We start from the raw sequence: 115,343 nt of genomic DNA, 5'->3' as shown, positions 1-115,343 counted from the left end.
CGCCATCCTTTAATGACCGGGTAAAGAAGTCGTTGAAGTGAATGTACTCTTCAGCGTCTTCTCGTTTCGCTTCACTCATATTGACGTGGTAATGATCAATAGCCCAGCGAATCAGGCCATTTTTGAACCATGGAATCTGACATTCCACAAAATAGTATACAGCTCTGGAGATCAGGTGATGGGGCAGTACATACTGAACAGCTGCAAACAGTTTCTCTTTCACGGTGATGGAATATCCTGTAGTTAAAATACGTACCTGGTAAGAGCCTGCTGTCTATTTGAGAGGGAGCATGACAGGCTCTTAAAGTTCTTTAAATACCGCTCTAAGGCTTGCTCGCCAATGACTGAGACAGCTTCATCTGGAATATTGCCTGATCAAAACTGAGGCAATGATTCTCGGAAAACAGGAAAGTGTCAGCCATTGTAATTCATGGCATGACTGCCTGCACCTATGATGATGGTTATGTTTGCTCATTGAGCAACCGGTGTGTGAGGCAGGTTCCCCCATTCAGACCATGATCCGTCGTATGCTCTGACCGATTTAAAACCAAGGGCTTTGGCAACAAGATAAGTAAACCCTGAACGGTGGTGAGCCTGACAGTGGGTGATGATTTGCTGATCTCTCTTAATTCCAAGCGCATCAAGCTCTTCAACCAGCCCTTCTTTAATTCTGTAGTTCTGTTCCGGATCCATGGCTCGGGTCCACTCAAAATTAATAGCCCCGGGGATATGACCGGCTTTCTGTGCCATGACCTTTTCTCCGGAGTACTCTGCTGGGGAACGTGCATCCCAGATCGTAAACTCCGGACTTTCTAATGTCTCAAGAATGAAGTCGCAGCTGGCAATAACACTGTCATGAATGGTCAGAGAAACGTTCGTGGAAGTTCTCTCGTTTGGCCTGGACTCTCTTGAATGCCCTTCTTTCAGCCAGGCATGAATACCACCATTCAGGTAAGAGTATTTCCGGTGACCAATAACATCGAGCGTCCAGATGAATCGACCAGCCCAACCACCGCCTTCATCGTCGTAAACAATAAAGTGCTCTTCGCCAGTAAAGCCAAGCTCACTGAACAATGATTCCAGCTGGCTGAGCGCCGGAAGTTTGCCGCGGGCAGGCTGTGTGCCTGCAATCAGTAGATGAGGTTGTACGTTAATGGCTCCGGGAACATGAGCCTGCCGATACAACTGGGGATTGCAAAGATCAATAATAATCAGGCGTTCTTTTACTGGCGAATTGTCTTCAGCAGTCAGTATCGATTCCAGATCTTCTGGTTCCAGAATAAGTGGCAGCTTGTTATTGTCAGTCATATTACGTCCAGCTTCTATTTTGAACGCATTGTAATGGCAATTGCTGCTTTGATCACCCCGATTAGCTGTGTCTTAGAGTGGTTTCTTCCCGGGCTACGACACCTAACCGAAGGCCAACTCGTTGATTATTCATTGAGTCGTAGGGTTGTCCACGGTGCATGACTTGAGAGTTATCCCAGAAGACAATATCACCTTCCTGCCATTGGTGAGAGTAGATGGCGCACTTGCCGAGGATTTCATCTAAGAGTGCATCCCAGAATGCCCTGGCAGCTTTCGGGTCATTTTCGAGCCCAACCGGTATTGCCGTATCCGATCCCATGTAGAGACCCTCTCTGGCAATCAGTTCATGCTCAGAAACCAGGGGATGGGTTTTTAATGGTGTTTCCGCTGTCCATGCATCAGGCGTTAGAAACGGTGGCGAGTGGATAAGTTTTACTTTTCTTAGCTCTGCCTGCCGCTCAGGACTGAGAGAACGCCAGGCTTCAAGCTGGTCGAGGAAGTGTGTTGTATGAGGCTGCCCATCACAACCGGTCTCTGGAGTCTTGTGCATATGAAGCATCACAATATAGAGCGCATTCATCGCCAGCCCTTCCAGACGGGGAAGGGCATCCTTGTCGTGATGCCATTGCCAGGCAACGGCCTCCAGTGGTTGGTCAACAGGCCCCAGGGGGTTTCCAAGTACGGCAACATGATTACTGACCAGGTCAGGAGGTAACGGTGGGCGGTCCTTACGTTTGCGATTATCCCCTATCATCATGGGGCCAAAAGTATCCAGCGTAAACTGTTCCATCTCACTGGCGTTCATGTGCTGATTTCTGGCGAAGACCACCCCGTGCTGCCAAAGAGCATGCTTTAGCCCGAGCCTCTGGCTGCTGGTTAACTCTTTCAGGTTGATACCCTGACATACTTCAAAGCCAAGCCTTGGGTGCTGGCTGGTGGTCTGGTAGTTGATCATCGTCGGCAGGCAGTGTTATCTGATACTGCTGAGCAGTATAGGTAATCTGTGAGCCACGTAATGAAAACTCATCGAAAAGGGTTATCCAGCCAGGGAAACTTGTGAAGATCAGCCTGTTTATAGGGTACTTTGGTGAAATCCGGGTTCAGCGGTCCGGGAGCACCCATAAGCAACACTTCTTCAGCAATTGGAGCAAAGCCCGCATAAAAGTGGAAGATGGATTTGACCACCAGGGCTTTTATGCAGCTCAAGTCGATACCAAAGGCAGTAAAGACGGCAGGATGGAATACTTGAGTCCGTGTACTGTTAACAATAATGGATACTCCATTGCATTCCAGACAGACGGTATCACCACAAGGAACCGGAAGGTCATTTCCACAGTCCTGTGGAAACGGTTGGATAAGATCATTGATGATACCGGTTACTTTCACGTTGAGATCAAGTGGCTGGCCGGAATCAACGGAGGTTTTTCCTCCCAGCCGAACGGTCAGTTTTGCTCCTGTGCCTGCTTTTCGGGCGATATTTACGACCTGAGGGTCCCAGATCATGCCAATTGCACAGTCTGTGACGCCATTTGACAACATGGCTTCAAGAAAAGAGGTTGAATCACTGGCTGCCCCTCCGCCAGCATTATCGGCAATATCAGCAATCACGATGGGGTTGCCGGTATGTTCTTTTTGTAGAATGATCTGGATCGCTTTATTCAGGCTGATCGGGTTAAAGAGCAGCTCATGTCGATGTTCGAAAACAACGTTTCCGATTTCGTCTGCTGTTTGTTGAGCGAGTTCTGGGTCATTATCGCTGATCACCAGGGTTCGGGTGCCGCAGTCAGCAACATCTCCCCAGGGAAAACCATGACCAATATCTACTGAGATGATATTTTCCCTCTGTTCAACCTCAGGAAGCCTGTTAACGATACTGCGCATTGGCTCAAGAGCGGTTGGGTAGAGGTTGATCATACGACAGTCATGCATCGCCATGACGGGTCGGGTTTTTCCCAGAGTCATATCCACTGTCATGTTCAGAAGTGCTTCCGCCCTCTGAAGAATATCGGTGTGCGGATACTCCCGGTATATGGTAATCAGGTCAGACTGCTCCACCATGGTTTGAGTCAGATGACAATGGAGGTCAAGTTCAACTCCAATGGGGATTTCAGGCCCGACAATACTCCGAACTCTGGATATCAAATCTCCTTCGCAGTCATCATAACCGTCGGCCACCATGGCTCCATGGAGTGGCAGAATAATCAGATCCACGGGCAGAAACTGTTTCAACTCTTCCAGAAGCATTTCGCGTAGCTGCTCGTAAGCACTTCTGGTTGTTATGCCACCGGGTTCGGCTATCGCAATAAAGGATGGGCAGAAAGTCAGTCCTTTCTGCTGAATAAGATGTTGCAGATGGGTGAGAATCTTGCTTTCCAGCGCAGAGTCTGAGGCATCTGGCCGCGCAATGACATAGTCATCAAAACCGGTAGGGACGGGGGAAAATGTATTGGTTTCGGTGATGATCCCGCCAACGAAGACTTTCATGGCAACTCTGAATATTCATTGAAGTACCTCTAAGGTAGATCAATTTTTCTGGTTGCCATGATGAGGACTGAGATTCAGGCTTTTTCCAGCGAGTTCAGGATATTCTGATAACTGTTCATTCTTTCTTGAAGAATATCACCATTAAGCAGAGCTTTGCGAATGGCACAGCCTGGTTCCTGTTCATGACTGCAGTCCCGGAATTTACAGTGGCCAATGAATGGGCGAAACTCTTTAAAACCGTAAAGTACATCCTCTGGTTCCATATGCCAGAGTCCGAATTCCCGAATCCCCGGAGAATCAATCAATGTACCGCCTGCTGGAAAGTGGAATAATCTGGCAGCCGTCGTGGTATGGGTGCCTTTGCCAGTGCTTTCAGATAATGGACCAACTTTAGTATCCACACCAGGCAGAAGCGTATTGGCCAGGGATGACTTACCGACACCACTCTGGCCTACGAAAACACTGGTATGTTCATTAAGAAGACTCTTAAGTTCATTAAGCCCGTCTTCCGTCCGGGTGGATGCTTTAAGTACCCGGTAACCAATACGTTCATAGTTCATCAGCATGTCGTCAAGAACCTGACGGCTTGCTTCATCTTCCAGCAAATCGGTTTTATTTAGCAGGATTACTGGCTCAATACCCACGGTTTCCGCAGCAACCAGATAACGGTCTATCAGGTTCGGGTGAGGAATTGGAACTGGAGCGATGACCAGGACAATGTAATCAATATTGGCAGCGACAGGCTTTAACTGACCTCGCATATCCGGTCTTGATAACAGGCTGTCGCGGTCTTCCAGAGCCACTACAACTCCCATATCGCCTTTATTTGAGGCTTTCCAGACAATACGGTCCCCAGTCACCAGCGGTGGTAGATTGGCCCTCAGGTGGCAACGATAAGTTTCACCAGGTTTGCCTATTGGCTCAATATCCAGCTGAGCGCCATAGTGGGCGATAATCAGCCCGGGCTGCTCTGGCCCCAGTGAATCATCCTGAAGCTCCTGGGCAATCTTGTCCTCACGCTTCTGGGCGCGGGCTTTACGTTCTTCCTGAATTTTCTCTATGCGCCAACTTTGTCTGCGCGTTAGTTTGCGCTTACTCATGATGTGCGGCAGGAAGTCTGAGTTGTAAAAAAGTGAAGTATCATAAATTTGTGCTGAGCTGATTTCGCTGCAATTATGAATGAAGTAGACTTATTATGTCAGCTCATTCGTTATCTGCCCTCAAATAGAGTACCTTTTGTCAGAAAAAGGGTGGGGTATATACAGCTGTCTATAATATATTGAATAAGCAGGTTTTTCCCTAACCGGCTGATTATTAAAGAACAGTCCATATTTTCTAAACAGTGACTACTGGGTGTTGGATGGCTAAATCGGATAATCTCATATGGATCGACCTGGAAATGACGGGTCTGGATCCAGTAAATGACCGGATTCTTGAGATCGCGACAATTGTTACCGATGGCCAGTTAAACATTCTGGAGGAAGGACCGGTTATAGCTGTTCATCAGGGCGATGAAGTTCTGGATGCGATGAATGAATGGTGTGTGAATACACATGGTGCTACAGGCCTGACTGACCGGGTAAGAGCCAGTACCATCAGTGAGCAGCAGGCTGAGCAAATTACCCTGGATTTTCTCCGTAAGCACGTTGATCAGGGCATTTCCCCAATGTGTGGTAATTCCATAGGACAGGATCGCCGGTTTCTCTGGCGCTATATGCCCGAACTTAACGATTACTTCCATTACCGGAATATTGATGTCAGCACCTTGAAAGAGCTGGCTCGTCGATGGAAGCCTGAGCTACTGACCCAGTTTTCCAAAAAAGGTACTCACCTTGCGCTGGAAGATATCCGTGAGTCTATTGATGAGCTTCGGTTTTATCGTCAGCACTTTATTAAATAATGCTATTGCTTAATTGATTACCAGAACCTCTATCCTTAGTAGGGGTTCTATCTGTATGAGAAAGAATTGTGTAGCCTTTATCCCCTTTTTCAGCCTTGATACCAGCGTAAACTCGTTTGTCGAGAAGCTTCACTGGATTCTGCGTAATAGATCTCACGCGAGCAGTGAGGTAACACCTCTCCCTGCGCTGCTCTGACTGAGCGGTTGGAACAACTTTTTGTGATAGGGTCTCGATCGTGAGCATCATTTAAGGCTTTTAGTCCATCATTTTGAATCGGACGGCCATGACCACAAGGAAAGCACTTGACCCAATCGGAAGCATTCTTCCCTTGAGGATGAAGGCCTCCATCATAATACCACCCTGATGCTGCATAGGCTTTAGAGTGTTCTGCAGACCAAAGATCGGGTATATTTTTCTCCCCTTTTTGATACGCTACTTTCAAACCATTATATGATTTTTCTCTTTGATCAATATTAGACATTCTCTGGTCAGCTTGAGAGCTATTATGTTGTGCTAACTTTGCATTTGCTGCATCTAAGCGTGCAAACATAGTGATAAACCTCAAAACTGTTTTTTAGTAACTAAATTAATTGTGGCAACCGAAGCCTCTTCGACAGTCGAAGTATTGATGAGTTCATTTATTTATTTTTAGGTATTAATTCTCTATAGAAAAAAGCCTCTCAAAGAGAGGCTTTAATATCATGAACCATTCGATCCATCCGCTTTTATTTGTTGATACCACTGCCCAAGCAAACTGCGTTCTTCGTCGGTCATCCCCGTGCGATTTGCCAATGGCATAATCTGTGTCTGTACTGTCTGGCTATAAATCTTATCGGCCTTGTTGGCGATGGAGTCATAGTCGTGGAAAACCAGACCGCCAGGAGGTGACTGAAAGAGAGGGTCCGTTGGTGTTGCTGAATGACAGGTGCTGCAGCGGGCAGTAACAATCTCAACAATTTCACTCTGCTCAAAAGCGGGCTGTTCGGCCACTGGTGTCTGTTGAACCGCCATTTGTGGACGGATAATAAAGGCCAGAGTCAGCATTAATACAGCAGCAGCAGGCCATAGCCAGGTTAATATGGCTCCCTGGTTTCGTCGGTTAAAGAAATGACGAACCAGAACGGACGCCGCTGCCAGAACAGCAAGAATGGCCCAGTTCCATTGACTGCCAAACGTCATGGCGTAGTGGCCACTGATCATGATAAACAACAGTGGAAGTGTGAAGTAGTTATTGTGGCGGGAGCGCAGCAGGGCATGCTGAGCAATGTTTGGGTCGAAGCTGGAGTCACCATTTTCAGCGGCGGCAACCAGCTTTCGCTGTGAAGGGATAATAACCCTGAAAACATTACCCACCATCAGGGTGCCAATCAGTGCACCGACGTGAATGTAAGCTGCACGGCCACTGAACAGTTGTGCATAGCCCCAGGCGGCAAAGACAATCAGCGAAAACAGAACCAGACTGAACAGTGTTTCCTGTTTGAACAGTGGTGATTTGCACAAGAGGTCATAGACCAGCCAGGCGGTTAACAGACTGAAGATACTGATGACAATGGCCTGGATGGGCGTCAGCGCAGATTGCGGCGCCAGTAGATAACTCTCGGCTCCCCAGTAATAAATAATGGCCAGTAATCCCATGCCGCTAAGCCAGGTGACATAGGCTTCCCACTTAAACCAGTGCAGTGTTGTTGGCAGTTTCTCAGGGGCAAGATGGTATTTATTCACTTCATAGATACCACCACCGTGAAGTGCCCACAGCTCACCTTTGATGCCTTTTTTCTGCTTGTCTGCTGGAGCAGACTCCAGTCGCCCTTCCAGCCAGTTGAAGTAAAAGGATGCGCCAATCCAGGCAACACCGGCCGTTACATGCAGCCAGCGGAACAGCAGGTTTAACCACTCTTGTAGATAGGATTCCATGGTTCAATACTCTTTTTATTATTGAAAATGCTGAGCGACGGTTGTTATCACAATAATGTCGTCAGCACTTTCGACTTTCAGGCTTCCTGACCCATGATGATGGTTTTTTCGATGACCCGGTCATCACCCATCACCATCAACACGCCAAGCAACTCTTCCAATGTTTTTGTTTTTTTCGTTCTGAATTGAAGCATTGGGGTAGCCGCAGGATTCAGCACCAGAAAATCCGCTTCATTGCCTGCACGGAAGCTACCAATCTTGTCTTCAAGATGAAGTGCTCTTGCACCTCCCAATGTGGCCAGGTAAAAAGCTTGAAGCGGCGAGATGGTTTCCTCCCGCAACTGAGATACCTGATAGGCGTCTTTCATGGTATTGAGCAGGCAGAGACTGGTTCCACCGCCAACATCGGTTCCAAGACCTGTGGGGATATCATGGGCTTTTGCCCGGTTCAGATTAAACAGCCCGCTACCGAGAAACAGGTTGGAACCAGGGCAAAAGGCAATGGATGAGCCTGAGCTGCCCATTCGCTGCCAACTGTGATCACACAGGTGGACTGAGTGGGCAAACACTGACCGAGGACCCAGCAAACCATGCTGATCGTAAACATCCACATAATGTTTACTGTCTGGGAAAAGTTCCTGCACCCAGTCAATCTCTTTCAGGTTTTCCGAGAGGTGGGTGTGAAGGTAAAGACCATCATGCTCCCGCAGCAACTGGCCAGCCATATGCAGCTGTTCCGATGATGAGGTAGGAGCAAAGCGCGGGGTCACCGCATAAGACAGCCGCCCTTTATTATGCCACCTGTTAATAAGTGCTTTACTGTCTTCATAGCTACTTTCAGGGGTATCAAGCAGGTAGTCAGGAGCATTACGATCCATCATCACTTTGCCTGCGATCATGCGCAGGTTCCGTTGATGGGCTTCCTCAAAAAAGGCATCGACGGACTGAGGTGCCACGGTACCAAACACCAATGCTGTCGTCGTTCCATGGCTGAGACACTGATCCAGAAAGAACTGAGCGACCTCGCTGGCGTACTGCTCATCAGAAAACTTCTGTTCTGCCGGAAACGTGTACTGGTTAAGCCAGTCCAGCAGTTGAACTCCACAGCCTGCCAGTACTTCAAGCTGTGGATAATGTACGTGGGTGTCGATAAAGCCGGGGACCAGAAGCCGACCGGGCAGGTCGTTTATTTCTGTTCCAGAGGGTAGATTCTTCAACACCTGATCGGACGGCCCGCATCTGGTTATCAGACCATCTTCCACCAGAAGAGCGCCATCTTCAAAAAACTCCCAGGAACTGTCATCCCCTGAGTTCTGTTCTTTTGATGGATCATCCAGAAAGTGGAGGACAGAGGCTCGCCATACAACCGATTGACTCATCGTGGCACCTCCACAATATACTGTTGTGCCGCAGACATCAGGACTTCATCACAGTTATCCCCAGGTCCTTTTCGATCAATGACCAGATATTCTTCTCCGTCATCAACAGACAGTAAAGGGTGATGCCAGACACCGGGGTGGTAGGTGATTCCCTGCTTACCGTTGGTCAGGAAGCAGCGAATGGATGACAGGTCTGGTGTTGTGCTGTCACTGGAGCCAGATGCTACGACGATCAGAAAACGCTGGCCTGCCAGGGGCATGAATGTCTGGCTACCCAATGGATGTCGCTCAAGCAGATCCAGCTGATAGGAAGACCCAATCGGTGCCGTCTTGTAGATATGCATTGTCGTGTAGCCATGGTCATCAGTGTTGACTGATGTCAGGTCGCTGTATTTCTGACAGCGACCTTGATTAATCACGACAGGTGTATTCCGGGTTTCGAGTACATCGCCGAAAGGTTCAAAGGCTTCACGGGTCAGTACTTCCACCTTCAGCGTTTGGGCTGGTATTTCTTTATCCATGTGCCTTCTTCTCTTTCTTATAACATGGAGCCAATCAGTTGCTCGTGATGGCTGGTGTTAACTTCCCCGGTAGGTAGAGTAGCCATAGGGTGATAATAGCAGTGGAACATGATGATGACGGTCATCACTGACTTCAAACGTCACCACAACTTCCGGATAAAAGCACTGGACTTCCTGCTTCAGGAAATAATCCTTAATGGCAAAGTGCAGCTGATAGACCCCTTTGGGAAGGTTCAGGTCATCAGCCGCAAGGTTCTGAATACGGCCATCATTATTGGTGACACCGTTGCCAACAGACAGCCAGCGATCACCTTCCTGTCGGGATAACGCTACAGGAACCCCTTCAGCGGGCAGCCCGCTACCGGTATCCAGAATATGGGTGCTGATGCCGGTCATGCTATTTGCCTCCATTCAATCAACTTGTTCAGACGCAGCCGGGTTATCTTATGCTGCTCGGCGGCGGCAATCTTCAGCTCATTTTCCGGTTGATTATCCAGCCGGTCATTCAGCAGTGATAGCATCTCATCGGCTGACTTCCCGGTCGCACAGACAATGAATATATAGCCAAAGCGGGTTTCGTAAGCGGTGTTACCGTCAGCCAGTGCCTTGAGTGTTTCGTCACTGGCAGTCGATGCACCGGACTGCTCATGACCCGCCATATCACGGGTATTGGCATATTTTGCTTTCAGGCTATTAACATCGCCAATTTTCGGGTGGCCTTCAAAAGCCTGCAGAAAGTCTTTTTCTCCACAGGCCAACCAGCACTTGTCCGCTGTGGATAACAGCTCATCCTGGCTGGAATAGGGGCGATTATTCACCATCGATTCCAGCCAGTGATTACTGGTACAGCATTGGCGGAAAAAATCTCTGGCACAGTCAATATCAAGGCTGTTCAGCTCATCAAGTGTCATGAATCATGCCTCCTTCAAGTCACTCTCGTAACCGCTTTCGTAGCCAAGAACACGAAGCCTTGATACACCTCCATCAGGGAAGATATTCAGGCGTACATGGGTATATTGCTGTTCAGTATCCTGCAGCTCATTCAAGAAAAAATGGTTGCGATGAGCATGCAGTTTTTGTTCAGGAAGAATGGTGTGCCATTGAACTTCAGCAACTTCTTCAGGGTTATCCCCAGTAAAGGTGCATGCCTCCAGGCTGCAGCGATCAGGATAGTTACCCTTAAAATGTAAGGTATCTACCTCTACTCGATGAATGGTGCCGGGCAGGGCCAGTTTAACAATCATCCAGTCATTCCCACCCTGGCGTCGACGTTTGGTTTCCCAGCCATTGTGCATATCGGCGCCGCGTCCGGGCAGTAACAGGTTTTGCATGGGACTGAAGAATGAGTCGCTGCAGGCTACGGAACGGCCACCGTTCATAAGTGCGGCCAGATCAAGGGGTTCACCAGGCAAACGGTAGCGCTGATCAAGGTGAATCTTGCCGTAGACCCGGAGACGGGCGACACCTCCATCAGGGTAGATTCTCAGACGAATGTGACTGGCTATTACCGGCTGATCCAGGGTAATCAGGTTTCTGAAATCAGGCTTTACGTCTACCCGATCCGTCAGAGGCAGCCAGTTACTTTGTTCGTTAGGATCGGCGTCATCAAGCAGGTAGTCCAGCTGCACAGCACCAGGGGCATTACCTTTGAAGTGACGTGTATCAATATCCAGCGCTTCAATTTCGCCTACAGAAGCCAGACGTACCGTGACCCAGTCGCAGCCTTCATAACCTGGTGCGTCACGACGCCGACGTGACTCCCAGCCGTCCATCCATTTGCCGTAGACCGTATATTTTTCTGGCAGGAATACAGGGTCTTCGGCCAGTAGCAGGTTATCTTTTTCGGCAAAGAAGTCATCGCTGCAGTCGAGGACATCACCACCCAGTGCACGGGCTGCCAGATCAATTCGTGTTTGCTGCCACTGTGCTGCGAGATCATCAGAAGTGTTATTCATAAATGTGTTGAACCTGCTGTTATTATTTTTACTGTATATGGATAGCGGCAAACTTGTATGAGCCTTGTACCACTTTATCCTGATAGAATATGTTTTATTATTTGACTATTTGGTCAATTTTTTGAGCATTTATGCCATAGAACCCATCAGGCAGGCAATAAAAAAATGGAGAGCCCAATGAAGTTCGACCCTCTTTCAACGATGGATGACTACCCAAGAGATCTGGTTGGCTATGGCGAAACACCTCCTGATCCGAAGTGGCCGGGTAATAGCAGAATTGCCGTGCAGTTCGTTATTAACTATGAGGAAGGCGGAGAGAACTGTGTGCTTCATGGTGATGAAGCATCGGAGGCATTCCTCTCGGAAATTATAGGTGCCCCAGCTCATAAGGGCATGCGTCATATCAGTATGGAGTCCATCTATGAGTACGGCTCAAGGGCTGGTTTCTGGCGACTGCACCGGCTGTTCACACAAAGGAAGATACCCGTCACAGTGTATGGTGTGGCCATGGCCATGGCTCGCAACCCTGATGCCGTAAAAGCCATGCTGGATGCTGACTGGGAGATCGCCAGTCATGGTTACCGCTGGATTGACTATCAGTTTATGGACGTTGATGAAGAGCGTCGCCATATGCAGGAAGCGATTCGTCTTCATACCGAAGTGACAGGTCAGCGTCCAACAGGCTGGTACACCGGACGTTGTAGCCCAAATACCGAACAGCTTGTGGTGGAAGAGGGTGGATTCTTATATCACGCCGACAGCTATGCCGATGACCTTCCCTACTGGGATAGCCGGTTTGGTAAACCCCAGCTGGTGGTTCCCTATACGCTGGACTGTAACGATATGCGCTTTGCTACAGCCCAGGGTTTTAACAGCGGTGATCATTTCTTCAGTTATCTGAAAGACGCTTTTGATGTGCTTTATGAGGAAGGTGACACATCGCCCAGAATGATGTCGGTAGGACTTCATTGTCGTCTGGTAGGAAGACCCGGAAGAGCTGCGGCTCTGGCTCGTTTTCTGGATTATGTGCAATCCAAAGAGCGGGTATGGCTATGTACACGGGAACAAATTGCACAACACTGGCATACTAACCACCCTTATAATCGATAAAACTGGTTTGGCATTTTCAGGGGAAGAGGTGTATGAGCAGTCTGATTGACATTCAGGCCGGAAAGCATGCATTAGACTATATTCGCGCCAATGGCCTGCCTCAGGAGAGTATCAAAGTCATGGTAGGTGCTTCCGGAGGCCCAAAGTGGTTTGTGCTCAGTGGTCTGGATAAAGCCTTGCTGGGCGAATATTTCCGCCATAGAACGTCACCTCTTGATCTTATTGGAACCTCCGCAGGCAGCTGGCGCTTCAGCTGTTATGGTCAGGACGATCCCCTCGCGGCTCATGAACGCTTTGAACAGGGCTATCTTCATACACATTACTCCGAGAAGCCTGATCCTGCTGAAATAAGTCATAAAGCCCGAGAGTTGGTAGAAAACATCGTTTCGCCTGAAAGTGTAGGGCAGATTCTTAATAATCCTGTTTTTCGCTTCAATCTGATTACTGTAAGAAGTCATGGACTGGCTGCTTCTGAGCGAAAACTATTACAAATGGCGGGCCTGGGGCTTGCTGCTACCGGTAACTTGATTAATCGAAAGCATTTGTCATCATTCTTTACCCGTACTCTTTTTTATCATCCGACATATGAAACTTCAGAGAAACCGGCGTTTTATCACGCCAGTGATCTTCCAACGGAGCGTGTAAGACTGACTGAAGCCAATCTGGTGGATGCCATCATGGCCTCTGGTTCCATTCCTGCCGTGATGCAGGGTGTGAAGAATATCTCTGGAGCGCCTGCAGGCTGCTATCGGGATGGCGGTATTACCGATTACCACTTCGATATGCGTTTTCATCAGGGCGATGGTCTGGTGCTTTATCCACACTTTTACTCAAGAATGATTCCCGGCTGGTTTGATAAGGCATTAACGCATCGAAGACCATCCCCCCGGAATATCGACAATGTGGTGCTGCTTTCTCCCTCTCAGGAGTTTGTTGATCGGCTTCCCTATCAAAAAATACCGGATCGCAATGACTTTGCCCGGCTGACCTACGATGAACGGGTTCGTTACTGGAAACGGGTTGTGGATGAGAGCAAGCGGCTGGGTGATGAGTTCCTGGAACTGGTCTCGAGCAATAAAGTACGACAGGTGGTTAAGCCATTGGTTTAACCACCTGAAGCATTCACTACTTCAATAAAGGTTTCAGCCCAGGCCATACGTTCTTTAACAGGATTGGCTGGGCTGCTTCTGTGGGGTGAATCCCGTCAGGTTGATTGAGTGAATCGTTACCAGCAACGCCATCCAGGAAGAAGGGAATTACAGGTATATCCCACTTCCTGCCCAGTTCATGAAAAGTTTCTGTAAAACGCTTGGTATAGACCGGTCCATAGTTGGGCGGTATCTTCATTTCGAAGAGAATAATGTCAGAATTGTGTTCTCGGGTCAGTGCAATCATCTGATCAAGGTTGGATTTTATGGTTTTCAGAGGCTTTCCCTGAAGACCATCGTTGGCACCCAGCTCCAGTAAGACCAGATCTGGATTGATCTGTTCCAGCGTTTTACGGAATCGGCTCAGGCCTCCGGCGGTGGTTTCACCACTGATGCTGACATTGGTGATCTTCCAGGGATACTGGTGACTGTCGATTTTTTCCTGGAGTAATTGCACCCAACCCCGATTGATATCCGTAAGACCATAGGCAGCACTCAGGCTGTCGCCGTACATCAGCAGTGTTTTTTGTGAAGCTGCAAGGCTGATAACCGGAAAAGTCATTAAAGCAACCGCAAGCAGCCTTGAGCTCATAGCAAGCCTAGAGCTGGTAAAAAGACGACGAAATAAGGATTTTCTCATGAATGACGCGCTCTCCAGTTCTCCCAACGCTCTCACGCCTGAGGCTGCTGCTGAAAAAACTGCATCAATAGAATCCACTTCACTGGCAGTGACTGCCTCTGGTCTTGAAAAGACTGTTGTTGCCCGTGATAACCCGCTCACCATCTTGTCCGGACTTGACCTTCAGATCAAGTCTGGTGAGTCTGTTGCGATTGTAGGGACTTCCGGTTCTGGCAAGTCAACATTGCTGGGTATTCTGGCGGGACTGGATTTGCCGACGGCTGGCAGTGTCAGTCTTGCTGGAAAGCGCATTGATCATCTGGATGAAGACGAACGGGCAAAAGTGCGTGGGGAGCATACCGGGTTTGTATTTCAGTCCTTTCAGTTACTTTCCAACTTAACCGCTCTCGAAAATGTCATGCTGCCCCTTGAACTGTCGGGTGTGGATAACCCGGGTGAGCGGGCAACGAACCTATTAATCCGTGTTGGTCTGGAGCACCGGCTGGAGCACTACCCAAAACAACTTTCCGGCGGTGAGCAGCAACGCGTGGCTATCGCCAGGGCATTTGCCGGCGAGCCGGATATTCTTTTTGCCGATGAGCCAACCGGTAACCTGGATGAGAAAACGGGAGAAAGCATTATCGAACTCCTGTTTGAAGTGAACCAGGGAAGCGGTACCACTATTGTGCTGGTCACTCATGATATGGATCTTGCCAGACGTTGTCAGCGGATACTGAAGCTGCATGGTGGTCGTCTGGAGGAGCTTTCATGACTGTGAATAATCACTCCACAAAACTTCAGAGCAAAGCATTTATCCACAAGCCAAAAAGTACATTCGGCCTCTCCTGGCGTTTTCTGATCAGGGACTGGCGCTCTGGTGAACTCTGGCTGCTGGTGGCGGCACTGTTGATGGCGGTTGCTGTCAGTACCGCCATTGCCCTGTTCAGTGAACGGCTACAGCTGGCACTTGGACGACAGGTGGCAGAAGTTCTCGGTGCTGATATGTTGATTCGCAGCCCAAGACCCGTGCAGCCAGTCATTCTGGAAGAGGCAAAACAGCAGGGTTTACAGTTATCCACAGTCCTTGAATTTCCATCGGTGGTAATGGCTGGGGATGAGATGCAGATGGTCTCGGCCAAGGCTGTGGAAAACAATTATCCACTGCGTGGGCATATTCGAACTGCAAACCAGCCTTTCGCTCAAGATCAGGTGGTCAGTGATACCCCAAGGCCTGGAGAGGCGTGGCTTGAGCCCAGGCTGTTTCCTTTACTGGGTGTGGATATCGGTGATCAGGTGATGTTGGGTAACACCTGGCTGACCATTACCCGGGCGATCACGCTGGAAACCGATCGTGGAGGCGATTTTTACAGTTTTTCTCCAAGGCTGATGTTCAATATGGCGGACCTGGAAAGCACCGGTATTATCCAGCCGGGCAGCAGGGTCAGCTGGAAAACGTTGATGGCAGGAGAGCTTTCATCACTGGAGCAATTCAAAGAATGGTCCAAAGATCGTCTGGATACCAGTGAACGGCTGATGATGGCCGACGACAGTCGACGTGACCTGCGAAACTCGGTGGTGCGGCTTAAGCAGTTCCTTGGGCTGGCCAGTATGGCGGCGATGCTTCTGGCTGGTGTCGCGGTGGCCATGGCCAGCCAGCGTTTTGCGGAGCGACGGTTTGATAGCTGTGCGGTAATGCGCTGCTTGGGTGCCAGTCGGCAGCAGGTGTTGAGACTGTTGCTTGGGGAGCTGGCTTTTGTGGCAGTGCTGGTGGCGCTTCCCGGTGTGTTGCTGGGGTGGCTGCTTCAGGAAAGTATTGTTCAACTGCTTAAAGGTGTACTGCCTGCCTGGCTGCCCGCAGCAGGTATGATGCCCATGGTGGTCGGTGGGGCAACAGGGATTATTACTCTGGCTGGGTTTGGTCTCGCCCCGCTGTTACGGCTGCAGGATGTTTCACCACTGAGAGTCTTAAGACGTGACCTGTCGCCTGCGCCTGCGGCTTCCTGGCTTGTGTACAGTTTCTCTTTAATTGCTGTTTTTCTGCTGCTCTGGTATCACACCGGTGAGGTGGTTATGGCCCTAATTCTTGCTCTGGCTTCCGGGGCTATCCTGTTGGTGATCTCCCTGGGCGTTCAATTGCTGCTTGCTCAGCTGGGTAACCGTCAGAGGCTTTCCACCCTACCTGTGTTCTGGCGTCCCGGGGTCAGCAGGATTATTCAAGGTAAAGGAAAAACATCGGCCCAGCTGCTAGCATTTACCCTGACCTTTATGGCCATGTCGGTGGTGCTGCTACTCCGTACGGATCTGCTCGACCGTTGGCAGAATGAGTTGCCAGAAGAGACGCCGAACTACTTTGCCATGAACATCCAGCCAGCAGAGGTTAAAGCATATTCCGAGTTTCTGACCAGTAATGATGTGGATACCAGTCAACTCTATCCGATCATTCGTGGCCGTCTGGTTCGTATTAATGACGTTCCGGTCAGGGAAGCCGTGTCCAAGGAGCAGAAGAACCACAACGCTCTGAACCGTGAACTGAACATGACCTGGTCAGACACATTGCCGGAAAAAAACCGTATTGAAGAGGGCGACTGGTGGGAACCGGGCAGTGACGATGGTCTTTCCATTGAAACAGAAATAGCTGAAAAGCTTGGCATTGACCTCGGTGATCGACTGACGTTTATTGTGTCAGGAAATGAGTTTACCGAAACCGTCAGCAGTATCCGCACAGTTCAGTGGGAGTCTTTCCGGCCAAACTTCTACATGATTTTTCCAGAGGAAGTTCTACGGGATATGCCTGCTACCTGGCTGAACAGCTTCTATCTGGACACTGAGGATAAGTTGTTACTCAATGGTTTAATCACCGAGTTTCCCACCATGACGTTACTGGATCTGGATGCGGTTATTAACCAGGTTCAGAAGATGTTGGCGCAATCGACGATTGCTGTAGAAGCGATGCTGGCTGCACTGCTGCTGGCTGGGTTGCTGGTGATGATGTCAGTGATTGAATCCAGTATTGATGAACGTCTGCGGGAGGGGGCTCTCATTCGCTCACTTGGAGGGACTCGCCGGCAGCTCCTGATCATGCAGATTGGGGAGTTTGTACTCTTTGGTGTTCTTGCCGGTCTATTGGCGGCCGGTGGAACCGAGCTTACCAGTTATTTGCTCAACACCCGGGTTTTCGAGTTGAGCTGGGAGCCTGCCTGGTTTATCTGGTGTGCATTACCTCTGTTTGGAGCCTCTGTTCTGGGTATTTCCGGATGGTTGGGGATTCGCCGTGTCATCAGTCAATCTCCTGCAAATATTTTGAAAGAAGTGTGAATGAAAATGCAGCTGTTTAAAAAATAAACAGTTGTTGTTTTGCTTAGTAACAGTAAGGGGTAAGAGCAGTTATCCACAGTTCATTCAGGGAGTTGATCAGGGAAACTGTGGAAATCTGTTAACGACTTGGATTAACCTGAAGAAAACACGACCTCAGGGAAGGAGGTGATTATGGCGTGGGTTAGTGATGCCGATGTCAAAGGACTCAGTGCAAATGAGCAAATTGTTCATGACGACAGTGTTAACGAGTCCGTTTCTTCAGGCTCTGCAATTCTCCCCATTGAAGAGGAATCTTACCTCTGTCTGCTATGCCTGCGGGACAGCACAGAGCGGATCGTCATGCTCTACTTTAATTACATCAAGCTACGTCAGGAAATATCGAGGGATACGCCAGCGGTACTGATTGGCATGCTGATGGTGCTGCAGGAAAAACACAATGGCCTTCAGGAAAAGCTGCTGCAGTATTACCCGGATAACATGGCCACTGGAAAATGGCATGATCGTGATGAACAGAACGAATTCCTGGGGTATCTCAGTGAAGACAGCCGGGAATCCCTTCAGCAAATCTGTCTGACGGAAATGAAAATGATCATGCTGATATCGCAAATGATGGAACAATAAACAGGCATTGACAGGTTGTGTACAGGTTTATGTGGATAACCTGTGTGCGACCTGTATAACTCCTGTTCTCAGTTCTGAATAAATTAGTTATGCATAACTGGGTGTGGAAAAGTAGCTTGAGAAACTGAAAGGCAACCCAAGCCCTTGAAAAAGGGCCTGATAGAATCATCAGGTTTATCAGGCATTGAAATTGAGGGATCAGGCGTCAGATTTTTCAGATGATTTATCACCATCCGATTTAGGGCGCAGGAGTTTTTTAAACTGCTCTGCAAGATCGGCCTGCTCTTTGACATGGCTTCTATCAACCACCGGGGCATCAAAGTCTTTAAGCAGAGTAATCTGGCTTGGGGTGATGCCTATGAGAATGTCTTTACCGCTAACCCGAACCAGTGTCAGGCGGGACTGATTCGATACTGGAGCACTGGATAACAGTTCAATATCTTTTCCCATGGCAGGCAGTTTCGGGTTAAATCGCTTGACCAGCCAGGCTAATACAAAAATCAGGCTGACCACCATCAGCATGGGCATTACAACCTGAAACAGATCCAGCTCATTGATTGGGTTGGCAGGCTCTGCTGGCTCCGCCATCAAGCTGGTGGGCAGGAATAACAGGAAAGCATGATATTTTAATAATTGTTTCATCTTATGACTATAAAGGCCTGACAGTCCCAAGGGCAAGTACCTTCACAAGGTAAATATATTCTATTCTCCAGATTATTTTATATTTTGGTTGTAACTATTCAGCACCCTTCATATAAATCTGGAATTTTCTGATTTTTCGACCATCATCTTATACTCAATTTTTCTAACAAATCTCCAGTATGGAACCAGACTTCCCAGCTACTCCGTTTACCGAAGCTCTCCTTAAAGAGAATGAAGAGCTTCGGACCGAGAATGCGCTTTTACGGGAACGTTGCAGCGAACTGGAAGAAAGGGTTAATAAAAACAGTCAAAACAGTAGTAAGCCACCATCGTCAGATGGTTATCAAAAGCCCAGTAAAAAAGGGAGTGATAAAGGTGATACATCTTCCAAAGAAGCCCCCTGCTCCTCACAGGAAACACCGAACCCCAAAAGCCTTAGACCATCTTCAGGCAATAAACCAGGTGGCCAGAAAGGTCATCAAGGCTCTTGTTTGAGACGTGTCGCCTTACCCGATTATGTCAGGCATCTGAAGGTTGAAAAATGTTGCTGTTGCCAGTCTTCGCTTATCGATATTAAACCCACCAAATACATTGAGCGACAGGTTTTTGATCCAGGTAGACCCGGAGAATTTGAAGTTACCGCGTACTGGGCAGACGTTAAAGTATGTCCTTGTGGTAAACGGAACACCGCTGAGTTTCCCCAAGGAGTGAAAGCCGCTGCTCAATACGGAGAAGTGACTCAGGCAATGGCTGTTCATTTAAACCAGTATCACTTCATCCCATATCACCGGGTGTCTGAGTATTTCAATACTATTTATTGCATGAGTGTCAGCGCAGGCTCTGTTGCCAATTTTGTTGCCTATACCCATGAGAACCTGGCCTCTACTGAGCAGAGTATCCGCGATGCTTTACAAGAAAGTCCGGTTGCAGGAGCGGATGAAACTGGCATGCGGGTTGACGGTTCACTGTGGTGGTTACACATTATGCGAGATGACCAATGGACGCTTTACTACCTCTCAGAAAGGCGAGGTTGTGAAGCAATGGATGCAATGGGCATCCTGCTGACTTTTGCAGGCATTCTGGTTCACGATCATTGGAAGTCCTACTTTGCCTATGCGGCAGTGCATGTGCTTTGTAATGCCCATCATCTGAGAGAGCTTCAGGGAGTTGTCGATAGGGATGCGAATAAGCTGGCTCTGCGGCTGATGAAATTGCTTACGCTCTCCTGGCACTTCTGCAAGAAATACAAAGCAGCCGGTCTGACTCAAATGCCTGGTGCAATACAGCTTCGCATTGAGACGATATACGACCAAATCCTTCAAAGGGCTCTCACGAAGGAAACCGCTTATATGGAAAAACAACGACAGGTGCTTGGACGTAAGAAGGTCAGGAATACCAAGGCCTACAACCTGTTCAAAAGGCTTATTGAGTTTAAGGTTGAAACGTTGCGCTTCATGTCGGACTTTTCAATTCCCTTCGATAACAATGGCAGTGAACGTGATGCCAGGATGGCCAAACTTAAGCAGAAGATCTCAGGCTGCTTCAGAAGCGAAGACGGAGGTACCATGTTTACCCGAATCCGAAGCTATTTATCATCTGCTAAAAAGCAGGGGTTGAACATATTTCAGGCGCTTCTTAAAGCGGTTCGAAATTACAACAATACGCCTTTGCTGGGTGCTGAATAGTTACTTTTGGTTTTAATTTATTTAAATCAATACGTTACATTTTTTGGTGTTCGAATAGGTGCTTGTTGTGGCTATCAATTTTTGAACCATGGTTTTCAAAAGCTGTCTTAATTAGTTAATGAACAGTATTCAATGACTATTGAAATAAAAAAATGAATTTTGAACGCAAGATTGTTGGCTTTAATGTGTTTTCTATCAAAATTTATAATTATTTTCAGTGTCTTAAGATAAAAACTAATTCAAATATATAGAAGATTTACCGTTAAAGCTGGCCTGATAATTTAAGGAGTATTTTAAATGGATCCCATGCATCGAGAATTTTATGTTTTTGATCCTGAGCAATTTAAACACTGGTGTGATAGTCAAAAAGATCTGAATAAGCAGGATTATCCCGCAGCCAAAAATGGTGATCTCAAAGCAGAGGCACCACTAACGGGGTTTTGGCAGGCTGCTAGCTGGGTGACAGGCTATTCCAATGAATCGATGAAGGTTTCTCGAAGTGTGGCCGTCTATGTAAGTCGTGAAATAGCTGTTCTGAATGGCATGCTGCAAGATCGTAATGTCCAGGATACATTAAGAGAGTTGAGTGAATTTAAAATAAAGCTAAATGATGGAGCAGAGCTGCTTACGCTAGGAGAGTGTCGTGAACTCTCGGATATTCTAATTAAGTCCGCTGGTCGAGATTTACAGGAAACAAGAAAACAGCTTGTGTATAAAATTCTTGATAATAAAGGGCCGGCAGAAATAAAAACGATAGCTGAAGGTCTGTGTGAATCTCTGCGTAATAAATATCTTAATGGAAATATTGATTTAGACAATTATCATCGACTTGTGTTGGAGGAAATGGCTGCGTTAAAAGAGCTTTTAAACAGTCTTTTGCCAGAAAGTAGTTTGAGATCTGGTACTGCCTATAGCAGAGGTCTTGAGGTGGTTGTAGATGTTTTAAAAAATACTGACTGTATTTTAATGGCCTATCGTAAGGTTAGGGGTGAAGGCTTTTTTGAGGATCAAATAATAAGAGAGGCGGTCAGGTGTAAAATTATAAGCCTTGAGGTGGCTAAAAAAATAAATCAAGGAAAGGAATCAGCTTTAAGGGAAGCTAATTCAAACATTTTCGAATTGTTTGCTCCCAAGGTTAAACCACCAGCATCAGCTTATTCATGCTTATTACCAGAAGCTCACCACCTGCCAGACGTAGCTGAAGAGCAAGTTGATCATTCGGATGCCCCAACAGTACCTATAGGTGTTTCAGGAGAGGCGCAGACCTTTTCTGAAGAGCGTACATATAAGATTCACTACCCACCAGTTTCCTCTGGGCCAGAACTGGGTGTGTCGAAAGGTCAACACTTTCAGTATGACAATGATCAACCATCTGCTGCTAAAGCGATGGTCGAAGGAAATCCTGAGTCACAATCAAGGCAGTGGCATGAAATGGAGAATCTGGTACAGCCTGAAAGGGAGTTGCATGGGGCTGCTCGTGATTTTCAAACTAATGACCCACTCATTCATGCTCAGCCATCATTGGAAGGTGCTTCTGATTCATCTGGCCACTCTTTTCCTGAATCTGGTGCATTGGCAGCAGTAGTAACCAATAGTCAGCAGAGAGAGTTGTTTGTTTCTGATGAAGAAAAGCGCATAGCTTTTGAAAATTTTAAAAAAGATTCACTTGCTAAAAAATACAGTTTTGACGATATGATGCGGGCTATTGAGTTATTAGGGCCTGACTATTTAATAAGAGCCAGAGACAATGATACGTTAGCCATATTGGAGATAGCATTTAAATGCATGGATCAACCTAGTTCTCGGGTTAATTCACAGGGAGGTTGCCGATGGACTTCGGGTGATTCACCCGAGGTGGAAACAACACCGTCTACGAATCCAAGTGTTCCAGCTCTCACTGATGATCATCACTTAGCTACTCAACAATCTTCAAATCAATTACCCGATCTTTGCTCGGAAATTGAAACAAAAAGTACTCAGGCAGCTGCTGGTAACAATGATTTGTTACAAGTTTATCCCCAGAGTACTCCAGAAACTGATGAGCATGTTGCACAACCATTGCTTGAGCCTTCAATGGAGGCAGGCTATAGGGAATTGTCTCAAGATACAAACATGCCTGAAGAGTTGATGGATCTGATAACCACTAATCGCGATTTAAAAGAACTTAGTCGAGAAGGCATACAGCGTGCGTGGGATGAGAAGATGATTGATGAGCAGACCATTCGCCTATTATCGAATAAGTCCAACTGTGCACAAGCTGTTCTTATGCTTAGAGCAAATATTACTCATTGCATTGAAAAGAGTAAGAAAGCTGAACCCTTGGCAGGTGTGAGCCATAGGCCAGGCACATTTGAAATACCTCCTAAAATTGCAGCGCGTGGTAGGGAGTTAGGTGTCGAACGAGCGGACATGACATACTCGTTCATGGAAGGGATACAGAAGGATTTAGAGGAAGGAAATAACGCTTCAGGTGGAGCAGTTCTGGGAATGCAGGATGGTTTACACAGTAGCCATGAAAATATTCAGCTACCAGAACTTCAACAAACAGAAGAATGCTTACAACAAATATGGAAACACTTTAATAAAAAATACCCAGAATATTCGTTCGAACATGTGAAAGAGGCACTACAAATATCTCCGCTTTCACATAACGATTATCATGCCGCCAGGGTGGGGCTGGATAATGGTTTAGAGGAGGTTGCTTTAGCGTGTGTCTTACTTAATACATCAGGGCAGTTGAAGTCCTCAGGTCTAATAGCTGAGCCACAAGCTGTAGAACTTCAACAGACAGAAGAACATTTACAACAAATATGGGAACATTTTAATAAAAAATACCAACAATATTCGTTCGACAATATGAAAGAAGCGCTTCAAACATATCCTCTTTCAGATAACGATTATCATGCTGCAAGGGTGGGGCTGGATAATGGTTTAGAAGAGGTTGCTTTAGCGTGCGTCATGGTCAATACATCAGGACAGCCGAAGGATTCAGGTGTAATGGCAGAGCCACAAGATTTAGAAGTTCAGCAGGAAGAACATTTCAAACAAATGTGGGAACACCTGAATAAAAAATACCCACAATATTCATTCGAACATATGAAAGAAGCGCTGCAAATGGTTCCTCTTGATAATAATGATTATCATGCCGCAAGGGTGGGGCTGGATAGTGGTTTGGAAGAAGTGGCTTTAGCGTGTCAAATGTTAAGGACGGATAAGCAAGATCAAGCAGGAGCTAGAGTTGTTGATGATAATGATGAGGCTTGTGGAATTAAACAGAGAGCAAGTGCTTTAGATCAATTGGAAGAAAGAGTATTTCATCACTCTGGAGTAACTGTCAGACAAGCATCAGGAATACAGTCATCCAAAAATAATTGCTGTTTTGCTGCAATGTTTATGTCACTTGCTAACTGTAAATTACTCGAGCAACTTCAGAATGAAGCTAGAAAGCGTGTTTATGATTTGCAGGCTGACGCAGCAAGGGATGTTAAAAACAAAGAAGACCGTGAATTAATCATTTTACGACTAAGGAAGTTTGTAGAGGTTTGTGAGTTTTTTGGTGCCGGTAATGATATTGCAAGACCAGTGGTTAAAAACTCGTTATTTAATGAACTTAGAGATCTGTATCATATACGTGAAGGAGTTCTTGGTCAGGTAACTGAAATGCCAGAAATCATTAAGCCTATATTAAATGATATCTATGGGAACCTGGCAGGAAAAAAATTAGGTGAGCTAGAGTTTACAGTTAATAACTTTAAACGAAGGGTTGCTTACTTTGAAATGGGGAAGAATGATATAGTTCTAAGTGAACGGTCTCAATGTGTCCAAGTTGCCGATATTCGTGGTGTTATAGAGGATGGTGAGATTGGCTTAGATTGGTGGTCTACTCCTGTTGAAGAGATTCCATTTGCAGGTAATAAGAGTGTTATACAATACAAAGTACAGAATTATTATAGTGGGGAAGGTGATAGTCGTCGTTTAAGATTAAAACTTACCGAGTGTTATGAATTTAAAAAGAATGAAATGACTAATGCTCAAAATTTACAGTGTAAGGTTTATGAATACTATGGTGAGCAACCAGATAAACCGATCAGAACAGAGCAGATAAATGTTGAAAACCCGTATGATAACAGTACACCATTCAACCGCGTGAAAGAAGTTACTTACGAAAATGAAAATGGTGAAGACATTAAATGTGAAATGAAATTACATTTCCAGCAAGAAAAATACATCAATGACAAAGGTAACGAAGATGTTAGGCCAATCTATGATCAGTTAGCTGAGCTTACGACCGTTATCAGGAAAAATACTGATAACCTTTGCGAGTTAGTGGGCAGTTATATTGACACGGCACTGGTGGAAATTGGAACTGAAGAGCTATCCAGCATCAAAGCTATTAAGAGTGACGTTGAGCGAGAGCGACAACTCCTGAATTATCGTCGCCAGCTTGACCAAATGCTTCTCCCTGATACTGACCAGCATCCACAATTAATTCTTGTGAGCTTGCCAGCTTATGGCATAGGTAATAGGGTTAGTGTCAATTTATCTTCTGCATTATCTGAGGGTGTTACTCTTCCCAATGCTAATGGATTGCCTATTGGCTATGAAGTTGCTTCAGTGATGAGCATCCAAGCTTCGCATTATTTCGCATGTCTTTTTAGTGGATCTGAAGCTCACTTCGCTGACTCTCAAGGGAAAAGTGAAGAGGTTGATATTGATGGAATTACTAAAGAAATAGTAGTTCCAAATATTGTGTCTATGCCGGTTGAAAATACACAGCAAGCTTTAGAGGAAGCTTTAGCTGCAGCTAAAATCCATGAAGAAAGAAAAGGAAATATTGGGAATTTACATTCACATACAATTGAAAAGGCGAAGATGCAATATAAAGACTTATCTAGCCAGGCTGCATTTCTTGTTTTGAGAAAGAAGGAGCAGTTATAAGTTTAACTTTGGGGTAAAACTATACGCCTGAAGTCATAGGCTTATAGTTTTACCCATCAATTTATTTCTTATTTTCGGTATTTTGTACTGAGATATTTAGCCTTTCTCCAAATCAGCCCAGCTTTCAATCTCAGGCTCAACATAGGCATGCTCCAGTGCTTCAATAGCCCAGTCCTGTTTTTCCGATAATTTCCTCAACTGTCTCAGCGATACTACCTGAACCGCCGGTATCTGGCTCCAGATACTTTTGGTCAGGCAGCGCCAGTGGTTGGGCTCCAAGCGCTTTGGGCTCTCCAGTTGTGTTTTGCAGGTTTCGCAAAGCATCAGACAGTGGTCGTAATCTGGTTCACTGGGAACAGGCTCAACTTCATAAATAGACAGTGGAACCCCTGAAGCTTCACAGATTTCACACTTTGATTTTGCCCGGCGTGCCAGGTCTTTCCCCAGGAGGCTCAAGGCACTCTGTCGCTCCTGATGTTTTAACAGCCCCTTGGCCATTGTGTCTCCTCCAATGATGTCTATTCACCTTGTTAACAGCATCTGCTCATTGCGCAGTGATTGATCGAATCTGGTGTTGAGCCTGAACTCTTGCAGTCTAAAGAGAATCAGACAATGATAAGTTGATTGAAACCAATCTGGTTGCGTGCTTATGACTCTGAATGTGAACAGGGTAAAAACTGCTAACTGGGATGACTGGATAATTCCTGTGGATTATCTGGTAATCCATTATACCGCGGTAGATCTGAAAGACACTCTGGATATTTTTATGAATCCGGAGTCCTGTGTGTCGTCACATCTGGTTATTGATACAGATGGTGAGATTTATGAGCTGGTTGACTGTTTGAATGGACAAGCATACAGGGGCTGGCATGCGGGGGTTAGTGAATGGAATGGTGCTCAAGGGCTGAATGATTGCTCTATTGGCATTGAACTGGTGAATTATAACGGTAATGTTTTCCCGTTTACTGAGGAGCAGTATCAGTCGCTGAATAACGTTGTCACCAGATTTAAAGAGCACTACCCAAGTTTGCGGGATCCACAGCGGGTGATTGGCCATGAACATATTTCTGGTTTTCGTGGCAAGGCTGACCCCGGAGTCCTTTTTGACTGGTCACGCTTTTACCTGGAAAACTATCCAGAATTAACAGCCCCCATGCGTCAGGCGATTTGTCCTCAAGCCCTTCAAGAGAGTTTAATGCTGCTTAAAGAGAGTGAACCGCAGTCGCTGGAAGCAAAAAGCCAGTTCTGGCGCTCAGTGAGTTTGCTGACAGAAACAACGGTTCGGCTTATACATGAGGCATCAAAGTCCAAGTAATTGTTTCCCCAGCTTAGTCAGTTGAGCAGGTTCTCCTGGTTCGGGATCCTGTTGATAAGGGAAGCTTCGCCAGCGCTCAGGCGCTCTTTTCTCACGCCATAACTGAATACGCTCTGCCCGATTGTCTTCGGTACCGGCCGGGAACATGGAGATATATTGAGTGAGGCGTGGCTTGGTGTGATGGTTCAGACTACTGGCATGAGGTAGACGTGAGTCCCAGAGAATGAAGGTCCCCGCTTTTCCAGGCAGATGGACAATATCATGACCTTCCAGGTCTTCATCCGTAAAGAGCAGGGATTTTCGGTTAAGTGTTGTTTGCTTACCAGTAAAAAGGCTGGGGACACAGCAGAAGGCTCCCTGATTTTCCTCAGTGTCCGTCAGGTAGAGAATGCCCTGGTACCTCGGTAGGAATACTTTTTCCGGATGGCTGTCCAGATGGATCTGGCTGTCGTCTTTTTCATCGGGATGCTCTGGGCGCCAGGGTGGCTTGAAAGAGGCTCGATCCAATCTTACCCAGAGATCTTCCGTTTTAAAAAGACCTGCATACAATCGGTAAACCGGCTCAGACTGGCGAATATCCCAGAATGCCTGGTGATGATGAATGGGGACAATGCCATTACTGCCCAGATTTTTCTGATACCAGGTTGTGGGATCATCCAGATTAACATCCAGAAAATTGGTAATGGCTTTGATCGCGGGCTGGAGTAACTGTTCAGGTACCAGGTCAGGAACGATGATATAACCTTTTTCCTGCAGCTCACTCTGGTCGATCATTACTCAGGTACCCCATTCAGTGATTTTTGGTGGAACGTTGTCAGTGAAGCGTTGTCTCCAGCGTCTGAACGTCATAAGACTCTGGGAGTACATTGTCTTCAAGGCTATCCAGTAAGGCCAGTACGGTTTTGCGAACAATATCAGTGTTCTTGTTCAGCTCTTGGTATTTGACAATGCTGATCAGAATTTGTGCCAGAGGATAAGTCCGCAGATTGTTTTTAATATCGGCTGGCGATAGATTTCCTGTTGCATGTTCAACAAAGTCATTAGCTCCCTGGGTAAAGCCTTTATGGGCTGACTCCAGAAGATCCATCATTGAACGATCACTGGTGCTATCCATCAATGATTGGAGCAGGGTGTTCAACTGTTCTTCATTGTTATGAGACATCTCTACAGCTCCTCAGTGGGTACTTTAATCATAAGTTTTAAAGAGACTAAAGTTCCATCGGGTGTGAGAGTATTCGTATATGCACTAAAGTCATATTGAACAGTCACTAGCCAGTGTTCGTGATCCTGATAAATAAATGACGAAGATAATGAGATTCTGCATGGAAGTAGCTGCTTTCTTTGAATAGACTGCATGTGCCGATTGTTTAGTTGGCAGCAATAGAACAATAAATTTCGTTTCAAGAAGTAATACCAACAGGGTATTGCGAGCTCAAGGTATTGAGGCAGTCATCATGATTGAAGCCCGCACTAAAGGTTTCTGGCGTGCAACGCTTGCACTCTCTCTTGGCTCTTTTATGGTGTTCGCCAATCTTTATATCAGCCAGCCGCTGCTGCCCATGCTGGCTGAAAGCTTTAGTCTGACGGCACTGGAAGCCAGCTTCAGCTTTACCATCACAACGTTCATGCTGGGCCTTTCATTGTTGTTCTACGGGCCTCTGTCGGATGCTATTGGACGGAAATGGTTGATGCTGGGGAGTATGGCAGGAGCGGTTCTCTGTACCCTTTTGATTTCTCAGGTCAGCAGCTATCAGCACATGGTTATCCTGAGAGCAATCCAGGGATTTTGCCTTGGTGGCCTACCCGCTATTGCTATTGCCTATATGGGAGATGAGTTCGCCCGGCCCGCACTGACACTGGCGGTTGGCTTTTATATCAGTGGCAATTCCCTGGGAGGGATTGGTGGTCGGTTACTGGGTGGGTTCATGGGAGACTGGTTCGGTTGGTCGAATGCGTTTCTGTACATGGCCTTACTGAGCTTTTTCTTGCTGGTTATTTTTATCTATCTGCTGCCAGATTCGAAACAATTCCAACCGAGCCGACCTCAACTAAAAAAAGTGGCTCAAGACCTCTACGATCACTTAAAGAATCCATTACTGTTAACAGCTTTTCTGATCAGCGGGTTTAACTTCTTCGTTTTCGTCAACCAGTACACCTATGCAACCTTTCTGTTATCTCAGGAACCCTATAATCTGTCAGCCAGCTGGCTGGGAATGTTATTTCTCACCTATCTCAGTGGCACCATGGGCGCCGCGTTCTCAGGGCGACTATCAGGCTGGCTGTCACAACCTGCTATTATGGCTCTTGGCGTCTGTCTGCTGATTATTGGCTCTGGCCTGATGTTGACGTCATCCATTGGCTGGATCATTACCGGTTTTCTGGTGAACGCCTTTGGCTTTTTCGTTGCTCACTCCAATGCCAGCAGCTGGGTAAGTCATAATGCGAAAAAGGCGAAAGCCAGCGCGTCTTCCCTTTACCTGGTTTTTTATTACCTGGGAGCCAGTTCTGGTGGTTTTTATCTGGATATTTTCTGGCGCTGGATGGGCTGGCAGGGTGTGATTTTCGGTTCCTGGCTTATTCTGGTTCTAACACTTGGGTTATCTCTCAGGCTTTACTGGTATTCCGGTCGGTCTGTCTGACTGGATCTGCTGGATTGAAAAGGGTTGTCTCATGATATTAAAAAGATTACGCCTGAAGAATAAGGCTGACCGTCGCCTGAAGCTTGGGCACCTCTGGATATACAGTAATGAAATAGATACACAGACCTCGCCATTGAAGAACTATGAAGTGGGTGAGTGTGTGCTGGTCGAAAATTCGTTTGGCAAGACATTGGGTACAGCGTATGTGAATCCCAATAGCCTGATTTGTGCCCGCCTGGTGAGCCGAGAAGCTGATCAGCCACTGGATAAGGCGCTTCTGGTTCACAGAATCAATGTTGCCCTCAGTATGAGAGAGCGACTGTTTGAAAAGCCCTATTACCGGCTAATTTATGGCGACAGTGACGGGTTGCCCGGGTTGGTGGTAGACCGGTTTGATGATGTATTGGTGGCTCAGATATCCACTGCTGGTATGGAGCGTGTTCGGGATGACGTCGTTGACGCGTTAAATCAGGTTCTTAGACCCAAAGGTATTCTGCTCAAGAACAGTGGCAATGCCCGCAAGCTTGAAGACCTTCCACAATATGTTGAGGTTGCTAAAGGTGCTGTTCCGGAAGTCGTAGTTCTGGAAGAGAACGGCGTGAGCTTTCAGGCACCGGTGATGGAAGGCCAGAAAACCGGGTGGTTTTATGATCACCGGCTCAATCGAGACCGACTCCGTAATTATGTAAAAGGCAAACGGGTACTGGATGTTTTCAGTTATGTGGGTGGCTGGGGAATACAGGCAGCGGCTTTTGGTGCTGATAAAGTGACCTGCGTTGATGCGTCTGCCCTGGCATTGGAAAATGTTCATGCCAATGCTGAACTGAATGAAGTTCAGCATAAAGTGGATACTCTGGAAGGCGATGCATTTGAGGCATTGAAGGCTTTGAAAGAAAGTCAGGAACGGTTTGATGTGGTGATTGTTGATCCACCGGCTTTCATTAAAAAGCGAAAAGACATCAAAGCCGGTGAGCAGGCCTATCGCCGAATTAATGAGCTTGCCATGCGCTTGCTGGAGAAGGATGGTTATCTGGTGGCAGCTTCCTGCTCCATGCATTTGCAGAAGGACAATATGATTGATCTGCTAAGAGCTGGCAGTCGCCATATTGACCGGAATCTTCAGATCCTGGATCAAGGCCACCAGGGGCCGGATCATCCGGTGCATCCATCCATTCCAGAAACGGAATATATTAAAGCAATTTTTGGCCGGTTAACTTTTCAGTGATTAGGGGGCGTTCTCAATTAGACATGTGACCAGCCACCCACGGTTTGTGCCAGACAAGGCATGAACTGCGCGGTGTGGTATTCCACATAAGCAGTGAGTAACGCAGAATGGCGCAAACCGTGGGCGGCCCTTCGGGTTGATAACTCAAGCACTCATGCTGCGTTGATCGACTTGAACATGAATCACCATGCCCTGCGTTGTCCGCCTTGCCTGAAAGCTTGTGTTATCAACTGGTCTCATGGCTAATTGAGAACGCCCCCTAGGTATTAATGGTCAAAAGAATGGAACCACAGAGAGCACAAAGCTCACTAAGAAAGGCTTTTTCTTCTCTTTGTGAGTTTAGTGCTCTTCGCGGTTAAAGAGCCATTAGCGGAAACTGGTGATTTCCCAGCTATGCTCCTCTGCGAAACGCTGGAGCTCTGGGTCGGGGTCTACAGCGACAGGGTTTTCGACCTTTTGCAGCAGCGGCAGATCATTTTGTGAGTCACTGTAGAAGTAGCTGCCTTTCATTGAATGCTCTGGGTGTTCGTTGAGCCATTCCTGCAGGCGGAGCACTTTCCCCTGCTGGTAAGTAGGTGTTCCCATAACCTTGCCACTGTAACGGTTGTCACTCATCTCCAGCTCAATGGCCAGAAGAGTATCCACCTTGAATTTTTCAGCAATATTCTGGGTTACAAAGCGGTTGGTCGCAGTGATGATCATAATGTGATCACCTTGCTGACGGTGTTGTTCAATCTGTGCAAAGCCTTTATCCAAAAGGATGGGGCTTATTACCTGTTCCATAAACTGGCCATGCCAGGTTTCAAGCTCTTCAAGGGTGTATTGTGTTAATGGCTTAAGGCAGAAATCCAGATATTCCCAGATGTCCATAACCCCCTGTTTATACTGTTCATAGAAGCGGTTATTGCCTTCTCTGAAGCTTTCAGTATCAACCAGGCCGTTGGCGGCCATAAACTCTCCCCACAGGGCATCACTGTCGCCAGCAATTAGGGTATTGTCCAGATCAAAGATTGCTAGGGCCATTCTTACTCCGGTTTATTATTCAGGCCGAGTGTTTCTTGGGGGGTATTATACAGGTTCTTTATTAACCCCCAAGCAATTAACCATGGTTCTATCGAGCAGCTAGCTCCCGATTTTTCTTGGGTGTAGGGGCTAAAATAAAACTGTTTTCTCAGGCAAGTTCAAACCCGGTTCTTGGGTATTGAGTTTTGAATTTTTCATTACGAAGACAGCTTTTATCTATTTACTCAATCGAGTCTTTGTTATGGAAACAAGTAGTGGTGTATTTCAAGGTACACCATATGACCAAAAAATATTATGGCGCATTGATACCTATCAGACTGATTCAGCTGTTTATGGTTCGCGGAAAGTATCAAATTGTGATTCTGAAAGTACGCGTATAGTTAATGGTGAGAAAACAACAGATTTTCAGAATAAGGGGGATAGTCATGACCCAGAATCCTGGATTAAGAAAAATATATTAGGCCTTCTCGATGATGAGGAGGGAGGTTTAGCTCCAGAACTTGCTAGCCGTTCTATTAGTTTTAGTAAAGGACATTCTCTGTAAAATGGTGAGACTTCTATTATGAAGATGGCTGGTTTATCCCCTCCATGTAGTAATGGAAATTTACGCGATGTGCGACTTTGTCTGAAACTATCTCAAATTACTAGCCCGGATATTTCATAAACTGCCCCGAATCTCGGGCAGGACTTTGTCGCCCTAAGGGATTTTGTGAGGGAGTGCCGTACCGGGGAGTACGGTCGACCGAGCAAAACTCCCTTAGGGCGGCAAAGGACAAGCGAGAACGGGAGCACGTTTATGAAATATCCGGGCTAGCATGATGGTAAGTCCAAGTTGTATCTTCAAAATCACGCAATTATTTGCTTTCCGTTTTTTAATCTTCGGAAATAAGGTTCTCAAACTGTATTGCAGGACGACCAGCAATTATATTCAGATAAGAACCAATATTATGTGCCAGTAACTTCCGAGCGATACGTGATGTCATATGCCATCTATCTCGACAATGGCACTTTTCTATTTCAAAGCGCTCTGTCAATTGACCTATCACTGTTTCTATTCTCCGTCGTACCCGTAATACCAGCTTTACAAACGACTTCGGACGTTCATCTTGCATGTTTTTTCTCAGTGGCGTCTGAAGATCAATACCTAATTCCTGACAATCAGCTTTAAACTCAGGCCTTATATAGCCCTTATCGCCAAGCAAGAGGCCAGAAATGGTCTCGAGCATGTCATAGGCTGCATCACGCTCATCTACGTTCGCTGCGGTCAGAGTAAAACCCACAGGAATCCCTCGTGCTTCAACCAGCAAATGCCCCTGAAAGCCATAGAACTTCTTGTCCTTGGAAGCGCAGTAACCATAACCAGCCTCAGCTTTAAAGATACGGCTCTGTGGTGCACGGGTTCTGACGACAACATCAATCGGAAAACCATCGATTAAATGGATATCTGCATTATCTGCATGCATCATCTGGACTATACGAATTTGCAGTCGTTGTTTCACATGCCATAAGTTGGCGGCCTGTTTGACAAATGCCGAGCGTGAAGGAATGTCAGGAAACAGGTGTCGCCAGTGTCGGGTAAAATACTTCCAAATCTCAGTGTCCTTATGATGCCCAAGCCATTCACCGACAACTTCCATGGTGATCGCTTCACTATCAGTGAGCTTTGGTGGAAACCCTCGAAGTCGCAGTGGTACAGGAAAAAGCTCTTTTACCAAATCGTCGATCAAGCAGTAGACTGTAGTGATAAACTCTTCAACGGGCATGACTGAAACCTTCTTTGCTTTCTACTGCTTTTAATAGCAGAAAGCAGGATCAGTCATGTCTCCTTATGCAAACCTAAAAGTCGCACATGGCGTAAATTTATCAGGAGAATCAGAAAATGGAGAGTCTTTCTTCTGTCACTCAGTAGCCACTTGCATTACATCAGCAGAGGCGGCATCTGATTCTGCGTTGTTCTAGTCCCAGTACCTATGGCTTCTGTAGCGTTTTGAAAGGCAACTGTCCTTTATGCCCTTTATAGGGGCTGAAATGACCTACCTCGTTATAGAAACGCCCTGGTACGCTACGAACTCATAGATCCATCAACAGACGTGAAATATCTGACTGAGTGAAATTACCATCCACGGCTTTATGTCAGTATCGCTGTGAGGATGGCGCCGGGCGTTTTTCTCGAAGAGTCTTCAGGAGAGCGCAAGTGACCCGTTATTTCCCCGTTTCTTTCTTTTGTTGGCGGGATTTGCAGAAAGGGTGTGTATATAACACTCAAGACCTGACTTTTGTGAGAGAAGTTGAATAGTTTTGCATTGTACTGTTTGCAAGGAGTTCACTTTCCCGGATCTTATTGCCCACTATTTGAAATTCCTGTCTTTGTGTGTCCGAGTCAAAGGTATCTGGAACAGGTAGAAGAGTTGACTGATTGCTTGCTTTTACAGTCTGTCAAGACTAGCAGGGCTGGTTATAAAATAGCGTGGATATGGTTGGTGAAAAGCCTGTTTGCTGTGTTGTATCCGTTTGTGAAACAATGCGTGATAATTAATAGTTTAAGTGGCCACCGAAAAGTGATTGCGTTTAACCCTGCTGCTCTTTGAATAGTCAGTTTCATACTCCGTTTAAATGTGGGGGATGGCTCTGTTCGTGGAGTGGGGGATTCGTACCACCTATGGTGGCTCTAAGGTAGCCATATACGTGATTGACATCGATGGATTCAGGCCAAATGTAGGCATTATCCTGGCGAATCATCACGGTCAGGTATTGTGGGCTCGGCGGATCAGGCAGGATGCCTGGCAATTTCCCCAGGGTGGTATCAATGATGGGGAAACGCCGGAAGATGCGATGTACAGAGAGCTGTTTGAGGAGATAGGTCTTCATCCTGAAGATGTAGAAATCCTTGGCTGTACCCGTGGGTGGTTACGTTATCGTTTGCCGAGACGACTCGTCCGCCGGGATCAGCAACCGCTGTGCATTGGACAGAAGCAGAAGTGGTTTTTGCTGAAGCTGCTGAGCAATGATGACCGAATCCGGGTTGACCATACGGGGTCTCCGGAGTTTGATGGCTGGCGCTGGGTGAGTTACTGGTACCCTCTTGGTCAGGTGGTTTCGTTCAAACGGGAAGTATACCGCCGGGCTCTTAAAGAGTTGGTACCCAAGGTTGGGAAATTACAGTCTAATGACTGAATAACTGCTTTGCAGTTTATCAGTCATATTGATTTGACCGTTGATATACTCAAACTTGCGGGTTCCAATAGTAAAGAAGAATGTTACAAGACAATATAATTTGCCATGGATTGCTATTGTACTGTTAAAGTAGTTGAAGCAAGTATTATCAGACCGGGTATGTGATAGACATGCTAAACACCCTGCGCAATATCGTACAGGAAGTCAGTTCTGCCTCTGATCTACAGATGGCACTGCAGATTATTGTGCAGCGGGTTCGTGGTGCCATGAAAACCGAGGTGTGCTCGGTCTATCTATATGACTCTGAGAGCGCCTCTTATACGCTGATGGCTTCAGAAGGATTGAACCCTTCTGCTGTCGGGCAGGTTACTCTCTCTCATTCTGAAGGTCTTGTCGGGCAGGTTGGACTTCGTGAAGAACCAATTAATCTTGAAGAGGCTGCTTCTCACCCAAAGTTTCACTATATCCGCGAAACCGGAGAAGAGCGTTTTACCTCTTTTCTGGGGGTTCCCATCATTCATCACCGTAACACGCTTGGTGTTCTGGTTGTTCAGCAGGTTGATCAGCGACGGTTTGATGAGCATGAAGAAGCCTTTCTGGTCACCATGTCTGCTCAATTGGCAGGGGTTATCGCTCATGCTCAGGCCACCGGCTCGATTAATAGTGTCTCTACTCCTACCAGGAAAAAGCGAATTGCACGTTTTCAAGGAAGTGCAGGTGCCACTGGAGTAGCAATTGGTGATGCGGTTGTTATCACTCCACCTGCTGATCTTGGGGCAGTGCCTGAACGTGCCTGCAAAGACATAGATATTGAACTCGCTTTGCTTGATAGTGCGCTGGCTACGGTGCGAGAAGAGATGAAAGAAACCGCTGAGCGGCTTTCTGATCGTCTGCCTGCTGAAGAACAGGCGCTATTTGATGTCTATTTGCGAATGCTGGATGACCGGGCACTTGGGCAGGAGATAAGAGAGCGGATTAGAGGTGGCTCCTGGGCTCAGGGAGCCTTGAGGCAAGTTATCGAAGAGCATATCCGCAACTTTGAGATGATGGATGACCACTACCTCAGGGAGCGGGCTGCTGATGTCAGGGATCTAGGGCGCAGAGTACTTTCTCATCTGCAGCAGGGTGAGCATGCGCAGGTTGAATACCCGGAGAATACGGTTCTGATCAGTGAGGAGCTTTCTCCGGTCATGCTGGGTGAGGTTCCACAGGAGTCACTGGCAGGTCTGGTTTCCATGCAGGGCTCCAGTAACTCTCATGTCGCTATTCTTGCCCGTGCTTTAGGTGTACCTACGGTAATGGGGGTTGTCGACCTTCCTTTTCATAAGCTCTCCGGTAAAAAACTGATTGTGGATGGCAATCTCGGCCTTGTGTATTCCTCTCCAGCTCAGGAACTGCTGGATTACTACACTGAAGTGCTTGAGGAAGAAAATCAGTTCAGTAAGGGGTTGGAGGCTATAAGGGATCTACCCTGTGAGACTCCGGATAATTATCGTATTCCTCTCTGGGTAAATACTGGTCTGATGACCGATACCATTCGTTCGCTGGACAGAGGGGCTGAAGGTGTTGGTCTTTATCGGACTGAAGTCCCTTTTATGGTTCGTGATCGCTTTCCCAGTGAATCAGAACAGGAAAAGATCTACCGACATCAGCTTGAAGCATTTTCCCCACGACCCGTTACCATGAGAACACTGGATATTGGAGGGGATAAGTCTTTGAGTTATTTTCCCATTAAGGAAGATAACCCTTTCCTTGGCTGGCGTGGGATTCGGGTAACACTCGATCATCCGGAAATCTTTCTGGTGCAGGTCAGGGCCATGCTGAAAGCCAGTGTGGGCCTGGATAATCTTCGGATTATGTTGCCTATGATTTCCAGTATTTTTGAAGTCGAGGAAGCGCAACACCTGATCCATCGGGCTCACGCGGAGGTGCTTGCTGAAGGTCTGCCGGTATCAATGCCACCGGTTGGTGTGATGGTGGAAGTGCCTGCTGCCGTTTACATGGTCAAGGACCTTGCACAACGTGTAGACTTTCTTTCCATCGGTTCTAACGACCTTGTTCAATATCTCTTGGCTGTAGACCGCAACAATCCACGGGTATCTGACCTTTATCATTCCTTTCATCCTGCAGTTCTACATGCCTTGCAGAAGGTGGTTGATGATGCCCATCAGGAAGGAAAGACCGTCAGTATCTGTGGCGAAATGGCTGGAGATCCAGCTGCTGCGGTACTGTTAATGGCCATGGGCTTCGATATGCTGTCTATGAGTGCAGTTAACCTGTTAAAAGTAAAATGGGTGCTAAGACGCATAGGTATGGATCGTGCGAAGAAGATATTGTCGGATTTAATGAAGCACGACAATGCTCAGGTTATTCGCAGTTCCCTTGAACTTGCCCTTTGTAAAGAAGGAATGGGAAAGGTTCTCGGTATCAAGAGTCGACGCTTTTAGATATAAGGTTAATAAACTCTGACGTAACTATTCAGCACCCAGCAAAGGCGTATTGTTGTAATTTCGAACCGCTTTAAGAAGCGCCTGAAATATGTTCAACCCCTGCTTTTTAGCAGATGATAAATAGCTTCGGATTCGGGTAAACATGGTACCTCCGTCTTCGCTTCTGAAGCAGCCTGAGATCTTCTGCTTAAGTTTGGCCATCCTGGCATCACGTTCACTGCCATTGTTATCGAAGGGAATTGAAAAGTCCGACATGAAGCGCAACGTTTCAACCTTAAACTCAATAAGCCTTTTGAACAGGTTGTAGGCCTTGGTATTCCTGACCTTCTTACGTCCAAGCACCTGTCGTTGTTTTTCCATATAAGCGGTTTCCTTCGTGAGAGCCCTTTGAAGGATTTGGTCGTATATCGTCTCAATGCGAAGCTGTATTGCACCAGGCATTTGAGTCAGACCGGCTGCTTTGTATTTCTTGCAGAAGTGCCAGGAGAGCGTAAGCAATTTCATCAGCCGCAGAGCCAGCTTATTCGCATCCCTATCGACAACTCCCTGAAGCTCTCTCAGATGATGGGCATTACAAAGCACATGCACTGCCGCATAGGCAAAGTAGGACTTCCAATGATCGTGAACCAGAATGCCTGCAAAAGTCAGCAGGATGCCCATTGCATCCATTGCTTCACAACCTCGCCTTTCTGAGAGGTAGTAAAGCGTCCATTGGTCATCTCGCATAATGTGTAACCACCACAGTGAACCGTCAACCCGCATGCCAGTTTCATCCGCTCCTGCAACCGGACTTTCTTGTAAAGCATCGCGGATACTCTGCTCAGTAGAGGCCAGGTTCTCATGGGTATAGGCAACAAAATTGGCAACAGAGCCTGCGCTGACACTCATGCAATAAATAGTATTGAAATACTCAGACACCCGGTGATATGGGATGAAGTGATACTGGTTTAAATGAACAGCCATTGCCTGAGTCACTTCTCCGTATTGAGCAGCGGCTTTCACTCCTTGGGGAAACTCAGCGGTGTTCCGTTTACCACAAGGACATACTTTAACGTCTGCCCAGTACGCGGTAACTTCAAATTCTCCGGGTCTACCTGGATCAAAAACCTGTCGCTCAATGTATTTGGTGGGTTTAATATCGATAAGCGAAGACTGGCAACAGCAACATTTTTCAACCTTCAGATGCCTGACATAATCGGGTAAGGCGACACGTCTCAAACAAGAGCCTTGATGACCTTTCTGGCCACCTGGTTTATTGCCTGAAGATGGTCTAAGGCTTTTGGGGTTCGGTGTTTCCTGTGAGGAGCAGGGGGCTTCTTTGGAAGATGTATCACCTTTATCACTCCCTTTTTTACTGGGCTTTTGATAACCATCTGACGATGGTGGCTTACTACTGTTTTGACTGTTTTTATTAACCCTTTCTTCCAGTTCGCTGCAACGTTCCCGTAAAAGCGCATTCTCGGTCCGAAGCTCTTCATTCTCTTTAAGGAGAGCTTCGGTAAACGGAGTAGCTGGGAAGTCTGGTTCCATACTGGAGATTTGTTAGAAAAATTGAGTATAAGATGATGGTCGAAAAATCAGAAAATTCCAGATTTATATGAAGGGTGCTGAATAGTTACACTCTGACTAAGTTGCAGGGATTCCAAATAACTCAATAGTTACCGGCTTGGACACTTCTGGTTGCTTTTTGAATTTATAAAATACTTTGATTTTCTTTATGGGACTCTGCTGTGAAACAATCAGCGGTATTATCCTTGAATAACTCTCCCCTCCATCGCCATTTTTTTTGTCTTTAATGGTTTTTTGCAGGTTGACATGAAATACATCACCCTTGGCTAAATAGACGCGAGCTTGGTGCAAGATGACATCTCCATGAGATATATGGAAACGAAGTTTGCTGAATGCGTCTTTAGTCTGGGGAAAAATCGTTAAGGTATTCTCACTGACTCTTGCTTTGGCTGAACCGACTTCTATCCAGCTATCGTCAGCCAGAGTACAGGTTGGCAGTGCTAGAAAAGAGAGAAGCATGGCATAGCAAAAGCGGGCAAGCATAGGAAAGCCTCAGTTTAATCTTGAAACTGCTGTTTGGACACTTTCCTAGCTTAGCTGATTCTACCGCAGTTTGATTTTGAAGTGATGGCTCTTACCGGCTACTCCTTCCGGCAGGTACTCCTGTTCAACCCACTGCAGCTGTGAATGACTATCGATCATCAATACACAGGTATTTCGGGTACCGTAGTCTTCACTGGCAATAAAACAGCTGGAAAGCAGTTTTTCCACACCCTTACTGACCCCGGTATCGGGTAATTGTTCCTTCGGCGGTTGATAGCTATCGTGCATTAGCTCAACAAGCCGTTTGCTGTCTGGGGGGGCTGATTCTTTTAGCGCCTGCGTAAAGCTATTGCGTGCTCTCAACAGCTTTGGCCATGGCGTGTCCAGCAGATGATTACTCAAACCATATATCCCGGGAGGGAGGGGAGAAATGCGGTGGTCTTTCGTACGGTTGCTAAAGTAGTAAAGACCTGTTGAGTCCATAATCAGAAGATTGAAGCCTGACCACTTGTCACTCTGTTGCTGAAGTGCATGTAAATAATCAGATGCAGGTTGGGAGCCTGTTACAAAGTCGGAAACCAGTGCGCCTCTGGAATATAAACCAGCAGGGCTTGGCACTTCCCGATAGTTGGTCACGGCGGCAAAGCGGCCATTTTTGTTAATAGCCATCCAGCTACCGCCAGCTTCAAGGTCCCGGCCACCAAATACATCGGGTGAGTCATTCCAGAAGTCAGCGGCCTGAGTCGGACGCTGATAAAATTCATCTCGATTGGCAGCAAGAATCAGTGGATACTGGCTATCAGGCTGCCATGAAAAAACAATAAGGCACATGTAGTTTATTATCTTGTAGCTTTATGAAGTCCTACGAGAAACAAACTATCATCCATTCAGCGAAAAATCATGGGGAAATAATAATGAGTAGACTTAAAGCGGCGGTGGTTCAGGTTTGCTCGGGGCTTATTGTTTCTGAAAATCTTGCTGAAATTGAACGTCTGTTAATGGCTTATCAACAAGAGCAAGTGGATATTATTGTTTTGCCTGAATGTTTTGCCATGCTAGGAGGTTCTCAGGCTGAAGTGGCTTTGAAAGCTGATGATATAAGGGGGTGGATGTCGTCAATGGCAACAAAAATGGGTAGCTGGCTTGTAGGGGGGACCGTGCCTATCCATGATAGTCGTGATGGGCGTAACCATGCCTCATGTATTGTTTATAACCCTGAAGGGGATGAAATTGCCATTTACAACAAAATGCATCTGTTTGATGTAGAGGTGTCTGATAGTAAAGGGCGGTATAGAGAATCGGATGATTTTATCCCCGGGGCAAGGCCAGAGTTGGTAGATATTGACCAGGCAAAGGTTGGTCTTTCGATTTGTTATGATCTCCGTTTTCCCGAACTGTATCGCTGTCTGGTGGAGCAGGGAGCAACGATATTAACTGTACCTTCTGCCTTCACAAAAGTGACCGGTGAAGCGCATTGGGGCGTTTTGCTAAGAGCCAGAGCTATTGAAAATCAGTGTTATGTGTTGGCAGCCAATCAGGCAGGAACCCATCCTGATGGTCGACAGACTTATGGGCACAGCATGATTATTTCACCCTGGGGGGATATTCTTGCCGAAGCCCCTGCTGAAGGGGCTGCGGTGATTGTTGCGGAGCTGGATCTGGATGAGCTGGCAAGAATTCGTCAGCAAATGCCCAGCTTAAACCACCGCCGACTGTAACTTAGTCAGTTGATGGCTTGTTGGCGATAATTGCCAGTGTATCCATCAATCGCTCCTGGGCATTGCGTCGACGCTGACTCCGAACAGGTCTGTTTTTCTCATATTCTCCATCGCTTTGCAGCTGCCAGCTCCGGGTATTGTCGGTGAGATAGTAGTCCAATTCTTTTTTGATCCGCGCTGCAAGCTTTGGATCCTCAATGGGGAAGCAGGTTTCGATACGCATATCCAGGTTTCGGATCATGGCATCAGCACTTGAGCAGTAGACCAGAGCGTCATCGTCACCATTTTCAAAATAGTAGACGCGGGTATGCTCAAGAAACCGTCCGACAATCGAGCGAACCCTGATGTTCTCAGAGAGCCCCTCAATTCCAGGTCTCAGGCAGCAAATACCGCGGACAATCAGGTCAACCTCAACGCCAGCCTGAGAAGCTTTGAACAGCGCTTTTATAATATGTGACTCAGTGAGTGAGTTGATTTTGATAATGATGCGTGCAGGCTTACCTTCTTTTGCATTGTTCGTTTCCTGATTGATCAGATCAATCAGACTCTTTTTCAGCGTGAAAGGGGCATGAAAAAGTTTCCTGACACGAACCGCACGTCCCATACCGGTCAGCTGCTGGAAGATCTTATGAACATCGTTGGTTAGTATCTTGTCACAGGTCAGCAGGCTGTAATCGGTGTACAAGCGTGCATTACCAGCGTGATAGTTACCCGTACCAAGGTGGGCATAGCGTTGGATGTGCCGGCCTTCACGACGAACGATCAGCATCATCTTCGCATGGGTCTTATAACCTACCACTCCATATACGACGACGGCTCCTGCTTCCTGCAGACGACGGGCCAGAGCCAGGTTTTCCTCTTCATCAAACCGGGCACGGATTTCGACAACAACTGTCACCTCTTTACCTTGCCTGGCCGCTTCTACCAGAGCATCGACCATTTCAGAGTGAGCACCGGTTCGATACAGAGTTTGTCTAATGGCCAGAACATCAGGGTCTTTAGCTGCCTGACGGAGCATGTCTACAACAGGGGTGAATGACTCAAAGGGGTGATGGAGCAGGATGTCTTGTTTCGCCACCAGATCAAGTACGTTGTTGCTATGCTTGCGTTTACTGTGCAGGCCTTTTGGGTAGCCAGGAGTAAACGGAGGAAAGACCAGATCCGGTTTGTCATTGGTATCGCAGATGGACATCATGCGAGTCAGGTTTACCGGACCACTGACCTGGTAAACCTCTTCATTGGTCAGGCCAAACTCATTGAGCAGGAAATCAACCAATGGTTGTGGGCAGTTGTCGGCTACCTCCAGTCGTACCGCTTTACCGTATCTACGGGAAAGCAGCTCACCCTGCAGTGCCTTGGCCAGGTCTTCAACCTCATCTTCAAGATCCAGGTCACTGTTACGGGTCAGTCGGAACTGATAACAGCCTTTGATATCCATGCCAGGGAACAGGTCACTGACATGGCGATGAATGATCGATGATAGAAAGACATAATCGTTTTCCCGTCCATCACAGATATCTTCGGGCAGTTTTACGATACGTGGCAATGAGCGTGGCGCAGGGATGATGGCCATACCGGTATCGCGACCAAAAGCATCTTTTCCTTCCAGAGAGACAATAAAGCACAGCAGTTTGTTCGCCAGTCTTGGGAAAGGATGGGCAGGGTCCAGCCCAATGGGGCTGATGATGGGCATGACTTCATGGTAAAAGAAGCGCTTGATCCATGCCTGCTGTTTTTCGGTCAGCTCGTTGCGACGCAGAAAGCGAATACCCTCTTTCCTGAGAGAAGGTAACAGGCTTTCATTCAGTATCTGATACTGAAGCTCAACGTATTCTTTGGCCTTCTGGCTGATCTCTTTCAAGACCTGTTGAGGCCCCATGCCATCCAGTCCCACCTGCTCACGGGAGAAATCGACCTGCTGCATCAGACCCGCGACTCGGATCTCGAAATATTCATCAAGGTTGGAGCTGAAAATCAGCAGAAAACGAAAGCGCTCCAGCAACGGGTATTCTTCGTTTAATGCCTGCTGCAAGACCCTGAAATTAAACGCCAGATGGCTGAGCTCGCGGTTAATGTAATAGTCAGGATTCTGATAATCACTTACTTTGGGTGCTTTATTAATCACGGATTCGGACAGCTCGGATGATTGGGCCTGGGTGTCTTGAACATCCGTATGTTGGGGATTATCCATATGACCTCTTCTCAGCAAAAATAGCAGAAACCTGACTGATGACGGGTTGTGTCTGGGCCTGGGGTTTGAGGTGCTACCAATGCCCGAAAACAGGCGACTCTCTGAGCGGCGAATAGAGGCAGGGAGAATGTCGCATTATTAATTTTATTCTAACAGAAATAAGAAAGACTATTCTCCCAGTATGAACGTTTACATATTTTTCAAAAGCTTGGCGGCATCTTTAGCAAAGTAGGTCAGAATGGCATCAGCTCCAGCTCTGCGGAAGCACATCAGAGATTCCATCATGACTGCATCGCCATTGAGCCAGCCATTGGCAGCAGCGGCCTTGTGCATGGCGTATTCACCACTCACCTGATAGGCAAAGACGGGTACCTTGAACTCATCCTTAACGCGACGAACAACATCCAGGTAAGGCATACCTGGTTTGACCATCACCATATCTGCACCCTCTGCCAGATCTGCAGCCACCTCGTGGAGCGCTTCATCACTATTGGCAAAGTCCATCTGGAAGCTGAACTTATTGCTTTTACCGAGATTGCCAGCTGAGTCCACCGCGTCCCGGAAGGGGCCGTAGTAGCTGGAGGCGTATTTGGCAGAGTAGGCCAGGATGCGGGTGTTGATATGGCCTTCTTCTTCCAGGCGTTGGCGGATGGCGCCAATCCGACCATCCATCATATCTGATGGAGCCACAATGTCCGCACCTGCTTCTGCGTGAGACAGGGCCTGACGAACAAGGGCTTCAACCGTTTCATCGTTAACCACATAACCGTCTTCATTGGTCAGGCCATCAAGGCCATGGGAGGTAAATGGATCCAGCGCAACATCGGTAATCACACCCAGCTCAGGGAACTGATTCTTCAATGCTCGAACGGCTCTCTGTGCAAGACCTTCCGGGTTCCAGGACTCTTCCGCCTGCTCGGATTTCTTTTCAGCGGGTGTGACCGGAAACAGCGCGATGGCTGGAATACCAAGCTTGACCAGTTCTGCGGCTTCTTCAAGGAGCAAATCAATGCTGAGGCGTTCAACGCCGGGCATGGAGGCAACCGATTGACGCTGTTGATTACCGTCGACGATAAACAGTGGATAGATGAGATTATCGACGGAAAGTTGACTTTCGCGCATCAGGCGTCGGGAGAAGTCGTTGTAACGCATACGCCTCGGGCGTGCAGCAGGAAAAGGGCGCTGAATCATACTTCTTTATCCTTTTGAGGGTGTGAGGGCCTGTTGACGCTTCGTTGCGTGCTCAGCGTATCAGGGCGCCCCTATGGCTAGGCACGGTATTGCAGGAAGGCTACTGCCTTTCAAGATGCCGTAACAACGCTATAGGGGAGCCCTGGTACGCCCTTTGGGTGACTTGGATAAGAACCATCTGCTGTGTCAGACTTGCTTGTCGTAGAATCACTACGGGCTGCACAAGTCTTTCTTGCATATGGCACTTTTCCAAGTCACTGAGCCCTGCAACGAAGTGTCAACAGGCCCTGCAAACAGCCCCGGTTTCTAATTTGACAATATGAGTGGCATTATACGGGAAAGAACGTATGAGTTTGCAGGAATTGTCGTGCCAAACGCATGTTTTTAGCTACGGGAAGGCGTTATGAATATAAAGAAATGGCTTTTACTGGCAGTGCTTGCCGTGGCAATTGGTGCATTTTATACCCTGGACGGCCAGCAATACCTGACCCGTGATTTCTTTCAGGGGCTTTATCGTGATGATCCAGTACTGACGGCTGCTGCTTTCTTTGCCATCTACGTGGCTGTAACCGGCCTTTCACTACCTGGAGCTGCAGTCCTTACCGTTGTGGCGGGTGCCATTTTTAGCTTGTTCCATGGACTATTGCTGGTTTCTTTTGCCAGTACCTTGGGTGCTACTCTGGCTTTTCTGTTTTCAAGAACCCTATTAAGAGACTGGGTCGAGCAAAAGTTTTCGGGCTATCTGGACACCATCAACAAAGGTGTGAAAAAGGACGGTGCCTTTTATCTTGCAACGCTCAGGCTGATTCCGGCGGTTCCTTTCTTTGTCATCAATCTGGTTATGGGGCTGACCTCCATACGGGTCTGGACATTCAGCTGGGTCAGCCAGCTTGGGATGCTCCCGGGGACTGCTGTTTATGTGAATGCCGGTGCTCAACTAGGGCTGTTAGAGGAGCTCTCTCTTAAAGGGGTTTTAACGCCACCATTGATCGCTTCATTTGTTCTTTTGGGTATTTTTCCATGGATTGCCAGAATGGTGATGGAGTGGCTGAGACGTCGACGTTTGTACAGTAGCTACCGTCGGCCAGCGAAGTTTGATAATAACCTGACGGTCATTGGTGCTGGTTCCGCTGGACTGGTCAGCAGTTATATTACTGCAGCTGTTAAGGCCAAGGTGTCACTTATTGAAAAACATAAAATGGGTGGTGATTGTCTGAATACCGGCTGTGTGCCCAGTAAAGCCTTGATTCGCTCTGCCAAAATGGCTCATTACCTCAAGAGGGCTGATGAGTTTGGTATTGATCATGTGTCTGGAGAAGTCAATTTCTCAAAGGTGATGGAGCGGGTTCAGGGGGTTGTTCGCAAGGTTGAACCCCACGATTCAGTAGAGCGCTATTCCGGCTTGGGCGTTGACTGTATCAGCGGCTCTGCTCATCTGGTCAGCCCCTGGGAAGTGGAGGTCGCCGGTAAAAGAATCACGTCCAGAAATATCATTATCGCCAGTGGCGGTCGTCCCTATGTTCCACCCCTGGCTGGCCTTGATAAAGTCGAATACTACACATCGGACACGATCTGGGAGTTACGAAAGAAACCGGGCCGGATGCTGGTGATTGGTGGTGGACCTATTGGCTGCGAGCTGACTCAGGCCTTTGCCAGACTGGGTGTTCAGGTCATTCAAGTAGATCACGGAACCCGGCTGTTGCATCGTGAAGATGAAGATGTCTCGAAACTGGTGATGGACCAGTTTATTCAGGATGGGGTCGACTTGAGGCTGAAACACGAAGCCCGTTCTTTCCAGAAGTTTCTGGATCCCGACACTGGAGAAGAGCGTCAGTTTCTTGAAGCCGGTTTTAAAGGCCAGAAAGTGGAAATTGACTTTGATGTTGCCCTCTTTGCCACGGGACGACAAGCTAATACGTCAAATCTTAGCCTTGAAACACTGGGCATTGAGTTAACCGAGCGGGGGACCATTGAGGTTAACGACTACATGCAGACCCGCTACCCCAATATCTATGCCTGCGGTGATGTGGCAGGGCCTTACCAGTTTACCCATACAGCGGCACATCAGGCCTGGTATTGCGCTGTGAATGCACTGTTTGGTCGTTTTAAAAAGTTCAAAGTGGACTATTCAGTGATCCCCTGGTGCACATTTACTGATCCTGAAGTGGCCAGAGTGGGCCTGAATGAGCAGGAAGCCCAGGAGCGGGGAGTTGCCTATGAAGTGACCAAATACGGCATTGATGACCTGGATCGAGCCATCGCTGATGAAGAAGCCCGGGGCTTTGTAAAAGTACTGACCGTGCCCGGGAAAGATAAGATTCTTGGCGTCACCATTGTGGGTTATCACGCAGGGGAGCTGATTACGGAGTATATCAGCGCAATGAAGCACGGTCTGGGTCTGAATAAAATCCTGGGAACCATACACATCTATCCAACACTGAGCGAAGCCAATAAGTATGCTGCCGGTGAGTGGAAAAAAGCCCATGCACCCGAGGGATTATTGTCTCTTGTGGAAAAATACCACGCATGGATGCGCCATTGACTATCCTTATAGGGTCATAATAGGCATAAGGATGTTTAATGAGCGACCCGGACCCGTCTGATGGTGGCCCGATAGAGGATCCGATAAAGGATCCTGAAAAGAGACCGGCAAATAACAGCCCGCAGCTAAAACCGGCTACCATCAGCGAAGATAAGAAAATCTTCAAAGAGCTGAAGAAAATCCTTAAAAATCGAAGTGTTATGTTGGCCGAGCCTTCTTCTGGGAAGAGCCTCAAGACCAATAGTAAGAGCTTTCGAACGAGAATTAAAAACTTCCTGCCAATCTCTATCTACAAGATGGTTACCCGTCTCAAGCCCATTCATAAGCAGAAAAAAATTGGTACGATGATCGCGCTGGTGCAGCAGAAGAATCAAATTGCCTGGCAGCGTCTGGGAGAAGGTAAGGCAGAGGGTGCTGGTGATCAGGAATTGAGAAAACTGCAGCTGGAGTGTGAGCAGTCTCAGCTCTGGCTGGACCTTCTCGAGGGTAGAGGCCAGTCAAAGGTTACCGAAGATCGAGCGAGGGTTGTGGACTGCCTCAAAGATTGTGTCGCTGCAAAAGCTGACAGTGACTTCAAGAAGGCTGATGAGGCCTATGTTGAGGCTGTTCACGATCTGAAGTTATCGCTCATTCATGAAAATGATCTGAAAATTGAGCTGCAGACCCCCAAAGCGTCATCTCCTCTGGCTGGGGAGCTAAAGCAATTTGAGAAAATGCTGGTGGATGAAGCATCGGCCCTTGAGGCTTACCGGCTTTATGGACAGAATCGTCAGTTATGATTCCCCCTGCTTTTTTGGTCTGGATAAGAAGCAACCGCAAAGACATCAGATGGTGAAACCTGTTGCCGATCCAGCCCTGGTGTGAGAGCAGCGGGAAGAGCTTTGTACCTTTGTTATTCAGTAACTATTCAGCACCCAGCAAAGGCGTATTGTTGTAATTTCGAACCGCTTTAAGAAGCGCCTGAAATATGTTCAACCCCTGCTTTTTAGCAGATGATAAATAGCTTCGGATTCGGGTAAACATGGTACCTCCGTCTTCGCTTCTGAAGCAGCCTGAGATCTTCTGCTGTAACTATTCAGCACCCTTCATATAAATCTGGAATTGTAACTATTCAGCACCCTTCATATAAATCTGGAATTTTCTGATTTTTCGACCATCATCTTATACTCAATTTTTCTAACAAATCTCCAGTATGGAACCAGACTTCCCAGCTACTCCGTTTACCGAAGCTCTCCTTAAAGAGAATGAAGAGCTTCGGACCGAGAATGCGCTTTTACGGGAACGTTGCAGCGAACTGGAAGAAAGGGTTAATAAAAACAGTCAAAACAGTAGTAAGCCACCATCGTCAGATGGTTATCAAAAGCCCAGTAAAAAAGGGAGTGATAAAGGTGATACATCTTCCAAAGAAGCCCCCTGCTCCTCACAGGAAACACCGAACCCCAAAAGCCTTAGACCATCTTCAGGCAATAAACCAGGTGGCCAGAAAGGTCATCAAGGCTCTTGTTTGAGACGTGTCGCCTTACCCGATTATGTCAGGCATCTGAAGGTTGAAAAATGTTGCTGTTGCCAGTCTTCGCTTATCGATATTAAACCCACCAAATACATTGAGCGACAGGTTTTTGATCCAGGTAGACCCGGAGAATTTGAAGTTACCGCGTACTGGGCAGACGTTAAAGTATGTCCTTGTGGTAAACGGAACACCGCTGAGTTTCCCCAAGGAGTGAAAGCCGCTGCTCAATACGGAGAAGTGACTCAGGCAATGGCTGTTCATTTAAACCAGTATCACTTCATCCCATATCACCGGGTGTCTGAGTATTTCAATACTATTTATTGCATGAGTGTCAGCGCAGGCTCTGTTGCCAATTTTGTTGCCTATACCCATGAGAACCTGGCCTCTACTGAGCAGAGTATCCGCGATGCTTTACAAGAAAGTCCGGTTGCAGGAGCGGATGAAACTGGCATGCGGGTTGACGGTTCACTGTGGTGGTTACACATTATGCGAGATGACCAATGGACGCTTTACTACCTCTCAGAAAGGCGAGGTTGTGAAGCAATGGATGCAATGGGCATCCTGCTGACTTTTGCAGGCATTCTGGTTCACGATCATTGGAAGTCCTACTTTGCCTATGCGGCAGTGCATGTGCTTTGTAATGCCCATCATCTGAGAGAGCTTCAGGGAGTTGTCGATAGGGATGCGAATAAGCTGGCTCTGCGGCTGATGAAATTGCTTACGCTCTCCTGGCACTTCTGCAAGAAATACAAAGCAGCCGGTCTGACTCAAATGCCTGGTGCAATACAGCTTCGCATTGAGACGATATACGACCAAATCCTTCAAAGGGCTCTCACGAAGGAAACCGCTTATATGGAAAAACAACGACAGGTGCTTGGACGTAAGAAGGTCAGGAATACCAAGGCCTACAACCTGTTCAAAAGGCTTATTGAGTTTAAGGTTGAAACGTTGCGCTTCATGTCGGACTTTTCAATTCCCTTCGATAACAATGGCAGTGAACGTGATGCCAGGATGGCCAAACTTAAGCAGAAGATCTCAGGCTGCTTCAGAAGCGAAGACGGAGGTACCATGTTTACCCGAATCCGAAGCTATTTATCATCTGCTAAAAAGCAGGGGTTGAACATATTTCAGGCGCTTCTTAAAGCGGTTCGAAATTACAACAATACGCCTTTGCTGGGTGCTGAATAGTTACGTTATTCAAAGGTTAGGTCCGGCTTCAGCAGCGTCTGGGGCTAAAGCATATGAGCTTGGCTTGGCAATACCACTGGTTTGCAGAACAAGCACTGAAATAGCCCCGCTGACGATCACGAATTGCCAGGTCCAGTCTGGTATCAGGCCAATCCATATCCCATTGGATACAAAAATGGTTGCACCAGAAAGCACAAAGCGTATGGCTTCAATCACTATCAATCCAGTGAACTTTTCCAGTAACCAGCCAATACCGATCAGGTTCAATGCAAGAACAATTGTCCATAGTACATTGAAGCCATAAGGCGTGTTGTGGCTGATGGCTATCAATACGGTGGTTGCCATTACAAGAATGGCAAAGTGGATCAATGAATAGGCTTTCAGACCTAGGCTGGTTTTCGGGTTATAGTTCTCATAGGCGTGAATATCCGGCATTTTCATCGGTGAAGAGACATCCGCAGGTCGATAGCCCGTGCGTCTGAACCAGAGAGTCAATTTGTCTTTCCAACTTTTCGTTTTTACAGCATCCCTGAACATCGCTGTATAAAGATGAAGGTTTGCCCAGACCGGGTTCCAGCTTCTCAGCGGTTTTAAAGTCCCGTAGCGAATGGATTCGTAGTTTTCGTCTTCTTCGGCGAATGTGCCAAACAGGCGATCCCAGATAATAAATACCCCTCCATAGTTTTTATCCAGATACTTCCGGTTTTTTGCATGGTGAACACGGTGATTTGAAGGAGTAACAAAGAGTAGCTCAAACCATCCCAGCTTTGGAATATGGCGGGTATGTACCCAGTATTGATAAAGTAGATTAATCAGGCTTACCGTTAGAAAAATATGAGGAGGGGTGCCAAGAATCGCCATGGGAACGTAGAAAACCCAGGAGAAAAGAAAGCCTGTACTGGTCTGGCGCAAAGCGGTTGTCAGATTATATTCCTCACTCTGATGATGCACTGAGTGGGCGGCCCAGAGAAGATTGATCTCATGGCCTTTTCGGTGGTTCCAGTAATAGAAGAAGTCCTGCAATACAAATCCTAGAGCCCATACCCACAGAGCGTTACCATCCAATGAAAAGAGAGCCGCGTGATTATAGATAAGGGTGTAGATACCCAGTTTGAAAATTACACCGGTGGTGACATTAAGCATCCCGGTACTCAGGCTGTTTATGGCATCGTTAATTCGATATAGGACTTTCGCATTGACAGGCAGCTGTAAAAATTGCTAGATCAGCAAAAAATAGCGGATGTCGTCGTGCGTAGAAAGATAACAAGACCTACAACAGCTGGGTGTGATTTGCCGAAATATACAGGGTTTCTATTGTGTGAGCCGAAATCAGCAACCTGTACTCGCCTTAGTGAGATCGGAGATATGTCACACCACAGCGTTAACCGTTTTCTACAACGTGAAGACTTTGCTCCCAATGACCTTTTCATGGAAGTAGCCGCAAGGCTGATTCTTGATGGGGGCACGCTATCGGTTGATGATACGGTGCTGGATAAGCCGTACAGTAACTACACGGCATTCATCGGCTATCATTACTCGGGCAAGCATCATAAAGCCGTCAAGGGCATTAATCTCATAACGCTCTATTACACCGATATCAAAGGCTATAGCCTTCCTGTCAATTTCCGTATCTATGACTCTGCGGACGGAAAGTCCAAAAATGATTATTTTCTCGAGATGCTGAAAGAAGTACTTGTATGGGGCTTACGACCTGCATTTGTTACGGGGGATTCCTGGTATAGCAGTGCCGCAAACCTGAAGACTGTGAAAAACAACGGTCTGGGTTTTATGTTTGCCGTTAAAAGCAACCGTACTGTTTCTATCCAAAAGGGTGACTACCAACAAGTGCAGAGCCTGGAGATTCCTGAAGAGGGAATAACCGTTTGGCTACGTAATTTTGGTTCTGTGCGTTTGTACCGGACGCGGCTAAAAAACGAGCTGCGCCATTACGTCGTCTACACACCCCATGCTGGATCAGAGGTATCACCACAGGTAGGCTTTAATGAACTTCACCTGCACCATTGGGCGATCGAAGAGTATCACCGGGCGCTGAAACAACTCTGCAGTATTGAGCGCTTTCAGGTGAGAGGAAAGCAGCAGGTCAGGAACCATATTTTTGCCTCTATCTTTGGGTATGCCTGCCTTCAGGCCAAGAAAGTATCTGAATCTCTCAGTAGCATCTATCGCGTTAAGAATGATGCGCTCAAGGATGCTATTTGGGACTTCATTAAGAGCTTCTCTGATGGTAAAGACTGGCTGAGACCATCTTTTATCAGAGCTGTCAATGCGTAAGTTCTACGATAGTAATCTTTCTTACGAATAATGGTGGCAATGACTTCGATAAAAATCATCAGAAAGAAGATTGGTATGGCGTACACAATCGGATTCATGGGGCTAGCCTGATTATTATTTTTATACGATTGTTTTTAACATGATCCTAAGTGAAAAGCATAGTTGTTCATCTATTAAACAAGTTTTTTGTACGCCTATATTTTGGGTTGCTCCAGAGCTGTCAACGTGAACAGAAACACCCTCTCATGCCAGAATTAGATAACCTTATCAGTACAGGTAGCTTTTAATTAATGGCATTGGGTATTACTGAATGAGTTTCAACAGTAGCCCTTCTTCGAGAAGTGCTCTTCTTACAAGAGTAAAGCCTCCATACCATGGACTGTCATAAAGTTTTGAGTAAACGACTCTGGTTTCCAGGTTTTCATTGACTGAAACCGTCTGTGTTTTCAGGCAGTGTTTGATTACGGGATGGATAATGTTGGACGCTCCACAGATCTCACCGGCAAGCACCACTCGATCAGGCCGCAGCAAGTTGACACTCATGGCTATTGCTCTGCCAAGGTTGCCGGCGGCTTCTTTCAACAGGTCACTTGCCAGCTGATCACCATCGTTAGCGGCATTACAGATTGCAGTGATATCCGCTTTTTGTGTAAGTGTGCTAGGAACTCCCGATTCAAGCAGTTTATGGCAGCGCTTTTCGATGGCTGGGTTACAGACTAAAGTTTCCAGACAGCCAAAGTTGCCGCAGTAACAACGCTCTCCCAGTGGGTCGATTTGAATATGCCCAATCTCTCCGACAGCCAGAGTACTGCCTTCATAGAGCTTTCCATCCAGAATCATGCCTGCACCGACACCGTTATGGACGCTGACAAAGAGACTGTTTTTAAACCCACGGCTGACACCAAAGTGATGCTCGGCCAGCGCCATGGAGGATATAAAGTTATTGATAAAGCAGGGAATCCCCAGTGCGTCAGAAACCTGCTCTGCCAGAGGGAGGTTGCTGACAGAAAGGTGAGGCATAAAGGTAATAATACCTTTTGCTGAATTGACCAGACCGGGTGTTGTTATCCCAACACCGGCAAGGCAATGAATATGCTTTTTATGGGTTTTGAGGAATTTTCTGAGTGTTGAAATCAGCTGCTCAGTAAATTCAACCTGATTCAAAGGCTGAATAGGTTCTGAGTATTTAGCCAGCAGCTTTCCGGAGAGGTCACACAATCCCAGGTGGAGCTTGGTTCTTCCTGCTCTTGCAGCAAGAATCTGGATCTGTCCCTGCCTGGGAGCCAGCGATGTAGCCCGACGACCTCTTTCAGAGGTTTGTTGTTCCTGCTCAACAATCAGACCTGCTTCCATCAGCTGTCGGGTGATACGGGTAACGCTACCGGCAGCCAAACGACATTGTCTTGCTATCTGGATTCTTGAGATGGAGCCATGATCCACAATCGCTTTGTAGACCGCAGATATGTTCCGCTCTTTAACGAAGTCCAGATTGGCAATTACAGTAGTCATGAATCCTCATTCTCACGCTCTGGCAGGGGCGTAAAAGTTTTTTAACCACAGAGATCACAAAGTTCACTAAGGAAAGAAAAGATAAGTTTTTTCGGGTGCTCTCTCTGAATGATTGAAACAATAGTGCTCTATTTTCACAGCTACTATGGGAACACCACTCATAATAGTTAACTGTCATGCCCGCTTCTGTTATTTCCAGCTCTACCAAAAGCATCGTTTTGCAAATTGAAGTTTCTATAGATTCAGGCAACATGCTGAATCTTGAAGATAGTTTACAGCGTGCACTCAATGAAGCCGGGCAGCTTGGAACAAAAGAGTTATTGGGGCTATTTGAATCACCCAATAAAGAACCTATCGTCGTTAATCAGCAGAAGTGGAACTACAAAGGAAAGGTTCTTAAGCACTATGAAACCTTATACGGTCGTATACCTTTGGAGCGCTCCGTATATCAGGGTGTCAGAGGTGGCAGTACTCTGGCAGCACTTGATCTTCGTGCCGGTATTATTGGTTCAGCTACCCCCAAATTTGCCAAGTCTATCGCCTGGAAATACAGCCAGATGCCAGCGCCTGCGGTAAAAGAAGATTTTGAGACCAACCATCAAAGGACGCTTTCAAATTCTTATATCAAGCATTTATCGGACAGAGTAGGTGCATTAATTGAAGACCAGCAAGACACTCACTACCACCTTCCTCCACTAAAAGAGCCTGTTGAAACAATAGCCATTGGTCTGGATGGAACCTGCATGCTGCTTTGTGAAGAAGGCTGGAGGGAAGCCATGTGTGGGACATTGAGCCTATATTCTGCAGATGGAGACAGGCTCCACACGATATATACAGCCAGTTCGCCAGAGTATGGTAAACAAAGCTTTATGAGCAAGCTCGACGAGGAGATTGCAGATCTAAAACGACTCTACCCAAATGCCACATACATCGGGGTAGCTGACGGGGCTAGAGAAAACTGGAGTTATTTGAAACAACATACCTCTGGGCAGATACTCGATTTTTATCATGCATCTGAATATTTAGCTGGAGCAGCGGAAGCACTGTTTCCAACCAGTAAGGCGAAGCGACACCAGTGGCTTGAAGACAGGCTACATAGTTTGAAAAACAAGCGTGGAGCAGCCAAAAAAATCCTTCAGGAAATTGAATCAGCCGAGCTCCCGAAAAAGACAATCGCACTGACAGAGAAGCGCTACAAAGCTGTGAGCTATTTTACAAACAATCACCAGTTAATGAATTATCATCAGGCGCTTAAACGCCATTGGCCAATAGGTTCAGGAGTTACTGAAGCGGCTTGTAAGACTCTGGTAAAGCAACGATTATGTGGTTCTGGAATGAGGTGGAAAGCAACAGGAGCGGAAGTGCTTTTGACAACAAGAGCACTGATCCAGAGTAAGGGGCGCTGGGAACAACTTTGGTCTGAGTTCATGACTGGAAAGGTTGAAGCTAACCTATGAGTCAGTTATCAAATTGAGAGAGCACCCGTTTTTTCTTTATTTCTTTGTGCGCTTTGTGATCTCTGTGGCTCCCTCCTTTTAAGATCCTTTGAGGTACTCTTAAATGCAGAGGCAGGGTTATTTTTTAAGCTTCAGCTCACCACCGCTGACAGTGCCATGCATGGTATAGCGGTCATCGAAAATAGCAAAGTTGGCAAATTGCCCCACCGTGATGCTTCCCATCTCATTGTCAACGTGAATGGCTTTTGCTGCATTGATGGTAGCCATCCGAATCACAGCCTGAGGCTCAATCTCTTCACGAACACTATTGGCGACCGCTTCAATCATAGTGAGTGCGGAGCCGGCAAGCGTGCCATCAGCATTGGAGCACTTACCATCTTTGTGATAGATGGTTTGTCCAGCGAAGACGAATGTTTCCATATCGGTACCAGCCGGTGTGGTCGCATCGGTCACCAGTACCAGACGGTCCTGCATCAGGCGATGGGCAATGCGCAGGTTTTCCCATGACAGATGGAGGCCATCCGCAATGATACCGGCGCCAATAGTGTGACTGTCGAAGATGGCACCGACAACACCGGGTTCACGGCTGCCCAGGGGGCTCATGGCATTATGCAGATGAGTGGCAAATGTGGCGCCGGCTTTTTCTGCAGCCTTGGCCTGCTCACAGGTGGCATTGGTGTGACCAATGGAAACAATAATGCCCGCTTTACTCAGTCTTTCAATCGTTCCTTCAGGGCAGACTTCCGGGGCTAGAGTCACCATGGCAATGGCGTCGGCATTTTCGCAGAAAAAGTCGATCATTGCAGAGGATGGCTCACGGATATAGTCCGGATCGTGAATGCCTTTGCGCTGAAGATTCAGATAAGGGCCTTCCAGATGAACACCAGGTACGCGGTCCGGATGCATGGCCATGTATTCCCGGGTGACATTCACCGCTTGTCGCATATCTTCATCACTGCTGGTAATCAGCGTAGGAAGAAATGCAGTACAGCCTGAGCGGAGGTTTGCCTCATGCATGATATCCAGCGTCTTGATGGAGATATCACTGTTAAATAGAACACCACCGCAGCCGTTTAGTTGCAGGTCGATAAAGCCTGGGCTCAATGTCAGACCACCGAGATCGACCTTTTCAAGGCTGTCGGCACCGGCAACATCCTCTGCCTTGCCAATGGCCGAAATTCGGCCATTCTCTATAATGATGGTATCAATAGACGATTGCTCTGGATCACCGGTTAGTGGTTTGAAATTGACCAGGGCATAGGTCTTTTCCGGGCTGATGACTAGATCCGCAGACATATCAAAAGTCCTTGATGTTTTCAGACTCAATATCCTGGAAGTAGCGCAGAGTGCGAACTTTCAGGTCCAGAGTCGCAGGATCATCACAGATCATCATCGCTTTTGGGTGAAGCTGGAGGGCTGAGATTGTCCACATATGGTTGACTGATCCCTCAACCGTGGCCTGAACGGCACGGGATTTATCAGAACCAGTAGCCAGAATCATCAGCTCACGGGAGTCCAGAACCGTTCCTACACCTACAGTAAGTGCCAGTTTTGGTACCTGACTGATGTCCTGATCAAAGAAGCGTGCGTTGGCTTCACGAGTTTCAGTGGTCAGAGTCTTCAGGCGGGTACGGGAGGATAGTGAAGAACCTGGTTCATTAAATGCGATGTGCCCATCGTGTCCGACACCGCCCATGAACAGCTCAATGCCGCCATAGCCTTTAATCGCTTCTTCATAGCGCAGGCACTCGGCTTCCAGGTTTTCGGCATTGCCATCCAGGAAATTGATGTTCGCCGCCGGGATATCGACATGATCAAAGAAGTTACGGTGCATGAACATCCGGTAGCACTCAGGATGGTCAGCAGGCAGGCCAACGTATTCGTCCATATTGAAGGTAACAACATTGGCAAAGCTTACTTCCCCTTCCTTGTGCAGGCGAACCAGTTCCTGATAAGTCGGGATTGGTGTGCCGCCGGTAGGCAGGCCGAGTACAAAGGGGCGCTCAGGAGTCGGATTAAATGCCTTGATACGGCTGACAATGTATCGGGCAGCCCAACGACCAACTGCTGGCTTGTCTTTCAGAGGTATAAAGCGCATGTCGTAAACTCCATATGGAAGAGTAGCTGTGCTCGATCAGTCTGCTGGTAAGCTGACCGGTTGTCTCATCAGCGGTCTGAATTATTCAGTGTCGTGTAGTTTGAAGTATACGACCTGCAGTGCGTTCTGAGTGAGAATCCGGTAGCAGAATTTCGAATGGCTTCTCTAATCTGCTCAGGGGAACTGTGATGTTATTTATCATAGCTTATTTATTTTTCAATGAAAAATAAAGGCGGTTTACAATGTGCTCAACGGGTAGAAAATGTCGTCAAATGATGACCTGAGTCAACTTATTTGGGTTTTTTATTTTTTTTTGAAAAATAAATCAGTAAGATTTAACGGCACACAGATAGACACTCTCACTATAAAGAATTAATGGTTGATCAATCATGAACATCTTGGGTTACTTGCAGAAACTCGGTAAGGCGCTGATGCTGCCTATTGCCGTTCTTCCTGTCGCAGCCTTGCTGCTCCGTCTGGGCCAGCCTGATTTGCTGGATATTCCCTTTATGGCGCAGGCGGGTAACGCGATTTTCAGTAATCTGGCGCTGCTGTTCGCCATGGGTATTGCAGTAGGCCTGGCGGTTGATGGCGCCGGTGCTGCAGCGATCGCTGGTGCTGTTGGCTTTTTTATTCTGAAAGCAACGACGGCAACCATTAATCCTGACATCGATATGTCCTTCTTCGGCGGTATCATCAGCGGTATCGTTGCCGGTCATTCCTACAACCGTTTTCATGCGGTATCGCTGCCAGCGTATCTTGGCTTCTTCAGCGGCAAGCGTCTGGTACCGATCATGACCGGTCTGTTCATGCTGGCGATCGGCTGGGCCTGTGGTTATATCTGGCCTGCCATTCAAAATGGAATTGATGCTTTTGGTCACGGTGTTGCCGGATCTGGCCCGGTTGGTCAGTTTGTTTACGGTACCCTGAACCGTGGTCTGATTCCTTTTGGTCTTCATCACGTTCTGAACTCTTACTTCTGGTTCGGTCTGGGCGACTTTACCAATGCTGCCGGTGACGTAGTCAACGGTGACCTGCATCGCTTCTTTGCTGGTGACCCAACTGCCGGGGTGTTCATGACCGGTTTCTTCCCTGTCATGATGTTCGGTCTGCCTGCTGCAGCTCTGGCCATGTACCTCACTGCTCATAAGAGCCGTCGTGCACAGGTTGGTGGTGTTCTTTTCTCTGTTGCCCTGACTGCATTCCTGACCGGTATTACTGAGCCTCTGGAATTCATGTTCATGTTCCTGGCTCCTGGCCTGTATGCCGCTCACGCTGTGCTGACCGGTGTTTCTCTGGTCGTTACCAATGCCATGGGTGTTCTGAGTGGCTTCGGCTTCTCCGCCGGCCTGTTTGACATGGTGCTAAACTGGGGTCTGGCAACTAACCCATGGACTCTGGTTATTATTGGTCTGGCATTTGCTGCCATCTACTTCTGCGTTTTCTACTTCGCCATCAAGATGTTCAACCTGAAAACACCAGGTCGCGAAGATGAAGACGACAGTGCTGTGGAAGTAGAAGCATCCGTGGTGGACAAGCAGGGTATGAGCGACAACGCTTACCAGGCTCGTCAGTTCACCAAGGCGATCGGTGGTCTGGATAACGTAACCAACATCGATGCCTGTATTACCCGTCTGCGTCTGACCCTGAAAGACCCGTCTGTTGCTGATGAGAGTGTCATCAAGGCGCTGGGTGCCAGCGGTATGATTCGTGTAGGTGAGAAAAACCTGCAGATTATTCTTGGTCCACAGGCTGAAATCATCGCCGGTGAGATGAAGAAAATTGCGGCTACTGAAGATCTGAGTACTATCCAGTTACCTGGTCAGGCTCAGGAAGTAGCGGCGACTGTTTCTCATGGGACAGTGAAGAAAGAAGTGGAAGTAAAACCACTGGATAATGCTCTGTTTGCCCGTCAGTGCCTGAAGGTACTGGGTGGTCATCAGAACGTTACTCAGATTGATGCCTGCATCACTCGTCTGCGTCTGACTCTGAAAGACGCTTCCAGCGTCAGTGATGACAGCATTAAGGCTCTGGGTGCAACTGCGGTGGTACGTGTGGGTGAGAAGAACCTGCAAATCGTCGTTGGTCCTCAGGCTGAAATGATTGCTGATGAAATGAAAAAGATCCCGGTGACGGACGATCTTTCCAATGTTGAGGTTTCTGCATGACTCTCCTCAAAAATGAGGGCAAGCCTTGCCAACTGTCACTCGTTGCTCCTCTGTCTGGAATGCTGTTATCCATCGAGGAATCAGCTGACCCGGTATTTGCCGGCCGGTTGATAGGTGATGGTGTTGCGATAAACCCAACGGATTCTGTGGTACTGGCGCCTTGCGCCGGTACCATCAGTCAGCTGCATGATTCCAAGCATGCAGTGGCTATCAAGACAGATTCCGGCGTGGAAGTGTTGATCCATGTGGGTATTGATACTGTTGTTCTGCGTGGTGAAGGCTTTGAGACAAACGTCAAAATAGGCGACAAAGTGTCTGTTGGTCAGGAGCTGCTGTCTTTTGATCCCGAGTTTGTGGGAGCCAAGGCAGCCAGTCTACAGACAGCAATGATGATCACGACCGGTGAAACCGGTGTGGTTGTTAACCCCCGTACAGAAGTAAAAGCGGGGCAGGATACCGTATTTGCGATTGGTGCTGAGCCTGAAAAGCAAATGTCCACCGACAGCAAATACAGCCGTCAGGACAGCATTACCCTGACAGAAGATTTTGTCTTGAAGAACCCTCTGGGTCTTCATGCACGTCCTTCTGCCACGCTGATTCAGATCATCAAACGCTTCAATTCTGAAGTGATGATTCTGAATAAAGACAATGGCAAAGAAAGCAAGGCCAACAGTCTGACTGCTCTGATGGGGCTGCAGACGGTGCTGGGGTCTAACCTGCAAATCACCGTTACCGGCCCTGACGCCAAAGACGCCATGGAAGCGGTTCTTGATGGTTTCCGAAGTGGTCTTGGTGAGGAGGTTTCCGATGTGCTTCCAAGCGCTGATGAAGCGATGGAAGAAGAAGCCCCACTGCTTGGACCGGTAGAAGGCTCCGATGGTCGTTTACCTGGTGTCAAAGCTGCGCCGGGTATGGCCATTGGTAAGCTGCACCACCTGATTCACGAACTGCCAGACTACCCTGAAGAGGGTGTAGGTGTCAGCGACGAACTGGGCCAGCTTGACTACGGTATCCAAAAGGCTCAGGAATCCCTGCAGCAGCTGGTTACCAAAATGGAAGCGGATCACGTTGGTGGTCATGCTGAAGTCTTTGTTGCCCATCAGCAGTTGCTGGAAGACCCGGCAATCAGTGAGCGCGCCCGTGAACTGATTGAGTCTGGCAAGAGCGCCATGTGGGCCTGGCACAGAAGTTTTCTGGCAGAAGCGGATGAAATGCGCAAGCTGGATAACCCGATGCTGGCGGCCCGTGCCATTGATGTAGAAGACGTTGGTCTTCGGGTTCTGCGCTACCTGATGGGTGTTGAGGGTGGTACCGATCAGCTGCCTGAAAATACGATTCTCTGCCTGGAAGACATCACGCCTTCTGAAGTGGTGACACTGGATCGCAAGCGGGTTATCGGTATCGTTACCCTGCATGGTGGTGCTACTTCCCATGCTGCCATTCTTGCTGGCTCACTGAATATTCCTTACCTGGTGAATGTACCGGCCAGTGTTCGTCAGTACGAGAACGGTACCGATGTGATCCTGAATACCAATAAGGGTTACATGCTGGTGAATCCTACTCAGGAAGAGATCGCCAGAACGGTTGCCCGCCAGGAGCGTGCTGCAGCTGAACACGAGGCTGCGCTGAAAGTGGCTGATCAGCCTGCGGTGACTCTGGATGGTCATCATGTTGAGATCGCTGCCAATATCGCCAACCAGGATGACGCTGAAAAAGCGGTCAAAATGGGGGCTGAAGCGGTTGGTCTGCTGCGTTCCGAGTTCCTTTATATGGAGCGTGCTACCGAGCCATCCATGGATGAGCAGGTAAAAGCCTATGAAGGTATTCTGGGTGCTATGGGTAAAGATCGTCCGGTCATTATCCGTACTCTGGACGTAGGTGGTGACAAGCCTCTGGCTTATCTGCCGCTGCCAAGGGAAGAGAACCCATTCCTGGGTGAACGTGGTGTGCGTATCGGTATTAACCGTCCGACCATGTTGCGTAAGCAGGTTCGTGCGATCCTGAAGGCTGCTCATGCCGGTCATGCCCGTATCATGTTCCCGATGATCAGCTCTCTGGACGAATTCCGTGCTGTGAAAAAGCTGGTGCTGGAAGAGCAGGAGAAGGCAGGCGTAACCGTAGAAGTGGGTATCATGATTGAAGTGCCTTCTGCTGCGCTGCTGGCCGATCATTTCGCCAAAGAAGTGGACTTCTTCTCCATTGGTACCAATGACCTGACTCAATACACTCTGGCAGTTGACCGTGGTCATCCAAAACTGGCTGCCCGTGTTGATGGTCTTCACCCTGCCGTATTGCGCCTGATTGATATGACGGTGAAAGCAGCTAATAAAGAAGGCAAGTGGACAGGTATCTGCGGAAGCCTGGCCAGTGACCCGAATGCAGTGCCCATTCTGGTCGGCTTGGGTGTTCAGGAGCTGTCCATCAGCGTGCCGGCAATCCCGGTGGTTAAGGCCCGTGTTCGCAGCCTGAACTATGAGCAGTGCCAGAGCCTGGCTCGTGAAGCACTGACTCTTGATTCAGTAGAAGACGTAAGACGTTTGACTGCCTGATCGCAGATAACGGTCTTTCTGAAAGCCCCATGGTTTGACCATGGGGCTTTTTTATTGCCATCTGTGATATGAAAATTTCCTCTCTGATCCGTAATTACACTATAAGTCATAGGGCTTTGATCCAGATCATCCGTTGGTTAATAGATATCCAATTATGATGCCCGCTATTTGGTCGTCGGCACTTTTTTGTTCACACCTTTATGTCTGCAGGGAAGGCAGAAATTGATAATTGTCTGAGCAGTCTGTGATCACGACCATGGTTAATGATGGGTTTGCGACGGCGATATCGATGAAAGAGATTGTGGATAAGGCACTTGCTTCCACCGTGAAGCGAAGAACGTTTATGAAGTGGGGAACCGCTGCAGGCAGTGCAGCTGTGGTTGCTGCCAATACACTGCCTCTGAAGGCCTCAGCATCCTCTGCTGTAGAGACTGCGTCGGCTGAAGAGATCAAATCAGTCTGGTCTGCCTGTACGGTAAACTGTGGCTCCCGTTGTGCACTGCGTCATCAGGTAAAAGACGGCGTTATCATCCATACCGAAACCGATAACACCGGTGAAGATGTCTATGGTGACCACCAGGTTCGTGCCTGTCTCCGTGGCCGTTCTTTCCGCAAGCGCGTCTACAACCCTGACCGTCTGAAATACCCAATGAAGCGTGTGGGTAAGCGTGGTGAAGGTCGATTTGAGCGCATCAGCTGGGATGAAGCGTTTGACACCATTGCTGACAACCTCAAGCGCATCAAAAAAGAATATGGCAATGAAGCCATTTACCTCAACTATTGTACTGGCACATTGGGAGGTACGGTTTCCAAGTCCTGGCCGCCTGCTGCAACACCAATTGCCCGTCTGATGAACTGCTGGGGTGGTTATCTTAACCATTACGGTGATTACAGTACTGCTCAGATTGCTGTCAGCCTGCCTTATATGTTTGGTGGTAGCTGGGTCGGTAACAACTGTACTTCCGACCTGGTAAATACACGACTAGTGGTCAACTTTGGTAATAACCCGGCAGAAACCCGTATGAGTGGCGGCGGTGTTATTTATCACCTGGCTGAAGCCCGTAAGCGCAGTAATGCACGCATGATCACCTTTGATCCGCGCATGACGGACACGACCCTGGGAGCCAATGATGAGTGGGTTCCTCTGCGTCCTGGCACTGATGCCGCGCTGGTAGCAGGTATGGCGTGGGTGATGATTACTGAAAACCTGGTAGATAACGACTTTCTGAGCAAGTACACCGTCGGCTACGATGAAAGTTCTCTGCCTGCCACTGCGCCGAAAGGCTCTTCCTGGAAATCCTATATTCTGGGCCAAGGGAAAGACGGTGTTGAAAAGACCCCTCAGTGGGCGGCAAAAATTACCTCTGTACCTGCAGAAACCATCATTCGTCTAGCGCGCGAAATTGCCATGACCAAACCCTGTAACATCATGCAGGGTTGGGGGCTTCAGCGTACTGCCAATGGTGAGCAGGCCAGTCGTGCCATCTGTATGCTGGCTGTGATGACTGGCAATGTGGGTCTTCCTGGTGGTGGTACAGGTGCCCGTGAAGGCAGTTACTCCATGCCGTTTGCTGCATTCCCGACGCTGAGTAACCCGGTTAAAACATCCATCCCCATGTTCCTGTGGACTGATGCCATCACCCGTCATGATGAGATGACTGACAAGACTGATGGTATTCGTGGTGCTGAACGTCTGAGTCAGCCGATCAAGTTTATCTGGAACTATGCGGGCAACTGCATCATCAATCAGCATGCGGATACCAATCGCACTCATGAGATTCTTCAGGATGACAGCAAGTGCGAAATGATTGTGGTCATTGATAACCACATGACGGCCAGTGCCCGCTATGCCGATATTCTATTACCTGACCTGACTGCTGCAGAACAGCCTGACTTCGCCCCGAATGGTTCCTGCGGAAATATGGGCTACACCATCTTCTGTGACACGGCGGTTGAGCCTCTGTATGAGTGCCGCTCTGTATACGACATGTGTACTGGTATTGCCAAGTGCCTTGGCGTTGAGCAGGCATACACTGAAGGTCGTGATCAGGAAGCCTGGCTGCGTCATATTTACGGGCAATCCCAGAAGATGAACCCTGAGCTGGGTGATCTGGATTTTGATGCTTTCCGTGAAATGGGCATCGTCAAACAGAAGAATCCGGGCGAGCCTCATGTGGAGTTCCGTGCTTTCCGTGAAAATCCGGAAGCCAACCCTCTGGCGACGCCTTCTGGAAAGATTGAGATTTATTCTGAGCGCCTTGCCGATATCGCTTCCAGCTGGGTGTTGGGTGAGAGCGATATTATCCGGGCACTGCCAGAATACGCTTCTTCCTGGGAAGGACATGAAGCAGACCACGCTGAACAGTATCCGCTGCAGATGTTTGGTTTCCACTTTAAAGCCCGTACTCACTCCACTTATGGCAACGTGGATGTGTTGCGCGAAACCAACCGTCAGGAAGTGTGGATCAACCCTGTGGATGCCCAGAAGCGCAATATCAAAGACGGTGAAATACTGAAGGTCTGGAATGACCGTGGTGAGATCCGTGTTGCTGCGAAAGTAACCGAGCGCATCATGCCAGGCGTAGTCGCCATGGGGCAGGGCAGCTGGTACGCACCAGACCGCAATGGTGTGGATCGTGGAGCGTGTATGAATACTTTGACGACCCAGCGCCCATCGCCACTGGCCAAGGGAAACCCTCAGCACAGTAATCTGGTTGAAATTGCCAAGGCATAACAGGATAGGAATAAAGTTCGATGAAGCAACTTGGATTTTATGTCGACACGGCCAAGTGTACGGGCTGCAAAACCTGTCAATTGTCGTGCAAAGATGAAAATGATCTGAAGGTCGGCGTGAACTGGCGCCGGGTCTATGAGTACGGTGGTGGTAGCTGGATTCAGAACGAAGACGGCACCTACGCTCAGGACGTGTTTGCTTATTACACGTCCATCAGCTGTAACCACTGCGCCAAGCCTGCCTGTACCAAGGCATGTCCAACCGGTGCCATGCACAAGCGTGACAAGGACGGTCTGGTGGTTGTGGACGCTGACGTCTGTGTTGGCTGCCGTTACTGCGAAATGGCCTGCCCATACGGTGCACCTCAGTTTGATGCAGAGAAGAAAGTCATGACCAAGTGTGATGGCTGCTTCGACCGTGTTGAGCAGGGTAAGATGCCGATCTGTATCGAATCCTGCCCGCTGCGTGCCCTGGATTTTGGTCCCATCGAAGAACTGCGAGCCAAGTACGGAACGGAAGCAGACATCGCGCCACTGCCAGACTCTTCACTGACCGAGCCATCGCTGGTGATGAAGGCGAGCCGTCATGCCAAACCTTCCGGTGATAAGACCGGACGCATCATGAACACACGGGAGGTGTAACCATGCACGAGTTGCCACTGGTATTTTTTACGGTTCTGGCACAGGGAACCGTTGGCCTGTTCCTGGTACTGGCCTGCCTGTTGATGGCGAACAGCGATGCGAATCGTCAGCAGCTGTTGAATAAACTGCTGATGGTGGTTCTGGTGCTGCTGGGCATCTCCGGTGCTGCGGCCATGACCCACCTGGGTCAGCCACTGCGTGCCATAAATGTGATCTTTGGTCTGGAGCACCTCTCGGCACTGAGTGTTGAGATCATGACCACGTCTCTGTTTGGTGGTGCTGTTTTCACCTATGTAGCCATGGTGCACTTCGGTATTCTGCCAAAGCTGCAGAAGCTGGTACTGGCTGGCGCCATGGTTCTGGGCGTTCTGTTACTGCTGGCCATTGCCAATGTGTACACACTGGCTACTGTACCGGCCTGGAACAGCGGTTGGACCATCTTCCAGTTTGTGATGACCGCTTTCGTGGTGGGTATCCCTGCAGCAGCACTGATGCTGAGAAGTCAGTCGGCTACTCTGGGTGCGTTCCAGAAAAACACAGATCGCGCACTGGCCACCCTGGGTTTTATCACCCTGGGCCTGGTACTGGTGGGTTACCCACTGTACCTGTTCTGGCTGGGTCAGGTTGACCTGCCTGCCAACCCGCTGGGTCTGTTTGACTACCACGGTAGTCTGATGCTGGCCCACCTTGGCCTGCTGTTTGCCGGTCTGGGGATCTGGGTGGTTGCTGCTACTCGTGGCAATAACTCAGCGGTTGGCCTGGCTGCCGTGAGCACCGTCCTGGTACTGACGGCTGAACTGTGTGGTCGTATTTTCTTCTACGACCTGCATATGTTCGCAGGCGGAATATTATAATTGTTTTCCCATAATCTTTGATGCACGATGGTTATGTGCATCAGGAGGAAAACAATAATGGTAACTATTCAGCACCCTTCATATAAATCTGGAATTTTCTGATTTTTCGACCATCATCTTATACTCAATTTTTCTAACAAATCTCCAGTATGGAACCAGACTTCCCAGCTACTCCGTTTACCGAAGCTCTCCTTAAAGAGAATGAAGAGCTTCGGACCGAGAATGCGCTTTTACGGGAACGTTGCAGCGAACTGGAAGAAAGGGTTAATAAAAACAGTCAAAACAGTAGTAAGCCACCATCGTCAGATGGTTATCAAAAGCCCAGTAAAAAAGGGAGTGATAAAGGTGATACATCTTCCAAAGAAGCCCCCTGCTCCTCACAGGAAACACCGAACCCCAAAAGCCTTAGACCATCTTCAGGCAATAAACCAGGTGGCCAGAAAGGTCATCAAGGCTCTTGTTTGAGACGTGTCGCCTTACCCGATTATGTCAGGCATCTGAAGGTTGAAAAATGTTGCTGTTGCCAGTCTTCGCTTATCGATATTAAACCCACCAAATACATTGAGCGACAGGTTTTTGATCCAGGTAGACCCGGAGAATTTGAAGTTACCGCGTACTGGGCAGACGTTAAAGTATGTCCTTGTGGTAAACGGAACACCGCTGAGTTTCCCCAAGGAGTGAAAGCCGCTGCTCAATACGGAGAAGTGACTCAGGCAATGGCTGTTCATTTAAACCAGTATCACTTCATCCCATATCACCGGGTGTCTGAGTATTTCAATACTATTTATTGCATGAGTGTCAGCGCAGGCTCTGTTGCCAATTTTGTTGCCTATACCCATGAGAACCTGGCCTCTACTGAGCAGAGTATCCGCGATGCTTTACAAGAAAGTCCGGTTGCAGGAGCGGATGAAACTGGCATGCGGGTTGACGGTTCACTGTGGTGGTTACACATTATGCGAGATGACCAATGGACGCTTTACTACCTCTCAGAAAGGCGAGGTTGTGAAGCAATGGATGCAATGGGCATCCTGCTGACTTTTGCAGGCATTCTGGTTCACGATCATTGGAAGTCCTACTTTGCCTATGCGGCAGTGCATGTGCTTTGTAATGCCCATCATCTGAGAGAGCTTCAGGGAGTTGTCGATAGGGATGCGAATAAGCTGGCTCTGCGGCTGATGAAATTGCTTACGCTCTCCTGGCACTTCTGCAAGAAATACAAAGCAGCCGGTCTGACTCAAATGCCTGGTGCAATACAGCTTCGCATTGAGACGATATACGACCAAATCCTTCAAAGGGCTCTCACGAAGGAAACCGCTTATATGGAAAAACAACGACAGGTGCTTGGACGTAAGAAGGTCAGGAATACCAAGGCCTACAACCTGTTCAAAAGGCTTATTGAGTTTAAGGTTGAAACGTTGCGCTTCATGTCGGACTTTTCAATTCCCTTCGATAACAATGGCAGTGAACGTGATGCCAGGATGGCCAAACTTAAGCAGAAGATCTCAGGCTGCTTCAGAAGCGAAGACGGAGGTACCATGTTTACCCGAATCCGAAGCTATTTATCATCTGCTAAAAAGCAGGGGTTGAACATATTTCAGGCGCTTCTTAAAGCGGTTCGAAATTACAACAATACGCCTTTGCTGGGTGCTGAATAGTTACCAATAATGAATACTGATGTTCCCATATACTGTTACTCCTACCATCGCATATCGACCAACAGGCAGTTAAGCGGTGGTGGGATTAAACGGCAGATAGAAGCCAGTCAGGCAATATGCAGGGAAAAAGACTGGATCATGGATACCTCTTTCCAGTTAACCGATATTGGAAAGTCTGCGTACCATGGAAAAAACCTGGATGATCGAGCCGCCCTGGGCGGCTTTCTTAATGCTGTGGATGATGGCCTGATCAAAAGGCCAGCCGTCCTGCTGGTAGAAAGTCTGGATCGACTCAGCCGGGCAAATATCATGGATGCTCTTGAGTTGTTTATCCGAATCCTCAATGCGGGTATCACCATCTATACCCATATAGATGGCATGACGTACAACAAGAATGAAATCCAGAAAAACTTTTCTCCTCTCCTGATTTCAATCACCTTAATGTGCCGCTCCCATGAAGAGAGCGAAACCAAATCCAAGCGCATCAAACAGAGCTGGAAGCAGATGGAGGATACGCTTCGTAATGGTGGCCTGGGCCGCTCAACCATTTATCCGCACTGGATTGATATCAGCAGTGGCAAGCCAAAGATCATAAAAAACAAGGCCAGGGTGATTCAGGACATTTTTAGACTGTGTGCCAGAGATAACCTGAGCTATGTGGATATCTGCAATACCATAAACGACAAGTATGGCGATGTTTACAACGCCATCCCCAGTAAAGTTCAGAGAGTGCTCAGATCCGTTAAAGTACTGGGGCTTTACGAGGCCAGTAACAAGGAACATATCAACGCATTTCCTGCCATTGTGGATGAAGATACTTTCTACCTTGCTCATGCCATGATAGCCAAGCGTAAAAAAATGCTGGTAGGCAGGCCTGAAAAACGGGCAGTGAACTTTTTTAAAACACTGATGTTCTGTGGTGATTGTGGTCGATCTATCTGTAATGTGGGGCGAGGGCAGACCAGTGCTTTTCTTTGCTACAGCCACTATATAAAAAAGAAATGCGGGCAGAAATCGTCCCTTGGTGTGAATCGATTCCAGACGGCGCTGCTTTATGCGCTTTCGCTGATTGATAAAGACGATATGCTGGAAAAGACAGCCAATAAGGAAAAATCAAAGCTCTCCAAGACTATCATCAGTCAACAATCCCTGATCGATGATAAAAAACAGCGCATACACAATCTGGTTGATCTGATTGCTGCGGGTTCAAAGACCGGCATAGCAGTAGCAACTAATCTCGAAAATGAAATAGAAACAGCAGAAAGAGAACTTGAGGTGCTCACCAACAGGCTTGATATGCTGAACTCGCCATCAATGGCATCCAGTATTGGGTGCTCTCTCTGAATGATTGAAACAATAGTGCTCTATTTTCACAGCTACTATGGGAACACCACTCATAATAGTTAACTGTCATGCCCGCTTCTGTTATTTCCAGCTCTACCAAAAGCATCGTTTTGCAAATTGAAGTTTCTATAGATTCAGGCAACATGCTGAATCTTGAAGATAGTTTACAGCGTGCACTCAATGAAGCCGGGCAGCTTGGAACAAAAGAGTTATTGGGGCTATTTGAATCACCCAATAAAGAACCTATCGTCGTTAATCAGCAGAAGTGGAACTACAAAGGAAAGGTTCTTAAGCACTATGAAACCTTATACGGTCGTATACCTTTGGAGCGCTCCGTATATCAGGGTGTCAGAGGTGGCAGTACTCTGGCAGCACTTGATCTTCGTGCCGGTATTATTGGTTCAGCTACCCCCAAATTTGCCAAGTCTATCGCCTGGAAATACAGCCAGATGCCAGCGCCTGCGGTAAAAGAAGATTTTGAGACCAACCATCAAAGGACGCTTTCAAATTCTTATATCAAGCATTTATCGGACAGAGTAGGTGCATTAATTGAAGACCAGCAAGACACTCACTACCACCTTCCTCCACTAAAAGAGCCTGTTGAAACAATAGCCATTGGTCTGGATGGAACCTGCATGCTGCTTTGTGAAGAAGGCTGGAGGGAAGCCATGTGTGGGACATTGAGCCTATATTCTGCAGATGGAGACAGGCTCCACACGATATATACAGCCAGTTCGCCAGAGTATGGTAAACAAAGCTTTATGAGCAAGCTCGACGAGGAGATTGCAGATCTAAAACGACTCTACCCAAATGCCACATACATCGGGGTAGCTGACGGGGCTAGAGAAAACTGGAGTTATTTGAAACAACATACCTCTGGGCAGATACTCGATTTTTATCATGCATCTGAATATTTAGCTGGAGCAGCGGAAGCACTGTTTCCAACCAGTAAGGCGAAGCGACACCAGTGGCTTGAAGACAGGCTACATAGTTTGAAAAACAAGCGTGGAGCAGCCAAAAAAATCCTTCAGGAAATTGAATCAGCCGAGCTCCCGAAAAAGACAATCGCACTGACAGAGAAGCGCTACAAAGCTGTGAGCTATTTTACAAACAATCACCAGTTAATGAATTATCATCAGGCGCTTAAACGCCATTGGCCAATAGGTTCAGGAGTTACTGAAGCGGCTTGTAAGACTCTGGTAAAGCAACGATTATGTGGTTCTGGAATGAGGTGGAAAGCAACAGGAGCGGAAGTGCTTTTGACAACAAGAGCACTGATCCAGAGTAAGGGGCGCTGGGAACAACTTTGGTCTGAGTTCATGACTGGAAAGGTTGAAGCTAACCTATGAGTCAGTTATCAAATTGAGAGAGCACCCCCAGTATTGATCATGTCAGAACGTTTCATCGACGGTTTTTGTTACAGCAAGCCGAAAAGAAAGACCAGCAGCCATTCATTGAATCTCTCAGTCAGCTGGTTGAGAAAATCATTGTTCATTCTCCGAAAGAAGGCTTTAGAACCAAGGTTACGATACACCTGCACTCAGGTATTGTGATTACCGTGTTGGTTAAGAAAGATTACGAGTCAGAAGTGTTCAAAGGGGCAAAGCGAATAGGAAAATATGTTCCTGAAGTTCAAAAAAGAAGAAGAGGGGCTTTAGATAGAGCAGCAGTGTAGTTCATCATAAACAGATGATAAGTTCATAGTATTCGTGAGTACGCTGTATTCGTTGACAGGCTATTAACATCAATGTATTCTTGAATACGTTGAAGTTGATGTCTAGATATAAGTAGGGTCATGTCATGGGTATGAAAACTGTTACCTCTCAGCAACAGGTTATAAAAAACATTCAGCAGTTTAACAAAGAAGCTAACTCTTTCTTAAATGGGGCTGATATTAGCGAAAACGTAGAAACTTTAGTTAGAAACATTCCTCACTATAGAGCATGGTATTGTTTTATTGATCAAGATAGTGGTGATTATTTATTTGCTCCATCGAAGTACATTGGGTATGCCGATATTAATGCGGCCAGTTATCATGAATTTAATCAAAATGGGTTAGATGGTCGACAAACAGAGAGTGTTCTATCAACTTGGTACAAGACCATTGATGAGTCAGATAGCCATGAGATGTATCAAGATTTGTGTGAAAAGCTAAGAGAGTTTTGTTCTATATTTGGAAAGAAGCCGAATTCATTATTTCGGATAAACATCCCTTTTGAAAAGTCTTTAGACGTATCTTTAGAAAATGATGTTGTCAACTTCATTTGGAAAGCGTTCCAAAATCTTTCTCCTGACTCTCGGCAACAACTGAGAAATAAAATTACCAGATATAGAGACTGATTTGATTATTGTCTAAGGTTCTTGAGTCCGATCTATACAGCTGACTCAAGAACCTTTTACTTTATTTCGATTATCTTGAATCCATTGATTAACAAGGGATACCAGGACACTGCACTCCTTGAGATTTTTCTCTTTCACCAAAGCGGCAAACTCATCCACCGTATCATTAGCAATCACAAATGCATAAACAAGCGTGTCATCCTTTATACACTGCTGAATAAGGTCGGTGCTCTCTTCTTTTTTTGTATGCTTGTCCAAGGCATTGCCTCCTTAAAAATCAATATCCGTATCAAAGACATCAAAATGGTCAGCATTAAATCCCTGTGGTTTTGGGCGATCTCCGAGGTTGTCGTTCCATTCGCTGGGTGTGCCGGATTTTACTGTAAAATCATAAGCCCTGACCCGCTGCCAGCGTCCGTCTTGAATAACCTCTATACGACAAGGTTCTTTCATATCCCGAACCTCGTTAATCCGGTTCAGTGCATCGCCGGTGTATTCCGGGCAGGGTTCATGATTAACCCGTTTTACCCACCATATGACCGCTTTTTGCCGTGCATATCCCCCATGTTCAAAGCACACCCACTCACGAATGGTTTCCAGACCACAGCGATAAGAGACCTGCACTGAGGGCGGTTTGTCTGATTTTTCATGAAGGGTATAAATGATTTCATCCACATCCAGCCATTCCGGTTCAATCTGGTTGGCCAGCAGTGCAGCACTGGATGCTTCCGCTTCGTGCTTTTCCCGCTCTGGGAATTCATAGTTGCAGGCAGGGCAGATCCGCAGGCCTGCCAGGAGCAGCTCAAAACATTCTGGGCACTCCTTAATCGGTGGTTCTCCTGAGCCTTTGCCTGCTTTTATACGGTCTACGGTGATTCGGTCGATGGGACCGTGCCGTTCAACATTGCCGCCATAATCCAATACCAGGCAATCCGACTTTCCGGTATCAGGGCTGATGCGAAGACCCCGTCCTAAAATTTGAACGTACAGTCCTGGGGATTTAGTGGCTCGAAGCAGGGCGATCATATCGGTCAGTGGTGCATCAAAACCGGTGGTCAGTACGCCCTGGCTGGTCAGCGCTTTAATCCTTCCTGCTTTATAGTCCCCCAGTATTTGAGCTCGGTTATCTTTTGGGGTTTCTCCGGTAATGCACTCGGCCTCGATGCCTCCAGTTATCAGCAGTTCTTTTACCTGTTCAGCGTGAGCCACACTGACACAGAAAATCAGCCATGCCCTCCGCTCCTGACCGTACTGAATGATTTCAGTCACCGCTTTCTCGGTAACATCGTTCTTGTTAACTGCCGCTTCCATATCGCTGGTGAGGTAATCACCCTGCCGGGTTCTGACGCCAGCAAGATCAATGTTCTCTTTTCCAGCTTTGGAACGCAGAGGTGATAGAAAACCATCGTCGATTAATCGCTGAATGTCGGTCTCGTAGACAATCTCATCAAATAGGGGCTGCTTTCCTTCCGTCAGCAAGCCTTGTTTCATGCGGTAGGGGGTGGCGGTAAAACCAACAATTTTCAGTGCAGGATTAATGTCTCGAAGACCAGCAATCAGTCGAGAGTACATCGTTTCTGAACTTTCACTATTGAGCAGATGGCATTCATCAATAATGAGTAAGTCACAGCGACCTAATTCCTCAGCTCGTTTATGAACACTCTGGATGCTGGCAAACAAAATTTGAGCATCAGTATTTCTGGAATTCATTGAGGCTGAGTAAATACCCGCTGGAGCCTCTGGCCATTGGGTAATGATCTTTTCATGGTTCTGTTCAATGATCTCTTTCACATGCGACAAAATGAGAAACCGCTGGTCAGGCCAATGCTGCAAAACACCATGGATAAAGTCAGCAATGATCACGGACTTGCCACCCCCGGTACTGACACAAACCAGCGGGTTGCCATCCGAGGTGCTGAAGTAGCGGTAAATGGCATCAATGGCTTCCTGCTGATACCAGCGGAGTTCAAAAGCCACGATCAAAACCCTTCATCTGGTTGATGATTTGATTGGCTACACGCTCAGTCGCTTTGCGATCCATGGTCGTTGGTTTCCCATCCCCACTTTTCCTTACCTGAAGCATCTTATCCGCAATGGTGTAAGCAAAGTTGACGGCAGGCTCGATGCCAGTGCCCCGGTTGCAGGCGAACTCAGCCATTAATGCGGCAATGGCAAACAGATCCCTGAGTTGGATGGACTGGCTCTGAAACTGGGCTAACTGATTTTCCAGGTCATTGATGGTTTCATGGCATGCTGCCTGAGCGTATTGATCAAATGATGATGTATCTTCGATCAGATAGTGGCTGACCTGTGGATAAAAATTGCCTTGCTGATAGTCGGTTATGCACAGCTCGCTGTTTTCATTGATACCAACCAGGTCAATTTGATCTCCGATGGGCAGATTACTGGCTGCTATAAATCGATAACGTTTTGAGTGATCCATTGCTTATTTCCCTTTTCATTGATTACTTTGAATCGTTCCATCAAATTGCGCTTTCAGCCCTGCCACCGCTTCATCGGTCAAAAGGCGCTTGTCTTCTACTGCCTGTATTTCCTGTGAAGTGAACTGCCCTTTATCCGTACCGGTAACAAATTCCTCACCCGTAGCTTTCAGGCGATAGCGTATCCAGTACTCACCGCTATCCGTGGGCTCGGCGAATTGATCTAACAGGTAGGGGTTATAAAGGTGGAGCTCACAACCTGACTTCTGTACAGATTCAGGAATGTCCATATCGTGACGGGTGCAGTGCCACTCACCGTCCTCAATTGGCGTGCTGTGCATACAGGTGCGGCAATTCACTGCAGGCGCCTTCTGACCGTGGCAGATAGCCTGGTGATCGCAGAACTTGCAGAGATACCAGCTGGGGTCTTTGGTGATTTTGCTCAGCGGTCGGTCACTGGCAATGATGCTCTCGGCTTTCTGTACCGTCGCTTTACCAATGACCGGATCAAGACAAAGCCGCTCACCATACAGCTCATCCGTATTTTTATTCACAGCTATATAGAAGGCTCTGGTCAGTTGAGGATTGGCCAGATACATATAGACCTGCATCTGAATATAGTGCTCTGGCTTGGCTTCCTGCACTCCCTTCTTGACCAGGTTGGTGAAGGACTTTTCATTGTGGGTTTTCATCTCAATCAGGTGCCAGGTTTTGGGGGCTTCAATAAAACCCTGACCAACACCATCAAATGAACCGCCAAAATGGCCATTGCAGGCAGAAACTCTGAACTGATTGCCAGTGGCTGGATCGGTTTCAAACACTGTTATTCCAATACTGCGCAGATCAGATACAAATCGTTCCTCTGCAAGATGGCCAGTTTGAAAGAGTCGCAACAGTTGGCCGGAATGCTTAACTTCAGTACACCAGTGAAAGGTGTACCACAGAGCCCGGTCACAAGGGCGACCAATGATAGAGCCACCCAAGTGAGCCCGGAAGGCATCGCCCTGGCTGTCCTCATAATGCTGAACAACAGCCTTGATGGTGGTTCGATTGGATTCGGGGATTTTCACAATGATTCACCTTCCCTGATGCGGTTTTACTTTTGCTTCCTGTTTAACCTTCTGGCAATCCGTTGGGCTTTCCGTTTCCGCTTTCTCTCGGTTTTGGATGGCCGCCGTTTGGTGAATCGTGCCTTATCAACCTTCCAGCCGGAGGTTCCGTTAGCGTTGAAAACCATAACGTTCTTCCCTGATTAAAGGGGGCAAGCCCCCTGTTGCTGATGACGGGTTACTTTTGTCCCCACGGTGGTGCAGAGTATTGAGTCGCAGGATGGGGAGCCTGTGGTGCAGGAACAGGATTGTGAGCTGGCGTTTGCTGTTGCGGTGCGGGTGCCTGCTGCATCGACTGACCACCGACATTGATCCACTTTTTCACTTCATTTTTAGGGCCATAGCCGGGATCGTTTTTGATCACCACCCGAACCCGTATGACTTGATTCACTAGTTGGTCAGTGTCGCTGATCATGGGCTGGCCAATCGCGTGAGCAATACGGCTTAACTCCTTTCTGCCGATTTCCTCTGCCCTTGGGCTCCGATTTTCAATGTTGTGCTGTGACCAGAGTTTCCGGCTTTCATACTGACCTTCCATAATGGTGTAGGTCAGTTTCACCATGCGGCCTCCCGTCTTGGTGTTTTCCAGCGATGATTCGGTGATCATGGTCAGGTACTCACCAGCAGGAAGCGGCTCAAACTCATCGGTGGGATCGTAGTCACCGGCATTAAAACCTAACTGTGCCATGGGTTATCTCCTTATTTATGGACTTGGTTTTTGGGTCAGTGCGTCACTAAAGGCCTGCCAGTTGAGCGGAAGCTCGGGCGGCAGACCGTAGCGATTTTTGGCGACAAAGCTCGGACGAGCTTCGGTATAGAGGTACCGTTGGCCGGTACTGATGCCACGGGTTTTCACCTTATTGAAACCGGCTTCCTCTTTCTCAATGACGGTTTTGTAATCCGCGAACAGCACACAATCCACGGACTCCATGATCAGTTCGCTGGCGCGCTTATGAAGCTTGATCTGGTAGCGGTCATAACTGTCGGTCATTGGACTTTCGAACCGCTTGATTTCGGAATGGGCAATCAGAATAAAGGCCATGCCTTTGTCATTACGAAGGGCAAACAGCGCACTCAACAGTTGCCGCCATAAATCCAGGGCGAACATAAAGCCCCGGCCATACCCGAAATCTTCAACCGAGTCGTAACGCTCTCCTTTCGGGCCAACATAGTGCTCGCACAGGTGCTGCCAGATCATCGGTTCCAGATGGTCTAGGCTGTCAATCACGACCGTCTGAAAGTGGTGCTCGGATGTATAGAGTGAATGCAAGGCATCCAGCACGTCCTGAAAGGGGGTGCTCTCTCTGAATGATTGAAACAATAGTGCTCTATTTTCACAGCTACTATGGGAACACCACTCATAATAGTTAACTGTCATGCCCGCTTCTGTTATTTCCAGCTCTACCAAAAGCATCGTTTTGCAAATTGAAGTTTCTATAGATTCAGGCAACATGCTGAATCTTGAAGATAGTTTACAGCGTGCACTCAATGAAGCCGGGCAGCTTGGAACAAAAGAGTTATTGGGGCTATTTGAATCACCCAATAAAGAACCTATCGTCGTTAATCAGCAGAAGTGGAACTACAAAGGAAAGGTTCTTAAGCACTATGAAACCTTATACGGTCGTATACCTTTGGAGCGCTCCGTATATCAGGGTGTCAGAGGTGGCAGTACTCTGGCAGCACTTGATCTTCGTGCCGGTATTATTGGTTCAGCTACCCCCAAATTTGCCAAGTCTATCGCCTGGAAATACAGCCAGATGCCAGCGCCTGCGGTAAAAGAAGATTTTGAGACCAACCATCAAAGGACGCTTTCAAATTCTTATATCAAGCATTTATCGGACAGAGTAGGTGCATTAATTGAAGACCAGCAAGACACTCACTACCACCTTCCTCCACTAAAAGAGCCTGTTGAAACAATAGCCATTGGTCTGGATGGAACCTGCATGCTGCTTTGTGAAGAAGGCTGGAGGGAAGCCATGTGTGGGACATTGAGCCTATATTCTGCAGATGGAGACAGGCTCCACACGATATATACAGCCAGTTCGCCAGAGTATGGTAAACAAAGCTTTATGAGCAAGCTCGACGAGGAGATTGCAGATCTAAAACGACTCTACCCAAATGCCACATACATCGGGGTAGCTGACGGGGCTAGAGAAAACTGGAGTTATTTGAAACAACATACCTCTGGGCAGATACTCGATTTTTATCATGCATCTGAATATTTAGCTGGAGCAGCGGAAGCACTGTTTCCAACCAGTAAGGCGAAGCGACACCAGTGGCTTGAAGACAGGCTACATAGTTTGAAAAACAAGCGTGGAGCAGCCAAAAAAATCCTTCAGGAAATTGAATCAGCCGAGCTCCCGAAAAAGACAATCGCACTGACAGAGAAGCGCTACAAAGCTGTGAGCTATTTTACAAACAATCACCAGTTAATGAATTATCATCAGGCGCTTAAACGCCATTGGCCAATAGGTTCAGGAGTTACTGAAGCGGCTTGTAAGACTCTGGTAAAGCAACGATTATGTGGTTCTGGAATGAGGTGGAAAGCAACAGGAGCGGAAGTGCTTTTGACAACAAGAGCACTGATCCAGAGTAAGGGGCGCTGGGAACAACTTTGGTCTGAGTTCATGACTGGAAAGGTTGAAGCTAACCTATGAGTCAGTTATCAAATTGAGAGAGCACCCCTGAAAGGAGGTCATCAATGGGAAGGCATCCACTTCCAGTTTTCCCAGACCGTCCTCGGTACAGATAAAGCACGGAGCGGGAGCACCGGCAGCCAACGTGGTTTTACCCACACCCGCCGACCCATGCAAAGCAAGCGCCGGAGCCTTGAAACCCTGTGAACGACTGATGGACTTGAGAGTAATCGCCATTACTTGTCCTCCAGTCGCTCGTACTTTACCGCTACCTTTTTGGGTTTGGTGGTAATGGCTTCTGCCACAATGGTGTAGTGAGCTGGATCAAGCACCTGCAAACTTTTCAACTGCTTGGTGTTCAGCTCAACCTTTGTACGCACCAGATTGGCAGACAGGGATTGGGGAATGCGCTTACTGACCTCTTCCCATTTCTGCTGATCCAGTAATCGGGTAAAGCCAGAAGAGGTGGTGACCTTGTAGTAGTCACCCTTGCTGGATTGACTGCCTTCTTCTTTAACGCCCACCACATCGCATAACTGCTGCTCAATATCGAGACGGTGATTCCTGGCGTGCTCCTCGTTTTTTTTGGCCAGCTCCAACTCGTAGGCGAGCTTGTCCAGCCGTGAAGCATTATTGCTTTCGGTCATCGCAATTTCCTTTGGTTACCGGGGAGTGTTGGACTCAGTCAGTCATGAAGCAGATCGCTGAGTTCCGGGATGGACGTCACCATCAGCTGCTGATCATTGGTCAGATCAATCAGCAGCTCCCCGAAACGAAAACGACGGGGGATGGCTGTCAGCTGACTGACTGGCGCTTCTGGATCATTGAGCTGGCGGTTGTAGTCCTGGATCACGTCAAGCAGAGCCGCAGCAGCGGACTGGGACTCGGACTGAACAGCGGTGATTTGTTGCGAGAGGTGCTGGGCTTCGCTGTGCAGCGAAACCACCTGTTGTGCGAGAGTGCTGATAACATCCTGAACAGCAGAAAAATCCGTTTTGTTCATGATCGATTAGGCAATCTGTTTAGTATTGTTAAATAAAGACTGCCTACACAATCAGTGGATGTCAATGAATGTTTAAAATTTGATTAAGGTTTGTTTTTCTGGTGTTTCTTTCAGTGTGGTTTTACCGTGCTGAAAATACCAATGACCGTGCCGTGGTACTTCAGGCTTTCAACCTGCAATCGGGGAGAGTTGGGGTTGAGGAACACCACGGTATCCTGCCCGTTCACCCGTTCGTAAATGCCGAGCATGATCTCTTTATCTTCCAGTACGCAGATATTGCCTTCTTTGAGGGGTGGTTTTGGATCAACGTATATTGTGCTGCCTGCAGGAAAGCTGGCTCCAGAGCGTCCCTGGCTATCCATGGCACTGCCACGCACGTTCATGGCGTACGTCATTCGACTGCACAGTATCGGGCAATACATCAGTGGGGTGTTGTCGTCACAAACGTTCTCTTCCAACCATTCACCAACAGCCTCATAGCCCAGTACGGGAACACCTCGTCCCTGCGGTTTGTTGCGGTCACTGCCCTTGGCCAGATACTCCTTTGGAACATCCAGTGCTGCGGCAATCTTGTACTGGATTTTGGACACGTTGTAGTCGGTGTAACTGCTGGATTCGCCCAGCCAGAGAGAGATGGTGGCGCGGGTAACCCCCAGCTTTCTCGACAGGTCGGATTGCGACATGCCTCTTTCTGCCAGTAACTCCTTGGTGCGTTGCTTCCAGTTCACGATGCGATCCCTTGTGGTTTTGGCAAACATTGACGAGTTGTTGTCTAAAACCATTATGGGGAAAAGTTGGTGGCTTAAACATACTGTATGAATATCCACTATTTTATTAAACAAAAATTGACAATGTAAAAGGCCGGGTTCAATAATCTGATCTCCACAACTTCCAAAAGGAACCGGAAGATGGTGATCCCACGAGAACCTACCCAACCAAAAACCCCGGGTCAGCGGATTCGGGCCTACCGTCTCGAACGAGGCATCAGTATGGAGCAGATGGCGGAGTTCCTCTGCTGCTCAAAAGGCGAACTCTCCCAGATAGAAAACGGCCATAAGTCCATTTCCCGTATGAAGCAATTGCTCTGGTCCTGCATGGTGCCCCACTGGACACCGGAAATGCTGCAATCCGATGACGTCAGTTCATAAGCGATATGTCTCCCCTTGTTGCATAAAGAAAAAAGGAACTCTTTGTATGGAAGCGAACTTGCCCAACACTGCGGCAGAAGCGTGGAAACTGAACGAAGCCGGGTTATCGATAGTCCCGCTCGGTTCCCCTTTTGAAGCACCGCCTGCCTGGTTTATAGAAGGACGCTGTTCAGGGGATGTAGAGAAAGCAAAAATGGAATGGCCAAAAGCACCGCGCTTTCGCTGGAAGCAGTATCAGGACGAAGCCCCCGATGACAGTGCGATTGATAACTGGTCCAGGCTCTACCCACATACCAATTGGGCGATCATTACCGGGTACGGGGTTGTGGTGGTGGATGCCGACAGTGCGGAAGCTGTGCAGTTTATTGAAGATGGCAACATTACCCGGACTCCATTACGAGCCCTCACCAGTAAAGGCAAGCATTACTACTTTCAGGTCAACCCGGACTATCCCATTCACAACTCAGTAAGAAAGAACCGGATCGACCTGCGTGGGATCGGTGGTTACGTGGTGGCACCGGGAAGTACCCATGCCGACGGCACCCTTTATCAATGGGAAACCGAAGGCTACATGGCGATTGATGATCGTCATGATCTGCCCATGCTGACGCCGGATGATATTGCCGCCATCAATGGTTTCAATGGTCAATCCGTTGAAGATAAGCCGGTGGGTGATCTGGGCTTCTCTACCGATCAGTACCCACTGCCACACGACGGGAGCAATCTCGCAGAGGGTCAGGGTCGCAATAATGCCGCCGCCAGTATGGCTGGCCAACTGCTTAGGCAGAACGTCTCTCTTCGGGAAGTGAAGTCGATTCTGGATCAATGGAACCAATCCAATAATCCACCACTGTCTGATGCCGAGCTGAATACCACCATTGCCAGCATTTCCCGAACCCATAACAGCAATAATCCCGGTTCGGCCATTCTGATCGAACCGTTGTCCGTGACCAAGCCAGAGTTTGCCTTTAGCCATGTGAAGGAACTGGTTAAAGGAGTGAAGCCCATCAACTGGTTGATTAAGGGCTTTCTGGAAATGGACAGCCTGTCGTTGATGTTCGGTGAGCCTGCCTGCGGTAAATCATTCACTGCGATTGATCTGGCCTGTTGCGTGGCCACAGGGAAGGATTGGCATGGCAAGCCAGTTAAGCGTCAAGGTCCGGTGTTTTACATTGCCGGGGAGGGTTTCAACGGGTTATCCCGTCGTTTGATGGCATGGCAGGTATCCCACGGCTACAACCTGCGCAATGCTCCCATCTACATCAGCCAGTGTGCAGCTTCCCTCACAGACCTGGGCAATGCCCGTTTAGTCAGTGCCAGTATTCAGGAAATTGTGGAAGAAACCGGTGGTGTAATTCCTTCCATGATTGTCATTGATACGCTGGCGAGAAACTTCGGACCTGCGGATGAGAATGCCACCAAGGAGATGAACACTTTCATCAACCACATCGATCAGCTGATGCGTGCCAGGTATCAGTGCAATGTATTGATCGTTCACCATACCGGTGTTGGCAGCAAGGATCGGGCGCGTGGTAACAGTGCGCTCAAAGGTGCCCTTGATGCCGAGTATGCTGTGGTTAAGTCGGACGACGAGGTCACTATAACCACCAAGAAAATGAAGGATGCCGACGAGCCGGAGCCGGTGAAGTTTCTTTTTAATCCCGTCCGCCTCCCTTTTGTTGACGAAGAAGGGGAGCCTCAATACAGCTGTGTATTAAGGGAGTTTGCGCCTGATGAGATGCAAAGCCTGAAAATCAAAAAAGGGCTGGAAACCGTCCTTGGCGATCGACAGCGAAAAATTCTGGAGACATTAAACCGATTAACCAGTAATGCCCGAAGTAACCTCATTAAAGGCAGCCGTGATCCTTCCTCAGCACGAATAGAACTTCGAAATCTGAAAGATGAGTGCTTTGAGCAGGGATTTATTGCCTCCAAACATTGGCGAAGAACCGTTGATGCCATGATCCAGCGAGGCTTTTTGACGATTGAAGAGCCATTTGTATTCGTTTCTGAAAAAGGTCAGGAGGCGCTCAATCATGAATAAGTCAGTTGGTTATTTCTTGATCAAAAAAGACCCAACCCAACCTATTGTTGTCTTTGTTGATTCTGGAGCCCCCTCTCAATGCCCTAAGCCCTTTATTTTCAGTGGGTTGAGAGGTGTTTGATGCCTTTAGCCGCTGACCCCACCCCACCCTCTCTCTCTTTAGAGAGAGGTGGATAAGGGGGCGGTCAAGGGAAGCATGGCAAAAAAGAGGGTAAGGGAACCCATTCGGAAGGGAATTTCAAAAGCAGGGAACAGGGAAGAAAAGTGATGAAGAAAATCATTATTGGAATAGACCCAGGGCTGACGGGAGGTATAGCCATTCTGGACAGCAGGAATAAGGAACTCATCCGGGTGGAAGATATGCCCATTATTCCGGAAGGAGGAAAGAAAAAAGTCAGCGGCCATGGTCTGATGAAAATCATCGGAGGCTATACCCGGCACCAGGTGGAGATGGTCTATCTGGAAAAAGTGGGAGCAAGACCAGGACAGGGCGTGGTCTCCATGTTCAACTTTGGTCGTTCGTATGGAGCTGTGGAAGCTGCAGTCAGCTTAATGGGTTTTCCCCTGACCTATGTGACTCCTCAACGCTGGAAACGCTCTGCTGGTCTGATGGGCGCTCACAAGGACGCATCCAGAGGCAAAGTATTGGATCTCTACCCGGATGCAGACGTTCATCGAAAAAAAGACAATGGTCGTGCTGATGCGGTGCTCATTGCCCGATATGGAGAATCACAATGAAACTTCGGTCAGCAAGACAGGCAGTACATGACGCTTATGCAGTACATCTTATGGGCAAGAGTACTGGCATCAATTCAAGAGAGTACTGGGAAGAAGGTCAGTCGAAAAAACCGGACAATAACCAACAGGTCTGCAATGCGGTGGAAGCAGGCATGGTAATCGCAACGGTAGAACGCTTGGAAGAACCCTATTCCTCCTGGGCTAAATGGGCATACGGACCGAGAACTGAGCATACGCTCCCTGAACAGGCGCGGTTCTTCAAATGGCTGGAGCAGGACGTTATGAGTCGTCTGGAGGGGATGGAGCGAAATCTCCGGCAGGCAACGCGTGACAAGGTGCGAGATGTAGTGGCCTATACCGTGCTGGATTACCGCAGTTATTCCGCCAATGAGCGCCACCTGTACCCAGTCAATTTGATCATCAAACGCTGTAAAATTCATCGCCAGAATTGGAAGCGGGATTTTCAGTTCTGGCATGAATATTATTGGAATCTCTGTGATAGGCAATTAGACAGGTCGGCCTTAATTCCAGTTTCCGAGGTCATAAATCGACTTAAGCATGGTAAAGGGCATGCATACTGAAAATGAATTTCTTTTAACGTCTTCGAGGTAGGCATATATTGAAAACCTATGTCATGATTAGTTAATATCTTTATTGGCTTGTCGAAGCCTGCTACCCATCTTGGCAAACCCTAACCGGACGACAATATGCAAACAAAAATCGCCATTCTCTTTTGAAATTGCGGCGGGAAGTGGGTACCTGATTGCAATGTAAGGAAGAGAAAGTATGAACAATTTTCGCTTTGTATCCCGCAAACTAATCAAGACAATCAAGAACCAAGCCAAGAAAAAATCAAAGGCGCTTGGTATAAGCCATATGCAAGCTCTCAATGATCTAGCTGCAAGTCGTGGTTTCCATCACTGGCATCATATGAGTCAGTGCATCGATAGATCACAGAGAATTACGGAAGATTCTGTGATTATTAGATTTACTCACGAAATGGCCGTACCAGTTGAACCTTGGCTATTACATTGCGGTTTTAGGAAACTGGAAAGAAGTAGTCGCATTGCTGATTTTCTGTTCGACCATGCTTCTGAAGGCAAATATTCCCCCTTTGGGGGGGAAGATTTCTATCTCAAATATCAAGACAAGATATTTGTTGGCGAAGCTTCAAAATATCGCGACGTGCGAGCTTTTGTTGATTCTTTTTTTGAAAAGTGGGGGTATTGGTCAGAAACACCTCTGTGGGATAGCTGGTCACCTGAAGATCTTCTATTTCGTGGTAATTACAAAACTTGGGAAGAACTCACCTTTGATGAAAACGAGGATATCCTCTTTGATTTTGATTGTTATGCTGGTGCTGATTAATGAACAAATTGAAAATATTGGACTCCATTGTTATAGCGCAGGCTAGTTAGCCGCCGAACAGTTAGTGATCAATACTTGCTAATGAGAACAGAATCGAGTAGTTTTTAAGAACACTCAAAAACCTCAGCCAGAAATGGCCCGAGGTTTTTTTTCGCCCAAAATTTCCCCCTGTGCAGGACGCACCATGACTGACCTCTCCGACCGTCTGGATCGCATTGATGTGAAGCTGGACAGGCTGAGTGAGGCCGTCTCTCAGCTTGCTCGGATAGAAGAGCGCATTTCCCACCAGAATGACAATATGAATCAGCTGGATTCAAAGCTCAGTGAAATGGAAGCAAGGATAAGAGCCCTGGAACTTCAGGGCAGCTCTCGTGGTGTATTGCTGGCAGGGATTGAACGGTTTGGCTGGTTGGTCGTGTCTGCACTGATTGGCCTGGTCGCCTTCTTTTTCAGGAAGTGAAGCAATGACGCCAAGGACGGAAACCAATTACATCGTGATCCACTGCTCAGCTACCAGAGCGGATCAGGGAGTAACCACAGACGATATTCGGCGCTGGCATGTGGAAGAGAATGGCTGGTCGGATATCGGGTACCACTGGATCATTGAGCGCAATGGCAAGATTCAGCATGGCAGGCATGCACAGGTTCAGGGTGCTCATGTTCGAGGTCATAACCATGAGTCCATTGGTATCTGCATGGTGGGTGGTATCAACCAGAATGGTGAACCGGAAGATAATTTCACGTCTGCCCAATGGCTGATGCTGGAAATGCTGGTTGAATCTCTACAGCTGCGTTATCCAGAAGCTCAGGTCGTTGGTCATTACTATTTCACGCCCTACAAAACCTGCCCGAACTTTGTGGTTGAACATTGGCTGGAGACCATCGAATGAGCTGGGCTGCGGCAATTCCTCTGCTGGGTAAGGTGATTGAACGCATCATTCCTGATCCTGAAAAAGCTGTCCAGGCTAAACACCAACTGGTGGATATGGCGGTTAACGGCGAATTGGATGAGCTGGCTCAGCGTGCCGGAGTCATCAAGGCTGAAGCTCAAGGTGATAGTTGGTTACAGCGGTCATGGCGCCCCATTGTGATGCTGGTATTTACCGCCCTGATCGTATGTCGCTGGCTGGGCTGGTCAGCCCCTGATTTGTCAGAAGCGGTTGAACTCAAACTGTTCTCCATCGTGCAGCTGGGTATTGGTGGTTACATCGCCAGTCGTGGGATTGAGAAGGTGGCAGACAAGATAAGGCGCTAAGGATGGCAGCTAAAAAATACAAGATGGTGGATCGTAAAGTCAGCGACCTGATCCCCTATGTGAACAATTCCCGGGTTCACGATGAAGAGCAGATCATTCAGATTTGTTCATCCATCAAAGAGTTTGGCTTTACCAATCCTGTGCTGATTGATGAGAGTAATGGCATTATCGCTGGCCATGGTCGTTTGATGGCAGCGAAGAAGCTGAATCTTAAAACCGTTCCCTGCATTGTGTTAGCCGGGCTGTCTGAAGCCCAGAAAAAAGCCTACATCATTGCTGACAATGCCATTCCGCTTAACGCCTCCTGGGATATGGAAAAGCTGGCTCTGGAAGTGGATGCACTTCAGGCAGAGGACTTTGACCTGAGCCTGCTCGGTTTCAAAGATGATTTTATGGTCAGCTTGTTTGATGACCCGGAACCTGTGCCGGAACAGAAACCCAATGGCGAGGAATACACTGAAATCTTCAACATTCTGGTGGAGTGTGAGAACGAAGCCCATCAGCAGGAAATCTACGACGAACTGACACAGAAGGGACTGAAATGCCGAGTTCAAAGTTTGTAGTAGAGTCTGCCATCAAACCTTCCTTCCGCACCGAGAAGGTCAAAGGGATGTTTGATATTGATATGGAGTCGGTGAAGAAGGAGTTCGACGTTGATATTCCCATTGAAAACAAGCCCTGGAACATCGGCCTGATTGTCGGTGCCAGTGGTTCTGGTAAGACGACCATTGCCCGAGAAGTCTTCAAGGACTTTGAACTGTTCTCCGGGTTTAACTGGTCAGATCGTTCTGTAGTGGATGATTTCAGTGAGGATCTGAGTGCAAAGCAAATTACCGAATCGCTGAGCAAGGTGGGATTTTCCTCACCTCCTGATTGGCTGAAGCCATTCGCAGTGCTCTCTAATGGCCAGAAGATGCGGGCAGAGTTAGCCAGGCTGATTCTGGAATCCGACAAACCGGTCATTTACGACGAGTTCACTTCGGTAGTGGATCGTCAGGTGGCCAAGATCGGCAGTGCGGCTATCCAGAAGTTTATCCGCAAGGAAGGCAAGCAATTCATCGCTGTCAGCTGCCACTATGACATTGTGGAGTGGCTGCAGCCGGATTGGGTCTACGATTGCAATAAGCATACCTTCAAGCGGAGGCGTCTTCGGCGACCTGAAATCCGCATTGATGTCCGCAGAGCGGACCAATCCGAATGGCCATTATTTAGGCCATTTCACTATCTGAGCAGTGAGCACAATCGTTCTGCTCATAAATACATTGCCGAGATTAATGGTGAGGCAGTGGGTTGGTGCAGCGTCTTACACTTTCCTCATCCGAGCAATAAGAAGCTGAAACGCCTGCACAGAACGGTGGTATTACCTGATTATCAGGGGCTGGGCATTGGTTTTCAGTTGCGCTGCTATATCTGCGAGCTGTACCGGAAACAGGGCTACAAAGTGAATACCGTGACCACCTCACCTGCTTTGATCCATGCGATGAATAAATCCGATCGTTGGATCATGACCCGCAAACCCGGACGGGTCGGCATGCCTGCTCAGTCGATCCTGAGTAAGCATTCGTTCGATCGGTTGACCTGTTCATTTCAATATGTGGGTACGGATTGAGCATCATACAGGATCGGTTCTACGTCGATCTGGCGGGGCATTTGATCATCGCAATAGGTTACACGATCAATATTGAAATCATCGTGTGGTGACGATTTACCGGTGTTTGGTGTTGATCCGATAGTGCATGAATAATCATCAGCCTCAAAAAAAGCAGGCATCATCGCCTGCTTGGTGAGGATTGAATCCGGAATTAGATGCGGAATGTCTCCTCGTCCTTTTTACCGCCGTTTTTAAAGCATTCGGAAAGATCATCAACCGCAGATTTCAAGGCGCTGATGATGGCGGTGGATTGGGCGTCGGTGTACTCATATTTGGTATCGTTGGCCAATGATGAGATGGATTTCAAGACCCGCAGGGCTTTGGGTACACGGACGTTCGCCAGTTCAGCAAACTTTTCAGAGTTGGACTTTTTGGTTTTCTTATCATCTTTTTTAGCTGGAGTTTTAGCAGTGGTTTTAGCGGTGTTTTTGTTAGTAGCCATGATGTTGCTCCTTTGCGTTGTTTATTGTTTGTGCACTTTTACTATGGGTAAACTGCCGTATATCTCAAACTTTATTCTGCTTTTTAAATCTCTCTACATGGTTGATATAACGATCATTTTTTCAGTAGGTAATGGCTTTCAAACAGTCAAATTAAAAACATCGTGGGTCCCTGCAATGTTTAATTTTTTGCGGGTACGATCGGGCGCGGGTTTTGTTAGTGACAGGTCTGAAAACGAGGTATACACAGGTATACAAATCATCATTAACTTTCTGATTAATCTGGTTAATTCTTTAGTCATGCCGATAGCACTGTTTACCAGTGTTTGAGTGAGATTTTATGGATAGCCTACAAGAAGCCAAAACGGCATTAATTCAAGCTTGGCCAGCAATTCAGGAAGAATGTTTGGGGGTTCTTGGTTCTGAATTACATTATCAGGCCATGATTTACCATTGCCTCAGACAATATGGTGCTGTTCCCAAGAATCAGTTGGGTATGAATGTCAAAATGTGGATCAGAGAACCTGTGACAGAGCTTTTCCAAAAACTTGCGGTTAGCAAGCGCACTGGTTATCAGACTGGTTTTGAACCTATTCCTGATGTGGTGATTTTTGATCAGCAGATTGATTCTGATTGGCGAAGGCGGAATCAAGAAAAAACGCTGCTTCATATGTTCATTGCCATTGAAGTTAAAGCATCGGAAAGAATGAATGGACGACTGAGGCCAAAAGAAATAACTACTGATATTGAAAAGTTGGTTGCACATAGGACTGAAGCTCAACATCGAGGAGGGCAGATGTTACCAGTGATGCTAATCATTGATTCTGCCCCGCTTGAGAATGAAAGAATGACTTCCGAAGCTCTAAAGTCTATTAAACAAATCGCTGCAGAAAATCGAGTTGAATTACTTTACTGCGCCAGAGGCAGGAGCTATTCATCGTTTGATGATGTGGGCTGAGTTTTAATCAGCCATTGCTCAATCGTTAACTCTCTGGGAATACGCTGCTGGAGCCAGTCATCAATTAACTTCTCAACCAGGTTTCGGAACTGACTTTCATCGGGAAAATCCCACGGCTCAAATTCTGGATGCTGTTCACATAATGCAATCCAGAGTTTAGCCGCCAGTGTTTCAGAGACTTCATAATCAAACACGCCGGGAAAGCCTTCCTCGTCATTTTTTGAGTGTTCGATCTCGCTGATGATCTGGCTATAACGGCAAAGGTTCTGGATGAGTTCCAGTTCACCATCACCAAACAGTTCGGCCGGTGTGCGGGTCTGGTCACTTAATTGATCCAGTACTCCGGCGCAAAAATAGTAATGCGTAATCAATTGGGCTTCAGTATTCATGGCTGTTGTTCTCCGTTATTAATAATCGATGGCCAGCATAATGGTCAGTACCCGGATGGTTTTGGTTAAGTCCGTGGCATCTTCCGAACCGTGCTCCATATCCGGGGCGTAATAATCGAACTTGGCGATGATCCATTCATCTTCAAACTTGAAGCGGAAACAGTCGTGTTCATCGTGGGGATCATTCTGCTCATTGAAGTGGTCAAATTCGGCAATGGCTTTCAGCAAGCCAACTTTGTTTTCAATGGTGTGCTGCAGGTTGGCGGTCATCGTGATTTCAAACCGGCAATTGATCAGAGCAAGGCTATTTTTTACTTCAAGATTCACCAGTGACTTTCGCACTGCATCATTCAACGTGGCGATTTCATTCATAAGCACATCCTTTATTGATTCATTTTTTGTTGTCGCAGTAGCTCTATAGGGGATGGCCACGGTAAGTCGAGAAAATTTAAGACAAATGTCCATATTGAATGAGATGGCTGTAGGTATGACTTCCCATGGCACTGATTTCTCAAGCGGAATTTGCCAGACAGCAGGGCTTCACAAGGGGCTATGTCACGAAGCTGATCAAAAAGGGCATTGTGAAACTGAAAAATGGCAAGGTGGATTCAGTGCAGGCACAGCAGGCTATGAAAGCCAATGCTGATCCAGTGACGCTTATCCGCTCTGATCAGTCAGCTGACCTTTCACCGACACAACCAGGAGCCGTTGACTTTGTCACTGCCCGCACTATGCGGGAAGCCTTCAAAGCAAAGATGGCGAAGCTGGAGTATGAGGAAAAGAGCGGAACCCTGACGGATGCTGCCAAGGTAAAGCAGGATGCATTCAAGGCTGGGAGGATTATTAGGGATGAACTGCTGGCCATTCCTGATCGAATGGCGGATGTGCTGGCTGCTGAAGATAACCCTTATGAGGTGACCAAACTGTTACGTGAGGAAATAGAGCAGGCATTGAGTGCATTGATCAGTCGCACAAAATAAAAAAGCCCTGATCAACAGGACTGAATCGGAAATAAAACGTCAGAGTTATTGTTATTTTGGAGCTCGGTTATTGTTCTTGTTAGAAAGAACATCCCTGTATTTTTTGCTTTTATTCCGTTCGTTAAATCCCTGCAAACTGCGCTTCCCCCCTAACAGAACCCACCCTGTTGTTGTTATTTCGTCCCTGGTGCCATCCTGGCATTCGGTTCATCCTGAAAGGGTTCTGACTGTCATCCTTGCAATGGGTACTTATCATGTACCGTGCCAATTCTGAGCTTTTTCAGTAATGCCAAGGGGTGTGAACTCTGTCACAAATTTACAATCTCTTTAGATTTGGGTAGCTGTTACGCCTATTTGTCACGGATATAAACAAACAAGTGTATGAAAAGTCCCTATTTTTCAGGCTTTTTTGCGGGTTTGAAACCAGACACTAGACTGACCGTGTCTGAATGGGCTGACCAGAAACGAATTCTTCCTGCCAAGGCGACCAAGGAAGCTGGTCGATGGCGAACTTCCCGCACACCGTATCTGAAAGAGATCATGGACTGTCTGTCGCCATCGTCGCCTGTCGAACAGGTGGTGTTTATGAAGGGTGCCCAGGTTGGCGGTACGGAATGTGGCAATAACTGGCTTGGCTATGTGATTGACCATACGCCGGGTCCGATGATGTATGTACTGCCCACGCTGGATATGGCCAAGCGGACATCGAAGCAGCGGATTGCTCCGATGATTGATGAAATGCCGGATCTTCAGGAGAAGGTCAAAGACCCGAGAAGTCGGGACAGTGGCAATACCCTGCTGACCAAAGAATTTCCCAATGGGGTTTTGATTTTTACCGGGGCAAACTCTGCCGCAGGCCTTCGCTCCATGCCTGCCCGTTTTCTGTTTATGGATGAGGTGGATGCCTATGACGATGATGTGGATGGTGAAGGCAGTCCAATCAATCTGGCCATCAAGCGAACCGCCACTTTCAGCCGTAACCGCAAGATACTAATGGTCAGCACGCCCAACATTGCCGAGACCAGCAAGATTGAAGCGGCTTATGAGGCCAGTGATAAACGACGCTATCTGGTTCCCTGCAATGGCTGCGGACACTCCCAACCGATCGTCTGGGCTCAAATCATTTTTGATAACCATGACCCGACAACCACACGGTTTGAGTGTGTGCAGTGTGGCCATAAGCATTATGAAAAAGACAAACCCAAACTCCTCAGTCATGGTCACTGGCAGGCTGAAAATGAAAAGAGCAACAAGGTGGCCGGTTTTCACCTCAGCTCACTCTACAGTCCCAATGGCTGGTACAGCTGGCAGAATGCGGTTGAGGATTTTTTAGCGGCCAAGAGTAATCCTATTCAATTCAAGGACTGGACCAATACCGTCCTCGGTGAGGCCTGGACGGAAAGAGGCGAAACCGTTGAGCATGCTTTGCTCTATCAGCGACGGGAACATTATCCGGCAGAGGTGCCCTGGTGGGTGGAAATACTGACTGTCGGTTGTGACGTTCAGGATGACCGCTTTGAATTTGAAGTGACTGGCTGGGGAGCTGGAGAGGAAAGCTGGTCTATTGATTATGTCCGTTTATACGGTGATCTATCCCGGCAACCCATATGGGATGCCCTGGCGGATATGCTGCATAAAACCTACACCCGTCAGGATGGTACCAGAATGAATGTGGCTCAGGTTTGTATCGACTCGGGTGGTCACTACACCGATGAGGTGTATGCCTTCTGTCGTAAACAGGGCGCCGACTGTGCAATACCAGTCAAAGGATCGTCGCAGGCCGGCAAACCGATCGCCACCTTCCCAAAAACCAAAAATAAGAAAGGGGTCTACCTGACGCTGATCGGGACGGATACTGCGAAAGAGTTGGTCTATCAGCGTTACCGGATTCTAGAGCCCGGACAGGGTTACTGCCACTGGCCAGTCAAAGAGTGCTTTGATGAAGATTATTTCAAACAGGCCACCGCCGAAGAAAAGATAAAGAAGTATCGGCTTGGTGTACCGTACTTTACCTGGGATGCCAAGAACCGCAGAAATGAGGCACTGGATTGTCGGGTCTACTCACTGGCCGCGATTCGTATTCTGCAACAGCACCGGGGCATTAATCTGGAGTTACTCGCCAGAGGTCGACCAGCACCAGAAGATACGCCTGATCCCGACGTTGAAGAAACCAGTAACAAGCCGAAAGCACTCCGTCGATCCTCCCGCAGCTCCTACCTTCAGAGATAACCACCATGATTACCGAGGCAGAATATCAGGCCCTGAAACGGGCAGTGCTCCTGCGTGAGACCCGTACTGTGGAATTTGAAGGGCGCCGGGTGGAATACAGCAGCTTTGCAGAAATGGAAAGGCGGCTGCAGGCCATTGAGAGGGAGCTGATTAAACAGCAGAAACGGCCAAAGCAGTATGGTATTTATTCAACCAAGGGAGTTTGAGCATGGGATTGCTCACCAATCTTTTCCGTCGTTTCAAAAACTCAGTTTATACCGCCGCAGGTATAGGGCGCCGCACTAAAAGCTGGTACGCACCAGGGCTTTCTCCGAATACGGCACTGACTGCAGATCTGTCCAAACTCATCAACCGCTCCCGGGCTGCGATCCGAAATGATCCCTGGGCAAGCAGTGGTCTGGAAAAACTGGTCAGCAATGTGATTGGTCGGGGCATTTCGCCCAAATCATTAGTGGACGACGATGGTTTGCGGGAACAGCTGCAAAACCTGTTTCTGCAATGGGCTGATGAGTCCGATGCCGATGGTCTGTTGAGTTTTACCGGGCAGCAATCGTTGATTACCCGAGCCATGTTTGAAGGCGGTGAGTGCTTTGTCAGGCTCCGTCCCCGCAAGCTGGAAGATGGACTATCGGTTCCCCTGCAACTGCAGGTGCTGGAATCCGAGTTTGTTCCCATTAGCTATAACGAGACGCTGGATAATGGCCATGTCATTAAGGCCGGGATTGAGTTCAATAAGTTGGGAAAACGGGTGGCCTACTATTTTCACCGAGAGCACCCAGCGGAGTTTGCTTTTGACAGCACCAGGCTGGTTCGAGTTAAGGCCGAAAACGTCCTGCATGTTTTTGAAGCCCTGCGCCCAGGACAACTGAGGGGGCAGCCTTTACTGACCCAGGTATTAGTCAGGCTCTATCATCTGGATAAATTTGATGATGCCACCCTGTTACGGCAGGAAATCGCCAACCTGTTCACCGGGTTTATTAAAAAGCCATCCCCCGAACAGGACCCCATTGACCCATTAACCGGCAAGCGACTGGTGTTTGATGACACGGGTCTACCCATGGTGGCGATGGAACCGGGCACCATGCAGGAACTGGCGCCGGGTGAAGAGGTCGAGTTCAATAACCCGCCTGGTACTGCGGCAGACTATCCGAACTTTATGAAACAGCAGCTGATGGCCATCGCCGCAGGTATTGGTCTGCCTTATGAACTGCTCTCGGGTGATATGGCAGGCGTCAGTGACCGGGCTCTGCGCCTGATCATCAATGAGTTCCGCCGCCGCATTCAGCAGATTCAGCATAACCAGATTATCTTTCAGTTCTGTCGGCCGGTCTGGAACCGTTGGCTGGATATGGCGGTGCTGAATGGCTCAGTAGCTATTCCTGGCTATGCCAATAATCCACGAGCCCATCGTCGGGTAAAGTGGATCGCCCACGGCTGGCCATATATGCATCCCGTTCAGGATATGCAGGCGCAGAAGATGGCGGTGCGCTCTGGCTTTAAGTCCCGTTCCGAAGTGGTCAGCGAACTGGGTTATGACAGTGAACAGATGGATGACGAAATCGCTGCGGATAATCGCCGTGCAGATAATCACTCGCTGAGGTACGACAGTGACGGCCGTGACCCGGAAAACCATAAAACTTCCAATCAACCAGCAAAGGATGACAGGGATGAGTCATAACCGACAGTGGTACACCTTTAAGAACGAAGCCAACCAGACACCGGAGCTATTTATCTTTGATGATATTGATGACTGGTACGGCGTTTCTGCCCAGAGTGTGGTGGATCAAATCCGTAATCTGGATGCATCAGATATTAATGTTCGGCTCAACAGCCGGGGCGGCATGGTGTTTGAAGGCATTGCCATCTATAACGCCCTAAGACTTCATAAAGCCAGTATCCATGTCACCATTGAGGGGCTGGCAGCGAGCATTGCCAGTGTCATTGCCATGGCTGGCGACACGGTCACTATCGCTGAAAATGCCATGATGATGATCCATAACCCGTATGGCTGGGCACAGGGCGATGCCGAAGCGATGCGTAAAACGGCCGATCTTATGGATAAGATCGCGGACAGTATCGCTGTGTCTTACACCGCCAGAACCGGCAAGAGCCTTGAAGAAATGAAGGCGCTGATGGAATCGGAATCCTGGTTCACCGCAACGGAAGCCCTGGAGTTGGGATTGGTGGATCAGATTGATGAACCGGTAAAGGCCGCTGCCCGCTTTGACCTTTCCATGTTCACTAACGCACCGGATGGTTATGGACGTATCGAGCAAGCTAAAAATCCAGCAGAGCCAGTTCCGCCACAGAGTCAGACGGTGGAGCCGAAATCTCAAGTTGATTCTGTGGCTATTGCTGATCTTTGCAGTCAGGCTGGTTATCCAGAAAAAACCGCTGCAATTCTTAAAGCGGCACTGTCGGAAAATGAGGTCAAGGTTCGGCTGGCCAGCTATGACCAAATTAAAAACCTCTGCCAGACAGCAGGCTTCCCGGATAAGGCAGCGGATTTTATAAAAGAGGACTGTTCGGTTTCAGAAGTACAAAACAGCCTTCTCGCATCGCTGACCTCTGACGATGAACCCATCAATAATGCCCTGACGCCCAAACAGCAGGGATTGAAACCAACCACGTCAGCCATTGATACGCAGGCGATCTACAGTCGGCGTAACCGGGCATAACCCTTTCTCTATCCCTCCACTCTTTACAACAAAAGAAGGACTTTACCCATGAGTGTAAAAACGGAATCCGTGTATACCGGCGAATTTCTGGTGTCTGAAGGCAACAACACCATCAGCCGTGAACAGGTACCCTTGGCGGCAAACCTGACGATGATGCCTGGTACTGTTGTCGGCAAGGCTTCTGCGGATGGTATTTACAGCCCTCTTGACCCTTCTGCAGATGATGGCACCCAAAATGCGGCAGGTATTCTCTACGCAGGCAAGGTGACGGACGCTTCAGGCGGTGACGGTGTCATCATCGCCCGTCTGGCAGAAGTGGTAGACAGCCTGCTGATCTGGCCTGCCGGGATTACTGATGAACAAAAGGCAACGGCCGTGGATCAACTGGCCGGGCTGGATATTATCCTGCGCACGGAATAACCCTTCCTGAATTACCCGCTGTCACGATTCCTCCACACCTTTTCTATTACCGTTATCAAGGAGCGATAACATGCTGGATATTTTTAATGACGATGCGTTCAGTCTTACCAGTCTGACCGCCACCATCAATGAGATGGATTACAAGCCTGGTCGTCTTGGGCAACTGGGGCTTTTTCAGGAGAGTGGCATCAATACCACAACCGTTGTGGTGGAAAGCATTAATGGCGAGCTTCGCCTGCTGCCTTCGACCGAGCGTGGTGCACCCGCTACTCAGGCTATTGGCGATAAACGTCAGCTGCGCAGTTTTGTAGTGCCTCATATACCTCATGACGGCACGATTCTTGCCGCAGAAGTGCAGAATGTCCGTCAGTTCGGCAGTGAGGATGCCATGCAGGGTGTGCAGGCCGTAGTGAACCAGCGATTACAGAAGATGAATGCCAACCATGAGGTGACGCTGGAGTTTCTGCGAATGGGCGCGCTCAAAGGGGAAATCCTCGACGGCGATGGCAGCACCATTCTCTACAACCTGTTTGATGAGTTCGGTGTTAGTCAGCAGACCCATGATTTCAAGTTCTCGGTCACTACGACGGATGTTCGTGCCCAGGGTGTCAAAGCCCGCCGCCTGGTGGATGATGCGCTGGGTGCATTGCCTTACAGTGGCCTTCATGCCTTCTGCGGATCGGATTTCTTTGATGGGCTGGTCGGTCATAAATCGGTGAAAGAAGCCTACCAGCGATGGCAGGATGGCGAAGCGCTGCGCACAGACCCCAAGGGCAAGTTCCGTTTTGCGGATATCGATTGGGAAGAGTACCGCGGTTCAGTGGGTGGCAATGACTTTGTCGCGGCCAATGAAGCATATCTCTACCCAACAGGTGCAGATATCTTCAAGACCTGGTTTGCGCCGGCTGATTTTGTCGAGACCGTCAACACCATCGGTCTGCCTCGCTATGCCAAGCAGAAGGTGATGGATTTTGAGAAAGGCGTGATTGTACATACCCAGTCCAATCCCCTGCCAATCAACCTCAGGCCTCGAGCAGTCATCAAACTGACCATGAGCTAAATGAATAGCTGGTCAGCAATGACCAGCTTATTTGAAACAGGAGTGACTATTGCTCAAGTGCTTCTTTGGCGTCGTCTTTGCTTTCTTGAATGGCTTCAATGGTGGCTTTTTGGGCTTCTTCGATCACTTGTACTGCCTGATCACCCGCCATTTCAATGAATTTTTCCGGGTCAACATTGGCCTGAATTTCGTTAAAGGCATCCTGAGCCTGACTCATGATTTCTCCAGCTTCTGTAGACGTGGTTACTTCCTGCACTTGTTCCAACGCTTCTTGAGCCGCTGCTTTGGCTTCTTGAATAGCTTCTTCTATTTCGGCCTGTTGCTCGCCACAACCAGATAGCAGGGTCAGTGTAAACAGTGAGATGCCCATACGTTTTAGCATTCTATTCTCTCAACATGAGTTCCAATCATGGGATTCTACCTTCTGCTTCACACCACAGGAATAACGGATGAACGACACATTTTCAGTGATGGGTCACACCATCCTTTCCACTTTTGGGCAGTCGGTGTTACTGACACTTTCAGATCAGTTATCGCTGGAAACCCAAGGTATTATCAGCACAGAACTGGTGGAGCTTGGCAAATATGAGGCAGTTCAGGGCGAAGTGACGGTTCTTACCTTGGACAGCACCATCCGGTTGAAACGTGGCAATACTGTATTAGCCAACGGGCAGGTTTATGAAGTCGACCGAAAGCTGAAAGACGATGGCTACTTAGCCAAATGGAATATCTATGCTCATTGAACAGGAAGTCAGCGGGGATATTGAAGAACTCACCGCCCTGTTCAAACACTCCCCGGAAAAAGCCGAACAGGCCATTCAGCGAGCCCTGGCCAAACTGAGTCGTTGGGCAGAACGGCAAGTGCTGCGTGATATGTCCCGGCGTATGAAGGTCTCACAAAAAATACTGAAAGAACTGAATCGGATTCGGGTAAGGCTTAAAAAAAGTTACGGCAGTAAAGAGCGTTACCTGACCCTCTGGATTGGCATCAATGAAGTGGGTGCGCATCGTCTCGGTAACCCAAGGCAGACTCGACGGGGAGTCCGAGTAGGCAGTGACCGTTTTTGGGAAAACAGTTTCCTGATGCAGCCAGTGAATACTTCCAGGAAGCTGATCTTTGAACGGAAAGATAACTGGCAACACCGTTATCAGCAATCCAAACGCTCAGGCCGTTGGATGTGGATGGGATTGCCACTGGAAAAGAAAACCGTTCGGATTGATGTGGAGGCTGAAACCTCCCTGAAAAAAGTCAGCCCTCTGCTGGTGAACCGGTTTACTGACCTGCTCCATCAGGAACTCAACTATGCCTTTAACATCGAATCCTGAGCGACAGATTATTGAGAGCCTGATTGAGCATCTGAAGCAGGTGTCTGAAAATACACTCCTTGGCTATTCAGCTACCGGGCAGGAACAGGATTTAGACCTGCCAGCTATTCTGGTGCAATTGGAATCCATTAACGAAGAACAGCGCCAGGGCCAGCGGGCCAAGTACCGGATGGAATTTAATATCAGCGTGGTGGCCAAAACCAATATAGACTCCACTTATACCTTGCTGGATTTAACCCGCTCTATTCGAGAGCTATTCACCACCGGCCAACGTTTTACGCCAGAAGCCCGAAATATCCACTTCAGTGAAACCCAGTTTGATATTTCGCCGAGCAATGCACACCTGTCGTTTGCTGACCTGCAACTGCACATTGACGTCGTCCTCTAACCCCACCTTCCTGATAAGGAGATCACCCCATGTCTACGATGGATCGTAGTTTTATTGGTGCCGGAAGCATCTACCTCAAACCGGCTGATGGCTCTGCCCCCTTGTTGCCAGTCGGCAACGTGAGCGAGTTCAAATTCAGCTTTGAAGAAGATAAGAAGGAGTTGAAAAACTATTTAGGTGGCGGAGGAAACCGAAATACCATCAGCCGGATTTCGTCGATCTCTGCCAGCGTCACCGCCCATGATTTCACCGCGGATAATCTGGCCATGGCTCTGCGAGGTTCAGCCACCGCAGGTTCGACCACAGCGGTGACCGATGAACCCCATACCTCTTTCGGCGTGGCAGGCGAGCTGATTCCCTTCGATAAAATGCCTGACCTGACCAAAGCCATAACGGTGAAGGACAGTCTGGATACCACGTTGGTTGAAGGGGATGACTACACACTGACGAAGGCCGGAATTAACGTGGTGGAAGGTGGCGGAATAGATAACCTTGGCATCACCGTCAGCTACACCCCGTTAGCCTCCAATATGGTGCAGGCCTTGATTGAGTCCGGCAAAGAGTTCGTGCTGTTTATGGAAGGCCTGAACGATGCCCAGGATGGCAAGGCGTTTAATATCCGGGTGCACCGGGTGAAGTTCTCGCCCGTTCAGAATCTGGATTTTATCTCCGACGATTTTGCCAGTATTCCACTGGAACTGGACGTGCTGGCAGATACCACCATCACTGGCACTGGTCTCAGTACCTTTTTGCAGATTGATCTGGCGAAGTAACGACCTTCCTTTGATAGCCTCATTTTTGGGGCATATTTCTGGATAGAAAAGCCCATGGCCTCACTCAAACAGTCCGCCATTCAGTTAGTCCTGAAGGCAAAAGATGCGTTGTCCGGCAAGGTGAAACAGTCCGCAGAGTCCCTTGATTATCTCAAGGGCGAAGCGGCTGACCTGAAAGAGCAGCTCGGCAAGCTGAAAGATCAGAAGGCGTTGCTGACGTCGTTTGAAAAACAGACGCGGGCAACCTATGAGGCTGGGAAAGCCTTTCGTGCTGCTCAGGCAAAAGTGTCTGCGTTGGCCAGAGAAGTTGATCGTACTGAGAAGCCTACCAAAGCAATGGAGTTGGCACTGACCAAAGCCAGGCAGGAGGTCAGAAAAAGCAACACGGCGTATGGTCGTCAGCGTGAAGCATTGGCCAATGTAAGAAATCAACTGAACAAAGCAGGTCTGTCTAGTACCAAGCTGGCACAGCAACAGCAGAAGCTCAGTCATGAAATAGAAGACACTGGTTATGCCTTCGAGAAGGCCAATAAAAAGGCAAAAGCAGCTGACCGCACTTTCAAGAAAGAAACGCTGAAGAAAGTAGCCAGAGATGCCGAGCAGGCATCATCGGGTATTGGTCGTCTAACCAGACGGTTCGCTGGCTTGGTCGCAGCAGGGGCAGGCCTGTACACCATCAAACGTGGCATAGAGTCCATCCTGACTACGGGCGATAAGTTTGAGCGCTTGAGCGTTCAGCTGGAAGCCATTATGGGCTCCATGGCGGGAGGTGAACGGGCACTGGCCTGGATTAAGGACTTTACCCGCAACACGCCATTCCAATTGGAAGAAGTCTCTGAAGCATTTGTCCGGCTGAAAGCTTTTGGTCTCGATCCCATGGATGGGTCTATGCAGGCCATTGTCGATCAGGCTTCCAAGCTGGGCGGCGGGATGGAGCGGCTGAATGGCATCACGCTGGCTGTCGGTCAGGCCTGGGCAAAACAGAAACTTCAGGGAGAGGAGATTCTACAGCTGGTAGAGCGCGGTGTTCCGGTATGGGAACTGCTGGAAAAGGCCACCGGCAAAAACGTGCAGGAGTTACAGAAGCTATCGTCTGCCGGGAAGTTGGGACGGGATACCATCGCCTTGCTGATTGCCGAAATAGGCAAAAGTGCTGAAGGCGCAGCAGCCAAAAATATGAGCTTGCTGTCCGGTTATGTCAGCAACCTGAAAGACAGCTGGCAGCAGTTCCTGGCTGAAATTGCCGACAGTGGTGCTCTGGAATACACCAAGAACCTGCTGGGTTCCATCGCCCTGAAAATAGAGGCGATGAATCAGGACGGTCGCTTGCAGGCTCTGGCGAAAAAGATCAGCAATGCCTTTATTGCCATGGGCGAGGCCATTCAATCGGCGCTGTCTGGCCTTTCTTTTGACGGGTTTGCTTCAAAGGTAGAAACCAGCTTTTCCACCATCACTACGGTGATGGGTAAGCTGAAAACCACCTTCACGGTAACTGGCAATACCGTCACTTTCTTTTTCAACAGTTTCACACTGGCGGTGAAAGGCTTTGCGACTGCATTTCTCTATACCATTGGAGAAATCATCTTCGGCTGGGAAAAACTGGCAGAGGTGGTGGGGGCTGACTCCATTGCCAAAGAGATGCAGGCAACCACTCAGTATCTGCGCACTCTTGGCAAAGAGTTTGCCAAACAAACCGCTGAAGATGCCAATGCAGCCAAAGACGCATTGGTGGGTATTTATGAGGCCCTCTCGAAAAAACATGAGCAGGCACAAAAAGACATTCGTCGTGAAAGCAAGGTAACCTGGGATCAGATCAGGGAGGAACAGGAGCGCTACCGGGCAGGCGTTGAGCAGACTGGCCAAACCGCAGAGCAGGCAGCAGCAACCACCAAAGCGGCGTTTACCGATGCAGCGGATGCTATCAGCCAGATCAACGCGGCTGAAACCCGCACCGAATTAGCCAGCCTTGGTGTGGCACTGGCCGAAGCCTTTTCTGCCGGAACACTCTCTCAGGAAGAGTACACCCAGGCACTGGAGGCCAGTCGCCAGAAGCTGGCACAACTGAAAAAGGAGGCGGAAGGCACCAGCCAGAGTATTGATAAAGTCACCGAGGCTGGGGAGCAACAAACCGCAGCTCTTGAAGACACCGCTTCCATTGCCGGAGTCATGGCCGGTCATTACAACACCCTGACAGCAGAATTACAGGGCATGAGCGGTGCGGCACACGATGCCTTTGTTGCCATGAATGGCGTTGGCAACGTCAACACCAAGGAGGCGATCAGCAGTATTGCCGAACTGAAAAGTCAGCTGGAAGAAACCAGAGAAGAACTTAACAAGCTGCAGCATTCCTATACCTTCGATGTAACTGGCATCAGCAGTTGGATGAATGAGACTGCGAAAAATGCTGCTTATGTCAAAAGTCAGTACTTAGAACAGAAAATCGCCCTCGAAGAACTGTTAGAAAGTTATGAACTCGGCGGCTCCACAGCGAGAAGTTTTATCCGTCAGGGCGAGCGAGCCGCTGATACGATGAATCTCCTGAATAATCAGGATTTAGACCGCCTCAACAATGCCATTCGCTCGGCAGAGCAAAACATGGCCAGCCTTGGTGAGAGTTCCCGAAATACCCTCAACAGTCTGCAAGATGAACTGGATGAATTACAGGGCAGGCAGTCGGATATTGAGCAACGCCGTTATCAAACGCAGCGTGACGATCTGAAGGCACAGCAGGCCGAGGCTATTGCCAAAGGGGATCAGGAGGCGATCAAGAATATCACCTCTGCCCTGCGGATCAGTGAACAGATTTACAACGAACGTATCCGGCAGGCCAACAATGAAAAAGCCCAAATCCTCCAAGAGAACCAGGTGAGCACGTCAGCACCTACCACCCGAACCACACAACCGGCTCCACAAAAAATTATCCAGCTCGAATACCCCGGCGGTGCGGTCAATGTCGGCATTGATTCAACGGATGAAACCAAACTGCTGGAAGCCCTGAAAAACGCAGGTATGAGGACGGTCTGATGCAACTGGACACCATTACCCTCCCTGATGATCTGCTCTGGATCAATGAGTTCGACTGGAATCCCGTCGAGCAAAGCCAGGAACGCAGTTTAACCGGAGCACTCTTGGTTCAGGAGCAGATAAAAATGCATGGTCGTCCTATTTTACTGACTGGAGGCCAGAATGCAGGATGGGTTTCGCGCAAGACAGTATCAGAGCTTCAAAATTTGAGCTCGGAGCCAGATAAAGTCATGATCCTGACGTTATCAGACATGCGACAGTTAAATGTTATTTTCGATAGAAACGCTGGCAGCCCTGTCTCAGCGACTCAGGTAATCGAAGAAGCTTACCCAGCCGATAACAGTTATTACCATCTTTCATTAAGGCTTATAACCGTGTCATGATTCGGTCGGTTCATAGGTCAGGGAGAGTAATAACGATGACCAACCAGCTCACAAGCAGTCTTACCATTGATGATGCTTCTTATCGTGTTACCAAAGCAGATCCTCATCCAATATTTCACCCGGATATGCTGGGAATTAAAGTGTCCTCTATCGGCACTTTTTGTTGGGCAGGTTATATTGTCAGCTATGAATGTAAAGATGGTCAGTTGTTTGCTCGATCAATGACTTTAGGTGTCTTCGACGATGACCCATTGGTCAATGGCGTTAAACCTGACCCTCTTCCCAAACCCGATGATCCTGCGTATGCCTTTATTCTGGGTCGGAGTTACACCGATGTATGGTTGCCTCTGGATTATTCTGGTGAGGTGATTCTTGGAAAAGACTGGGTAGGTAACCTGGGGCGTGGTAACCACGGCAGTGCTCCTGCAGTTGAGTACAACGATGTCAAAAAGGTGGTATTTTTGGAAGGCAGGCTCCAAAAAATAACCGATATCTCTGAACAGTATGTGGCAGAACGACAAGCTCTGATTGAGCAGGAAGAAGAAAAGCGAGAAAAACAGTGGAGTATTGAAGAACGAAAGCGAAGGAGAGTACGCTTTAAACGAAAGGTTCTTGAGTTTTTCACCAGAAAGAAGCAGCCCATGGCAACACATCGGGATGGTTTTTGACAATTAACCGGAATCCGAAATAACCGCCAAATTGGCGGTTTTTTTTCGCCTGAAGAAAAGGAAAACCGATGGCTATTAACAGTGATGATGTAAAACTCTTCGAAAGCCAGCGCCTCACCGATGAGGAAGACGGTGGCGGTCGGGTCACTGGGAACGAGGTCATTGATGGCAACGTCAATAATCTCTTTCAGGATATTTCCCGGATCGACCGAACCATTGGTGATGTTGCCCTGCGTAAGGCGTTTATTGGGATCAGCACCGATAACAATGACATTTACCTCGGCAGTCACCTTATTCTGACCGAGCCTCCCAAGGATCAGAATGTCAGTGTTTTGCTGTTCAATACCGACAGCCAGACCGATGAGCGCCTCGATGCCAGAGACAGAATTGAGAGTTATGTGGTTCCCGGTATTAAAGCATCATGGGAACTGGTCGGCGATCAGCTGGAAGGTCAGCGTGCCATTGTCGGCTATCAACGTGAGGAATGGGCGGTTCCTGAAATTGGTGAAGTCTATAAGCTCACCACTCCCGATGGGCTAACGAGCCAGTTTATCCGTATTACGTCTGTTGACCATTCGGTGGTCACGTTTACCTATCACAACGGTTCAGAGTACGTCGATTTTAACCGGCGTAAGGTAGAAATGGAGATCAGTGCTCCGTTAGTAACAACTTTTGTCGGAGCGCAGCCAGTCCCCGGAGAACCGGAGGAAGAAACCAGCACCATTTATGGGACACAGATAGCTGATACCTCTCGTTATTATGGTATTCAGCCATTAAGTGCCAATGTGACCGCTGGCGACTTAACGGTTAAGGCCGAGAGCGTTTATGCGCCACTGGTGCCGAGTGCCAAGGTCGAAAGCCCGTTGCTCGATCAATACGGTGGCTATACCGGCAAAACCATGGTGGCTACGGCTGATACTACCCGTTCGGTCAGCTGTCGTTTTGTGCATATTTCCGGTAACCAGAGCCGAAGCTATGTCCAGCGTGGCGTGCTGCCCAAAACCCTCTCCCTGTCACTCGAAGGTGGCACCTTTGAAGATGACGGTGCGGGTCATCTGCTCCATAAAAGCGGGACCAATAATTTCAGCAAATTGACCGTGGATTATGAGCTCGGGGAGATCAACGTCTGGCGAGCGAGCAGCTATACCACGGCCACCGCCAATGCGACTTATCAGCCAGCCGTGGCGATTACCGGGGCTGCGATCAGTGGGGCTATCCCGATCACCAACCAGAACCGGGGCTTTAACTACACCCTGAATATGGCCGAGGCCAAACCAAGGCCGGGAACGCTGGTGGTCAGTTATATCGCTCTTGGGAAATGGCAGGACATTCGGGATACTGGCGCAGGCCAGATGACCGGCTCGGGAACCGGCACCATAATCTTTGCAACGGGATCTGCTGCGATCACCCTCGATGCACTGCCCGATCCTGACAGTGCAATCGTCTTCAGCTACGTGGCGCAGAATGACGACGAGGTCACTATCCGAACCGGCTCGGTGCCAGTGGATGATATGACCTTTCGCCATACCGTCGAGAAACCCGGCATTAAACCCGGCTCGATGACGGTGACGTATGTTTCCTCTGGCCAGAATAAAACCCTGACCGATCAGGCCAATGGGCTTCTCACTGGTGACGGTAACGGTGCTATCCACTACGCTCCCGGCGAGTTGAGCTTTAAGCTGGATTTTCTGCCCGACAGCGGCACCGAGATTCAACTGACCTATGAGGAAGGCACCAGTGCCGGTGGCGAGGTGATTGTCTCGGTGGATGGTCAGGGCGTAATGAGTGGCACCATTCCCGGTGCTCCCTTGCTCCCAGGTTCTATCCAGCTGCAATTTCTGGTCGAGCAGCTGTCCAACGTGCCGAGCGAAACCAGAAACGAGGATGACTGGACAACCTATGAAACCACCCGGAACGTGGCTAATCAGATCAGCGATGATACTTCCGGTGGTTGGCGTGGGGTTACAGGAACCATTGATTACCAGACCGGGGCGTTTACCATTCTGGCGTTGGAGCAGTACACCTACCCTGAATACGTCATCAAGCAGACGTTTAATGGTTACGTTCGAAAACTGGACGTGACCAACACCTCCAAAACCCAAACCTTCAATGGCAGCACCATTACGGCCATTGCACAGGCTAGCAATCTCGCTCATGCACCGTACAACGAGAATATCACCTCACCAGAACTGACCATTGATCTGTTGCCCTTGATGGACAATACCGTCCTGCTCCCCGGCAGCGTGATCTTTGAATGGAACGGTGAAACCTACTTTGACCGGGACGGTTCTCTCTATAAAAACCTGAGCACTAAAACCAATGCCGGGGTTCAGGTAGGCAGGGTTGACTACAGCGGTGGTATGGCGACACTGGCGAGCTATCCAGAGGGATCGGTCAGCACCGCCACCATTCAGGCAGCAGCCACCGTTGGCGTTGGCTTTAAGATTGATGCGGTCGCCTTCCGTACTCCCGGTGCTCCGATCCGTCAGGGCAGCTTGCAGCTAACGGCGGTGCGGGTGGATAACGGGGATATTATTACGGCAACGGCTGACTTTAACGGTGAGATCAATACCGCAGAAGTGGTCGGAAAAATCGACGTAACCACAGGCTGGTGTGAGCTTCAGTTTACCGATGGCAGCTCTCCTGAAGAGAAGCCAATCTACGTTATCCCGCAGAGTGTCCGTTTTAACTGTGTCGTAGAAACCAGCCTGCCGCTCGATGCGGAATTGATCGGCCTCGATCCGGTTCGCCTCCCTCCCGATGGCAAGGTGCCTATCTATCGTGCCGGGGATATTGTGGTCATCAGCCATACGGCAAGCACCGATGCTGGTACACCAACAACCGGTCAGGTGATCAACCTGGCTCGTGACCATCAGGCGGAAATCGTGGTGGAAGACAGCAGCGGGGCTCTGCTGGCCAGCGATCAATACACCGTCGATAGAGAAGCTGGCACCGTTACCTTTGCCGATCCATTGAGCCTGATTGATGCTGGCAGTAACCCTCTATCTGCACCTTTCACCATTAAGGATCGGGTCGAGCACATGAGCGTGTTAAGTGACGTTCAGATCAATGGTGATCTCTCTATTATTTCGCCTGTCCCTTGGGACTTACCGGCAACCGAAACCACAGTAAGCAGCGCCGTGGTTTATGGCGATCTTCAAGCCAGAGTGAAAAACTTTTTCAGCCAGAAGGTTTGGGATAACGGCGATCCGAACTGGACAGATCATCGGATCGGCGACCAGACCACCGCCCAATACAACACCATCAACTATCCGGTGGAAGTGACCAACAAGGGAGCCATCTATGGCAAGTGGGCGATCATCTTTACCAGCGGTTCAGCATTCCAGATTGTTGAAGAAAAGCTCGGGATCATCGCAACCGGCAACACCATTGCTGATGCAGCGCCACTTAACCCGGAAACAGGTGTGCCTTACTTTACTCTGCGAGCCGATGGTTGGGGCAGCGGTTGGGCAGCGGGGAACGCTATCCGATTTAATACCGATGGTTGCCTTGCACCTATCTGGATCTGTCGGACGGTTCTCGCCGGTCAGGGAACAGAGACCAATGATGATTTTACGCTTCAGATCAGGGGGGATGCTGACTAATGGCTGGAATATGGTTTCCCGAAGATAACGTTGCAGGAAAGCTATCTACTCCTCGAATTTATGCGGCGGATAATGAGGCGTTTAATTCGTCAGTTTCCGAACTTCATTTTGTAATGACGTTGATTTTGCATGAGTCAACGGCGACAAAAAGTGTTCCGCTTTTAAATATCGATGGCTTTGCAACTACAACTGGTAATTCTGTTTATCGGACAGATATTTGGGTTGAAAATGGGGTTTTACATTATCGAACGGAAAGGTCTAGTGATGGTCGTGTAGGAACAAAGGGAGAATCAACTGCCATATTGCCGACAGGTGTGCCTGTTGAAATCGTAATCACTATGAATGCGAGCCGGAGTTATACGCCTGATAAGTTGGTCATGCACATCAATGGCACACGAGATACCGTTGTTAATTTGCAATCAAGTAAAAACTATACCTTTCCCTGGTATAGTTATCAGGAAGTTTCACTGGGCTACGCGTCTAAGACGAATACCTTTGCAGCAGGTCTGTTAATCACGGACTTTCACTTATCCAATATTTATAACTCATCGCCAGTAAAAAATGCGTCCGCAATTAGTACCTATCAGACGATATGGAACTCTGATTTTGAGAATGTGGCTGAACCTCTAAAAGTCGCTACCCGGCGCAATAACATAGACAGCAGCCTAAGTTGGGTTAATAGCGATGATACAAAGGTCATCTGGACTGATGGTAATGCTATCCCTTCAGCTGGTGGTGGCGGTGGTGATGCCGGAGCCGGGGGGATTATCATTCCCGGCAATGGCAACACCACACAGGTTCAGGGTGTCATTACAGAGAATGATCTTTTTGTTGCCCGAAGAGTTATGGCTATTACCGAGGCGCAGTTGGCAGTGACCGATAGCGAATTGACCAAGCATGCTGTTCTCGATAGCACTGTCAGCAGCGATGTTGATGGAACCTATACCTTGGATACCAGCCCTTACGAGGGCGCAGTAATGGTAATGGCAGCGGACGAATACGGCTCTGTCTGGCAACCGGATACAGCCTATGTTGTCGGTGATGTTATCAGGCCTGCAAACTTTCAGGGCTATGTCTACCAATGCACTCTCGCTGGCACCACTGGCAATACAGAACCGGTCTGGTGGTATGAGACTGATACGAGCCAGACGATAGGTACTGCTCAATTCACAGCAAAACCGTTTAGTCGTCCACTGGTACACGGTCCAATAATCCCTACCATCATTCCTGCCAGCTGATAACGATGGCTTATATACCTGACCAAGCTGATTTCATTTTCGGCCTCGATCCTTATGTGCCGGTTACTGGCTTTGCTTTCTATCCAGAAAAGAAATACGCCTTTGTCACACCGCCTTCGGTCGTCAGTGTTTACCAAGGGCGTTGGGATACCGGCCTCAGTAGCCAGCAAAGCAGTCTGGTGGCTTATGGCGTAAGTTTGCCCGTTTGTAGTAGCCGGACACAAGCTAGCCAGCAGGCAACACCTCTGAAAGCCTTGCCAATCGGGCTATTTTGGGGGGAGGTGACTAAAAAGAGTGCCGTTGTCAGTTTTAGTCATGGCGTGTCGGTTGCGAAACACAGTTCAAAAAGTAGCCTTTGGAAACATACCAACCTGCAGGATGTTAAACACTCGCAGCGTTGGGATCACTCAATAAGGGCTACGGATGAGAGTGCAGTTGATCGTTGGCAAACAGGCAGGCCTGAAGATCGGAAAAAGCAAAACAGTATTCGCCGTGTTGATGAATTTAGCCCTCCGCACCAGATAGACAAGTTCGGCTATCTGATACCGGGAGCAAGCCTGCTTAACTTCCGTTTTTCCGGTCAGCCTTATTCGCCCGAAGCGACTCCTGCGGTTTACTTCCGAATGGGGCGCAGGATTGAGGCCAAGGTTATTCAGCCGAGGGATAGTAAACGTTCCTCTATCTTCCAAAGCAACCGAGCCGAGGATCAGCCAGTTATCCTGCCGTGGGGCTTCGGCCAGAAAGCCAAGGATGAGAGCGTAACCGGCAACTATGGCGGCGAGACAGACCCGAACATTGTGGAAAAGCCGGAGCCAGAGCAGCCAGAGATCAGGGAGAGTTATCTGCTTATGAACGTTATCACCACCGTCGTATTGCCTGTCCGGACACCGCTCGAACTGCCCTCAATGGAAATCAGTCTGGATATTGATAGCTTCTCTTGGAGCTTTACCGGAGAGCTTTGGGGCGCTTCCAATATCGCACTGGTGGAACCGGACGAGAACGGTCCAAAGCAGATCGAGGTGGATATCAACGGCTGGAAGTGGATCTTCATTATTGAGCGTTACAGCACAAACAGACGGTTCGGGGATGAGCGTTACACACTCTATGGCAGCAGCCGAACGCAGCTTTTGGCATCGCCTTATGCGCCACAGAGAAGCAAGAGCAACAGCGCCAACCTCAACGCTAAACAGGCTATTACCGAAGAGCTGGCCCCTTTCTTTGAAGAGAGCGGCTTCACGGCAATCTATCCCGATCTGAACGACTACAGCACACCCGATTGGATAATGCCTGGAGGTTCATTCAGCTATCAGAACCAGACCCCTATACAAGTGGTGGCCAAGATAGCTACCACGGCAGGATCAGTGGTTATCCCAAGTCGAGATAACGATCAGGTGAGCATTCAACCTCGCTACCCTGCCAGCCCTTGGCATTGGAACACCGCCACGATGGACAAGATCGTTCCAGCCAGTATGGTCATTAGCTTGAGTGCCAACTGGCGACCGGAGCAGGCTTACAATGCGGTTTATGTTTCCGGCACCAATGCAGGCGTTACAGTCAACGTCAAAAGAACCGGCTCCAATGGCGATAACCCGGCTCCCGATATTCTGGAAGACTGGCTTACCGAAACGCAGGTCAATACCGAGCGTGGCCGAAATGAGCTCGCCAAGGGGGGCAACCAGAGCATTACCACCATTGAACTGCCATTGACCGACACCAACACAGCACCCGGGTTAATTGAGCCGGGGATGCTGGTAGAGGTTCAGGATACACTTTTAGGAGAGAGCGGAAACTGGCAAGCCCTCTGTCTGGCGACCAGCATCAGTGCAAGCGGCGTGGGGAATGTTGTTCAGTCAGTAGAGCTCGAGCGGCATTATTAAAAAGTGCCCAGTATGGTAATACTGGGACTTAAGCGCATTGGTTTGTCATTAAAACGACAGGTTAAACATAGTCTATGGAGGGATTATGGCAACCACCAATATCTGGCAGCAGTTCAAGGCTCTGATTCCTGAAGGCATGCGTGTCATCGCCACCATTACTGCTAACAACGGCAACGGTACCAGTCAGGCAGAGCTGAGAGATGGTTCAGTGATCACCGTGAAAGGGGAATCAGTAAGTGTTGGCTTGAAGGCATTTATTCAGGATGGGGAGATAAGAGGTATAGCACCTGATCTCGCTCACTATGAAGTGGAAGTTTGAGGTAAGCAAAAAATAATAAAGTTATCCAAAATTCAGCCGATATTGATCGATCAAAAAATGATCAGTTGTTTATAACCCTCCTTTTTTGCCACTCAGACTCATCTCCTCACGGTTTATCCACAGCGTTTTCCACATAAATTCTGGATGACTCATCGAGCTACGCAATAAGAAAAACCGAAATCATTACCATTCATGATCAGGCTTGACTAACAATAAGCACACAATTTATCAACAGGTTACACATCGACTCAAATCTGATGACAAGTCCAGAGAGAATTGTGCATAACATCCTGTAATAAGAAAGGTTATCTAGAAATCTTGTTTTCACAGAACGCTGGATTTATCTGTTTATCCACAGCCGGCTTAAACACTGAATATCTTATTTGCTAACCCGCCTGCATCACTGCTCATTAGCTTGACACAAGAATCAGATCAAATGACTATACTGTATATATAAACAGTCTTTGAGTTGAAGTGGCATGAAGCCAATCCAGATCCTTCCACAACCCACCCCAGAAGTATTACCCTTCTACCGGAGCCCCGCAGCCTGCGGATTTACCAGCCCAGCGGCAGATTACCTGCAAGAAACACTGTCCCTTGATCAACTGCTAATCCGCCATCCTGCTGCCACTTTTTTTGCAAGAGCCCAGGGACGATCCATGGAAGGTGCCGGTATCTTCGATGGTGATATCCTCATTATTGACCGCTCGCTATCCCCAAAAGATGGTGATGTGATACTCACTCTGCTGGATGGTGAGTTAATCGTAAAGCGCCTCATCTACCGCAACAACAAGCCAGAACTCCATTCTGAAAACCCGGACTACCCGCCCGTTAAGCTCGATTCTGAACAGGAAATTACTGTTTGGGGTGTGGTGACTGAAGTCATTCACCACCTGCGATGAAGGAAGTAATCGCCCTCTGCGACGCCAACGCCTTTTACTGTTCCTGCGAGCAGGTCTTTAATCCATCCCTGCTTGATAAAGCCCTGGGCGTGCTGAGCAATAACGATGGCTGCATTGTTGCCAGAACAGCGCAACTCAAAGCACTGGGCGTTGCCATGGGTACACCGGCATTCAAAGTCAGGGATCAGGTAGAGCGTGGCGAGATCATTCTGAGAAGCTCCAACTATGCACTCTACGGCGATATGTCCTCCCGTTTTATGTCGGTGCTGGAACAGTTCAGCCCGAAGCTGGAAGTGTATTCCATCGATGAAGCCTTTGTTGACCTCTCCGGTTTTCCTGAAGACAACCTGCATGCCAGAGGCCGGGACATGAAACAGCGGGTATTCCAGTGGACAGGGCTCCCCATTGGCGTGGGCATCTCTACCACCAAAACACTCGCCAAACTGGCGAATTACGCGGCCAAGAAATTTCCGGCAACTGGTGGCGTTGTGGACTTAACCAGCCCAGTTCGCCAGCAGCGGCTAATGGCGATTACCCCGGTTGGTGAAGTATGGGGCGTCGGCCGGCGAATCGGAAAACGGCTGGAGGCGGCAGGCATTCATACAGCGGCACAACTGGCAAACGCCAATCGACAATGGATCAAGAAACAGTTTTCTGTAGTGTTGGAACGCACAGTCTGCGAACTCCAGGGAGAATACTGCATTCCCTGGGAGGAAGGAGGTTCAGCCAATAAACACCAGATCATGTGTTCAAGAAGCTTTGGCCATCGAGTCACCACCAAACAGGAACTTCATGCGGCACTGGCCAGTTTTATCTGTCGTGCCTGCGAGAAACTCAGAAAGCAAAAGCAGTATTCCCGTGAAGCCATCCTCTTTATCAGGACTGACCCCTTTAAAGACAACCTCCCACAAACAGGCCGAAGTCTTAAGCTGATGGCACCGTCTCCTACCAGCGATAGCTCGGTCTGGCTACAACAGTTAACTCCGGCTTTGGACATACTGTTTCAGGAGGGTTACGAGTATAAAAAGGCAGGCTTCGCCCTCATGGATCTTTGCTCCGGCCAGGGCTTTCAGGGAGATTTACTGACAGCAGCATCAAACCCCGAAAATACCCGGATGATGTCGGTACTGGATGCCATCAATCAACGTTTTGGAAGCCAAACACTGCGGCCTGCTTCAGTGGGGTTTGAGTCTCAGCAGTGGCATATGAATCAGCAGGCATTGAGTCCCTGTTATACGACTCAATGGCGAGATATTATACGAGTCAGAATATGAAAGTGTGCACTTGCTGGTTGGCTGGAAGAAAACCAGATGGCATCTGGCAGCAGGATGAATTGAACAATGACGCCTGAACAGCGAAAACTACTGGATGAGCTGGAACCTGACCATCACCTGTCGTTAGACCCGAAGCGAAAGGTATGGCGTGTGTATGCCTATGGTACAACGCATCAGTTCGCTGCCAACAAACTCGGTGGTATCGAACCGGCAAAAGCGACGGCAAAGGCCTTTCGTGACAGCCTGCCTGCCGAAGCTTTTGAGCTGAAGAAGCCGTTGCTGGAGCAGGCGAGATCAAAGGCTGTTGGTGTCCGTAAATGCACCAATTCTATTGGCGTTACCTACTGGCGAGCAGACTGGGTCGAACTTGATCCGACTGACCCGCTGGGTCAACGGATAAAGAAAAAAAGCAAGTATTTTTCCATTCAGGAATATGGTGACAAAGAAGCCTACAATAGGGCGGTCAAGTACCGTGAAAGGGCGATCTTTGAACTGGGTGTGGTCGGGTGAAACTGACAGACAGCTTCTTGAAAATCGGTAACTGTAAGGTCAAGTCTGAACTTCTACGCTTTAGAAAGGCAGTTTATCATCAAAATCATCAAAAATGCCGTTTGGATCTGGAGTAATAATATAATTAAATTTCTGCTTATTAGGATTGGGTGCTCTCTCAATTTGATAACTGACTCATAGGTTAGCTTCAACCTTTCCAGTCATGAACTCAGACCAAAGTTGTTCCCAGCGCCCCTTACTCTGGATCAGTGCTCTTGTTGTCAAAAGCACTTCCGCTCCTGTTGCTTTCCACCTCATTCCAGAACCACATAATCGTTGCTTTACCAGAGTCTTACAAGCCGCTTCAGTAACTCCTGAACCTATTGGCCAATGGCGTTTAAGCGCCTGATGATAATTCATTAACTGGTGATTGTTTGTAAAATAGCTCACAGCTTTGTAGCGCTTCTCTGTCAGTGCGATTGTCTTTTTCGGGAGCTCGGCTGATTCAATTTCCTGAAGGATTTTTTTGGCTGCTCCACGCTTGTTTTTCAAACTATGTAGCCTGTCTTCAAGCCACTGGTGTCGCTTCGCCTTACTGGTTGGAAACAGTGCTTCCGCTGCTCCAGCTAAATATTCAGATGCATGATAAAAATCGAGTATCTGCCCAGAGGTATGTTGTTTCAAATAACTCCAGTTTTCTCTAGCCCCGTCAGCTACCCCGATGTATGTGGCATTTGGGTAGAGTCGTTTTAGATCTGCAATCTCCTCGTCGAGCTTGCTCATAAAGCTTTGTTTACCATACTCTGGCGAACTGGCTGTATATATCGTGTGGAGCCTGTCTCCATCTGCAGAATATAGGCTCAATGTCCCACACATGGCTTCCCTCCAGCCTTCTTCACAAAGCAGCATGCAGGTTCCATCCAGACCAATGGCTATTGTTTCAACAGGCTCTTTTAGTGGAGGAAGGTGGTAGTGAGTGTCTTGCTGGTCTTCAATTAATGCACCTACTCTGTCCGATAAATGCTTGATATAAGAATTTGAAAGCGTCCTTTGATGGTTGGTCTCAAAATCTTCTTTTACCGCAGGCGCTGGCATCTGGCTGTATTTCCAGGCGATAGACTTGGCAAATTTGGGGGTAGCTGAACCAATAATACCGGCACGAAGATCAAGTGCTGCCAGAGTACTGCCACCTCTGACACCCTGATATACGGAGCGCTCCAAAGGTATACGACCGTATAAGGTTTCATAGTGCTTAAGAACCTTTCCTTTGTAGTTCCACTTCTGCTGATTAACGACGATAGGTTCTTTATTGGGTGATTCAAATAGCCCCAATAACTCTTTTGTTCCAAGCTGCCCGGCTTCATTGAGTGCACGCTGTAAACTATCTTCAAGATTCAGCATGTTGCCTGAATCTATAGAAACTTCAATTTGCAAAACGATGCTTTTGGTAGAGCTGGAAATAACAGAAGCGGGCATGACAGTTAACTATTATGAGTGGTGTTCCCATAGTAGCTGTGAAAATAGAGCACTATTGTTTCAATCATTCAGAGAGAGCACCCTTTTAATATTCAAGGCATGACAAAATTCAGCAATAGCCGCATCTGTCTGTTCAATGTCTTTATCCAGATCTGTTATCTGCTTTGAGAGAGAAGCGAGATCAATTGGAGCTTCTTCCTCAAAGGTGTCAACATAACGAGGTATATTAAGATTAAATTCGTTTTCTTCCACTTCTGTTAATGGAGCAACATAGGCGAATTTGTCAACCGTTTCACGGCTTTTATAATTATCAAATATTCGTTTGATGTCTTCATCCCGAAGATAGTTCTGATTTGTTCCCTTGCCAAAGTATGCACTTGAATCAATAAACAGAATGTTACCGCTATTTTCGCCGGTCAATGTACGTTGTTTCTTCAGCACCAGAATACAGGTCGGGATCTCTGTGCCGTAAAAAATGTTTTTGGGTAAGCCAATGATGGCATCAATATAGTTACGATTTTCAACCAAAAACCGTCGAATATGGCTTTCCGCAGCTCCACGAAATAGAACCCCATGGGGTAAAACTACTGCCATCGTACCATTGTCGTCCAGCTGATGAATCATATGCTGAACAAAGGCAAAGTCAGCTTTTCCCTTGGGTGCCAGTTTGCCATAGTCCGCAAAACGTTCATCGGTCAAATGCAGAGGGTTTGCACTCCAGTTGGCAGAAAATGGCGGATTGGCCACCACCGCTTCAAACCGCTCCTCTTTATGATGAGGATACTCAAGGGTATCGTCCTGCTGAATATCAAACTGACTGAAATGAACCCCGTGAAGAATCATATTCATTCGGGCAAGGTTGTAAGTGGTCGGGTTGGATTCCTGTCCGTAAAAATGCCCAACCGTTTTGACCTCTCTGGCCACTCGGAGTAACAAAGAGCCAGAACCACAAGTTGGGTCATAAACGCTTTTCAGACGATCCTTGCCATGAGTGACAATCTTTGCCAGAAGCGTAGAAACCGCTTGCGGGGTGTAGAACTCACCGGCTGACTTACCGGCACCACTGGCAAACTGCCCGATCAGATACTCATAGGCATCACCCAACACATCAATTTCGGTATTTTCCAGCTGAAAGTCGATGGCATCCAGATGGGCCAATACTCTGGCAATCAGTGCATTTTTCGCTTCAGCGGTTTTGCCCAGTTTATTGGAGCTGAGGTCAATATCATCAAACAGCCCGGTAAAGTCGTCTTCACTGGCCGCACCCATAGTGCTCTGTTCGATGTGTTTCAGGATCTCCTGTAAATCTTCAATAATAAAGTTATCCCGCTCCTGCTGACCTTTGGCGGCAAGGGCACTGAACAGCTCATTGGGTTCCAGGTAGTAGCCCAAAGTATCAAGGCAGTCTTCCCGTACATCACTGAGGACCTCGGCATCCTCCGCACTGGCGGGATCAAGCTTCTCAAAAAACAGTCCATCCTCTTTAAGGATTTCATTAGCATGCAGGTGAATTTTCTCGGAGAGGTATTTGTAGAAAATAAAGCCGAGGATGTAATCCCGAAATTCATCAGCACCCATATTGCCACGAAGACTGTTAGCAATATTCCATAATTGACGCTGAAGGGTTTGCTTGTGTTGTTCAGACATAAGTTGAT

The 115,343-nt window shown here is 48.2% G+C and carries 108 protein-coding genes (1 of these 108 only partly in view); 64 read left to right on the top strand and 44 right to left on the bottom strand.

The annotated features are described in order from the left end of the window. The 5 genes from asd to rsgA all read right to left on the bottom strand — a co-directional run. Window positions 1-223: the start of an archaetidylserine decarboxylase gene (asd, locus tag ACOCLE_RS18995; RefSeq protein ID WP_419533786.1), read on the bottom strand. It extends 680 nt beyond the left edge of the window; the window shows 223 of its 903 coding nt (coding positions 1-223); it begins with the start codon at window positions 221-223; its stop codon lies beyond the left edge, outside the window. A gap of 248 nt (window positions 224-471) precedes the next feature. Next, window positions 472-1,308 (bottom strand): sulfurtransferase, encoded by an 837-nt coding sequence (locus ACOCLE_RS18990; protein WP_419533785.1) that lies wholly within the window; start codon window positions 1,306-1,308, stop codon window positions 472-474. Between the two features lie 61 nt (window positions 1,309-1,369). Beyond that, window positions 1,370-2,263: a TauD/TfdA dioxygenase family protein gene (locus tag ACOCLE_RS18985; protein ID WP_419533784.1), complete on the bottom strand. Its 894-nt coding sequence runs from the start codon at window positions 2,261-2,263 to the stop codon at window positions 1,370-1,372. A 68-nt stretch (window positions 2,264-2,331) separates the two neighbouring features. Beyond that, window positions 2,332-3,792, bottom strand: a complete 1,461-nt coding sequence (locus tag ACOCLE_RS18980; RefSeq protein WP_419533783.1) for a M81 family metallopeptidase — start codon at window positions 3,790-3,792, stop codon at window positions 2,332-2,334. 74 nt (window positions 3,793-3,866) lie between these two features. Then, complete coding sequence (gene rsgA / locus ACOCLE_RS18975; protein WP_419533782.1) at window positions 3,867-4,892, bottom strand: small ribosomal subunit biogenesis GTPase RsgA; 1,026 nt, start codon at window positions 4,890-4,892, stop codon at window positions 3,867-3,869. Between the two features lie 260 nt (window positions 4,893-5,152). Between rsgA and orn the strand changes: the two genes are divergently transcribed. Further along, window positions 5,153-5,692: an oligoribonuclease gene (gene orn / locus ACOCLE_RS18970; protein ID WP_419533781.1), complete on the top strand. Its 540-nt coding sequence runs from the start codon at window positions 5,153-5,155 to the stop codon at window positions 5,690-5,692. Window positions 5,693-5,781: 89 nt separating this feature from the next. Here orn and ACOCLE_RS18965 read toward each other — a convergent pair whose 3' ends face one another. From ACOCLE_RS18965 to alc, 7 genes are all read right to left on the bottom strand, one after another. Next, the gene (locus tag ACOCLE_RS18965) at window positions 5,782-6,243 is read right to left on the bottom strand and encodes a hypothetical protein (RefSeq protein WP_419533780.1); all 462 of its coding nucleotides are present in this window, start codon (window positions 6,241-6,243) and stop codon (window positions 5,782-5,784) included. Between the two features lie 149 nt (window positions 6,244-6,392). Further along, window positions 6,393-7,607 carry a urate hydroxylase PuuD gene (locus ACOCLE_RS18960; RefSeq protein ID WP_419533779.1) on the bottom strand — a complete coding sequence of 405 codons (1,215 nt, stop codon included), beginning with the start codon at window positions 7,605-7,607 and terminating at the stop codon, window positions 6,393-6,395. A 77-nt stretch (window positions 7,608-7,684) separates the two neighbouring features. After that, window positions 7,685-8,986 carry a guanine deaminase gene (guaD, locus tag ACOCLE_RS18955; protein WP_419533778.1) on the bottom strand — a complete coding sequence of 434 codons (1,302 nt, stop codon included), beginning with the start codon at window positions 8,984-8,986 and terminating at the stop codon, window positions 7,685-7,687. After that, window positions 8,983-9,507 (bottom strand): ureidoglycolate lyase, encoded by a 525-nt coding sequence (locus tag ACOCLE_RS18950; protein WP_419533777.1) that lies wholly within the window; start codon window positions 9,505-9,507, stop codon window positions 8,983-8,985. Before ACOCLE_RS18950 ends, guaD begins: the two co-directional genes overlap by 4 nt. 57 nt (window positions 9,508-9,564) lie before the next feature. Continuing rightward, the gene (gene uraH / locus ACOCLE_RS18945; protein WP_419533776.1) at window positions 9,565-9,903 is read right to left on the bottom strand and encodes a hydroxyisourate hydrolase; all 339 of its coding nucleotides are present in this window, start codon (window positions 9,901-9,903) and stop codon (window positions 9,565-9,567) included. Continuing rightward, window positions 9,900-10,418 (bottom strand): 2-oxo-4-hydroxy-4-carboxy-5-ureidoimidazoline decarboxylase, encoded by a 519-nt coding sequence (gene uraD, locus ACOCLE_RS18940; protein ID WP_419533775.1) that lies wholly within the window; start codon window positions 10,416-10,418, stop codon window positions 9,900-9,902. Before uraD ends, uraH begins: the two co-directional genes overlap by 4 nt. Before the next feature lie 3 nt (window positions 10,419-10,421). After that, the gene (gene alc / locus ACOCLE_RS18935; protein WP_419533774.1) at window positions 10,422-11,462 is read right to left on the bottom strand and encodes an allantoicase; all 1,041 of its coding nucleotides are present in this window, start codon (window positions 11,460-11,462) and stop codon (window positions 10,422-10,424) included. Between the two features lie 177 nt (window positions 11,463-11,639). Between alc and puuE the strand changes: the two genes are divergently transcribed. Beyond that, entirely contained in the window at window positions 11,640-12,572 is a 933-nt protein-coding gene (puuE, locus tag ACOCLE_RS18930) for an allantoinase PuuE (RefSeq protein WP_419533773.1), read from the top strand. Between the two features lie 32 nt (window positions 12,573-12,604). Then, on the top strand, window positions 12,605-13,681 hold the full coding sequence (locus ACOCLE_RS18925) for a patatin-like phospholipase family protein (RefSeq protein ID WP_419533772.1): 1,077 nt from the start codon (window positions 12,605-12,607) through the stop codon (window positions 13,679-13,681). A 16-nt stretch (window positions 13,682-13,697) separates the two neighbouring features. Here ACOCLE_RS18925 and ACOCLE_RS18920 read toward each other — a convergent pair whose 3' ends face one another. Continuing rightward, window positions 13,698-14,312, bottom strand: a complete 615-nt coding sequence (locus ACOCLE_RS18920) for an arylesterase (RefSeq protein WP_419533771.1) — start codon at window positions 14,310-14,312, stop codon at window positions 13,698-13,700. Window positions 14,313-14,358: 46 nt separating this feature from the next. On the opposite strand from ACOCLE_RS18920, the gene ACOCLE_RS18915 reads away from it, so the two are divergent. The 3 genes from ACOCLE_RS18915 to ACOCLE_RS18905 all read left to right on the top strand — a co-directional run bounded on the left by ACOCLE_RS18915 (window position 14,359) and on the right by ACOCLE_RS18905 (window position 18,275). Next, window positions 14,359-15,111, top strand: a complete 753-nt coding sequence (locus ACOCLE_RS18915) for an ABC transporter ATP-binding protein (RefSeq protein ID WP_419533770.1) — start codon at window positions 14,359-14,361, stop codon at window positions 15,109-15,111. Beyond that, window positions 15,108-17,654 carry an ABC transporter permease gene (locus tag ACOCLE_RS18910; protein ID WP_419533769.1) on the top strand — a complete coding sequence of 849 codons (2,547 nt, stop codon included), beginning with the start codon at window positions 15,108-15,110 and terminating at the stop codon, window positions 17,652-17,654. The genes ACOCLE_RS18915 and ACOCLE_RS18910 overlap by 4 nt, the downstream gene beginning before the upstream one ends. A 171-nt stretch (window positions 17,655-17,825) precedes the next feature. After that, window positions 17,826-18,275 (top strand): hypothetical protein, encoded by a 450-nt coding sequence (locus ACOCLE_RS18905; protein WP_419533768.1) that lies wholly within the window; start codon window positions 17,826-17,828, stop codon window positions 18,273-18,275. A gap of 198 nt (window positions 18,276-18,473) precedes the next feature. On the opposite strand, the gene fliO is transcribed toward ACOCLE_RS18905, so the two are convergent. Next, a complete protein-coding gene (gene fliO, locus ACOCLE_RS18900) occupies window positions 18,474-18,917 on the bottom strand; it encodes a flagellar biosynthetic protein FliO (RefSeq protein ID WP_419533767.1) in 444 nt (147 codons plus the stop codon). Window positions 18,918-19,096: 179 nt separating this feature from the next. Between fliO and tnpC (ACOCLE_RS18895) the strand changes: the two genes are divergently transcribed. Further along, window positions 19,097-20,602 carry an IS66 family transposase gene (gene tnpC / locus ACOCLE_RS18895; RefSeq protein ID WP_419532963.1) on the top strand — a complete coding sequence of 502 codons (1,506 nt, stop codon included), beginning with the start codon at window positions 19,097-19,099 and terminating at the stop codon, window positions 20,600-20,602. A gap of 297 nt (window positions 20,603-20,899) precedes the next feature. Beyond that, window positions 20,900-25,540 (top strand): hypothetical protein, encoded by a 4,641-nt coding sequence (locus tag ACOCLE_RS18890; RefSeq protein WP_419533766.1) that lies wholly within the window; start codon window positions 20,900-20,902, stop codon window positions 25,538-25,540. A gap of 96 nt (window positions 25,541-25,636) precedes the next feature. Here ACOCLE_RS18890 and ACOCLE_RS18885 read toward each other — a convergent pair whose 3' ends face one another. After that, the gene (locus ACOCLE_RS18885; protein WP_419533765.1) at window positions 25,637-26,038 is read right to left on the bottom strand and encodes a phnA protein; all 402 of its coding nucleotides are present in this window, start codon (window positions 26,036-26,038) and stop codon (window positions 25,637-25,639) included. A 151-nt stretch (window positions 26,039-26,189) separates the two neighbouring features. Here ACOCLE_RS18885 and ACOCLE_RS18880 point away from each other — a divergent pair, with 151 nt between their 5' ends. Then, the gene (locus tag ACOCLE_RS18880; protein ID WP_419533764.1) at window positions 26,190-26,855 is read left to right on the top strand and encodes an N-acetylmuramoyl-L-alanine amidase; all 666 of its coding nucleotides are present in this window, start codon (window positions 26,190-26,192) and stop codon (window positions 26,853-26,855) included. On the opposite strand, the gene ACOCLE_RS18875 is transcribed toward ACOCLE_RS18880, so the two are convergent. Together ACOCLE_RS18875 and ACOCLE_RS18870 are read right to left on the bottom strand one after the other, a co-directional pair. After that, complete coding sequence (locus ACOCLE_RS18875; protein WP_419533763.1) at window positions 26,841-27,629, bottom strand: phytanoyl-CoA dioxygenase family protein; 789 nt, start codon at window positions 27,627-27,629, stop codon at window positions 26,841-26,843. The two genes, ACOCLE_RS18880 and ACOCLE_RS18875, sit on opposite strands and share 15 nt — an antisense overlap. A 40-nt stretch (window positions 27,630-27,669) precedes the next feature. Then, window positions 27,670-28,017: a hypothetical protein gene (locus ACOCLE_RS18870; RefSeq protein WP_066016399.1), complete on the bottom strand. Its 348-nt coding sequence runs from the start codon at window positions 28,015-28,017 to the stop codon at window positions 27,670-27,672. Window positions 28,018-28,309: 292 nt separating this feature from the next. Here ACOCLE_RS18870 and ACOCLE_RS18865 point away from each other — a divergent pair, with 292 nt between their 5' ends. Both ACOCLE_RS18865 and ACOCLE_RS18860 read left to right on the top strand, forming a co-directional pair. Beyond that, complete coding sequence (locus ACOCLE_RS18865; RefSeq protein ID WP_419533762.1) at window positions 28,310-29,494, top strand: MFS transporter; 1,185 nt, start codon at window positions 28,310-28,312, stop codon at window positions 29,492-29,494. Between the two features lie 31 nt (window positions 29,495-29,525). Next, window positions 29,526-30,719, top strand: coding sequence for a class I SAM-dependent rRNA methyltransferase (locus ACOCLE_RS18860; protein ID WP_419533761.1), 1,194 nt, complete (start codon window positions 29,526-29,528; stop codon window positions 30,717-30,719). A 366-nt stretch (window positions 30,720-31,085) separates the two neighbouring features. On the opposite strand, the gene ACOCLE_RS18855 is transcribed toward ACOCLE_RS18860, so the two are convergent. After that, a complete protein-coding gene (locus ACOCLE_RS18855) occupies window positions 31,086-31,742 on the bottom strand; it encodes an HAD family hydrolase (RefSeq protein WP_419533760.1) in 657 nt (218 codons plus the stop codon). Between the two features lie 241 nt (window positions 31,743-31,983). Here ACOCLE_RS18855 and ACOCLE_RS18850 point away from each other — a divergent pair, with 241 nt between their 5' ends. Further along, window positions 31,984-32,286 (top strand): hypothetical protein, encoded by a 303-nt coding sequence (locus tag ACOCLE_RS18850; RefSeq protein WP_419533759.1) that lies wholly within the window; start codon window positions 31,984-31,986, stop codon window positions 32,284-32,286. A 328-nt stretch (window positions 32,287-32,614) separates the two neighbouring features. Here the strand turns inward: ACOCLE_RS18850 and ACOCLE_RS18845 are convergent, their stop codons facing one another. Further along, window positions 32,615-33,505 (bottom strand): IS982 family transposase, encoded by an 891-nt coding sequence (locus ACOCLE_RS18845; protein WP_419533099.1) that lies wholly within the window; start codon window positions 33,503-33,505, stop codon window positions 32,615-32,617. Window positions 33,506-34,427: 922 nt separating this feature from the next. Between ACOCLE_RS18845 and rppH the strand changes: the two genes are divergently transcribed. Beyond that, window positions 34,428-34,916 carry an RNA pyrophosphohydrolase gene (gene rppH, locus ACOCLE_RS18840; RefSeq protein ID WP_419537230.1) on the top strand — a complete coding sequence of 163 codons (489 nt, stop codon included), beginning with the start codon at window positions 34,428-34,430 and terminating at the stop codon, window positions 34,914-34,916. A 170-nt stretch (window positions 34,917-35,086) separates the two neighbouring features. Then, complete coding sequence (gene ptsP, locus ACOCLE_RS18835; protein WP_419537229.1) at window positions 35,087-37,363, top strand: phosphoenolpyruvate--protein phosphotransferase; 2,277 nt, start codon at window positions 35,087-35,089, stop codon at window positions 37,361-37,363. 27 nt (window positions 37,364-37,390) lie between these two features. Here ptsP (ACOCLE_RS18835) and tnpC (ACOCLE_RS18830) read toward each other — a convergent pair whose 3' ends face one another. From tnpC (ACOCLE_RS18830) to ACOCLE_RS18820, 3 genes are all read right to left on the bottom strand, one after another. Continuing rightward, entirely contained in the window at window positions 37,391-38,896 is a 1,506-nt protein-coding gene (gene tnpC / locus ACOCLE_RS18830; protein WP_419532963.1) for an IS66 family transposase, read from the bottom strand. A 96-nt stretch (window positions 38,897-38,992) separates the two neighbouring features. After that, window positions 38,993-39,418, bottom strand: a complete 426-nt coding sequence (locus ACOCLE_RS18825) for a hypothetical protein (RefSeq protein WP_419533758.1) — start codon at window positions 39,416-39,418, stop codon at window positions 38,993-38,995. A gap of 60 nt (window positions 39,419-39,478) precedes the next feature. Beyond that, window positions 39,479-40,249, bottom strand: a complete 771-nt coding sequence (locus ACOCLE_RS18820; protein WP_419533757.1) for an NRDE family protein — start codon at window positions 40,247-40,249, stop codon at window positions 39,479-39,481. A gap of 83 nt (window positions 40,250-40,332) precedes the next feature. Here ACOCLE_RS18820 and ACOCLE_RS18815 point away from each other — a divergent pair, with 83 nt between their 5' ends. Next, on the top strand, window positions 40,333-41,136 hold the full coding sequence (locus ACOCLE_RS18815) for a carbon-nitrogen hydrolase family protein (RefSeq protein WP_419533756.1): 804 nt from the start codon (window positions 40,333-40,335) through the stop codon (window positions 41,134-41,136). A 1-nt stretch (window position 41,137) separates the two neighbouring features. On the opposite strand, the gene ppk1 is transcribed toward ACOCLE_RS18815, so the two are convergent. Together ppk1 and hemB are read right to left on the bottom strand one after the other, a co-directional pair. Continuing rightward, complete coding sequence (gene ppk1 / locus ACOCLE_RS18810; RefSeq protein WP_419533755.1) at window positions 41,138-43,327, bottom strand: polyphosphate kinase 1; 2,190 nt, start codon at window positions 43,325-43,327, stop codon at window positions 41,138-41,140. Window positions 43,328-43,516: 189 nt separating this feature from the next. Continuing rightward, entirely contained in the window at window positions 43,517-44,518 is a 1,002-nt protein-coding gene (gene hemB, locus ACOCLE_RS18805) for a porphobilinogen synthase (protein ID WP_419533754.1), read from the bottom strand. A 403-nt stretch (window positions 44,519-44,921) separates the two neighbouring features. Here hemB and ACOCLE_RS18800 point away from each other — a divergent pair, with 403 nt between their 5' ends. From ACOCLE_RS18800 to tnpC (ACOCLE_RS18790), 3 genes are all read left to right on the top strand, one after another. After that, complete coding sequence (locus ACOCLE_RS18800) at window positions 44,922-47,060, top strand: FAD-dependent oxidoreductase (RefSeq protein ID WP_419533753.1); 2,139 nt, start codon at window positions 44,922-44,924, stop codon at window positions 47,058-47,060. A gap of 38 nt (window positions 47,061-47,098) precedes the next feature. Continuing rightward, on the top strand, window positions 47,099-47,839 hold the full coding sequence (locus tag ACOCLE_RS18795; protein ID WP_419533752.1) for a hypothetical protein: 741 nt from the start codon (window positions 47,099-47,101) through the stop codon (window positions 47,837-47,839). A 413-nt stretch (window positions 47,840-48,252) separates the two neighbouring features. Beyond that, window positions 48,253-49,758 (top strand): IS66 family transposase, encoded by a 1,506-nt coding sequence (tnpC, locus tag ACOCLE_RS18790; RefSeq protein ID WP_419532963.1) that lies wholly within the window; start codon window positions 48,253-48,255, stop codon window positions 49,756-49,758. A 9-nt stretch (window positions 49,759-49,767) separates the two neighbouring features. On the opposite strand, the gene ACOCLE_RS18785 is transcribed toward tnpC (ACOCLE_RS18790), so the two are convergent. Beyond that, on the bottom strand, window positions 49,768-50,901 hold the full coding sequence (locus tag ACOCLE_RS18785) for a sterol desaturase family protein (protein ID WP_419533751.1): 1,134 nt from the start codon (window positions 50,899-50,901) through the stop codon (window positions 49,768-49,770). A gap of 105 nt (window positions 50,902-51,006) precedes the next feature. Here ACOCLE_RS18785 and ACOCLE_RS18780 point away from each other — a divergent pair, with 105 nt between their 5' ends. Further along, entirely contained in the window at window positions 51,007-52,050 is a 1,044-nt protein-coding gene (locus ACOCLE_RS18780; RefSeq protein WP_419533005.1) for a transposase, read from the top strand. Window positions 52,051-52,353: 303 nt separating this feature from the next. Here the strand turns inward: ACOCLE_RS18780 and ACOCLE_RS18775 are convergent, their stop codons facing one another. Then, window positions 52,354-53,559, bottom strand: coding sequence for an ROK family protein (locus ACOCLE_RS18775; protein WP_419533750.1), 1,206 nt, complete (start codon window positions 53,557-53,559; stop codon window positions 52,354-52,356). Window positions 53,560-53,735: 176 nt separating this feature from the next. On the opposite strand from ACOCLE_RS18775, the gene ACOCLE_RS18770 reads away from it, so the two are divergent. After that, window positions 53,736-55,016: an ISKra4 family transposase gene (locus ACOCLE_RS18770; RefSeq protein ID WP_419532972.1), complete on the top strand. Its 1,281-nt coding sequence runs from the start codon at window positions 53,736-53,738 to the stop codon at window positions 55,014-55,016. 117 nt (window positions 55,017-55,133) lie between these two features. Here ACOCLE_RS18770 and nagA read toward each other — a convergent pair whose 3' ends face one another. Together nagA and nagB are read right to left on the bottom strand one after the other, a co-directional pair. Next, window positions 55,134-56,312 carry an N-acetylglucosamine-6-phosphate deacetylase gene (nagA, locus tag ACOCLE_RS18765; protein ID WP_419533749.1) on the bottom strand — a complete coding sequence of 393 codons (1,179 nt, stop codon included), beginning with the start codon at window positions 56,310-56,312 and terminating at the stop codon, window positions 55,134-55,136. Window position 56,313: 1 nt separating this feature from the next. Beyond that, window positions 56,314-57,114 carry a glucosamine-6-phosphate deaminase gene (gene nagB, locus ACOCLE_RS18760; protein ID WP_066014519.1) on the bottom strand — a complete coding sequence of 267 codons (801 nt, stop codon included), beginning with the start codon at window positions 57,112-57,114 and terminating at the stop codon, window positions 56,314-56,316. A 389-nt stretch (window positions 57,115-57,503) separates the two neighbouring features. Between nagB and nagE the strand changes: the two genes are divergently transcribed. The 10 genes from nagE to ACOCLE_RS18710 all read left to right on the top strand — a co-directional run bounded on the left by nagE (window position 57,504) and on the right by ACOCLE_RS18710 (window position 71,399). After that, entirely contained in the window at window positions 57,504-59,282 is a 1,779-nt protein-coding gene (gene nagE / locus ACOCLE_RS18755) for an N-acetylglucosamine-specific PTS transporter subunit IIBC (RefSeq protein WP_419533748.1), read from the top strand. After that, window positions 59,279-61,831: a phosphoenolpyruvate--protein phosphotransferase gene (gene ptsP, locus ACOCLE_RS18750; RefSeq protein WP_419533747.1), complete on the top strand. Its 2,553-nt coding sequence runs from the start codon at window positions 59,279-59,281 to the stop codon at window positions 61,829-61,831. Before nagE ends, ptsP (ACOCLE_RS18750) begins: the two co-directional genes overlap by 4 nt. A gap of 229 nt (window positions 61,832-62,060) precedes the next feature. Then, window positions 62,061-64,565: a DMSO/selenate family reductase complex A subunit gene (locus ACOCLE_RS18745; protein WP_419533746.1), complete on the top strand. Its 2,505-nt coding sequence runs from the start codon at window positions 62,061-62,063 to the stop codon at window positions 64,563-64,565. A gap of 20 nt (window positions 64,566-64,585) precedes the next feature. Beyond that, the gene (locus ACOCLE_RS18740) at window positions 64,586-65,206 is read left to right on the top strand and encodes a DMSO/selenate family reductase complex B subunit (protein ID WP_066014516.1); all 621 of its coding nucleotides are present in this window, start codon (window positions 64,586-64,588) and stop codon (window positions 65,204-65,206) included. Window positions 65,207-65,208: 2 nt separating this feature from the next. After that, a complete protein-coding gene (locus ACOCLE_RS18735) occupies window positions 65,209-66,060 on the top strand; it encodes a dimethyl sulfoxide reductase anchor subunit family protein (RefSeq protein WP_419533745.1) in 852 nt (283 codons plus the stop codon). 149 nt (window positions 66,061-66,209) lie between these two features. Further along, window positions 66,210-67,715 carry an IS66 family transposase gene (gene tnpC, locus ACOCLE_RS18730; protein WP_419532963.1) on the top strand — a complete coding sequence of 502 codons (1,506 nt, stop codon included), beginning with the start codon at window positions 66,210-66,212 and terminating at the stop codon, window positions 67,713-67,715. Between the two features lie 9 nt (window positions 67,716-67,724). Then, the gene (locus ACOCLE_RS18725; RefSeq protein WP_419533744.1) at window positions 67,725-69,059 is read left to right on the top strand and encodes a recombinase family protein; all 1,335 of its coding nucleotides are present in this window, start codon (window positions 67,725-67,727) and stop codon (window positions 69,057-69,059) included. Window positions 69,060-69,127: 68 nt separating this feature from the next. Then, entirely contained in the window at window positions 69,128-70,408 is a 1,281-nt protein-coding gene (locus ACOCLE_RS18720; protein ID WP_419532972.1) for an ISKra4 family transposase, read from the top strand. Window positions 70,409-70,473: 65 nt separating this feature from the next. Next, window positions 70,474-70,734, top strand: coding sequence for a hypothetical protein (locus ACOCLE_RS18715; RefSeq protein ID WP_419533743.1), 261 nt, complete (start codon window positions 70,474-70,476; stop codon window positions 70,732-70,734). A 125-nt stretch (window positions 70,735-70,859) separates the two neighbouring features. Continuing rightward, entirely contained in the window at window positions 70,860-71,399 is a 540-nt protein-coding gene (locus ACOCLE_RS18710; RefSeq protein ID WP_419533742.1) for a hypothetical protein, read from the top strand. 45 nt (window positions 71,400-71,444) lie between these two features. Here the strand turns inward: ACOCLE_RS18710 and ACOCLE_RS18705 are convergent, their stop codons facing one another. The 6 genes from ACOCLE_RS18705 to ACOCLE_RS18680 all read right to left on the bottom strand — a co-directional run bounded on the left by ACOCLE_RS18705 (window position 71,445) and on the right by ACOCLE_RS18680 (window position 76,327). Beyond that, window positions 71,445-71,657: a hypothetical protein gene (locus ACOCLE_RS18705; protein ID WP_419533741.1), complete on the bottom strand. Its 213-nt coding sequence runs from the start codon at window positions 71,655-71,657 to the stop codon at window positions 71,445-71,447. A gap of 12 nt (window positions 71,658-71,669) precedes the next feature. Further along, window positions 71,670-73,376 (bottom strand): DEAD/DEAH box helicase, encoded by a 1,707-nt coding sequence (locus tag ACOCLE_RS18700; protein ID WP_419533740.1) that lies wholly within the window; start codon window positions 73,374-73,376, stop codon window positions 71,670-71,672. Next, window positions 73,366-73,842: a hypothetical protein gene (locus tag ACOCLE_RS18695; RefSeq protein ID WP_419533739.1), complete on the bottom strand. Its 477-nt coding sequence runs from the start codon at window positions 73,840-73,842 to the stop codon at window positions 73,366-73,368. Before ACOCLE_RS18695 ends, ACOCLE_RS18700 begins: the two co-directional genes overlap by 11 nt. Before the next feature lie 15 nt (window positions 73,843-73,857). Next, entirely contained in the window at window positions 73,858-74,910 is a 1,053-nt protein-coding gene (locus tag ACOCLE_RS18690) for a hypothetical protein (protein ID WP_419533738.1), read from the bottom strand. A 217-nt stretch (window positions 74,911-75,127) separates the two neighbouring features. Continuing rightward, entirely contained in the window at window positions 75,128-75,637 is a 510-nt protein-coding gene (locus tag ACOCLE_RS18685) for a DUF669 domain-containing protein (protein WP_419533737.1), read from the bottom strand. A 15-nt stretch (window positions 75,638-75,652) separates the two neighbouring features. Next, the gene (locus ACOCLE_RS18680; protein WP_419533736.1) at window positions 75,653-76,327 is read right to left on the bottom strand and encodes an ATP-binding protein; all 675 of its coding nucleotides are present in this window, start codon (window positions 76,325-76,327) and stop codon (window positions 75,653-75,655) included. Between ACOCLE_RS18680 and ACOCLE_RS18675 the strand changes: the two genes are divergently transcribed. Further along, a complete protein-coding gene (locus ACOCLE_RS18675) occupies window positions 76,326-77,606 on the top strand; it encodes an ISKra4 family transposase (RefSeq protein ID WP_419532972.1) in 1,281 nt (426 codons plus the stop codon). The two genes, ACOCLE_RS18680 and ACOCLE_RS18675, sit on opposite strands and share 2 nt — an antisense overlap. On the opposite strand, the gene ACOCLE_RS18670 is transcribed toward ACOCLE_RS18675, so the two are convergent. The 4 genes from ACOCLE_RS18670 to ACOCLE_RS18655 form a co-directional block, all read right to left on the bottom strand. After that, window positions 77,601-77,822 (bottom strand): AAA family ATPase, encoded by a 222-nt coding sequence (locus tag ACOCLE_RS18670; protein WP_419533735.1) that lies wholly within the window; start codon window positions 77,820-77,822, stop codon window positions 77,601-77,603. The two genes, ACOCLE_RS18675 and ACOCLE_RS18670, sit on opposite strands and share 6 nt — an antisense overlap. Further along, window positions 77,822-78,232: a DUF7173 family protein gene (locus ACOCLE_RS18665; protein WP_419533734.1), complete on the bottom strand. Its 411-nt coding sequence runs from the start codon at window positions 78,230-78,232 to the stop codon at window positions 77,822-77,824. The genes ACOCLE_RS18670 and ACOCLE_RS18665 overlap by 1 nt, the downstream gene beginning before the upstream one ends. A 38-nt stretch (window positions 78,233-78,270) precedes the next feature. Continuing rightward, window positions 78,271-78,588, bottom strand: a complete 318-nt coding sequence (locus tag ACOCLE_RS18660) for a hypothetical protein (RefSeq protein ID WP_419533733.1) — start codon at window positions 78,586-78,588, stop codon at window positions 78,271-78,273. Between the two features lie 110 nt (window positions 78,589-78,698). Next, a complete protein-coding gene (locus ACOCLE_RS18655) occupies window positions 78,699-79,346 on the bottom strand; it encodes a helix-turn-helix domain-containing protein (RefSeq protein WP_419533732.1) in 648 nt (215 codons plus the stop codon). A 231-nt stretch (window positions 79,347-79,577) separates the two neighbouring features. On the opposite strand from ACOCLE_RS18655, the gene ACOCLE_RS18650 reads away from it, so the two are divergent. The 11 genes from ACOCLE_RS18650 (at window position 79,578) to ACOCLE_RS18600 (ending at window position 86,750) form a co-directional block, all read left to right on the top strand. Further along, complete coding sequence (locus ACOCLE_RS18650; RefSeq protein WP_419533731.1) at window positions 79,578-79,736, top strand: hypothetical protein; 159 nt, start codon at window positions 79,578-79,580, stop codon at window positions 79,734-79,736. 46 nt (window positions 79,737-79,782) lie between these two features. Then, window positions 79,783-81,780, top strand: coding sequence for an AAA family ATPase (locus tag ACOCLE_RS18645; protein ID WP_419533730.1), 1,998 nt, complete (start codon window positions 79,783-79,785; stop codon window positions 81,778-81,780). Beyond that, window positions 81,773-81,901, top strand: coding sequence for a hypothetical protein (locus tag ACOCLE_RS18640; protein WP_274520562.1), 129 nt, complete (start codon window positions 81,773-81,775; stop codon window positions 81,899-81,901). Before ACOCLE_RS18645 ends, ACOCLE_RS18640 begins: the two co-directional genes overlap by 8 nt. Before the next feature lie 143 nt (window positions 81,902-82,044). Continuing rightward, window positions 82,045-82,518: a hypothetical protein gene (locus ACOCLE_RS18635; RefSeq protein ID WP_419533729.1), complete on the top strand. Its 474-nt coding sequence runs from the start codon at window positions 82,045-82,047 to the stop codon at window positions 82,516-82,518. Continuing rightward, complete coding sequence (locus tag ACOCLE_RS18630; RefSeq protein WP_419533728.1) at window positions 82,515-83,099, top strand: bacteriophage antitermination protein Q; 585 nt, start codon at window positions 82,515-82,517, stop codon at window positions 83,097-83,099. Before ACOCLE_RS18635 ends, ACOCLE_RS18630 begins: the two co-directional genes overlap by 4 nt. 205 nt (window positions 83,100-83,304) lie before the next feature. Beyond that, window positions 83,305-83,886 (top strand): hypothetical protein, encoded by a 582-nt coding sequence (locus ACOCLE_RS18625; protein WP_419533727.1) that lies wholly within the window; start codon window positions 83,305-83,307, stop codon window positions 83,884-83,886. 184 nt (window positions 83,887-84,070) lie between these two features. Continuing rightward, window positions 84,071-84,346, top strand: coding sequence for a hypothetical protein (locus ACOCLE_RS18620; RefSeq protein WP_419533726.1), 276 nt, complete (start codon window positions 84,071-84,073; stop codon window positions 84,344-84,346). Window positions 84,347-84,350: 4 nt separating this feature from the next. Continuing rightward, complete coding sequence (locus ACOCLE_RS18615; RefSeq protein WP_419533725.1) at window positions 84,351-84,776, top strand: N-acetylmuramoyl-L-alanine amidase; 426 nt, start codon at window positions 84,351-84,353, stop codon at window positions 84,774-84,776. Then, window positions 84,773-85,141 (top strand): 3TM-type holin, encoded by a 369-nt coding sequence (locus ACOCLE_RS18610; RefSeq protein ID WP_419533724.1) that lies wholly within the window; start codon window positions 84,773-84,775, stop codon window positions 85,139-85,141. The genes ACOCLE_RS18615 and ACOCLE_RS18610 overlap by 4 nt, the downstream gene beginning before the upstream one ends. 2 nt (window positions 85,142-85,143) lie before the next feature. Continuing rightward, window positions 85,144-85,704, top strand: coding sequence for a ParB/Srx family N-terminal domain-containing protein (locus ACOCLE_RS18605; protein ID WP_066015954.1), 561 nt, complete (start codon window positions 85,144-85,146; stop codon window positions 85,702-85,704). Next, window positions 85,683-86,750 carry a GNAT family N-acetyltransferase gene (locus tag ACOCLE_RS18600; RefSeq protein WP_419533723.1) on the top strand — a complete coding sequence of 356 codons (1,068 nt, stop codon included), beginning with the start codon at window positions 85,683-85,685 and terminating at the stop codon, window positions 86,748-86,750. The genes ACOCLE_RS18605 and ACOCLE_RS18600 overlap by 22 nt, the downstream gene beginning before the upstream one ends. A gap of 193 nt (window positions 86,751-86,943) precedes the next feature. Here ACOCLE_RS18600 and ACOCLE_RS18595 read toward each other — a convergent pair whose 3' ends face one another. Next, window positions 86,944-87,234 (bottom strand): hypothetical protein, encoded by a 291-nt coding sequence (locus ACOCLE_RS18595; RefSeq protein ID WP_083232630.1) that lies wholly within the window; start codon window positions 87,232-87,234, stop codon window positions 86,944-86,946. A 338-nt stretch (window positions 87,235-87,572) separates the two neighbouring features. On the opposite strand from ACOCLE_RS18595, the gene ACOCLE_RS18590 reads away from it, so the two are divergent. After that, window positions 87,573-88,190, top strand: a complete 618-nt coding sequence (locus tag ACOCLE_RS18590; protein WP_419533722.1) for a hypothetical protein — start codon at window positions 87,573-87,575, stop codon at window positions 88,188-88,190. Here the strand turns inward: ACOCLE_RS18590 and ACOCLE_RS18585 are convergent. Beyond that, on the bottom strand, window positions 88,163-88,579 hold the full coding sequence (locus ACOCLE_RS18585; RefSeq protein ID WP_419533721.1) for a hypothetical protein: 417 nt from the start codon (window positions 88,577-88,579) through the stop codon (window positions 88,163-88,165). The two genes, ACOCLE_RS18590 and ACOCLE_RS18585, sit on opposite strands and share 28 nt — an antisense overlap. An 18-nt stretch (window positions 88,580-88,597) precedes the next feature. Continuing rightward, window positions 88,598-88,951 (bottom strand): DUF3768 domain-containing protein, encoded by a 354-nt coding sequence (locus ACOCLE_RS18580; protein WP_419533720.1) that lies wholly within the window; start codon window positions 88,949-88,951, stop codon window positions 88,598-88,600. A 125-nt stretch (window positions 88,952-89,076) separates the two neighbouring features. Here ACOCLE_RS18580 and ACOCLE_RS18575 point away from each other — a divergent pair, with 125 nt between their 5' ends. The 7 genes from ACOCLE_RS18575 (at window position 89,077) to ACOCLE_RS18545 (ending at window position 95,946) form a co-directional block, all read left to right on the top strand. Then, entirely contained in the window at window positions 89,077-89,559 is a 483-nt protein-coding gene (locus tag ACOCLE_RS18575; protein WP_066015958.1) for a hypothetical protein, read from the top strand. A 417-nt stretch (window positions 89,560-89,976) separates the two neighbouring features. Further along, on the top strand, window positions 89,977-91,788 hold the full coding sequence (locus ACOCLE_RS18570) for a phage terminase large subunit family protein (RefSeq protein ID WP_419533719.1): 1,812 nt from the start codon (window positions 89,977-89,979) through the stop codon (window positions 91,786-91,788). A 5-nt stretch (window positions 91,789-91,793) separates the two neighbouring features. Then, window positions 91,794-91,994: a phage head-tail joining protein gene (locus tag ACOCLE_RS18565; RefSeq protein ID WP_419533718.1), complete on the top strand. Its 201-nt coding sequence runs from the start codon at window positions 91,794-91,796 to the stop codon at window positions 91,992-91,994. Window positions 91,995-91,996: 2 nt separating this feature from the next. Further along, window positions 91,997-93,466 carry a phage portal protein gene (locus ACOCLE_RS18560; protein WP_419533717.1) on the top strand — a complete coding sequence of 490 codons (1,470 nt, stop codon included), beginning with the start codon at window positions 91,997-91,999 and terminating at the stop codon, window positions 93,464-93,466. Then, window positions 93,456-94,466 carry a head maturation protease, ClpP-related gene (locus ACOCLE_RS18555; RefSeq protein ID WP_419533716.1) on the top strand — a complete coding sequence of 337 codons (1,011 nt, stop codon included), beginning with the start codon at window positions 93,456-93,458 and terminating at the stop codon, window positions 94,464-94,466. The genes ACOCLE_RS18560 and ACOCLE_RS18555 overlap by 11 nt, the downstream gene beginning before the upstream one ends. Window positions 94,467-94,514: 48 nt before the next feature. Beyond that, entirely contained in the window at window positions 94,515-94,886 is a 372-nt protein-coding gene (locus ACOCLE_RS18550; protein ID WP_419533715.1) for a head decoration protein, read from the top strand. Window positions 94,887-95,019: 133 nt separating this feature from the next. After that, window positions 95,020-95,946 carry a major capsid protein gene (locus tag ACOCLE_RS18545; protein ID WP_419533714.1) on the top strand — a complete coding sequence of 309 codons (927 nt, stop codon included), beginning with the start codon at window positions 95,020-95,022 and terminating at the stop codon, window positions 95,944-95,946. Window positions 95,947-95,992: 46 nt separating this feature from the next. Here the strand turns inward: ACOCLE_RS18545 and ACOCLE_RS18540 are convergent, their stop codons facing one another. Then, complete coding sequence (locus tag ACOCLE_RS18540) at window positions 95,993-96,316, bottom strand: hypothetical protein (RefSeq protein WP_419533713.1); 324 nt, start codon at window positions 96,314-96,316, stop codon at window positions 95,993-95,995. A 79-nt stretch (window positions 96,317-96,395) separates the two neighbouring features. Here ACOCLE_RS18540 and ACOCLE_RS18535 point away from each other — a divergent pair, with 79 nt between their 5' ends. The 14 genes from ACOCLE_RS18535 (at window position 96,396) to ACOCLE_RS18470 (ending at window position 112,233) form a co-directional block, all read left to right on the top strand. Beyond that, window positions 96,396-96,689, top strand: a complete 294-nt coding sequence (locus tag ACOCLE_RS18535) for a hypothetical protein (protein ID WP_419533712.1) — start codon at window positions 96,396-96,398, stop codon at window positions 96,687-96,689. Continuing rightward, complete coding sequence (locus ACOCLE_RS18530; protein WP_419533711.1) at window positions 96,679-97,272, top strand: hypothetical protein; 594 nt, start codon at window positions 96,679-96,681, stop codon at window positions 97,270-97,272. The genes ACOCLE_RS18535 and ACOCLE_RS18530 overlap by 11 nt, the downstream gene beginning before the upstream one ends. Then, complete coding sequence (locus tag ACOCLE_RS18525; protein WP_419533710.1) at window positions 97,250-97,660, top strand: phage tail terminator family protein; 411 nt, start codon at window positions 97,250-97,252, stop codon at window positions 97,658-97,660. Before ACOCLE_RS18530 ends, ACOCLE_RS18525 begins: the two co-directional genes overlap by 23 nt. Window positions 97,661-97,689: 29 nt before the next feature. Further along, window positions 97,690-98,433, top strand: coding sequence for a hypothetical protein (locus tag ACOCLE_RS18520; protein ID WP_066015968.1), 744 nt, complete (start codon window positions 97,690-97,692; stop codon window positions 98,431-98,433). A 54-nt stretch (window positions 98,434-98,487) separates the two neighbouring features. Then, the gene (locus tag ACOCLE_RS18515; protein WP_419533709.1) at window positions 98,488-101,457 is read left to right on the top strand and encodes a tape measure protein; all 2,970 of its coding nucleotides are present in this window, start codon (window positions 98,488-98,490) and stop codon (window positions 101,455-101,457) included. Beyond that, window positions 101,457-101,840, top strand: a complete 384-nt coding sequence (locus tag ACOCLE_RS18510; protein ID WP_419533708.1) for a hypothetical protein — start codon at window positions 101,457-101,459, stop codon at window positions 101,838-101,840. Before ACOCLE_RS18515 ends, ACOCLE_RS18510 begins: the two co-directional genes overlap by 1 nt. Before the next feature lie 35 nt (window positions 101,841-101,875). Further along, window positions 101,876-102,508: a hypothetical protein gene (locus tag ACOCLE_RS18505; protein ID WP_419533707.1), complete on the top strand. Its 633-nt coding sequence runs from the start codon at window positions 101,876-101,878 to the stop codon at window positions 102,506-102,508. 68 nt (window positions 102,509-102,576) lie between these two features. Continuing rightward, complete coding sequence (locus tag ACOCLE_RS18500) at window positions 102,577-106,113, top strand: hypothetical protein (protein ID WP_419533706.1); 3,537 nt, start codon at window positions 102,577-102,579, stop codon at window positions 106,111-106,113. After that, entirely contained in the window at window positions 106,113-107,351 is a 1,239-nt protein-coding gene (locus ACOCLE_RS18495) for a hypothetical protein (protein WP_419533705.1), read from the top strand. The genes ACOCLE_RS18500 and ACOCLE_RS18495 overlap by 1 nt, the downstream gene beginning before the upstream one ends. 5 nt (window positions 107,352-107,356) lie before the next feature. Beyond that, complete coding sequence (locus ACOCLE_RS18490) at window positions 107,357-109,228, top strand: hypothetical protein (protein WP_419533704.1); 1,872 nt, start codon at window positions 107,357-107,359, stop codon at window positions 109,226-109,228. Between the two features lie 85 nt (window positions 109,229-109,313). Further along, on the top strand, window positions 109,314-109,547 hold the full coding sequence (locus ACOCLE_RS18485; RefSeq protein WP_419533703.1) for a hypothetical protein: 234 nt from the start codon (window positions 109,314-109,316) through the stop codon (window positions 109,545-109,547). A gap of 479 nt (window positions 109,548-110,026) precedes the next feature. Further along, window positions 110,027-110,449 (top strand): LexA family protein, encoded by a 423-nt coding sequence (locus ACOCLE_RS18480; RefSeq protein WP_419533702.1) that lies wholly within the window; start codon window positions 110,027-110,029, stop codon window positions 110,447-110,449. Then, a complete protein-coding gene (locus ACOCLE_RS18475) occupies window positions 110,446-111,723 on the top strand; it encodes a Y-family DNA polymerase (RefSeq protein ID WP_419533701.1) in 1,278 nt (425 codons plus the stop codon). Before ACOCLE_RS18480 ends, ACOCLE_RS18475 begins: the two co-directional genes overlap by 4 nt. Before the next feature lie 66 nt (window positions 111,724-111,789). Next, window positions 111,790-112,233 (top strand): hypothetical protein, encoded by a 444-nt coding sequence (locus ACOCLE_RS18470; protein ID WP_419533700.1) that lies wholly within the window; start codon window positions 111,790-111,792, stop codon window positions 112,231-112,233. A 174-nt stretch (window positions 112,234-112,407) separates the two neighbouring features. On the opposite strand, the gene ACOCLE_RS18465 is transcribed toward ACOCLE_RS18470, so the two are convergent. Beyond that, a complete protein-coding gene (locus ACOCLE_RS18465; protein WP_419532972.1) occupies window positions 112,408-113,688 on the bottom strand; it encodes an ISKra4 family transposase in 1,281 nt (426 codons plus the stop codon). Window positions 113,689-113,748: 60 nt separating this feature from the next. Continuing rightward, window positions 113,749-115,335, bottom strand: a complete 1,587-nt coding sequence (locus tag ACOCLE_RS18460; RefSeq protein WP_419533699.1) for a type I restriction-modification system subunit M — start codon at window positions 115,333-115,335, stop codon at window positions 113,749-113,751. Window positions 115,336-115,343 lie beyond the last annotated feature (8 nt).

The sequence above is a fragment of the Endozoicomonas sp. genome (assembly GCF_965196975.1).
Taxonomy (GTDB): domain Bacteria; phylum Pseudomonadota; class Gammaproteobacteria; order Pseudomonadales; family Endozoicomonadaceae; genus Endozoicomonas.
The sequence above is the reverse complement of the archived record's forward strand: the minus strand, read 5'-3'. Positions and strand labels throughout refer to the sequence as shown.

Coding starts and splice junctions, on each gene's coding strand:
- ACOCLE_RS18990 (WP_419533785.1), bottom strand. CDS start 1,308: ATGACTGACAATAACAAGCTGCCACTTATTCTGGAACCAGAAGATCTG.
- ACOCLE_RS18985 (WP_419533784.1), bottom strand. CDS start 2,263: ATGATCAACTACCAGACCACCAGCCAGCACCCAAGGCTTGGCTTTGAA.
- ACOCLE_RS18980 (WP_419533783.1), bottom strand. CDS start 3,792: ATGAAAGTCTTCGTTGGCGGGATCATCACCGAAACCAATACATTTTCC.
- rsgA (WP_419533782.1), bottom strand. CDS start 4,892: ATGAGTAAGCGCAAACTAACGCGCAGACAAAGTTGGCGCATAGAGAAA.
- orn (WP_419533781.1), top strand. CDS start 5,153: ATGGCTAAATCGGATAATCTCATATGGATCGACCTGGAAATGACGGGT.
- ACOCLE_RS18965 (WP_419533780.1), bottom strand. CDS start 6,243: ATGTTTGCACGCTTAGATGCAGCAAATGCAAAGTTAGCACAACATAAT.
- ACOCLE_RS18960 (WP_419533779.1), bottom strand. CDS start 7,607: ATGGAATCCTATCTACAAGAGTGGTTAAACCTGCTGTTCCGCTGGCTG.
- guaD (WP_419533778.1), bottom strand. CDS start 8,986: ATGAGTCAATCGGTTGTATGGCGAGCCTCTGTCCTCCACTTTCTGGAT.
- ACOCLE_RS18950 (WP_419533777.1), bottom strand. CDS start 9,507: ATGGATAAAGAAATACCAGCCCAAACGCTGAAGGTGGAAGTACTGACC.
- uraH (WP_419533776.1), bottom strand. CDS start 9,903: ATGACCGGCATCAGCACCCATATTCTGGATACCGGTAGCGGGCTGCCC.
- uraD (WP_419533775.1), bottom strand. CDS start 10,418: ATGACACTTGATGAGCTGAACAGCCTTGATATTGACTGTGCCAGAGAT.
- alc (WP_419533774.1), bottom strand. CDS start 11,462: ATGAATAACACTTCTGATGATCTCGCAGCACAGTGGCAGCAAACACGA.
- puuE (WP_419533773.1), top strand. CDS start 11,640: ATGAAGTTCGACCCTCTTTCAACGATGGATGACTACCCAAGAGATCTG.
- ACOCLE_RS18925 (WP_419533772.1), top strand. CDS start 12,605: ATGAGCAGTCTGATTGACATTCAGGCCGGAAAGCATGCATTAGACTAT.
- ACOCLE_RS18920 (WP_419533771.1), bottom strand. CDS start 14,312: ATGAGCTCAAGGCTGCTTGCGGTTGCTTTAATGACTTTTCCGGTTATC.
- ACOCLE_RS18915 (WP_419533770.1), top strand. CDS start 14,359: ATGAATGACGCGCTCTCCAGTTCTCCCAACGCTCTCACGCCTGAGGCT.
- ACOCLE_RS18910 (WP_419533769.1), top strand. CDS start 15,108: ATGACTGTGAATAATCACTCCACAAAACTTCAGAGCAAAGCATTTATC.
- ACOCLE_RS18905 (WP_419533768.1), top strand. CDS start 17,826: ATGGCGTGGGTTAGTGATGCCGATGTCAAAGGACTCAGTGCAAATGAG.
- fliO (WP_419533767.1), bottom strand. CDS start 18,917: ATGAAACAATTATTAAAATATCATGCTTTCCTGTTATTCCTGCCCACC.
- tnpC (WP_419532963.1), top strand. CDS start 19,097: ATGGAACCAGACTTCCCAGCTACTCCGTTTACCGAAGCTCTCCTTAAA.
- ACOCLE_RS18890 (WP_419533766.1), top strand. CDS start 20,900: ATGGATCCCATGCATCGAGAATTTTATGTTTTTGATCCTGAGCAATTT.
- ACOCLE_RS18885 (WP_419533765.1), bottom strand. CDS start 26,038: ATGGCCAAGGGGCTGTTAAAACATCAGGAGCGACAGAGTGCCTTGAGC.
- ACOCLE_RS18880 (WP_419533764.1), top strand. CDS start 26,190: ATGACTCTGAATGTGAACAGGGTAAAAACTGCTAACTGGGATGACTGG.
- ACOCLE_RS18875 (WP_419533763.1), bottom strand. CDS start 27,629: ATGATCGACCAGAGTGAGCTGCAGGAAAAAGGTTATATCATCGTTCCT.
- ACOCLE_RS18870 (WP_066016399.1), bottom strand. CDS start 28,017: ATGTCTCATAACAATGAAGAACAGTTGAACACCCTGCTCCAATCATTG.
- ACOCLE_RS18865 (WP_419533762.1), top strand. CDS start 28,310: ATGATTGAAGCCCGCACTAAAGGTTTCTGGCGTGCAACGCTTGCACTC.
- ACOCLE_RS18860 (WP_419533761.1), top strand. CDS start 29,526: ATGATATTAAAAAGATTACGCCTGAAGAATAAGGCTGACCGTCGCCTG.
- ACOCLE_RS18855 (WP_419533760.1), bottom strand. CDS start 31,742: ATGGCCCTAGCAATCTTTGATCTGGACAATACCCTAATTGCTGGCGAC.
- ACOCLE_RS18850 (WP_419533759.1), top strand. CDS start 31,984: ATGGAAACAAGTAGTGGTGTATTTCAAGGTACACCATATGACCAAAAA.
- ACOCLE_RS18845 (WP_419533099.1), bottom strand. CDS start 33,505: ATGCCCGTTGAAGAGTTTATCACTACAGTCTACTGCTTGATCGACGAT.
- ptsP (WP_419537229.1), top strand. CDS start 35,087: ATGCTAAACACCCTGCGCAATATCGTACAGGAAGTCAGTTCTGCCTCT.
- tnpC (WP_419532963.1), bottom strand. CDS start 38,896: ATGGAACCAGACTTCCCAGCTACTCCGTTTACCGAAGCTCTCCTTAAA.
- ACOCLE_RS18825 (WP_419533758.1), bottom strand. CDS start 39,418: ATGCTTGCCCGCTTTTGCTATGCCATGCTTCTCTCTTTTCTAGCACTG.
- ACOCLE_RS18820 (WP_419533757.1), bottom strand. CDS start 40,249: ATGTGCCTTATTGTTTTTTCATGGCAGCCTGATAGCCAGTATCCACTG.
- ACOCLE_RS18815 (WP_419533756.1), top strand. CDS start 40,333: ATGAGTAGACTTAAAGCGGCGGTGGTTCAGGTTTGCTCGGGGCTTATT.
- ppk1 (WP_419533755.1), bottom strand. CDS start 43,327: ATGGATAATCCCCAACATACGGATGTTCAAGACACCCAGGCCCAATCA.
- hemB (WP_419533754.1), bottom strand. CDS start 44,518: ATGATTCAGCGCCCTTTTCCTGCTGCACGCCCGAGGCGTATGCGTTAC.
- ACOCLE_RS18800 (WP_419533753.1), top strand. CDS start 44,922: ATGAATATAAAGAAATGGCTTTTACTGGCAGTGCTTGCCGTGGCAATT.
- ACOCLE_RS18795 (WP_419533752.1), top strand. CDS start 47,099: ATGAGCGACCCGGACCCGTCTGATGGTGGCCCGATAGAGGATCCGATA.
- tnpC (WP_419532963.1), top strand. CDS start 48,253: ATGGAACCAGACTTCCCAGCTACTCCGTTTACCGAAGCTCTCCTTAAA.
- ACOCLE_RS18785 (WP_419533751.1), bottom strand. CDS start 50,901: ATGCTTAATGTCACCACCGGTGTAATTTTCAAACTGGGTATCTACACC.
- ACOCLE_RS18775 (WP_419533750.1), bottom strand. CDS start 53,559: ATGACTACTGTAATTGCCAATCTGGACTTCGTTAAAGAGCGGAACATA.
- ACOCLE_RS18770 (WP_419532972.1), top strand. CDS start 53,736: ATGCCCGCTTCTGTTATTTCCAGCTCTACCAAAAGCATCGTTTTGCAA.
- nagA (WP_419533749.1), bottom strand. CDS start 56,312: ATGTCTGCGGATCTAGTCATCAGCCCGGAAAAGACCTATGCCCTGGTC.
- nagB (WP_066014519.1), bottom strand. CDS start 57,114: ATGCGCTTTATACCTCTGAAAGACAAGCCAGCAGTTGGTCGTTGGGCT.
- nagE (WP_419533748.1), top strand. CDS start 57,504: ATGAACATCTTGGGTTACTTGCAGAAACTCGGTAAGGCGCTGATGCTG.
- ptsP (WP_419533747.1), top strand. CDS start 59,279: ATGACTCTCCTCAAAAATGAGGGCAAGCCTTGCCAACTGTCACTCGTT.
- ACOCLE_RS18740 (WP_066014516.1), top strand. CDS start 64,586: ATGAAGCAACTTGGATTTTATGTCGACACGGCCAAGTGTACGGGCTGC.
- ACOCLE_RS18735 (WP_419533745.1), top strand. CDS start 65,209: ATGCACGAGTTGCCACTGGTATTTTTTACGGTTCTGGCACAGGGAACC.
- tnpC (WP_419532963.1), top strand. CDS start 66,210: ATGGAACCAGACTTCCCAGCTACTCCGTTTACCGAAGCTCTCCTTAAA.
- ACOCLE_RS18725 (WP_419533744.1), top strand. CDS start 67,725: ATGAATACTGATGTTCCCATATACTGTTACTCCTACCATCGCATATCG.
- ACOCLE_RS18720 (WP_419532972.1), top strand. CDS start 69,128: ATGCCCGCTTCTGTTATTTCCAGCTCTACCAAAAGCATCGTTTTGCAA.
- ACOCLE_RS18710 (WP_419533742.1), top strand. CDS start 70,860: ATGGGTATGAAAACTGTTACCTCTCAGCAACAGGTTATAAAAAACATT.
- ACOCLE_RS18695 (WP_419533739.1), bottom strand. CDS start 73,842: ATGGATCACTCAAAACGTTATCGATTTATAGCAGCCAGTAATCTGCCC.
- ACOCLE_RS18685 (WP_419533737.1), bottom strand. CDS start 75,637: ATGGCACAGTTAGGTTTTAATGCCGGTGACTACGATCCCACCGATGAG.
- ACOCLE_RS18675 (WP_419532972.1), top strand. CDS start 76,326: ATGCCCGCTTCTGTTATTTCCAGCTCTACCAAAAGCATCGTTTTGCAA.
- ACOCLE_RS18680 (WP_419533736.1), bottom strand. CDS start 76,327: ATGACAGTTAACTATTATGAGTGGTGTTCCCATAGTAGCTGTGAAAAT.
- ACOCLE_RS18670 (WP_419533735.1), bottom strand. CDS start 77,822: ATGGCGATTACTCTCAAGTCCATCAGTCGTTCACAGGGTTTCAAGGCT.
- ACOCLE_RS18665 (WP_419533734.1), bottom strand. CDS start 78,232: ATGACCGAAAGCAATAATGCTTCACGGCTGGACAAGCTCGCCTACGAG.
- ACOCLE_RS18660 (WP_419533733.1), bottom strand. CDS start 78,588: ATGAACAAAACGGATTTTTCTGCTGTTCAGGATGTTATCAGCACTCTC.
- ACOCLE_RS18655 (WP_419533732.1), bottom strand. CDS start 79,346: ATGTTTGCCAAAACCACAAGGGATCGCATCGTGAACTGGAAGCAACGC.
- ACOCLE_RS18650 (WP_419533731.1), top strand. CDS start 79,578: ATGGAGCAGATGGCGGAGTTCCTCTGCTGCTCAAAAGGCGAACTCTCC.
- ACOCLE_RS18645 (WP_419533730.1), top strand. CDS start 79,783: ATGGAAGCGAACTTGCCCAACACTGCGGCAGAAGCGTGGAAACTGAAC.
- ACOCLE_RS18640 (WP_274520562.1), top strand. CDS start 81,773: ATGAATAAGTCAGTTGGTTATTTCTTGATCAAAAAAGACCCAACCCAA.
- ACOCLE_RS18630 (WP_419533728.1), top strand. CDS start 82,515: ATGAAACTTCGGTCAGCAAGACAGGCAGTACATGACGCTTATGCAGTA.
- ACOCLE_RS18625 (WP_419533727.1), top strand. CDS start 83,305: ATGAACAATTTTCGCTTTGTATCCCGCAAACTAATCAAGACAATCAAG.
- ACOCLE_RS18620 (WP_419533726.1), top strand. CDS start 84,071: ATGACTGACCTCTCCGACCGTCTGGATCGCATTGATGTGAAGCTGGAC.
- ACOCLE_RS18615 (WP_419533725.1), top strand. CDS start 84,351: ATGACGCCAAGGACGGAAACCAATTACATCGTGATCCACTGCTCAGCT.
- ACOCLE_RS18610 (WP_419533724.1), top strand. CDS start 84,773: ATGAGCTGGGCTGCGGCAATTCCTCTGCTGGGTAAGGTGATTGAACGC.
- ACOCLE_RS18605 (WP_066015954.1), top strand. CDS start 85,144: ATGGCAGCTAAAAAATACAAGATGGTGGATCGTAAAGTCAGCGACCTG.
- ACOCLE_RS18600 (WP_419533723.1), top strand. CDS start 85,683: ATGCCGAGTTCAAAGTTTGTAGTAGAGTCTGCCATCAAACCTTCCTTC.
- ACOCLE_RS18595 (WP_083232630.1), bottom strand. CDS start 87,234: ATGGCTACTAACAAAAACACCGCTAAAACCACTGCTAAAACTCCAGCT.
- ACOCLE_RS18590 (WP_419533722.1), top strand. CDS start 87,573: ATGGATAGCCTACAAGAAGCCAAAACGGCATTAATTCAAGCTTGGCCA.
- ACOCLE_RS18585 (WP_419533721.1), bottom strand. CDS start 88,579: ATGAATACTGAAGCCCAATTGATTACGCATTACTATTTTTGCGCCGGA.
- ACOCLE_RS18580 (WP_419533720.1), bottom strand. CDS start 88,951: ATGAATGAAATCGCCACGTTGAATGATGCAGTGCGAAAGTCACTGGTG.
- ACOCLE_RS18575 (WP_066015958.1), top strand. CDS start 89,077: ATGGCACTGATTTCTCAAGCGGAATTTGCCAGACAGCAGGGCTTCACA.
- ACOCLE_RS18565 (WP_419533718.1), top strand. CDS start 91,794: ATGATTACCGAGGCAGAATATCAGGCCCTGAAACGGGCAGTGCTCCTG.
- ACOCLE_RS18560 (WP_419533717.1), top strand. CDS start 91,997: ATGGGATTGCTCACCAATCTTTTCCGTCGTTTCAAAAACTCAGTTTAT.
- ACOCLE_RS18555 (WP_419533716.1), top strand. CDS start 93,456: ATGAGTCATAACCGACAGTGGTACACCTTTAAGAACGAAGCCAACCAG.
- ACOCLE_RS18550 (WP_419533715.1), top strand. CDS start 94,515: ATGAGTGTAAAAACGGAATCCGTGTATACCGGCGAATTTCTGGTGTCT.
- ACOCLE_RS18545 (WP_419533714.1), top strand. CDS start 95,020: ATGGATTACAAGCCTGGTCGTCTTGGGCAACTGGGGCTTTTTCAGGAG.
- ACOCLE_RS18540 (WP_419533713.1), bottom strand. CDS start 96,316: ATGGGCATCTCACTGTTTACACTGACCCTGCTATCTGGTTGTGGCGAG.
- ACOCLE_RS18535 (WP_419533712.1), top strand. CDS start 96,396: ATGAACGACACATTTTCAGTGATGGGTCACACCATCCTTTCCACTTTT.
- ACOCLE_RS18530 (WP_419533711.1), top strand. CDS start 96,679: ATGCTCATTGAACAGGAAGTCAGCGGGGATATTGAAGAACTCACCGCC.
- ACOCLE_RS18525 (WP_419533710.1), top strand. CDS start 97,250: ATGCCTTTAACATCGAATCCTGAGCGACAGATTATTGAGAGCCTGATT.
- ACOCLE_RS18520 (WP_066015968.1), top strand. CDS start 97,690: ATGTCTACGATGGATCGTAGTTTTATTGGTGCCGGAAGCATCTACCTC.
- ACOCLE_RS18515 (WP_419533709.1), top strand. CDS start 98,488: ATGGCCTCACTCAAACAGTCCGCCATTCAGTTAGTCCTGAAGGCAAAA.
- ACOCLE_RS18510 (WP_419533708.1), top strand. CDS start 101,457: ATGCAACTGGACACCATTACCCTCCCTGATGATCTGCTCTGGATCAAT.
- ACOCLE_RS18505 (WP_419533707.1), top strand. CDS start 101,876: ATGACCAACCAGCTCACAAGCAGTCTTACCATTGATGATGCTTCTTAT.
- ACOCLE_RS18500 (WP_419533706.1), top strand. CDS start 102,577: ATGGCTATTAACAGTGATGATGTAAAACTCTTCGAAAGCCAGCGCCTC.
- ACOCLE_RS18495 (WP_419533705.1), top strand. CDS start 106,113: ATGGCTGGAATATGGTTTCCCGAAGATAACGTTGCAGGAAAGCTATCT.
- ACOCLE_RS18490 (WP_419533704.1), top strand. CDS start 107,357: ATGGCTTATATACCTGACCAAGCTGATTTCATTTTCGGCCTCGATCCT.
- ACOCLE_RS18485 (WP_419533703.1), top strand. CDS start 109,314: ATGGCAACCACCAATATCTGGCAGCAGTTCAAGGCTCTGATTCCTGAA.
- ACOCLE_RS18480 (WP_419533702.1), top strand. CDS start 110,027: ATGAAGCCAATCCAGATCCTTCCACAACCCACCCCAGAAGTATTACCC.
- ACOCLE_RS18475 (WP_419533701.1), top strand. CDS start 110,446: ATGAAGGAAGTAATCGCCCTCTGCGACGCCAACGCCTTTTACTGTTCC.
- ACOCLE_RS18470 (WP_419533700.1), top strand. CDS start 111,790: ATGACGCCTGAACAGCGAAAACTACTGGATGAGCTGGAACCTGACCAT.
- ACOCLE_RS18465 (WP_419532972.1), bottom strand. CDS start 113,688: ATGCCCGCTTCTGTTATTTCCAGCTCTACCAAAAGCATCGTTTTGCAA.
- ACOCLE_RS18460 (WP_419533699.1), bottom strand. CDS start 115,335: ATGTCTGAACAACACAAGCAAACCCTTCAGCGTCAATTATGGAATATT.